Below are 115,343 nucleotides of genomic sequence, written 5' to 3' on the forward strand. Positions count from 1 at the left end.
TTGGGAAGCGGTATTTGCTGGTCAATTTACATTTTTCAGTGTTCATTTTGCAATTTGCAATCAACACCGAGGCCGGTCAGCCACAAACCCCCAAAGTCGTCCAGTTTCCCTCCACGCAAACATTTTCGTCAGCCCAGGCATCGCCCAACGCCGTGAAGGGTTTCTGAACTGTTTAACCGCGTGGGCATCGCCCCTCTCGTTGTGCGGCCCCGAACGCGCGGGGCGATGCCCACGCGGCTAAACGAACGAACACGCATTTTCAGGGACCAAAACTCTTCACGGCGTTGGGTTCAGTCCAATGTCGGTTTAAGCTTGACTGAACCCTGGCGGGATCAGCTACGGGGGCGCGTTGAGGAAACCGTTCAATCGACGTGGAGTTCGCTGGCGACGACTACTCTGATCTTGAAAGCAACACGATCGTGTCGTCAAGATCGTCGATGGTCAAATCGGCGATTGAATTCAATTCGGTGTCAGTGATCTCCAACGACTTGTCGCTGTTCGACCGTGATTGAAACGGCTGGCTGGGCTGCGTATTGGTTTGTGAAAGGCTTGCGAATTGGACGTCGGTAATCACTGATGGATCGTCCTGGACAATTCGTAAGCTTCGCAGAGGTTGGATGGTCGGCTGCTGGTTTGGGGGCGGTAATTGCTCGCCCTCGGGTGCATTCCCTGGTCTGCTGTCTCCATCGCCCTCGCCGCCGACGGTGCCACCGCCGGTGCTGACAGCGTTGATATGGTTCAGCACTAATAACGCATCCAACGCTGAAACCATTCCATCGGCGTTGACGTCATAACTAAAAATCAGGTCGCCCGATCCGACTGGTCCGGGGCCAAATCTGTTGAGGTAGTTGATGATGATTAACGCGTCAAACGCACCTACGCCGCCGACATGATTGACGTCAAACGGGTTTTCGAGATTGTGGGCGGGTGTTTGATTTTCCAGAACCGCAATCGTGAACGTTTCAACAACGGTATCGAATTCCCCCAGCGAATCGATCATCGTGACTTCGACGTCAATTTGAATTTCTTCGTCGCGATTGACGACCTGGCCTTCGCTAAGTTTTAAGATGCCATCGACCACTTCAAAGCGGATGTCGTCAGTGAACAGGTTGTACCGCGAATCCGGCGAAGCTCCGTCAAGCGAAATCGCACCCACTTCCGCACCGGGAACCAGTTCCAGAACGGTTTGATTGTTCAGCCCGATCCCAGCGGGTTGTTCGCTGATATCGCGGACCCTGATCGTGATCGCCTCGGTGAACGAGTTTTCGCCACCGATTTCGGTTGCCGTGACGTTGACGATGACTTCTGGGGCGGTTTCGTAGTCCAACGACACGCCTGGTGCCAAACGGAGGTCGATTCCATCGACGATGAATCGATCGTCATCGACGACAAACGTGTGGAACTGTTCTTCGTCTTCGTCTAGGACTCTTAGCCCGGCAATCAAATCGCCCACCGCGTTCTCAAACACAAACGCCTCCGTCGGCAAGATGCCTGTGATGGGATCGTTGGCATCTTGCAACGTGACGGTGATAGACTCGTCAATGATGTCGCCGGTCTGGCTGTCGGTGACGGTAATGTTGATTGGAATCAGCGGCTGGGTCTCGAAGTTCAGGTCGCCTCCGTTGAAGATGATCTGTCCTTCCACAGCATTGAAACGCGGGTCATCGATTTCGATGATGTGTCCGGGACCATCGGCATCAATGATCTCGATATCGCCAATTGGCATTCCCGGTTGCAGACTCTCGGGCACCGGATTGATGGTGATATCGATTCCCGTTGGACCATCGGGGATCGGAGCGACGAAGATCTGCAGTGTGATCCCGTCGGAAATGTCGCGGCCGTCATGCAGTGTCACACCGAAAACATCGTCGCCCGCGAAATCGGGATTGGGTTCGTAGACCAGTGATCCATCCAGGCCAATGGAGACGGTTCCGTTGCTGGTGCCGGTCGGATTGATCAGGACAAATTGATCGTTCTGGTCATCCACTGCGCCTTGCAACGCGCCCGGTGCCGGTGCGGTTAGCTCAAGATCTTCAGTCGCCTGAAAAGACGGAAGTGTTTCGTAGCGAGGCGGCGTGTTGGTGCCCGCGACACTGACACCAAAGATCATGTCAGCCACATCGAAGCCGTCTGCAATGACGACTTCGCGAGCGGTCGGTTTGTCCAGACGAATTTCACTGACGCCAACGGTACCGTGCAGGATTAGCGAAGTGGGAGAAGAACCAACGGCAATCGAAGCTGGTGTTCCCAACGGCCCCAGGTCGGTTGCGACTTGGTGAAGCGTCACTCCGTCGTTTAGGTTGATGATCTGCAGCGATGAACTATCACTGCCGTACGCGAACATCAAATCTCGTTTGCCATCGATCGCGACCGGACCCGTTTGATCGGCAAAATGATGCAGTGTTTCAAATTCGTTGTTGGCATCAAGGACACGGACTCCGCCGTCGGAAGTGCGAAGTGCGATCAGGCCGGATTGATCATCGAAGGACAACAACGATTGAGCATCATCGACCTGGATTGGTGTGGTGGAGATAAACGATTCGGTCGTGTTGCTCCACAGTGACAGTTCCAGGCCTTCGGTGGCGGGCCAAGCGAAGACGCTGCGTGAACCGGTTGCCGATGCGAGCACCGTCGTGTCGGCTGGCACAAACGTCGATGTCATCGAGACAACGATTCCCGAATCATCGCCGATTCCTGAATCATCGCTGGCGTCGATGCCACGTACTTCGACGGAAATTTCGCCGGCTTGGGCTTGCTGCAAAACCACGCCGCGTCCGTTGCCGTCGATTGCCAATTCCGCCCAAGACGTCGCCTGCGTTGGGGGAACTTCGGCTCCGGATAAATCCGTGGGCGATACGGAACCATCGGCGGGATCGAACACCCACGCTGTGTCGCCGGATAGGTCAGAGCCAATGACCAGCAATGAACCATTGGGCAATCGCTGTGTCTTGTCGATCGAATCAGCGACGCGGGTTATCGTTCCGTCGCTGCCAATCGCACCAGAGTCAATTGTGACGATCGAATCACCGGCGATCAGATGCAATGCCGATTCGCTGGCGATCAGGCCGGCGGCATCAGCGACTTCAGAAATTGGCCCCAAGCCATCGGTGCCAACGGGGACGGTTTGAACTTGGCTGTTGGTTCCGTTGAACAGTCGGATTTGGTAGGTGCCGTCGTCGAGGCCGGTAAACTCAAATTCACCAGAATCGTTGGCCAGAGCGATTTTCTCACCAACGTCCAACGCTGCGTTGTCGTTCGCATCGATGTAGACGAGTCGAGATTCAGCACCTAGTTCGCCATCATCGCGGCTCAGCGAGTGGTTGGCGTCATCAAAAACGGTTCCCGTGATCGCGGCCAAAACCCGACGATCGGTCAGCTTTTCAACCCGCAGGCGTCGCTGAACGGCCCTGGAGCCTGGCGAAACGGCCCTCAAGCGTCGCTGAACGGAGAGTCGAATCGGGAATCGATGAGCCATGGTGCGAGCTGGGTGAAGAATGAAATTTAGAAAGCAAGGTTAGACGCGGGCGAACGGCCTTAAGTTCCCTGACACGAATCCGTTACCGACCTATCGCACGCTGCTGCCCACATGCCACCCACAATTCAGACGGTTTAGGGGCCGTTCAGGCTCCATGCTTGGCCCAAACCATCTATGATGGGACCATCGATGATGGAACCACCTATCATACGCGGAATGCAGCGAAAAAGACTCAGTGAAAACCTGCTATTTTGTTGATTTGGCGAACCCGGCGGGCTGTTTTTCCAAGAATTGAGTTGGAATGACACTGTGGCCACGGTACAACCAAATTTCAACCAAACCTCCGCCAAATCGCCGAAAATTCACGTCAAATCCACCTCAAGTCATCATTTGTAGCGGTCCTGTTCTTATGTATTTGAGCTCTCGGTTACCAACCTTCCTTGTCTTTTGCTCGCTCGTCGTCGGTCTTTTCATGGGGCCAATTCCGTTTGCAGCGGCACAGTCCTATGACGACGAAGACATGTACGAAGACGATATGTATGGGGATGACATGTACAGCGGTGGCATGTACGGCGGCGGGCGAGGTGCCGGCGGCGGGCCGATCAGCATCTATACCGCCCCAGTTCTTGCCATCTTTAAAAGCATGGATCTGAAACCGATCCTGGCCAGTGACATCAAGATTGATGTTCGCAGCGGCCCAGCGCTGGAAGCCGAAGCGAAGGAAGTGTTCGCCGCCGGCAATCAAGCATTGGCGTGCCAACTGTTGTACGGGCACATCGCGGCTGAGTACGAAGAAGCTTCCCCCGCTTTATCAAAAGTGAAACTTAGCAAGTTGCTAAAACGCCCCGTTTGGAATTTGCGTTGGGCCATTTCGATGGCCGTTCGCGGCGGAGAAGACGTCGAGGATCCGAGCCCAATAGCGGTTGGAACGTCTGGCGGGTACTCGGCCGATGACATGGAAATGGACATGGGCTTTCGAGCGCCGCAGCAACGCAATCAAGGGCGACGCAATCCGGGGCGACGCGATGACGATGAGTTCATGGACGATTCGATGGATGACGAGTTCATGGATTCGACTCCCAAGCAGGTTGATGATGAAGTTCCATCCATGCTAAGCGACGATGCCGCTGAGCAGTTGGACACGCACCTCGGTGGCGTCGCAGCCGCTTGTGCTGCTGAGTTCGACAAACGCTTCGCCGCCGGTGACTTTGGATCCAGCCTTCAAGCGGAACTGGCAGATGCCGAGGCGGCCGAGGCGGCTGATGCGATGGACCAACAAACCAATCTCAACCAAAGAATGACTGGTCGCCCATTAACAGAAGAGGACACCCCGGTATTCAGCAAGTCGGTTACCGAATTGCTCAGGAACGCGCCCAGGGCGCTGCCAATGTGGAGACCGGGGATCGTGTTTTTGGGAGTTGGCCCGTCAAGCGAGATCATTCAGACGGCCAAAGCGGAGCAGATTGATTTGTTGATTCACTTTGACATCGTTTTGAAATCGCAAGGGCGTCAAAACCAGACCTTCGTGCAAAACGTTTCTCGTGCCCGTTTGATTCATGTCGCAGAAGGGAAGTCGCTAATCGTTTCCAAAGCCATGGATAGTTCTGAAGTTCAACAATTACAATCCTCGGGACGACTCAGCGATACCGGTCGCTACATCGATGATCAAATGTCTGCACTTTGGCGGACAGTCGATCGTGAAATCAAGCTATCCGAGATGCCAAAGCTGAGCCCTGAAAGTGCCCGGCGTCGAATCGGCAGCTTGCTTGAAAGCGGTGGCGGTCGCAACCTAAGAACGCTGGCCGAAATCCGGCTGTATCAATCGCGTGGACTGATTGAGATGGATGAAGTCAATAATGCTTATGACATTATCGGCGGCCCCGATGCCCTGACGATGATGCATGGCCCCCGAGAAGAACGATTGGAGACGGCCAGGAATTGGGCGATCGAATCGGTCAGCATCGCGGAAGAAGAATAGGCCGCGCCAGCAGTATTAGGTTGGCCAAAATGTCATCCGCCGCTGACGGGCGGAATCAACGCGATTTCGTGATGCGAGCCGAGCGGGAAATCGTCTGGCACGTACTGATCGTCAACCGCCAATCGACAGGAAGGCAACAATGGTTTTAGGCCAGGATGAATCTGGCCCAGTTGCTCCATCAACGAGCCGGAGGTTGCCGGCTGTTCCAGTTCAAGTGTGATGCGATCCGAACCAACGCTTTCCTTGGCAGCGGCAAACATCATGACTTCGATCTTCATTGGCTAATTCGTTTTCTGGGTCGCTGCGTAGGCTGGGTCGCTGTGTAGGCCGGAACAAGCCGCTTCGGCGCAGTTCCGGCAATTGCATGGTACCGTGTGCGACTGCCGGAACTGCGCCGAAGCGGCTTGTTCCGGCCTACATCTACCACATCTACATCGATTCTTATCATGCTTGTTGATCTTCGGTTTCAACGACCGGCATGTCTTGTTCGACTTGCGGCATTCGTCCGTAGGCATACGCCAACAGTTTCAATGGGTGAATGGTTTTGCGACCGCTGCCGTGTTCGATCTGCATTTTGCACGCGCTGCATTCCGTTGTTGCCATCGAAACTTTGGCAGTTCTCATTGCTGAAATCAGCGGCCAGCCGATTCGAAGACTGTTTCGGTAATTCTTTTTTTGCAATCCCCAAGTTCCCGCCATTCCGCTGCACCCCGCCTCAATCCGCTCGACTTCGATACCGGGAACCAACTGCAAGACGCTGGGGCCGTAGCCGACGGGATCAAGAACTCGAAGGTGGCAAGGTTGATGGTAGGCAACGGTCACGTTGACTGGGTCAAATTCGGTGGATAACCGATCGCCCTGATGCAATTCCCAAAGGTATTCGCATGCTTCGCGGGAATGATCGGCGACCAAGTGGGCGTCTTCATCGTCAAGCAAGTTGGGGTATTCGTGTTTCAAACACAGGATCGCCGACGGTTCGGTCGCGATGATGGTGTAACCCGCTCGAACGGCGTCCGCCAACAATCGCACATTGCGGCGAGCAATCCGTAGGGCTCCCTTGGCATCACCGGCGGTGATTCGCGACATGCCGCTGGCGGATTGTGACGGTGGAACGTACAGCCCGATGCCATTTTGTTGCAGAATCTCAGCGAGTGCTCGACCAATATCCGGGTCGTGGTAGTTGGCGTATTGATCAAAAAAGTAGGCAACCTTTAAACCACCATGCGGCGACGGTTTGGTCCAGCGCCGACCCGTCGCATGACGCAAAAACGATTCCGACGCGATCGCTGGCAGCGGCCGGGCGGCGGAAAGTCCAAACAAACGTTCGGCGAACCAGCGAGTTACTTTCCCCTGAATCAAACGATTCGATAGCCATGCGAATCGAGATGCCACCGCAGCAACCGTATCGATGCGACCAATCAATGCATCGGAGACCGACAAGCCGTTGGTGGCAACGTATTGCGCCTTCAGTTCGCCGACGATTTTTGGAATGTCGATTGAAGCAGGACACTCCAGCCGACATTGATGACAATTAAAACAAAGATCAGTGATTTCTTTCGCCTGGTCCGACGCTAAACCATCAACCGGAATCTGGCCGCTCAAAACGCCTCTTAGCAGATTCGCTTTCGCTCGCGGTGTCGCTTCTTCCCGCATCGACGCACGAAAAACCGGACATTGCCTTTCGCCGGGCGAAGTCGTTCGGCAACGACCGCATCCGTTGCAACCACGCGTGACAGCGGAGATTCCGTTGCTGCCTGCCCAGTGCTGTAGGACTTGCAGTTGCGGGACGCTGCGGCCGGCTTTATTAGCAGCTTCACCACTGGGCAGATCCGCGTGGACCAGCACTCGACTTTCGTCAATCACTTCGATGGTTTGGTCAGCGGGACGCAGGTTTTCGTTTGGACGCTGCATTTCTGCGCCAAACAATTTTCCTGGGTTCGCGCGATGATTGGGGTCGAACAAACGCTTCACTTGCCCCATCGCCTGCCATAGATTGCCAAACTGTCTTGGCAACAAATACGACCGGCTTAATCCCGCGGCATGTTCGACGCTGACCTGGCCCCCGAAACGCCAGACGACTTCGGCAATGTCGCTGCTAAGTCTGCTCAATCGACGGCGGTCTTCTGATTTGGAAAGGTCCAGGAACGGTCGCAGGTGAATTTGCCCATGACCAACGTGCGCAAAAATGGTCGCCGTCGCTTGCTGGCTTTTCAACGTGTCCTGAATCGCGATCAACGCTTCGGGAAGCGATTCGCGGGGCACCGCTAGGTCTTCGATAAATGGCAGCGGAGCCTCGTTTTGTTTGTAACGATACAAACGCGGGATCACGCGACGCGACAAAGCCCAATACAGATTTCGCTCGTCCCGATCCAGGGTGTCGATACACGCGAACGCGGCGTCGGGGCCGCTGGAAAGGTCGCGTCGGATTAGTGACAAGCGGTCATGCAGGTCGTCTAATGATTCGCCTTGGATTTCAACCAGGACCATCGACTCGGCACCGCGTGGCAACAGGTCTGCAAATTTCGGATCGGTGTCGCGAGCGATTTGCAGGGTCCGTCTGTCCATCAGATCACAAGCGACCAAGCCGTGCTTGAGCGCCGAAACGGCGCTGCGAGCTGCGAGGTCCATTCGATGATAGAACGCCAGCACAACGCCGCGGTGTGCTGGAACGACTTCCGATCGAACGACGGCATCAACGGTCAGTGCAAGCGTCCCCTGCGTTCCGACCATGAACTTGGCCAGGTCAACGCGTCCGTCGTCGGGATCCACCACGTCATCAAGTCGGTAACCGCCACGATGTTTGGGGGCGAGCTTTCCTTTGGTGTCGTCGCCATCGAGTAGCGAACTGAATCGTTGTTGAATCTCGGAAATGCCGCGAGCCAATTTGCCGGCGGTGGTTGTTTCGTCGGGGGAGTGTTTTCCCAGTTCAATCAGTTCGCCTTCCATCGTGACCACACGCATGGACTGGATCGCGTTTCGCGCCGAACCGCTGCGCAAGTAATGGCTGCCCGACGCGTTGGTCGCAAGCACGCTGCCCATCGTGGTGATGCTTCGCGTGACTGGGTCGGGACCGAATCCGCGACCGAGTGGACGAAGAATTTGGTTGACGTCTGCCAAAACTGCGCCGCTTTGAACGCGAACGGTTGCCCCGTTGGATTGGACTTCGATTCGTCGCATGTACCGCGAAAAATCGATCACGATTCCTCGTCCAAGCGATTCGCCCGCCACGCCGCTGCCCGCGCCACGCGGATGAAGCGTCAGTTCGTTCTCGCTGGCGTACTGGGCCGTCGCAATGACGTCCGCCACAGCTCGCGGGCGAACAACTCCGATGGGTTGGACCTGGTAGATGCTGGCGTCCGACGCATAGAGCTGCGTCATCATCGGATCACAATGCACGTCGCCGCGCAGGATGCCACGCAGGTCGTCTTGGATTCGTTGACGTTCAGTATCCATCGTGATCAGACACTCTAGCGTACCGCCATCACAAAGAAGCCAGCAGCGATTCCGAAGAGAACAATCGACACGAGGATCGGTTTCCAAATTCCCTTGGCGCTGCGTTGCTTGTAGATGGTAACCGCCATCGACACGAGAGCCCCCGCCCCGACCACTGCAAACGCGACTCCGCAAAGTTGCAGGAACAATTCCAGGAAATCAAAGTTGCCTTCGCCATCAAGACGCTTGGCTTGATTGACCGCCAAGACGCCGATCACGATCCCGCTGCCCAGCATGAACAACACCAATGCCAATCCCCACCAGGGCATTCCGGCACCGCGGACCAACTTGGCCTGCATTTCGGCCGCCTTGGACATGTCGGATTCAGCCTTCATCAGCGCGAGTTCACCATGGCTGATATCGACCCCCGCGGTTCTGTGAGCGTCCATCTTGGTGCCATGCTCGCGATGAAAACCGCACTTCGTGCAAAGCACAGAATTCAATTTCATTTCGGCAGCACAACTCGGGCACACAGCGGCAACTGTTTTCGAGAACCCTTCTTCGTCAAACAAATCGTCCAGACCGCCGCTCGCTGGGGCGGCAGCAGGCATTGGCCTGGCTGCGGCCGGTTTGCCCTGCGGAGTGCTAGATTTGCTCTGCGGAGCGGCCGGTTTACCCTGCGGCGCAGCCGGTTTCGCGGGCACTTTTATCACTGAGCCGCAACCGGGGCATTTGACCGATTTGCCAACCATTGCGTCGGGGATGTTGAGTGCTTTGCCGCACTGGCATTTAATCTGAACTGGCATCGGAGCTGACGAATAGGGAAGAAGCGAACGAAGTTCAAAACGTTGGTCGCAGCATGTCTCAGTAAGCTGCTAGATCGCCCACAGTTTACTTCGAAGCCTTGATTTCTGCTGCCTCGGTCTCCAAGTTCTTAATCTGATCTTCCAGCTCCTTCAACTCAGATGGATCGTCGGCCTGTTCGCGAGACCCAGCCAGACGAGGTCGGAGCGTTTGAAGCTTTTTGTTGATAATGTCGAGACGTTTCTTTGCTTTCTTGTCCATCAGGATCCTCGGAACAGCGTTTAACACAATTGGTCATGATAACCGATCCGGACCACGGCTAACACGGGCTCAAACCCTCAGCCAGGGTAACTCAGTTTTTCTGCTTCAGGACGGTTGACCGAACCGTCGAAACCGTCATGGTGGGGCCGCCACGCTGGATTCGTCTGCTATTTGACGATCGCCCTGACTTTACGCTCTTCACCCATCGCCTTTTTATGAAGCGTATGATGATCACGAACCGTTCCATGACTCGTCGATACGTCATCGCGTTGCTCTTAATCGCAGCGGTTCTGATACTGTCGCATACCTTGCTGCTGGCGCAGATCGCGCGAACGGAAAGTGACGGATACATTATCAACGTCAGCGGGATGCAGCGAATGCTCTCGCAGCGGATTGGGTTGATGGCCATCGAATTGACTCGTAACGATGACTTGGAAACATCGTCGGCGTTGGCTGCAAAGCTGGAAGATGCCCATTCGATGATGAAGTCGAATCAGTCTGAGCTGAATCAGGCTAACGAACAATCGATGACGCCGGAGATCCAAGATCTGTACTACGGTCAATCCAACTTAGACCAAAGGGTCACCGACTATCTGTCGCTGGCAGAACAATTGTTGAACCAACACCAGCAGCAGCCTGATCAAAAAGAACAACAGAAGCAAACCGCACAGAAAATTGTTGAAGTCGCCCGCAACGGATTGCTTGACGAGTTGGATGCAGTCGTCACTCAGTATCAAAAAGAGTACGAGCAGCGAATCGTTCTTTTTCGCAGAGCCCAGTTGGCGTTTCTCGCGATTGGTTTGTTCTTGCTGGCGATTGAAGCGGCTTTCATTTTTCGACCAATGACTCAAAACGTTTCTCGGACGATGTCTAGCCTAGAAGACGCGAATGCCGAGTTGCGTGAATTCGCATACCGAATTTCGCATGACCTAAGAGCTCCGGTGGCGTCTTCGATTGGGTTGTCCCAAATGATTAGCGATTCATTGAAGGAAGGCGATACTGATTTTGCGGCCCAGGGGATTGGTCGCGTCCAGGGAGCTATGAAAAAGCTTGATGAACTGATCGGCGATATCATCACTGTCACCAAGAATAGGCACCTAGAGGTTGAACCAGAGCTGGTTGATGTTGGATTGATGATCAATGAAATTTTAGAGTCGCAATCTCATCTGCCGGGATTCGAACGCCTGGATATCGAGAAAGACATTGATCGGGACGCATTTGTGGCGACAAAAAGAATCATGTTGAGTCAAACACTCGAAAACCTGATCTCAAACGCGATTAAATACTCGGACCCGGACAAGTCATCGCCCAAGTTGAAGGTGAAGGCGTCTGTTCAGGATGGACAGATGAGGATCGAAGTGGCGGATAACGGCATCGGATTCCCCATTGAAAGCCAAGATCAAATGTTCGGCATGTTCAAACGGTTTCATCCACGACAATCTTTCGGCAGCGGGCTCGGTTTGTATTTAGTAAAGCAGAACGTCGATGCGATGCATGGCACGATCCGCTATACTCCCCTATCCGAAGGTTCCTCTTTCGTGATTCAGGTTCCTCAGCTTTCGACTGGAGTTTTGTCTTGACGCTTAAAACGGTCCTGCTGGTGGAAGATTCGCCCGACGATCAGTTCATGGGCAAGGAGATGTTTCGCCGAGCGATCAAAGACGTCGAGGTGGTCTGTGTGTTTGATGGAAGCGAGGCGCTGGAGCGGTTGGCTGAAGAAGATTTTCGCCCAGATGTCATCCTGTTGGACATCAACATGCCTCGCATGAATGGTTTGCAGTTTCTGCAAAACTACGGCCGAAAGAATGATCCAACGATTCCACCGGTCGTCGTAATGCTGACGTCTTCGGAGCAAGCATCGGACAAGGCGGAATCGATGGCTTACGCTTGCGTAAAACATTACTTCGTCAAACCGCTGCAAAAATCCAACATCGAAGCAATCGTCGAAATGCTCGATGCGATTGACGGTTAATTAGTGTCGCCTTTCGCTCCGCGAAAGTAGCGAATCCGCTGCTTTCGCGGAGCGAAAGGCGACTATAAAAAGTCGCACGTTCCTTAGTCGCTTGCAAGCGTAGGCCGTGTTGTGTTTCCCAATCGCTTTATGATTGATTGTGCCGACGGTCCTTGGTATCGCGTGAACAACAACTGAGGTAGCGGATCTCGCAGAGAGATTCGGCCGTGCGGTAATCAAAAGTCTCTGCGACTTTCGCTACTTCAAAGATCGTCACTTATTGATCACGCGATGCTGATACTCTCGCAGCTTAAAACTCTAGCAGTGCGATCATAAAGTGAACGACCAACACGTACAGCGTGCTCCATAGCACCGTCGCAGTGATCGCTTGACTAACATCGCTGGCGGAACGCTTGGGCGAAATGCCGCGGTAGTAACCGATGACGCCGCTGCCTACGCCGCATAGCAAGTTCTTTAGCATTACCCAACGGAATGCTTCCGAAGCAAGCAAGCCGTCTGATTCGCTGATGCGGGCATCGAAGTGCTGACGCCAAAAAAAGTCGCCGATCTCGGGGTGCGTTACCTTGAACGTCACCGCACTAATCCATCGGGCTGATTCAAACGCCAACCACTCCAACCATGGGACCGCGACCACCATCGCAGCCACAATCGGGATCAGCAAATAAAGTCGCGGCGCGATGCCAAAGGTTCGCATCGCATCGACGCTGCCGCTGTATCGTTTGACGCCGACATCCGCGGCAACCGCTGCACCGCACCTTGCCGCGATCAACACGGTTGCCAGCACCGGCACCAAGACGCGGTACAACGCGAACCCGATCGCGGATAACAGTTCGTCGATCAACAACGGTTGGGTGTAGACGCGAAACGGCAAGAATCGGAATGTAAAGTAAGTGGTCGTGAAGCCCGCGATCAGGCCCGCGATAATCAGGTAGATCGATGCCGAAATCCCGCCAACCAGTTTCAAGTAATGCAAGAAGAAACGTGTTGCCCATTTCCATGACGGGAAATTTGGACGAAGCGTCCAAGGCAACGTTACGCCGGCCAAAACAGCGTTCCCGCTTTGCGTCAAGAACGACTCCAGGCGTGCCATGGTTCGACGCGCTATCGCTGGCCTTCCCTGGGACTTGCTTGGGGTGGGCAGCGTCACGGCGGTAATGCGGCGTGGAACTTGTTGCCAACCCTGACGTTCAATTCGCTGCAATGACTTGGATTGCGAATCAAACAAAATCACTTCGTCCGCGATTCCCAACATCGTTTCGTAATCATGCGTGACGATCACGCTGGTGCGACCAAATTTACGATGGGTTTTGGCGATCAATGATGCGACTTGCCGACCAGTCGCTGCGTCCAGCCCCGAACTGGGTTCGTCGTAAAGCACCACATCAGGATTGGCTGCCAAGGTTCGTGCGATTGCCAATCGCTGCTTCTGGCCGCCGGACAAAAACGCAACCGGAGTCAACGCTGGAACTCCCAACTCCTCAAGCCACTGCAGCGACGTCAGCGATTCTGGTTCAGTGGTTGCGGTGTTTTTTCCCGCAGCGTGGTCGATCGCAAATTGAATGTTTTCAGCCGGCGTCAATTCGTCGAACAACGCGAACTGTTGGAACACGACACCGACGTTACCGCCACTGTTCGGGCTACCTTTTAATAGTCGCCTTTCGCTCCGCGATAGTGTGTCTTTTCCGCTACTTTCGCGAGACGAAAGGCGACTGTCAGATGTCTTCAGTCGAACATGCCCCGTCCAATGAATCGAAGAGTCCTGTTTGTCGATTAGCCCCGCGATCATCCGCAGCAGCACCGATTTGCCAACGCCGCTAGCACCGACGATCACGGTGATTTTACCCGCTGCGATCGAAACGTCCGTCGCCTGCAACAGCACCATGCTGTTGGTTTCGATCTGCAGGCCGTCCAGATGCAGGGTGGTGGAGCTTTCGGGCATCAAAGCGGTTCCGCCGAATCTGGATTGGCCAGGTACACAACCGGATAGGGCATCGATGCCTTACTTCGCCGGATCACGATCGGTGAATCTGCTGGTTGTCTGGTTTGGCGAGGTCGCGCGATCACAAAACGCCGATCCTTGCCTAGAATTTGTTGACGCAGCACCCGTGCAAAGTTCGCGTTGATTCCGGTTTCGGGTGTTCCAAACAATTCGTCGCCGATTTCACGCACCATGGGCTCCACCCGATCGCCGACTCGATCCAAAATCTGTTTTGCTTCATCGCTGGTCCAAACCGATTGCCAAACGTCACGAAGCGAATCGTTGTCGATCAGTGTTTCTCTTAGGATTGTCGCCAGCAATTGTTTTGCGGCTGGATCGCTGGACAGTTCAGAGGCAACGTTCCCCAATTCGGATCGCACACGCGAATTCCTGGCAATCCCTTGAACCGTTTTTTGAACCGTATCCACCAATTCGTCAGTGTGTGATTCCAACACCGGCAATGCTTCCTCCTGAACAAACCGATCCCACTCGTCTTGGACCAGATCTTGCTTTGGCAGCGGAGATTTGTCGTAGACCGCACGCCAACCAAACCGCCATAGCGAAGCACGATCCCAAAGCTCGCGGCCCATGTCTTCCACCACGGGTTGAGCGTGTTTGCGGACGATCGGCAGGATCTCTTCACGCGCAAGTGGAATTAATGTCTCACGAACAACTTCTTCGTTCCAGCGATTCGCCAAATCATCGATCTCGCCACGATGCCGAGCCGCTGATTCTTGAATAGCCAATTCGATCACCGGCATCGATTGCCGAAGGCTTGTTTTTAGCAGTGGCAAGATCGACTCGGCCATCTCTTCGCCATGCTGTTTCATCAACAGTGACACCTTGGCCGAAATTCGATCACGTTGCTGTGCCGGCAACATCGTTTGAATGACTTCATCGAGTCGCCCGCTTTGAAAATGTGAGCTGAAATCAAAACCACTTGCAGCCTGATCGTCATACCAAGCCAATGAAATCGACCCCGGTTCGGAACCCAATTTCTGAACCGAACCCACTTGAGTCCAATGGTCGAAAGAAGTCTGCAGAAAAACGGGATCACCGACTCGCAATCTTGAAGATTCATCCTTGATCTCGACGTTAACTGCGGGATCAAAGAGGGTTTGCACGGTCGTTTGTGCAAACTCAGCCAACGAAAGATCGGAACCGCGGGACAAACCAATCACCGCACCCACAGACGCGATCGCCCAGCCAGCGAGTCCCACGTAGAAGTTAGTCGATCGATTCATACGAACAGTTTATACAGAAACCTTTTTCGATGGTTTTGCTTTTGATGTCGCGACAGGCGAAAGACTCAACTCCACTGGGCAATGGTCTGAACCAAAGATGTCGCTGCGAATTGAGGCAGATTCGATTCGATTCCAGAACCGCCGGGCGACCCAAAAGTAATCCAGACGCCAGCCGATGTTCCGCTCGCGAGCGTTCATTCGGTAGGTCCACCAAGTGTAATTGTCCGGTCCATTGTCGAATTGACGAAACGAATCTAAGAAACCTGCTTTGGCGATTTGGTCCATGCCCGATCGCTCTTGCGGAGAAAAACCGGCGTTCTTTTGATTGGCTTTGGGGTTGGCGAGGTCGATTTCGTGGTGGGCGCAGTTGAGGTCGCCGCAGAAAATGACCGGCTTTCGTTTGTTGAGTTTCTTGACGTGGTTCAGGAAGTCGATGTCCCATTGTTGTCGGTATTCCAACCGAGCGAGGCCGCGTTGTGCATTGGGTGTGTAAACATTGACCAAGTGGAAGTCATCAAACGTGGCAGTGATCACACGGCCTTCCTTGTCATGTTCATCGATGCCGATCCCGAGTGCATGTTTGGCGATCGGTTGCCTGCTCCAGATCGATGTTCCGCTGTAGCCTTTCTTTTCTGCCCAATTCCAAATTCGTTCGTAACCAAGTTCATCAGCCCAACCCAAGTCCACCTGATGAGGTTCAGCCTTCGTTTCTTGAAGACACAACACATCCGGTGTTTCCGAAGTGACAAAGTCGCGTAAGCCTTTGTCCATCGAAGCGCGAATTCCGTTGACGTTCCAAGAGACCAGCTTCATCAGGAGTTGCTTTTTTGAGGAGTTACAATTTCGTTAAACCGCGCGCTCAACGGGCCGCGCACGTCTGGGATTCATCGTGACGCGCGGCCCGTTGGGCACGCGGTTTAACGATAGTGCTTGGCAACAATTCTTGGAATCGCTGACTAGCACTCTTCCTGGCTGCCGTGCAGGGCTCTTGGAATGTATCGGCCTGGTCCGTCGGTGGCGTAGTGCTCTGCGATCGCGTTGTCAAAATCCTCGCGAGTGCGGATTTTGATGAATGACGTTCGCACGTTTTCGTAGTCGGGATGGCACTGCGAATACTTGATGCAGAATTTACGCATCAACAATGGGGCTCGATCGACGGTGTAGGTTTGTTCGCTGAGATCAAAGTGCTCTCGCATCACGGCGACTTGCTGATGCAAGGTCGGTGGGTCGGGTAAGGCATCGCCGTTTGCCAATGCTCGGGCCTGATCGAAAATCCATGGATTGCCAATCGCACCGCGAGCCACCGTGACGCCGTCAACGCCGGTTTCGTCGATCATGCGAAGACAATCGGCCGCGTCAAACAAATCGCCGCTGCCAAGAATCTGCAAGCGATCCCCAACGTGCGATTTCACTTCGCCAAGGAACGCCCATCGACTGGGGCCGATGTATCGCTGCACGACGGTGCGACCGTGGACGGTTGCGGCTGATAAACCAGCATCGATGGCACCATCGAGGATTTGAAAAAAGTGGTCGCGAGATTCTTGCGTGTCATCGATGCCGCGCCGCATCTTGACGGTCACGGGAATGGCATCAGGAACAACGTCGCGGGTTCGGCGCAGGATCTCGATCGCGACCTCGGGTTGCGACAGGTGGAATCCGCCTCGGCATCGTCCCAGCACTTTTTTGACGGGGCATCCAAAGTTGACGTCGATGATGTCGAAACCCGCTTCGACCAACTTCAATGCGCCCGCTGAAAACTGTTCCGGCTCCGCACCCATCAACTGACCACCGACCGGCGGTTCGTCAGGATGAATGTCCAAGAAATGTTTCGTCTTTTGTTTTTTGGTAAGCGCCAGCAAAAACTGATCCAGCATGACTTCGCAAACGGTGTAGCTGGCACCACGACGCCGTGCGATCGTCCGCATGGGCAGGTCGCTGTAACCCGAAAGCGCCGCTTGTACGACCGGGAAGCCGATTTCGACGTTGCCGATGGTTAGTGGTTTGAGCCTGATTTGCGTCGTCATTGGTCGGGTAAAAGCAGTTTTCGAGGTAACGGAACAGTCAAAGCTTACTCGGTCATTCCACATTAAAAAAGGATCTCAGCAGGCTGCTTGCTGGTCGAAGCTCTGATCAAGAATGCCATCTCAGCGTCCGGCCACAACGGCGAACCCAAGAGCTCGATCTTGACCCTCAAGGGTGCAGGCACGCTCATCGGCAGACGTTTTTTTGTAGGCCGTAGCGAGCCATAGCGAGTTACGGCAATTCGCGCACCGCCGTAACTCGCTATGGCTCGCTACGGCCTACTTTCAGGGGTCGTGTGACAAGTTGACAACGACACATTTTCATCAGCCCACCCTGACCCGCCACCCCTGACCCGGCACCCTGTACATTTCTCTCTTTCCGTGAAACACCACTTTCGCTAAAGTCCGCTAATCGACTCGCTGGACTTGCGAGTTTTACGAGACTTTTATGAGCTTTTTCGCGTTCCAGTTCCCGCGGCAATCCTTTGCCACTGGCGGCGAGAATTTTCAAAAAAAGATTTACCGGAACGGACTCACGCAGGCGATGGAATCGTTTGCACTGGCCAGGGAGGAGCCAAGCTATGCTGCTGGATCGAATCGATATTGACGCACACGGACCGCTTAACACTGTTGAGCTGGGACCATTTTCAGAACACTTGAACGTCGTTTGTGGCCCCGAAGGTTCGGGGAAGACCGCCATTGTGCGGTTTGTTCGCGATTCGCTGGTCGACCGCGACTATCCGCTGGGCATGATGAGTTCGTCCAGCGGGCGAATCGTGTGGGCCGATCGCAACGGCATCGTGCATTGTCGCCGTGAAAAAGACGGCACCGCAAAGGGCCGTCGCACGATCGAAATTGAATCACGCGGCCATACCTCTGTGTACAGCGATTCGGTGTACGGCGATTCGTTTGGCTCGGGTGACGTCACTCGCTCATCAACCGGCGGCCCATCGACCGATTGGGTCAATCAATACACCGGCAATGGTCACTACCATGCCGCAGCCCAGCGATCGATTCAGTTGCCTGAATCAATCGTTGATGGTGTCATCACTGACACCGCCGTAACAAGTGTCCAACGTGTCGTTTCCGCATGCGTCCGCAGCGGTCTCGATTCGCATGAAACTTACAGCAAGCTGCCACTGTCAGCGAACGGCAGTGAGAATTATCGCAGTGAGCATCATCGCAGTGAGAATTATAGCAGCGAAGATTATCGCAGCGGAGATTATCGTTACGACGACCAACGAGTTCTCCGTGCTGAACTGGCGAGCATTGAATCCGAACTGTCGCGTCTCGGGGGCATTGATCAGGTTTCGAGCCAGCTTGAATCATCGACTCGGCGTGAAGCGTTGATCCGGCGTCGTGACGAATTGTTGGCGTTGGCGAATCATCGCCCTTACGCAAATCATGCCGCACTGGATCATGGCTATGACTCAACCTACGTTAGTCAGCAACTGGCTAGCCTTCACGATCAAACTCGTGAACTTCGATTCCGCCGCAGTGAATTAGCTCGCTGGATCGAAAACATTGATCGCCAAATTGCAAGCCTTATGCATCACCGCGGTACCTATGGTTCTGATGTGTACGGTGCGACTGGCGTTTACAGTTCATATCAAGATGGACGTGGCCTTTACAACGAACAGCTTCGCCGCCAACTAGATGATCTTGATGCTCAAATGATCAAGTGGCAACACGCGTTGTTGGAAGTTCGCGGAGTCCGTGAATCAATCACTGCGTCGGCTGGCACGTTCAATTCGTCCCGTTACGATTCGATGGATTACCAAGACCTACACCGAGCCCGGTACAACGGTTTCTTGGACGCAGCGGATCATTATGACGTTCGACATCCTTGGGATGCCTCGGCTTGGTATCGTCAAGACGATCGGCCTTATCAGTACATTGACGAACTAGACGCCCGCTTTGAATCGGCTTTGCGTCACGTTGACGAATTGCTTCATCGCTATTCCGCTGCTGATCAGGTAGCGACTCCGTGGTACCACGCGACCGATCCTGTGACGGCTAACGTTGCGGCAAGCAGCATCGGCGACCGATCGCTTTGCCACATGCTCCGATCGATTCGACATGACCTGCAATCCATGTCGGGCACGATGCCATGGCATCGTCGTGATCCTGTTTCGGCTCCGATTCCTGCATCGGGTTCATGGCACCAATCGATTTCGGCGCGCCACGAAGATCTGTTGGCCAGCGAACGTTGGTTGGCTGCATCAATCGAAGGCATCAGCCGTCATCGGGACGAATTGTTACGTCGTCATACCGTCGCTCCGAATCCTGCCGCGACTCATTCTGAATACCGAACCGGCGCAGACCTGGCGGCATTGCAATCGGAACGAATCGCACGCGTGACCGAACTGCAAAACGTCAGCACATCGCTTGACTCGACACTTCGTCAGGCATTCGAGCTGCGACGATCGATTCGTGCGTTGCCAGTGTTGGATAACGCTTTCAATCACAACAGCACGCTGGATCCAACAATCCGTGGCTACACTTCGTCATGGGCAGACCATGATGCGATTCGAGCAGAGCTTCATCAGATTGATCAGCGTTTGTCTTCATGGTCAAGAATCGGATGGTTGCAAAACCGTCGCAACGAAATTCGCCGTCAACTGCAAACCACACGACGACCTGTCGCTACGGGGTCGCCGCTTTCGGATCTGGCCAGCACTTGGTTGGTACGACTTTCCGGTGGCCGACTAACGCGGGTCAGTTGGGATTCAGCCGCTCGCGTTGTAACGATCGCGTCGCGTGATGGCGGTCACCGTCAAGAAGATCATTGCAGCGGAGCCGACCGAGCGATTTCGGTACTGGCTGTGCGAATGGCCGCGGGCGAATTGTTGCATCGCATCGGTCGCCCTGTGCCGTTGGTGCTGGAAACGCATCGCGAACTGCTTAACCAAGCGCAACCATTGCAAACACCGACTTACTCGGACGCTGGTTTCTATTCGGAACGCGGGTACTACGAAAACGGCGATCTAGGCCGGAACAATCACCCCATCGCTGCGGCGCTTCACGATTACGCAAAGGGTGGTCGTCAAGTCGTCATGTTGACCAGTGATCGTCGTTTGGCAGACCAGTTGGGACGCGTCGGTGCTCGTCAGTACGAAGTGTTTACGAATCGGACCGAGCACGCTCATCGACCGATTTGGCGGCCTAACTATTCGCCAGAGAAATACGTTGGCCCTCACCCGCATACCAGCGGGCGATCATCGCTAAATGGAATCGATGACATCAATCGCGATTTCGATATGGCTTGGCGAGAAGCTTACGGATTCTACGACAATCATTCGCATCACGGCGGAAGCCCTGTCGCCCGAACCGATTGGGCGACCGACGGAACCGACTATCGCGATGGTTTCTACTTTTCGGATAGTTACACCACCGCCGGGGATAGCTCGTCAGATCAATCATTTCACAATCGGGAGGGCGGCTCCTTTCGTAGGGAGCCTTCGTTTCGTGACCAGCAGTCTGGAGTTCGTCCAGAAGCATTATCACGGTCAGCAGCTACCGCCGTTTCAGCGACCGCTGTTTCAGCGAACTCCATTTCAGCTACCAAGGCACCCGTCAGCCCGTTTTTCTTGACCGTCGATAGCCCGATCGATCAAGCTCCGTCGATTGACGCGGTCGCAGCGGCCCGACTTCGTGGGCTTAGCATCACGCACATCACTCACCTGATGCAACAAGACAGCAACAGGCTTGCTGATTCGTTGGGTCTAGCCGATGTCGATGCTCGCACGATTCGCCGTTGGCAATCAGAATGTCGGCTGGCATGCCGCGTTCCTCACCTCCGCGGCTTTGACGCTCGTGTTTTGGTCGGGTGCGGAATCCAAACCCCCAGCGAACTTGCTTCGATTCATCCCGTGGAATTGCTGCAGCGAGTCGAATCGTTTTTAGCGACCAATCGCGGACAGCAGTTATTGCTTAGCGGAAGCAGTCACGAACTGTCGCGACTGACAAGCTGGATCGCGACCGCCAACTCGACTCATGGCGAGTATTCGTTCGATAGCGATCGCTACGAATACGATCAAGACGGCCGACGCATTCGACGAAGCGGCGACCGAACGCGTTTGCGAGACAACGATCGAGATTTTGAAGGACGAACTCGACGACGTGTTGCTGGAACTTCGGGATCGGAAGGCTTTGGCGATCGTAGCCGACGATCTTCCAAGAGCCGTAGTCGTTCTAGCAGTCGTCGTGACCGCGAATATCGCGATCGCGACCCTGGTCAGTCTCGTCGATATGGAATCAGGACCGCCGACGATGAAAATCGTGACGACGAAAATCGTGATGGCGTTGTTGATGGGCATGTCGCCGATCGCAATGGCGATTATGCCCGTCGCAGTCGTTCGGGCGGTGCCAATGGCTCCGGTTCAGGACGTGGTTTTGGCTCGGGCTCAGGCTCGGGATCAGGACGCGGACGCGGAAACGGATCACGCAGTGGCAGTGGTAGTGGATCGGGCAGTGGATCGGGCAGCGGACGCTCACGCCGATCTTCATCGCGTTCCAATGGCCGCGATCGCAACGTCGTCAGCTATCGCAATCGCGAAAATTCAAGCCGCGAATACGCCGATCGCGAACCTCGTGAACGACGTGAATACGTTCGCACCGAACGGGAACCTCGCGCCGAACGTGAACCGCGCGCCGAACGTGAACCGCGCGCCGAACGCGAACCGCGTGAAAGCCAGAGCGGCGAACGTGAACTGCGTTTCTATCTGCAACGCGACAGCCCCGTCGTTGACGCTCCGTCGATCGGTTCACGAATGGCCGCTCGTCTGGAAGCGATTGGGATTCACACCGTCAACGATTTGTTGATCGCCGATCCAGAAACAGTCGCCGAAGAATTGAACCACCGTCGAATCGATGCTGAAACGGTGCTGCAATGGCAACAACAGGCAACGTTCGTTTGCCGCGTTCCAATGCTACGCGGACACGACGCCCAGCTTTTGGTGGCCGCAGAAATTACGTCCGCCGAAGAGTTGGCCGTCCAAGATGCTGGAGACCTGTTTGCACTGATCGATCCGATCGCCCGCAGCAGCGAAGGCAAGCGAATCGTTCGCGGTGGCAAACTGCCCGACATGGAAGAAATTGTCGAGTGGATCAGCTACTCGCAGCACCACCGAGCTCTCAAAGCCGCTTAAACGATTGCAGCTTAAACAAATTCGGTACGCTACAATGCAACCCGGTCGCAGATGATGATCTGCGGCCGGGTTCTTTTTTTTTGACTCATGATTGAAACGGGTGATAACGATGGATGCAATGGACATACTTGGGGCGTTGTTGGGAAAGAAGTCTGGTTCCGGCGGCATCGGCGGCAAAATTTTGAAAGACATGATGGGGGGTGGTCAGCGACGGCAAGCCCCCCCAACACGACAACCCAGTGGTCCGCAGCTTGGTCGATCAAAGACCTCGGGCCGTCCGCAATCGATTGGCGAAGCTGCCCATTCTTTGGAAGAACTGCTAGGCGTCAGCAACGATCATCACCAACACAATCGCCGCACGCGATCTTCGCAACCTGCACCTAGCGATCCTGCGCCGTCTAACCCCTCGCCGTCTAACCCAGCGCCGAGGCCGCAGTGGACTCCGCCGGAAAAAGAGCAGCTTGATGAGCAAGCGAAGGTATTGATCCGAGCGATGGTCAGTGCGGCAAAGTCCGACGGCCAGATCACTCAAGAAGAACAAGACGCGATCGTCAAACAATTGGATCACGTTAGCGAAGAAGAGATCCAGTTTTTGCGTCAAGAATTCGCCAAGCCAGTGGACGTTCGCGAACTGGCCTGGGCAATCCCGCAGGGCATGGAGGAACAGGCGTACCAGATTTCCTTGATCGCCATTGACTTAGACGATCAAAAAGAAGCCAACTATCTCGCCGACCTCGCCCACGGCTTGCGCCTACCGCCAGCCCGTTGTAACCAAATCCACGAGCGCCTCGGTGCCCCGGTGATTTTTAAAGCTTAATCATTTGAAATAGGCTGGCATCTAAGGAATTCCCTTGGTGGCGAAGCTATGCAGGCTTCTATCGGATTGGATGACATGATTCTCATTGAACAGACCTACCAGCCACCAGTATCGTAGGGCCCTTCTCGCAAAAGCCGTTTGTACGGTCTTTTTCATTTAACAAGGATTACGAATGCTTACTCCCAATTACAACGCCGTGATTCGCCAAGACGGTGAATGGTGGATCGGTTGGATCGAGGAGGTTCCCGGCGTCAATTCGCAGGGTGCGACCCGAGCTGAATTGTTGGACAATCTCCGCGAGGCCCTTTCCGAAGCGATCGAAATGAATCGCCAAGACGCTCGAAAGGCTGCTGGCGCGACCTATGAAGAAGTGGCGATTCAGCCGTGAAACGCCGAGACCTGCTCAACTTCCTGAGGAAATTCAACGCTTCAAATCCTCACGCGTTTTCGCTGAGGAAATTTGCGATCGCATCGACGAAATGTGGTAAGTCCAATGGGCCTCGGCTGGTGATCAGGTTGTCGTCGATGACTACCGGTGCATCGACCAGTTTTACGCCGGCGTTCTCTAAGTCGACCAACATCAGCGGCCAACTGGTGGCTTTCTTGCCGGCAACGACTCCGGCAGAAATCAACACTTGTGGGCCGTGGCAGATCGCACTGACTAGTTTTCCGTCTTGCTGCATTGTCTGGATAAACTTGATCACGCGTGGGTCTCCGCGTAACAGATCAGGATTCCATGCTCCGCCAGGAATGATCACTGCGTCGTAGTTGGACGGATCGGCGTCGTTGATCCAAACATCGACCGGGTGCCAGCCCGCGGGTTCGATGAATCGAATCGTCATAATGTGCGATTGACGCAGGGCAGGCATGACAATCCCCAGCGACCCGATGTCGGATGATTCGGGGGCAACGACTTCGACGACCGCTCCCATTTCGCGAAGCTTCCGCAGTGGGATCGTTAACTCGATCTCCTCGACACCATCAGTCGAAACGATTGCGATTCTTTTGCCCTGCAGTAAGTTTTGATTCTCGTCGCGTTGCAAGAACGCAAGCAGATCACGATTAGCGTCATCCGGGTAACTCAGCAATAAATCTGTATTGAGCGACGGCACCAATGGTGTGGCTGCAGTTGATTGGGCGAGAGCGATTGCGTCTTGTGATTCGTTTTGCCGACTCATGGTTTTTCTAGGAGGTTTGGTTTTTCTGGGAGAGTTGGGTGATAAAGAAATGTTGTTGGTGATCAATCTACATCGGATGCAAATTCGACGCATCTTATTGCGGTTCACCATTGGTTGCCGATTCTTCGGCGATTTACACACAGCCTACAAGACGCGTTGATCGATTGGGCCCGCAAATTCGTACCAAAAACGGTGACGACGGCGTTATGTGAAACAGAATCAGTTAAACTGCTAGACCCCGTGATGCTCTTTCTGACTCACTTTCCCACCGAGGTATCAATGTCCCAATCCCAATCGAAGTCCCAACCGTTATCCCAACGCAGGCAATTCTTGAAGACAACCGCGGTGGTGGGTGCTGGTTTGTCCACGCCGTATTTCTTTTCGACACAGCGCACGTTGGCGGATGAAATCAAAAAGGACAAGATGGCGATTGGAGTGATCGGGGCTGGTGGAATGGCGACCGGAAATATCAGGTCGGCACAGGAGTGGTTGAACGTTGTCGCGGTCTGCGATGCTGATGCGAAACACGCTGAACAATTTAACCATAGGTTCGCAGATGGCAAAGCGGATGTTCAGACTGACTATCGAGCGATGCTTGACGACGATGCGATCAAGATCATTCACATTGGCACACCTGATCATTGGCATACCAAACCGCTGATCGAAGCGATGTATGCGGGCAAAGATGTGTACTGTGAAAAACCGCTGACATTGACGATTGATGAAGGCAAACAGATTCGGGCCGCCCAAAAAGAGACCGGGCGAATTGTCCAGGTCGGAACGCAGCAACGCAGTCAATACAATTTGTTTGTCAAGGCGATGGCGATCGTTAACGAAGGACGACTCGGGAAGATTAAACGTATCCAGGCGGCCATCGGTGGTTCGGGCCCATCGGGGCCGATTCCTGTTGTCGCTGTTCCCAGCGAACTCGATTGGGATCGCTGGCTCGGTCCCGCACCGATGGCTCCTTACCGATTTAAGCCGCCGATTAACGGCAAAGGACGCCCAAAAACGAATGGGCACTATGAATTTCGATGGTGGTACCAATACAGCGGCGGCAGGCTGACCGACTGGGGTGCTCATCACGTTGATATCAGCAATTGGGCTCTCAAATTAAATGGCCAGACCGAGGGGCCGATGTCGATCAGTGGCAAGGCTAATCACCCCGTTGAATTTGACGAACTGGGCAATCCAAAACAAGACGATCGCTACAACACCGCGAACTCGTTTTTGTTCACATTACAGTATCCCGGTGGCACCGAAATGGTCATCCGCAATGACACGGATAACGGCGTGTTGATTGAAGGTGATAAGGGCCGCATCTTTGTGAACCGAAAAAAACTTGTGGGTGCGCCAGTGGAACAATTGGTCGACAACCCGTTGCCCGAAGACGCGATCAGCAAGGTCTACAAAGGGTTACCGATTCAATTTGATGCAAGAAAAGCGCATTGGGCAAACTTCCTGCACTGCGTTCGCGAACAGGTCGAGCCGATTTCGGATGTGCATTCACACATGGAAGGTTTGAACCTGTGTCACCTAGCCGGAATTAGCGGGCGGCTGGGACGCGACTTGAAATGGGACGCCGAAAACGAGTCGATTGTCGGTGACGAACAAGCCAATCGCATGTTGGCTCGTCCGTATCGCGAAGGATACGAAATCGAAGTGCCTGTAACCGTTTCGTAGTCCCTCGCGATAGCCCATACCAAGCCAATGGAATTGACTGAACTTCCGGTCGCCGAAGTTCTGCCAGAAATCGTTGCTGCCTTGGCAGACGATCAGGCGGTGGTGCTGCGTGCCCCGCCCGGTGCAGGCAAAACGACCGCAGTGCCGCCAGCGATTCTTCGTTCAGGTTTGGTCGCAGGCAAAACGCTGCTGATCCAACCCAGGCGTTTGGCCGCGCGGAGTGCCGCGTCAAGGCTTGCGCATCTTGTCGGGGCAAAGCTTGGCGATGCGGTTGGCTATCAAGTTCGATTCGACAATCGCACCAGTAAGAACACTTCGCTGATCGCAATGACAACGGGAATCCTGCTGCGGCGATTGCAAACTGATCCACTGCTGGAAGATGTGGGCTGCGTGATCTTGGATGAATTCCACGAACGCAGCGTCGATCTGGATTTGGCACTCGGGATGCTGATGCGAATCCGCGGTTCGTTGCGGCCCGAGCTAAAGTTGGTCGTCATGTCAGCGACGCTGGACCCTGTGCCGATCGTGGATTTTCTAAGTGATTCTGGTGGCGGTGCGGTCGCCATTGAAAGTGAAGGCCGAAGTTTTCCAGTGGAAATCAGCTACGCCGATACGATCTCGCGTGAGCGAATTGAAACGCAGGTTCTGCAAGCGACTCGGCACGCGATGACGCAAACTGATGGGGATGTGTTGGTGTTCTTGCCCGGAGTTGGCGAAATTCGTCGCTGCCAAACGGCGCTGTTGGATTCGTTTGGCGAGATTGCCGATTCTGACTCGCCCGAAATTCATTTGCTGTATGGCGATCTTCCAGCAGACAAACAAGATGCAGTCCTGTCGCCCTCGCCACGCCGAAAGATCGTCCTGTCGACCAACGTCGCAGAAACGTCGATTACCATTGACGGCGTGACCGCGGTTGTCGATAGCGGACAAGCCCGCGTGATGCTGTTTGACCAGAACCTTGGGCTGCCCAAGTTGCAAATGCAGCCGATCTCGAAAGCGTCCGCGGATCAACGTGCCGGCCGCGCGGGTCGAACTGCGCCGGGGATCGCGTATCGGCTGTGGCCAAAACCAACGCACCAAAGTCGTCCCGATCGCGACACGGCGGAGATTGAACGATGCGATTTTTCTGGTCCGATGCTGATGCTGAACGCCTGGGGAGAACGCGACCCAACCGATTTCCCTTGGCTGACCCCGCCGCCACAACATGCCATCGTCAATGCACAAAAACTTCTCTTTGGGTTAGACGCGATCGATGTCGAGGGGAAGCTGACGGATCTTGGACAGCAGATGTTGGCGTTGCCGTTGCCGCCAAGGTTGGCACGTTTCATGATCGCCGCCTGCCGGATCGGTGATGCGCGCGACGCGTCGATTGCAGCCGCGATGCTGACCGAGCGAGATCCCTTCCGCGGGTCAACGCTTTCCTTCGGGGAACGAATCGAAACGTTGAAAGATTTTGAAGTTGGACGAACCAGGTTGGAGCATGGTTTTGCGGCTAAGAACGTTTTGCGAGTCGCCAAGCAAATACGAAAACAATTGCCTGATGATTTGGCGACTTCGGCAACCTCGACGCGCGATGATGTTGATGGATTGCAGAAAGCACTTCTAGCGGCGTATCCAGATCGACTCGCCAAACGTCGCGACCATGATCCAAGTACAGGCGTGATGGTGGGCGGACGCGGCGTAAAGTTTGACAGAACGATTGCCAGCGGCGATCAGGATTTGTTGCTGTGCTTGGATGTTGACTCGGCCGGCATCGAAGCCAAGGTGCGAATGGCGGTTGCGATTGACGAAACTTGGTTGCCGGCGGAGTCTGTCGCGACGACGGACGAGCCGATCTTTGACGATGGGCTGCAAGCCGTGGTGGCACGACGGCGGCGCAGGTTCGCTGATCTGCTGCTTTCTGAATCGCCGATCAAATGTATCCCGAGCGATGATGTTGCCACGATTCTAGCGACCGCTGCTCGGCCCGAAATTGATCGCATTTTGGCGGGCGTGTCCAAGGATCTGACTCGATGGATTGATCGAGTTGCCTTTATCAATCAGACGATGCCTGAATTGGAATTGCCGATCATCGACGCGAGCGTGATTGATGAGGTGCTTTTAACTCTTTGCCAAAGTCGCACCAAGCTCGCTCAATTGAATCAAGCACCGTGGTTGGATCATTTGCGAGGACGGTTCAGCTATCAGCAAAGCCAACTGATCGACCAGCACGCACCCGCACGGTTTTCCTTACCCAGCGGAAATTCGACTGCTGTGATTTACGAGGACGGCAAGCCGCGAATGGAGGTTCGTATCCAAGAGCTGTTCGGTTTGCAGGTGACACCGCGTGTCGCCGGTGGACGGGTTCCAATCACGCTGCATTTGCTTGGCCCGAATTATCGGCCGCAGCAAATTACCGATGATCTCGAGAACTTTTGGGCAGAAACCTATACACATGTTCGCAAGGAACTGCGTGGCCGTTACCCCAAACATCATTGGCCCGAGAATCCGGCAACCGCCACTGCGACGCCCAAGGGGCTGAAGCCACGCCCCAATTAGGTCCAGGTTTTTCTGGTAGGTGCGGGCTTATCTGGCAGGGGGATCTTTTTGTTCGCTCAGAGTGATTATTCTGTCGCTTGACCTGACATCCATGAATTGCCAACCGAAACCAAAATGATAGACGCAAAGAGCTTCTGCTTACGAACTTGCTTGACTTACTGCTTCTGGGGCCTCTTGCTGGGAACTTTTCTTTCGGGAACTTTTCCGGGAACCGTGCAAGGCCAGCAGTCCACGACGACGTCACCGATCGTTGGAATCAGAACGAGCGACGCATCGCCGGTGCTCTTGCACGGCGGAACCGTCGTTACAGACCCAGGTTCTGCACCGGAGGAAAAGGATGTTCTGATTCGTGGTAACACGATTGTGAGCGTTGGCGAAGATATCGAAGCACTCGCTGGTACGCAGCGCATTGATGTCAGCGGCAAACGCATTTACGCAGGTTTGATTGATGCGATGCGTGAAGTCAGCATCAAACCCAGTCAGTCCGATCGCTTGGGCGACGCGTCGGGTTCAGGTTATTGGAATAAGAACATCACTCCCAATATCCGAGCGGCTGACGTCGCCAGTCAACCAGATTCGGACCTGGACAAACTTCGCAGCCAAGGTTTCACGGTTCAGTTGTTGGCACCCAGCGGCGGGATCGTCAAGGGAGCCAGTTGTGCCGTGCTGATGGTCGATCCAAAGCACTCGCAACGACTACTGAAAGAGAACGTTTTTCAGCATGTCACAATCACGGTTCCGCGTGGCAAGCGACGTGACGACTATCCCAATTCGCCGATGGGAGCGACCGCGCTGTTGAGGCAGACGTTTTCTGATGCAGCTTGGTACCGCGATGCCCAGCGTGCTCGAAAACTATATCCTGCTTTGCCGCGACCGGAACTGAATCTGTCGCTTGCTCAAATCGGCCAGATAATGGAATCGGGCACGTTTGTGTTTGATGCAGCAAACGAACGAATGGCTCAGAGATCGATCGACATCGCAGAGGAGTTTTCGCTGTCGATGGTTTTGCGAGGCAGTGGTCGCGAGTATCGCGAGCTGGATCAGATTGCTGCCACGGGGAAAGTCGTTTTGTTGCCGGTTGATTTCCCCAAGGCTCCCGACACAAAGACTGCCCAGTCGATTCGCGAAACTTCGCTAGTGGATTGGATGCACTGGCATTTCGCACCCGAAAATCCTGGGCGGCTAGAAAAAGCGAATGTCTCGTTTTGCTTGACATCAGACACGTTGGATGATCCGGGCAAGCTGTTGTCGAACGTGCGAAAGGCGGTCGATCGGGGGTTGAGTGCTGAAGCTGCCTTGGCTGCGTTGACCGAGACGCCGGCAAAGGTGCTTGGTATTGAACGGTTTGCTGGACGCGTCGAGGCCGGCATGCTGGCCAGTTTGGTGATCACCGATGGCGATCTGTTCGATGATAAAACAAAAGTTCAGGAGACATGGGTCGCGGGCGAGCGTTTCGTTATTGAAAAGAACAATGATCAAGAACAAGATCGACTCGTCGGTAGCTGGAAATTAGAAGTGCCAATTCAGGGCATGACAAAGACGATGAAGTTGGTCATTGAGAAAAAGAAGAAGTCGCTGTCCGGGAAGATTGCTCTGATGGGCGAAGAAGAGCCTGAGTCAACTGAAGAGGCTGAGCCAACTGAAGAAGACGTCAAGGAAAGCGACGAGCCGAAAGAGGAAACGAAGGAAGTCACGGTCGCGTTGAAAGATTTGATTCGGCAGCGTGAGCGGATGACCGCGTCGATTCGGATGGATGAACTCGATAACGAACTCCCAACTGGCAGCTATCAGTTGACGATTTTGACGGTGGGTTCCGATGACGAGGGTGCCGTGGAACCTGCGATCTTCGCTTCTGTAACCTGTCCCGATGGATCGAACGAAAAAATAACGCTTGAGCGAATTGTTGAAGAAGAGAGTGCTGAGTCTGAAGCTGAGATTCCAAAGAAGGACCAAGACGAAGATGAAGACGAAAAAAGTTCGCTCGCGTTAAGCAGTGATGAAGAGATTGATTTGGTTTTTCCGCTGGGGGCTTATGGGCTGGCGAAGAAAGCCGAGCAGCGTGAATCGGTTCTCTTTCGAGGTGCCACGGTTTGGACATCTGGCCCGGATGGGAAAATTGCGAACTGCGATGTCTTGGTCAAGCGAGGGAAGATCGTTGCCGTTGGTGTGGATTTAGAAACCGGTGATTCATGCGAGATCATCGATTGCCGTGGCAAGCACATCACGGCGGGGTTGATCGATTGTCACTCGCATGCCGCGACTGATGGCGGGATCAATGAATCGGGCCAATCGGTGACGGCTGAAGTTCGCATCGGCGACTTCATCGACAATTCAGATATTTCAATCTACCGACAATTGGCCGGCGGGGTGACGACCGTCAACATCCTGCACGGTTCCGCAAATCCGATCGGCGGGCAAAACCAGGTGGTTAAATTCCGTTGGGGCGAGTCGATGGATGCGATGAAGTTTGCCGATGCACCGCCGGGCATCAAGTTTGCGCTCGGCGAGAATGTCAAACGCATGCGAGGCAAATACCCGGATACGCGAATGGGTGTTGAACAGTTGTTGCGAGACCAGTTTCTTGCGGCGAGGCAATACGAAGCCGATCGCCGAGCTTGGGAAGGCGGCGATCGCAGCGGTTTGCCACCACGGCGTGATCTACAACTCGACGCGATCGTCGAAATCCAAAATGGCGAGCGTTGGATTCATTGCCATAGTTATCGACAGGACGAGATCACCGCGACGCTGGATGTCTTGGATGAATTCCACATTCAAATTGGAACGCTGCAACACATTTTGGAAGGCTATAAAGTTGCCGATCGTATGGCCAAGCATGGTGCGATGGCTTCGTCGTTCGCGGATTGGTGGGCGTACAAGTACGAAGTGTTTGACGCAATTCCTTACAACGGTGTGCTGATGCATGACGCCGGTGTGGTGGTTTCGTTCAATAGCGATGATCCGGAACTGGCCAGGCACCTCAACACCGAAGCTGCCAAGGCGGTTAAGTACGGTGGCGTTGATGAACTGGAAGCGTTGAAGTTCGTAACACTCAATCCAGCCAAACAGCTTCGTATCGACGATCGAGTCGGTTCGATCGAAGTCGGCAAGGACGCGGATTTGGTCGTCTGGAGTGGTCGCCCGCTGTCCACGACATCGCGGTGCGAGCAAACTTGGATCGACGGGAAAATGTATTTCTCGATCGATTCAGATAGGGAACTGCGAAAGCGTGACCAGAAGTGGCGAGCACGCTTGATTCAACTGGCTGCAGACGTGAAGAAAACGACTATTTCAGATGACGAGAAAGCCAAAAGAAAAGATAAAGTGCCGGAGGAAAAACGTTGGCTTCGGTATGACGAATTCTGTAACGCCGGTGGGCAAGGAATGGAGGTGCAACAATGAATCGCTTAATTTGTTTCCTTGTTTTATTGCTGGTGATTTCTGGCAAGACAATTGCTCACGATCAAATCCCTGGCAGCTCTCAATCGGGCCCGATTTTAATCCAGAACGCAACCATTTATCCCGTTGACGATGCGGTCATCGCGAATGGTTCGATTCTGTTTGATAACGGACGAATTGTGGCATTGGGTCAGGATATCGCCGTGCCAGAGGACACCAGAGTGATCGAAGGAACCGGCAAACATGTCTATCCAGGGCTGATTGAATCGATGACGGATTTGGGGCTTCGTGAAGTGGCGGCCGTCGAGGTGACTGTTGACCGAACGGAGACCGGTGATCTGAATCCGAACGTCCGGTCATGGGTCGCCGTGAATCCAGACAGTGAACTGATTCCGGTTGCGCGAGCCGGTGGAGTGTTGCTCGCACACGTGTCGCCCGGTGGCCCGTGGATCCGAGGACAAACGTCGGTGATGCAATTGGATGGTTGGACCGCAAAGGAGATGAATCTGAAAGCGCCCGCTGGCATGTCCGTCAATTGGAACTGGATGATGCCAAGCGACAAGGATGCGAAAAAACAAGCCAGCAAACGCAACGAGAAACTGGCGGAACTAGATGAACTTTTCGATCGTGTCCGTCGTTACGGTGATGCCAAAGCGGCTTCGCCAAAACAGGTGACGAGTGATGTGCGGCTGGAAGCGATGCTGCCGGTCATTCGTGGTCAGCAACCGATGTTTGTCGCAGCGAATCGCCGCGCCGCGATTGAATCAGCGGTGGCTTACTCAGTGAAAAACGATTTGCGTTTGGTGATCTACGGTGGTTACGACGCGGCCGAGTGCGCGGATCTTTTGCGCGAGTACAAAATCCCCGTGATCGTTTCGGCGACCTACCGATTGCCGATGTATCGCCACGATGCGTACGACGCCGCTTACACGCTTCCGAATCGGTTGAAGGAAGCGGGAGTGCAGTTTTCGATCGCTGGCGAGGGGCCCGGTTATCCCGGCGGTTCTTCCAACACGCGAAATTTGCCTTATCATGCCGCGTGCGCCGTGGCGTACGGATTGCCACGCGAAGACGCGATTCGTGCGGTGACATTGTCGGCTGCGGAAATCCTTGGCATTGATGACCGAGTTGGATCGATCTCGATCGGGAAGGACGCGAGCCTGATCGTTTGTGACGGAGACATTCTGGAAACCGAGACCAACGTGGAGCTGGCGTTTCTGCAAGGCCGCGAAGTCGATTTGACGAGTCGGCATACGATGTTGTTTAAAAAGTATCAGCAAAAGTATCGGCAAAAGCCCAAAGGCGATTGATCCCTTGAACCAAAACGCGATCGCAGTGGACGTGCTGGTTCGGGCCTCGAACTTGACTCGCCGAGTCGGCGAAACCACGCTGCTTGACGATGTCTCGATTGTGATCCGATCGGGACAGGGCTGGGGGCTGACGGGAAAGAGCGGCAGTGGGAAATCAAGTCTGCTGCGAGCGGTTGCGATGCTGGATCCGATCGACGCGGGCAGCGTTGAAGGTTTCGGAGCAATGATTCACAGCGAAGCTGTTCCGGCTTACCGTCGCAAGGTTGCTTATGTTGGCCAGCGTCCGTCGATGGTGGCTGGCAGCGTGGAAGAAAACCTTCGTTTGCCGTTCGAGCTGAGGGGCTACTCGCAAACGTTTAATCGCGACGCTGCGGTTGGCTTGTTGGAATCGCTTGGTCGATCGGCAGCTTTGCTGGACCAGGATGCGAGTCGGTTGAGTGGCGGCGAGCAGCAATCGGTGTCTCTGACGCGAACGCTATTGGCCGAGCCGCAGGTGCTGTTGCTGGACGAACCCACCGCGTCGCTCGATCCTGCAGCGACTGAACTTGTCGAACGAGTTCTGCTGGATTGGAAGGATGCTGACGGATCGCGTGCATGGATCTGGACCAGCCATGACGCGGATCAAATTGATCGAGTTTCAGATCAGGTCATTCGAATGCAAGCGGGAAGGTTGATCGATGGATGATTTGATGCTGAGCCCTTGGGAGGTGTCGGTTGCTGCCCTGTTGCTGGTCGTCAACGTGGTTGTGTCGTGGTGGCTGCGGCTTGGGTTGGGCAGACAAATTGTGTTGAGTGCTGTGCGAATGGTTGCGCAGCTTTCGTTGTTGGGATTAGTGCTGAAGCAGATCTTTGCACTGGCCAGTTTTCCGCCGGTGATGTTGTTGGCGGCCGCGATGACGATCATCGCTGGTTTGTCGTCAATCAGTCGCGTTGAAAACCGTTATCCATCGATTCACCTGACGGCGATCATTTCTGTTTGGGCCAGCAGTTGGCTCGTCACTGCGGTGATGATCACGGCAATCGTTCGGCCAACACCCTGGTACGCTCCGCAGATTGTGATTCCGTTGTTGGGGATGGTGCTGGGCAATTCGTTGACCGGCATTTCGTTGGCGATGGACCGGTTTGTTTCAGAGTTGAAGAACCGACGTGGTGAAGTCGAGATGCGTTTGTCACTGGGCGCGACTCGCTGGGAAGCAACTCGAGAAATCTTTGCAGCGTCGGCAAGAACCGCGATGGTGCCAATCCTGAACACAATGTCCGTCGCCGGCATCGTCAGCATTCCTGGAATGATGACGGGACAGTTGTTAGCGGGCGCACCACCAATTCAGGCCGTGAAGTACCAAATCATGATCATGTTTGTCATCGCCGCCGCAATTGCGATCGGCGTGATGATCGCACTAGGCATTTCGTTTTACCGAGTGACAACAAGCGATCATCAATTAAAGCTTTAAGCGATCTGGTAAAAGGTAATTGTAGTGGATTCTGCTAAAGATCCTCGCGGACTTGGTTCTTCAACGAGATCCCAACATCATCTTCTCCCATTGTTCAAGCCAACAGCTTCGAAATTCGCTTGGACAACTCTTCATCCATCGCTGGTACTAGTGGTTGTTTGTAGTCGATGGAATAGTCGTAACCTGCGCGGTCGTAAACCAGATTAAACACTTCTTGCAGATTAAAATCGACATCGGGATCGTCGCCGGAAAGTGGGATTTTGATCGTTGGCAAGGTGTGGAAAAGAGGCCAGCCGTAGACATCGACGCGTGGTCGTTGGCTACTGCGACTGACGATTGCAAAGTAGTCACCCGGCGGTCGTTCTATCACTTCGGTCCGCTGACCGTCACGCAGTAGATCAATTTCGACATAGTGAACTTTCGTCTTCAGAATCTCTTCCATCTTGGCCACGTACTTTTTACGACCATCGGTGCCGGCACGTTTGTTGGTCGGCGAAAGAAGTTCGATGACCGTGACGATATCACGTTGCGATCCACCACGAATCGTAATGAATGACTCACGACGTTCGTCCGGGTAGGGAATGACGCATGTCTTGGGCTCTACCGCCACTTCGTCCAAGACTGCAACGCCCGCGCCGGCAGATTCGCTCGGCTTCAAAGCATTTTCGGATTTTGAGACCACCGCGTCAGCGATGAAGTTTCTAAACGGCGTCTCAGGGTCGTGAGCTTCTAGGTAAATTCGTCGCTCGACCTCAACGAAGTACTTCGGACGCACGCTTGGGACAAGCATTTGCCGGATAGCAGCAATAAAGTCAGTGTGAAAATCTTCCCACATTTGGGATTCGATGAACGGGTCCATTCCCGGAAAACGTGAGGGCATAATCAATCTCCACTAGAAAAATTCGACGACTCCATCATATCAAGAATTCCAACGATTGCTTTCTTCGGCCAAATTCAAAACTGGAAGTAGACGAATGGGCGGAAGTCTGGGGGGCGTAGAGCAGTAGGCACCAGATCAAGATCGCCGCAGCGATCGCAATCGGCGTGTTAATCGCACTTGGGATTTCGTTCTACCGAGTCACCACTGGGCATCATCAATTGAATCTGTAGATCGCTTAATCGATACATCCGGAAATCTTGTCGTAGATCGATGGTCGTGCGGCGTCAATTGAATCGGAAAATGGATATGCTCATATCTCGCATCAGAGTTATCGCCTAGTGTTTTCTGACCTAGCAGTGTTCGTCTCAGGCGTTCGCCAGGTCCAATAAAACCCGGGGCATTAGCAGAGCAAACTCGATTCGGAACGATTGACGTGTCACAACTTTTAGCATGCGAAACCACTAGCGATTCGCAGGAAGCCGCGCGGCACGCCAGAATGGCGGAGACCGCTAAGGTTGCAATTATCGACGATGAGCCTGTCAATATCGAGATCGTTCAAAGCTATCTCGAAGAAGCAGGCTACCAGAACTTTTTTCGCACCACAGATGCGACGGTGGCCATCGACCTGATTCGCCAGGAACGTCCTGATGCTGTTCTTCTGGATGTGATAATGCCTGAGGTCAGTGGGTTAGAGATTTTGGCTGCAATGCGTGCCGACGAGCAATTGCGCTACATTCCCGTCATTATTTTGACGGCTTCCTCGGGAGCTGAAACGAAACTGAAGGCGTTGAACTTGGGCGCATGTGAGTTTCTCGCTAAGCCAGTTGATTCAAGCGAACTGTTGCTTCGATTGCGCAACGTCTTGTCTTTCAAAGGGTACCAAGACCATCTTTCTGATCTCGCCGCCGCTCAACGAGAACTACTCGACAGAACCTTCACGGGGGCTGTCTGCATGATGACCGAGATTATTGAATCGATCGAAAGTCCTGTCGTTGATTCAAGCGAGGTGCGGAAGGTCGCAGAGAAGCTAATGGCGGATATGGGAATCGACAGCGATTGGTCGATGCCGCTCGCCTCTCGATTGCTCGTCGTAGGGCTTCCGTTGTTGACTCAGAGTCAACGAAATGTGCTGACGGATCAGCCGATTGCATCGGCATCGCACCGGGAAATTTTCAAGAAGCTGATTGAGATTTCATCAAGTTTAATCCGACGCATCCCAAGACTGGATCCTGTGATTGATCTGCTGGATGAAACATTGAATGTGGACGGATCGCTCTCCGAGACCGATTCGACGTCGCGTACCTTTGCGACCGTGATTGTCACGGCACTTTATGTGGACTTGTTGGTTCGCCGGGGTGGTTCTGCTGACCAAGTTGTCGATGAAATGCAAAAGCGATTCCCGGCGATCGATCGCACGCTTTTGGCGTCCGCAGGATGTTTGTTAGGGATATCCCAGGACATGCAAGAAGGTGAGGCACAAAACACATCTGTTCTGCAGACCGTTCAACTGAAGGAAGGAATGGTGGTGGCTTCTGAGATTTTTGACGACAGGAATCAAGTGCTCGTCGCCGCGGGCCGCTCGCTCACTGAGCCAATGATTGTGAGGCTAAGGCAAATGGCAGCTTCACGAGATATCTCGATTGAAGTGATCGACAACAAGTGTAAAGCCGATTCGATTGATCGGAATTAACACGTTCTGCTCGTGTTCAGTTTTCTTGTGGTGGGATTCGCCAGAATTGCTTGCGGCTTAGGATTTCTGGTGAAATCCAATACGGCTTATACGAAAACCAAGCTACGGCGGTACCTTAGAACTGGAAGTACACGAATGGGCGGAAGCCTTGCGGGGCGTACAGGATCAAGCACCAGATCATGATCGCGATGGCGATTGGTGAATACCAACGGTCCGCTGGCAATCGCATCGCCCGGCGTAATCTTGTCCGCCATGCTAGGTGTTCCATGGCCAGGCATCCGATTGCTGCGATCGCTAGCGGCGGTAACCACAGGATGCCATCGGCCATCGTTAATACTTGTCGGTAAACTGACATGGCGGTCGCGAAATCTGGGCTGCGAAAAAGCACCCAGCCTGTTAGCACAATGGTCAAGACACATAGCCATCTAAAAAGTTTTGGCAATCTGATGACGGTTGCTCGTTCGATCGCCAGTGCCATTCCATGCAGCATTCCCCAAAGCACGAACGTCCAAGCGGCTCCGTGCCACAGTCCACCCAGCGTCATGGTGATCATCAGGTTGCGGTAGGTCGCCCATGTCCCGGCACGACTTCCGCCCAACGGAATGTACAGGTAATCGCGAAGCCAACGCGACAGCGTCATGTGCCATCGATGCCAGAAATCGGCCATCGAAGTGGCGAGATAAGGATGCCGGAAATTGACTGGGAATCGATAGCCGAGCATCTTTGCAGCACCGATTGCGATGTCGGAATAGCCGCTGAAGTCGTAATAGATTTGACCCGCGTAGGCGACGACTGCGATTGCGACGGTCGCGCCGTGATAAATTTCAGGGCCTGCAAAAACGACATCGACCATTTCACCCAAACGGTCAGCCAGCAGTACTTTCTTGACGGCACCCCGCAGCATTTGCTGGAAGCCGCCGTAGCAACGCCGGCGTGAAAAACCAGGCATGGCAGACAACTGCGGCAGCAGTTCGCGGGCTCGGACGATCGGACCGGCGACCAACTGCGGGAAGAACGCGACGTAGAGTGCGAAATCAATGATGCTGTTGGTGGGAGCCAGCTTTTGACGATAGACGTCAATCGTGTAGCTGAGTGTTTGGAAGGTGTAGAAAGAAATACCGACCGGCAAGATCAAGCCCAGCGAACCGCTTCCCAGTCCGGCGTTATCAAAAATCTGCCGCGCTGATTCGATAAAGAAGTCGGCATATTTGAAGTACGCCAAAACACCTAAGTTGACGATAACGCTGGTGGCCAACAATGACTTACGAACTGCATCGTTTTCGCTCCGGTACATCCACTTGGCGACGATGAAATCGACTGCGGTGGACAGTATCAACAGACCGCAGAATCGGTAGTCCCAATAGGCGTAGAAATAGTAGCTGGCGACCAACAGAATGACGTTGCGCGTGATACGGTTTTTGGTGGACCAGACCGCTGCAAGCACGACCAGAAAGAAGATCAGGAATTCAGCTTGCGTGAAAATCATCGCCGGGCTACCGATTCTGGTTCTGAAGAATCGAAATAATCGCTTCCGCAACGATCTGATTGCCGGTCACATTCAAATGGCCTGATCCGATGCGACCGTTGTGAAAGCCGTGCGGCCATCGGTTTTGCTGAGCCGATTCACGCAGGCGATCGCGAAGATCGATCACTGGGATCTGTTCAGATTTCGCAGCGAGTTTTAAACGCGTGAACGATTCCTGTTCGTTGTCTGCGAAGATTATTTTGTTTCCCATCACGCGTGGTAATTGCGGTGCGTAAACGATGGCGACTGGTTGATCGGTGGTTTGCTTGATCGAGCGGAGGGCTTTGTTCCAGTCGGTGGATTGCGACCATTGCTGGAGTCTAGGCTTTAGCCGATTCGGTTGTTGATCGATCTTGGGCGTAGCGGCTAAAGCCTGGACTCCAACATTAAATCGCAGTCGTCGTGGTGTGACGCCATCGTCTTGGGTAAGAACATTTCGTGCGGCATGGATCGCGAAGTCGGGCAGCCAGCTAACGACCGCGTTCGTCTTTGGAAGTTCAGCCGTTTTCAAAATTGGATCGGCAGCAAATGCCAAGTCGGACAGTTCCGTGATCAGAAATAGGTGCGCAGAGACACCGAGTTCTTTTTCAGCGAACGGAATTTGCTGCAGCCAATCGCCGGCGGTATCTCCGCTGCGAGCGAGTGGTATGACGGACGCTTGGCCCGCGACTTGGTCGTTTGCAAGCGAGAAGATTTTCTGTTCGTCGTCGACGCAGACGCCTTCGGCTTGTGAGTCACCCCACAGAGCGACGACCGAAGGTAGCGTAGCGGAAGTCGCCAAGACTTTCGGCGCTGTGACTATCGACGCTGTGACTTTCGGCGCTGTGACTATCGACGTTGGGATGCTGGTGCCGAAAGTTTTGGCAACTTTCGCTACGGGGTGGTGGCCCACCATGCCGAGGTCGCCGATTTTTGAGGTCGCATAGCCCTCGCTACGCCAGCGATAGGATTCGCCGGCGGGAAGTGTCAGTACACCGCGGTTGATTTCTCGCGGCAGGTAGCTGCGGACAAACAGCGGCGACGTTAGCCAGATGACCGCGGTGCCAGCGACGAATCCGATGGTCCAACGCGCGATCATGTTACCCGCACTACGCTTCGGTTTACCCGCACTACGCTTCAGTAACTGTGACGGTCTTCATCACGTCGCCACCTTCGATGGTGTCAACGACATCTTGGCCTTCGATCACTTTGCCGAACACGCTGTGTCGATTGTCCAGGTGTGGCTGAGCTTCGTGAGTGATAAAGAATTGTGAACCGTTGGTGTTTGGTCCTGCGTTGGCCATTGACAGAACGCCGGGTCCATCGTGTTTGAGATCGGGATGAAATTCGTCTTCAAACTTGTAGCCCGGTCCGCCGGTTCCGTTTCCGTCAGGGCATCCGCCTTGAACCATGAAGTTGGGGATCACGCGGTGGAACGTCAGTCCGTCGTAGAAGTTTTTTTCGCAGAGCGTTTCAAAATTCTGGACGGTCTTGGGAGTCTTGTCGTCGAACAATTCAATCTTGATGACGCCTTTGTCTGTGTCAAAGGTTGCAACTTTCATAGGTCTCTTTGGTCTTTAAAGGTGAGGTAAGTGAGTGGCTGTTAGAACGTAGCTGATCCCGCCAGGGTTCAGTCGTCGATCGGTTGAAGCTCGACTGAACCCTAGCGGGATTCAGCTACGGGCAGGTCGCGCGTAATCGAATAGGGTTAGTACAAAGCAGTTTCTATGGATCGCTTGAAGGTTCCAGACCCGAAGGTTCCAGACCCGAAGGTTCCAGGGTATCGCCTGCGTCAAACATGTCGGGATTAAATTCCAGTGACGGTTCATCGATTGCTTCGACTTCCAGTGGGATCGATTTGCCGTCGGAGGTGACCAGGCGAGCCGACCGAATCACGACGTTCTCGCCTCCGCCAGCGCCTTGTTCGATGAACACGGTTCCGCTGCCTTTACTGCCGACGATTTCAAAGGGCAGCTCTGGTGCTCCGCCCGGATCTTGGGTTTGAGCATTTTCCAAGGCAGCCGAGAAGCTCATTGAGAACGATTCGATGTCACCGATTTCTTCGACGATGACGGGATTGTTTTCGATTTGGGTTTGAACCTGGGTCGCCAGCATTCCCATACCGAATTGCATCGTCGCATACGTACCGCCGCAACAAATCAAGCCGAGCACCCCCATGCCGCCCAGGCACCCGAGCAACCAAAACATCTTGCTTTTGGATTTCTTTGGCGGCGGGCCGCCCGCCATCGGGCCGCTGCCCATCTGGTTGGGGCTGTTGGGATTCCCGTCGAACGGGTCGTTGGGGTTATTGGACATGCTTGAATCCTTATCGAAGCGAGCGTCAGGCGAAGGGAAGTCGTCATCAACCACCCGGAATTTGATGAAACCAACGCTCAACAGAGCGTCCCTGTTTCTCTGAAAACGGACGCTTCTGGTCGGCGACGGCTTGATTTGATGATTAGAGCAACGGGACCGACGTTTTCATAGTTGGTTGATCGCAAACACTTCCGTCACGATTAAGGCGATGATTTCTGCCCAAAGCACCCGGATGCAGCATCGCATGGTGCCGCAAAACCGGTTTGTTCCGAAGCGTTTGACATGCGGGCAAAGGATGACTTTCGCCGGCAGAAATTTCGGTTACTTTAGGGGGCGTGAAGTTGAAATGAGTTTGAGTTCATAAATTTGTTCAGGCATCAGTCGCTGGAGGTCTTCAATCCAACGGCAGCGGGTGCCTGCAAATACCTGGGTGGTAGGTAGAAAAGTCGCAGGACGCACTGGTACATTCGTTTTGGTTTGTTTGCTTCGATACGGCCCAGCGTTGGGTTCGTCAAAGAATAGGGCGGCAGACTTCGGTCACATTTCATCTGATTTCTTAAGGGGGAATCAACTCTATGACCAAATGCAAGTTGGAATACATCTGGCTCGACGGCTACAAGCCCACCCAGAGTTTGCGTGGTAAGACCAAGATCGTGGAAGATTTCAGCGGCAAGCTGGAAGACTGCGAAGTGTGGTCGTTCGATGGTTCGTCCACCGAACAAGCCGAAGGCGGCAGCAGCGATTGCTTGCTGAAGCCAGTTTTTGTTTGCCCTGATCCAGGCCGCATTGGCGATGGTTACATCGTGATGTGCGAAGTGCTCAACGCCGACAAAACGCCTCACGACTCCAATGGTCGCGCGACCATTGACGATGACGACAACGATTTCTGGTTCGGTTTCGAGCAAGAGTACGTGTTGATCGATATTGAAACTAATAAGCCTGTCGGTTTCCCGTCCGGCGGTTATCCTGGTCCTCAAGGGCCTTACTACTGCAGCGTCGGTGCATCCAACGCCGTGGCTCGTGACTTGATCGAAGAGCACTTGGAAATGTGCTTGGAAGCTGGTCTGAACGTTGAAGGCATCAACGCCGAAGTGATGATGGGTCAATGGGAATACCAGATCTTTTCCAAGGGTGCCGCCGAAGCCGGCGACCAGATTTGGGTTTCGCGTTATTTGCTTGAGCGATGTGGCGAGAAGTACGGCATCAAGATTGATTACCATTGCAAGCCCGTCAAAGGTGACTGGAATGGCAGCGGCATGCACGCCAACTTCAGCAACACGACGCTGCGAACTTGCGGTTCACGCGAAGTGTACGAACAGATCTGCCAAGCGTTCCAGCCTCGCGTCAAGGAACACATCGACGTGTATGGTGCGGACAACGATCAACGCTTGACCGGTCTGCACGAAACGCAGCGAATCGATGAATTCAGCTACGGCATTTCGGACCGTGGTGCATCGATCCGAATTCCAATCGCGACCGTGGAAAAGGGCTGGAAGGGCTGGTTGGAAGATCGCCGACCTGCGTCCAACGCGGATCCATACAAGGTTGCCGCGGAAATCATCCGAACGGTCAAAACCGCCGGCGTGCCCGCATAAGGCATTCAGAGTGCCCGCATAAGGCATTCAGAGTGCCCGCATAGGGCATTCTGAATCGGTCAAAAACGCAAGCTCGGTTGGTCTTTCTGAACGAAGGCCAACCGAGTTTTTTTGTGCGCGGGCACATGCAATGTTTTTCTAAATCAGGCTGCGTGCAGCGCGACAGCTTATTGATTTAGTGAGCCGCGACGCGTAAGCGGCCGGGCCTTTCGTTTTGCCTGATGCCTTACTGAGGCTGCTGAAAAAGTCGGGTGTCAGTCACCAGGCAATGCGTATAGCCCGGGCGCTCACGCGTCGCGGCTCACTATTTTCGCTGAAACGATACGTCACAAGAGCTTGCCCAGCTTCAAGAATTGAGTCGCCCTGCTGTGAACGGCATGCCAGTGGTTGGGGTGAGCGGGTTTGCCTTATACTGACGGCATGGCTGAATCCTTAATCGTGCTCTCCGCAACCGACGCTGACCTGCCTCGCAACATTCCGGCGGGGATGGAACGCTATACCGGTTTTCGCGAGATGGCTGCTGGTGGTTGTTCGCGATTGCGTTCGTGTTATGACCGGGTCACCGGGCGGACGGTGGCGATGAAGTCGCTAAAAATTGAGAGCTTGTTTGATCGGCGAGAACGTCGGCGGTTGCTGCGAGAGGCTCGCATTACCGCTCAATTGCAGCACCCCAATACGGTGCCGGTTTACGATATCGGTGAAGACGACAAAGAGGGCGTGTACTTCATCATGAAGCGGATTTCGGGCGAGAATTTGTTCGAGATTCTCAAGCGGATTGCACGAGGCGACGAAGCCACCATTGCCGCCTACCCGATCGATCGGCGGTTAGAAATTGTCGCCGGTGCTTGCCAGGCACTCGCTTATGCCCATGCTCGCGGAGTGATCCACCGGGACGTTAAGCCAGAAAATATCTGGGTCGGAAACTTTGGCGAAGTCATTTTGCTTGATTGGGGCGTCGCGAAAGTCTGGGGAGCGGCCGATGACGAATCGCCTGTGCGGCAAAGCACCCTGAAACCCGATGATGGTACTGAAAGTCAGCAAACATCCACGTTGACCGGTGGCGGCCAACGGCCTGGAACGCCGTTGTATATGTCGCCTGAACAGATTCGCGGCAATCGGACGATTGACGAACGCAGCGACATTTTTAGTGCTGGCGTTTGTCTTTACGAGACTTTGGCGGTGCGTGAACCGTTTCGCGGCAAAAGTGTCGATGAGACGTTCGCCAACATTACCGGCAAAGAAGTCGATCCGCCCAGTGTGGTGTCGCCGCAGGCTGGGATTCCCGAATTCGCGGATGCCACGGTCATGCGTGCGATGCAGAAAAAGCCGGGCGATCGGTTTCAGTCGATGCGGGAAATGCTGGCGGCAATCCGGTCGGAAGGCTGAAATCGCTGGGAGATTGGCAAGTTTCTGTTTTCCGGGCGTTTTCGGGCTGAAAGTATTGATTCCGTCTTGTCGCGTTGGCACGGATCGCTACACTCTGCCCTTCCAAGGTGAGCGGGGATGGTGTCTGTGCGTCTCGACTGATTTTCAGACAAAAACCGCTCGGTTTGGCCAACGTAGCTCAGTTGGCAGAGCAGCTGATTTGTAATCAGCCGGTCGCGGGTTCGAATCCCTCCGTTGGCTTTTTAGAAGAAGAAGACACGAAGAAGACACGAAGAAGAGAAGAGACGCAGAGAACTCGGGGGTTTGTCCGAGTGGTTAAAGGAGACGGACTGTAAATCCGTTGGCTATGCCTACACAGGTTCGAATCCTGTAGCCCCCATGAAGAAGCTTTTAGCGGTTAGCTATTAGCAATTAGCTTTCTAGAAAGAGAGCTATCAGCTAATCGCTATCGGCTAATCGCTCTTTCCTGCGGGTGTAGCTCAATGGTAGAGCAGCAGCCTTCCAAGCTGAATACGAGGGTTCGATTCCCTTCACCCGCTTTTGGATAAGCTTTTAGCGATTAGCTTTTAGCGATTAGCTTTTCAATGTGAAGCTAATCGCTAACGGCTAGTTGCTAACCGCTTCTTCCGCTGCTGTAGCTCAGTGGTAGAGCACTTCCTTGGTAAGGAAGAGGTCATGGGTTCAAGTCCCATCAGCAGCTTTGTTTTGATACTTGATTAACGCGAGCCCCGACTCGTGCGGCCAGACCGAAATCGAACCCCCGCGGGTGTGAAACGCGGTCGATAGCGGATTTGGACTGACTGGAGCGTATCTCTGGTCGGTAGTGGCACAGACGGGCGAACAAGACCACAAAATTGTGGTGCAGGTGATTTAGAATGGCTAAGGCAAAATTTGAACGGGTCAAACCCCACGTCAACGTCGGCACAATTGGCCACATTGACCACGGTAAAACGACCACCACCGCAGCGATCCTCGCTGTACAAGCCGCCAAGGGACTGGCAGATTTCAAGGGTTACGCAGATATCGCCAAGGGTGGTACCGTCCGTGACTCGACCAAGACGGTGACCATCGCTGTTGCACACGTTGAATACAGCACCGAAAATCGTCACTACGCTCACATTGACTGCCCCGGCCACGCCGACTTTGTCAAGAATATGATCACCGGTGCCGCCCAAATGGACGGTGCAATCCTGGTGGTATCGGCTGCTGATGGACCAATGCCACAAACCAAGGAACACGTGCTTTTGGCTCGCCAAGTTGGTGTGCCTTACATCGTGGTTTACCTCAACAAGTGCGACCTCGTCGATGACGAAGAACTGCTTGAATTGGTGGAATTGGAAGCACGCGAATTGCTGTCCAAGTACGACTTCCCCGGCGACGACGTTCCTGTTGTTCGCGGTTCGTCACTTCCAGCCTACAACACCCCCGACGATCCAGAAGCATCGAAGTGCATCACTGAATTGATGGAAGCACTCGATACTGCGATTCCAGAACCTACCCGTGAAGACGACAAGCCTTTCCTGATGGCGATCGAAGACGTTTTCTCGATCGAAGGTCGCGGAACGGTTGCAACCGGTCGTATCGAGCGTGGTGTGGTGAAGGTCGGCGAAGAAGTCGAAATCATCGGTTTGGTCGATTCGGTCAAGACAACTTGTACCGGCGTCGAAATGTTCCGCAAGGAAATGGAAGAAGGCCGATCGGGCGATAACGTCGGTTGCTTGCTTCGTGGTGTGAAGCGTGAAGACATCCAACGCGGTCAAGTTTTGGCCAAGCCTGGTAGCATTCTTCCTCACATGAAGTTTGAAGCTGAAGTTTACTGTCTTAGCAAAGACGAAGGCGGCCGCCACACGCCGTTCTTCTCGGGATACCGTCCCCAGTTTTACTTCCGCACGACAGACGTGACCGGAACCGCTAACTTGGTTGGCGCTGAAATGTGCATGCCTGGCGATAACGTGAAGGTCACCGTTGAACTTCACAAGCCAATCGCAATCGACGATGGTGTTCGCTTCGCAATTCGCGAAGGCGGCCGAACCGTCGGTTCAGGCGTTGTGACCAAGATTGTTGAATAAGAAGCGATTAGCTTTTAGCGGTTAGCTATGAGCTTTTCGATTGGCATACGTGACCTTGGGCATTCCGATTTGAGTGCCCAAGGTCAACGCCGTTTAGACGAAGAACATTGGAACTACAAAGCTAATAGCTAATTGCTAAAAGCTTCTTAGCTTCCCCCAGGGGTGTAGCTCAATTGGCAGAGCACTGGTTTCCAAAACCAGCGGTTGCGGGTTCAAGTCCCTCCGCCCCTGCTTTACGATGACTTTGAAATACTGAACTTTTGAAACCCGAACTTTTGAAGTACTGCCCAGCCGCATCGGACGCTGCTGGCATCAAAAACTAGAGTACGAGTGCTCACGCAGGAGACGATCGTGTCCCGAGACATTACCACCAACAATGCCGCTGCCAGCGGCCCATCACTGACCAAGGAACTGTTCACCAACACGGTGTACAAGCCCAACCAAGGTCGGTTCGTTCGCCAATTGTCGGCGCTCGCCATTTGGGTCGTCGCTGCCTTGGCATGCTGGTCACTTTATTCAACGCTCCGTGCTGCTCTGCCAGCGGGTTCACCAGCGATTCCCGTTGCGCCGGCGATCACGCTCGCAGCAGCACTTTGGTTTGGATACCGAGTCGTTAATTGGCCCCGATTTGCCGACTTCTTGATCGCTGTCGAAGCGGAAATGAACAAGGTGACTTGGCCTAGCAAGGAAGAACTCAAGCGAGCGTCCGTGGTGGTGATCTTTACGATTTTCTTCCTCGCTATTGCTCTGTTCCTTTTCGATATACTATGGCAAGCGATTTTCAGCGCCATTGGCGTGACTTGATAGCTCTCCATCCTGACGATTTCCAATCACCACACTGCTGGTGACACTTGCAAACTGAATACCTGTGAACGACGCCGAAACTACTGACGACCAGCCAACACCCGACGCCAACGATGCGGTCGAAGCGAATCCCGCTGACGAGCAAGTCGATGCGCCAAAGCAAGAGGCTGCTGAAGCTGTCACTGAGCAGGAAGCTGTTGCCGAGGCAGCCGATACACCAAAACCTCCGCCGGTCGCTCCCCCACCCGCTCCGCCAAAGGCAGCAGCCAAAGCCAAGGTCGATGAGCCTCGCGACACGATTCGTTCGATCAATCTGGACGGCAGTCCTGATCTTGGCGAAGCGCCGCAAATGGACTGGTACATCTTGAAGGTGGCTTTCAACCGCGAAGACACCATCGCCGATGCCCTTCGCAAGAAGGTCCGCATGGAAGGCATGGAAGAGTACTTTGGCGAGATCGTCGTTCCGACCGAAGATGTTGCAACCTTCACCCGCGACGGCAAACGCCGAATCAGCAAGCGTAAGCTTTTGCCCGGTTACATCATGGTCAACATGTTGATCAACGACGACACATGGTTCATGTGCCGCGAAACCGGTGGGATCAGCGATTTCACGGGCGCTGCCGGCAAACCGATGCCAATGGAACCGTCGGACATCGAACGATTCATCAATCGACCCGAAGTCGATGACGAAGAAGAAGCACCGATCAAAATTGGAATCCCATTCAAAGTGGGCGACCGGGTTCGCGTCAAGGAAGGCAACTTCGAGAACCAGGAAGGCGATGTCGATGCCGTCGACGAAGCCAATGGTCGCATCACTGTGATCATCAATATCTTCGGCCGCAGTGTTCCAATGGAACTCGATCACTGGCAAGTCGAACCACTGTAGAAAAGCGAATAGCTATTAGCGTTTAGCTGTTAGCTTTTCAAATTTCGTTTTTGTTTCCCAACCACACTGATTATTGATTCCCGCTTTTAAGAAAAGCTAATCGCTAATCGCTAACAGCTAACAGCTTTCATCATGGCTAAACAAGTTACCGGCGTTGCCAAATTTCAAATTCCTGGCGGTCAAGCCACTCCCGCGCCGCCCGTTGGTACCGCACTCGGTAAGTTTGGCGTGAACCTTGGACAGTTCGTCCAAGCGTTCAACGACAAGACCAAAGAGTACGCTGGAACTCCGATCCCAGTGATCGTGACGGTCTACAACGATCGCAGCTTTGAATTCATCACCAAGAGCCCACCAGCGGCATCGATGTTGAAGTCCGCTGCGAACATCGCCAAAGGAAGCGGCGTTCCTCACAAGGAAAAAGTTGGCAAAGTCACACGTGCTCAATGCGTCGAGATCGCCGAGAAAAAGATGGCCGACCTCAACGCTCGCAGCATCGATCAAGCTGTCCTGATGATCGAAGGCACCGCCCGCAGCATGGGCATCAACGTCGAAGGCTAACCGTTCGGCCCACATCCAGTACAGCCAAGCTCATGCAAAAAGCGTCAACTCCACGCTTTCCGGCGAGCATTCGCCTTTGCGTCTCTCTTTCGATTGCGTGCTGTTTCTTCGTCACCAGCACGCATGCTGAGGACTGGCCTCAATGGCGTGGCGTCAACCGCGATGCGACGATCGACGATTCCGGAATCGTCGATTCATTCGATCAGCGAATCGTGCCGCGGAAGTGGTCGGTTGAACTAGGCGGCGGTTACAGCGGCCCCACGGTGGCCGACGGACGAGTCTATGTGACTGATCGCGGTCCGACGCCTGCCCCCGATGAACTAACGCCGCCCGAAATCGAACGCGTGCTTTGTTTTGATGCCAGCGATGGCAGCCTGATCTGGAGTCACCAATACGATTCGGTTTACCAAATCGATTATCGCGCCGGACCGCGAGCATCGGTGACGGTGCATGCTGGGAAAGCGATCGCCGTCGGTGCGATGGGACATCTTCACTGCTTTGACGCCAAAACAGGCGACATTCTTTGGAAGCATGACCTGGCCGATCAATACGACATCCGCATGCCATTTTGGGGAATCGCCGCAGCGCCGTTGGTTGTTGACGGTTTGGTGATTCAAATTGCGGGCGGCAAGAAAGACGACTGCGTGATGGCGTTTGACTTGGAAACCGGGGTCAGAAAATGGAACGCGATCGATGAACGTGCCGGTTACAGTTCGCCGATCTTGATTGAACAGGCCGGGCAACAGGTGGTCGTTTGCTGGACCGGCGAAAGCGTGTCTGCCCTGGACCCCAAAACTGGCAACGTGCATTGGCGAATTGAAATGCTGCCTCGCAATATGCCGATCGGAGTTCCCACGCCGGTGTTCGATGGCCAGCACTTATTGGTGTCTTCGTTTTATGACGGAACGATGTTGATTCGCGTTCACCCAGATCAATTGTCAGCCGAAAAAATGTGGCATCGCATCGGTGTCGATGAAAAGAACACCGATGCACTGCACTGCATGATTAGCGGCCCGATCATCAAGGGAGATCATGTCTACGGGGTGGACAGTTACGGCGAACTGCGATGTTTGGAATTGAAAACCGGCGACCGAGTCTGGGAAAGTGACAAAGCGGTTCCGCGGGCACGATGGGCGACAGTTCACATCATCCAATTGAAGGGCGAATCCGAAAACCGCGAAATCATGATGAACGACCGAGGGCATTTAATACTCGCGACTCTTTCACCCGATGGCTATCAAGAACACAGTCGCGCCGCGCTGATCAAACCCACCCGGCAACAACTTCGTCGTCGCGGCGGCGTCGCCTGGGCTCACCCAGCGATCGCCGACGGAATGATCTACATTCGCAGCGACACAGAACTGGTATGTGCTTCGATCACGGATCCGGAATGATGCGGACTCATCCAACTGACCGATTTGTTACTTTCGTAAATTGATATAGGCCGGAACTGTCCTGAAACAAGTTCCGTATTTGGCGAAATCTTTCGTAGCTGGGCCCGCCAGGGTTCAGTCGGGTACAGCCAGTGATGGACTAAACAGGTACTAAACCGTGGCGGGCCCATTTACGGGAAAACCGAGCCAGAGAATTGATGTGGGTCAGCCATCCGGGTGCTCTCGCACCCGGCAGGGAGCTGCCGGCCCTCCGGGCCTTTTCGGTTTTGGTTGTATTACCCGGTGGCTTCGCCACCGGCACTGGGCTTTCGGCCCTCCGGGCCTGGAATGACTCTCAGCCACGGAGTGGCGGCAGCCCAGTGCCGGGTGCTGGCCGGCTTGTCGATTAAAGGGCCAACGTAAATGCCAAAGGCTTTACGGCCAGCGGCTCACAAAGAAATTGGATGTCCTGAAAAAAATTCGCCTACTCAGCAAAAGTCGGCAACCTGCTGAAAAGCAGGAACGTGATAAGATACTGGAATGCGAGTTCCAACTTCTGATCGTCGCACCGCTATTGGTGCTAACATGACACCGATGATCGATGTTGTTTTTCTGCTGATCATCTTCTTTCTGGTTTCCAGTCACTTGGCGCGACAGGAAAACCACCTGCCACTGGACTTGCCGACTGCTGGAACGTTCCAACCAAACGATCCCGATAAGCAGGCACTGACGATTAGTTTGGATGACGCTGCATCAATTCGTGTTCGCGGCGACGTCGTGTCGATTCAAGCACTCGGCTTGCTGTTGGCTGAGTTGAAAGCCCAAGATGGCGATGATGCGGCGATCCGAATTCGCGTTGACGGCCAAGTCCAGTACGCGTTGGTCGAACCCGTGCTACGCCAAGCCGCACTCGCAGGGGTCACCGATGCATCGATTGCCGTACGCGACAAAGCAACCAGCGGTGGGAACCAGCCATGAAGATCCCGGGCGGAAATACGGATCGATCGATCGAGCTAAAAATGACGCCGATGATTGACGTCGTCTTTTTGTTGTTGGTGTTCTTTGTATGGACCAGCAGCTTTGAATTGCCCGAATATGACCTGCCCGGCGCGATCGCGACTCCACCCGGCGGCTCCATCGATTCGTCGGCGCAACCAGCGGAAACATTCGATGAGATTATCATTCGAATTTCCAATCGTGATTCGATGACCAGCATCAATATGAACGGAACCGTACTCGCAGACGTCGATGCGTTGACTGATCGCTTAGCACAAGTCGTCGCCATTGGCGTTCAGCCGCCCGTGATTGTTGATCCCGACGACAACGTCACGATGGATGTCGCTGTGTCAGTCTACGACGCAGCCCGTTCTGCGGGCGTTGACCGAGTTTTGTTTGCAGCGAGTGAATGATGAAGTCTCTCTTGTTCCGATTCACGATTGCAATGGTGATGCTATCGACGACGTGCGCGTTTTCGCAAACGCCCGTGCAACGCCAAACCGCCGACCGTGACGCTGATTTGATTCAGGCACTCGTCACGGAACAGCGTTTCGATGATGCGAAATCCGTCTGCCTTTGGAACCTGAACCAGCATCAGAAGACGTCTGATCCCTATGCACTGGCGATCACCCAAATCGCGAAGGTCAACATTGCCAAGCAGATTGCATCGGGAGCTTTCGATTCGGCAACCGTCAAAACGGCAAACCAGCCCATCGACCAATTGCTTTCCAAGTATCCAGATCTCGATCGCAGACTCTTTTTAGAAGCCGCCAAAATTTCAGTCCGACAAATGGCGGTTCAGATGGACGTTGCTGCCGCGGCAATCAATGTCTCTCAACAGGACACCAGAGAACAGGTGGAAACTCTGCCTGCGATGGTAAGGCTAACGCGTCTGACGCGAGACACCGAATCACTGATTGATCGTATCCGTCAATCCATTCCGCAGGATGACACCAAATTGAAAGACCAACAACGGCTCGAACAAGAATTATTGGTCGCCACCGTTTCAATGGCACTCATGCAAACCGAGTTGTTCCTGTCCGACACTGCTGATGCGATCGCAGCGGCAACCGCCGCGATCCAAGCGGCCGAACAAACTCAACTAAGACTGCCGCCGGATTCACAAGCCGCAGCGGAGGTTAGGCGAATGAGAATCACGGCGGTGCTTCGATCAGGCGATGCAAAGCTTGCCTCGGCGGAACTGCGGCAGCTTCTTGATCAATCCGATCAACCACCTTCATCGAATCTGCAAGCACTGCAGGTCGAAATCTTGTTGGCGCTAGGTCAAGTCAAAGAAGCAGGCAAGCTACTTGCCACCCACTTCGATTCATCATCCGACAAAACTGCATCCTCCATTCCAATGGACTTAGCCAGGCTTCGGTACTTATTGGCTGACGATCAAACCGATGCTGCTGCGAATTGGATCACTAAAATCGGTCAGCGACATGGGCTGTACGCGAGGCGTTTGGCGGAAGCAATTGTTCTTTCCAAGCTGGACCGTTCGCTTTCAGATTCCAATGCGACATCGTCTCCTCCGGCCGCGCTCGTCGAAACTCGCGGGCGACAACTCATTCGCGAAGGAAAGCTAGATGAAGGCGGTCGCATGCTCGCTGCCGCGGCCGGTTCGCAATCCGATCCCAAACGAGCCATCGAGATCGCGATCGCAGCGGCCGCAGCGTTGCAGAAGGCTGAGCTTTTCCAAGCGGGATCAGATGCACTGTCCAGCGTCGCAAAACAGCACTCCGATTCGCCCAACGCACCACCGCTGGATCTGCAAGCGATCATGATGCTGACATCGGGATCGACACCTGCAAGCGGCGATCAAATCGAATCCAGACTTCGTCAGCACTTGGAAACTTGGCCCGAAAGCGACGTATCGGCGTCAGCGCGTTCATGGCTGATTGAGCTGCTGGTCAACAAACAGAAACTCATCGACGCAGCCGTCATCGCGACTTCCTTAACACCTTCGCAGATCAATGCGTCATCCATGGATGCAATGGTCAGCCAATGGGAATCGACTTTTCGAGTCGCGTTGGATGATGATCTGGATGCGAAGGTATCAAGAATAGCGTCCGATGCGATGACCAAACTTAACGAGCATCCGTTGGTCGTTACAGCTCACCGCCAACTGGCCGCGCGTTTCTTTGACCGAGCCAGCCTGCACTCGATTCCCGAACAAGATGCGTCCCAGTTGGACCATGAACCGGCATGGGTGGATCAAGTGATCCAATTCCGCCGCGACGGAAAGCTAGATCCTGAATTGCGAAGTTTAACGGAGGATATTGAAGACGTCCGCCAACGCTTAGTCAAAGATGGTCAACGTAACCCAACCATCCGAAAACGCATTGCAGATCTACTAGCGTCGTGGTCATCAGCAACGACCAAGCCGATTGATCAAGCCGTCATTCAACTTTGGCTTGGCAACGTTGCCGAAGCGGTCCGAATCGTTGAATCAAACCTAACGACTAACGATCAGGCGGAATTGTTGATTGCGGCGGCTACCGCGTTGCAAGATTCAAACGACCAGGATGCCAAGAATGCAGCAATTCGCTGGTGGGACCAATTGGCGGCGGGTTCCAAAGTGGGCAGTCCGAATTGGCATCGCGGTAAGATTGCGTCGATCGATCTGCTTGATCGCAGCGGGAAAAAAGAAGAAGCAGCTCGGCGGGCAAGCTACATTCTGCTGACGAACGCAAACTTGACGCCTGAACAAAAAGCTAAATACCAGTCCCACAGGCCATGACTTCCAACAACCCAAAACGATTCGTCATTCTGCATCACCGAGTCGGATCAGGATTCGGACGTACCGACCAAGACCATTTTGATTGGATGTTCGAGACCGGGCAAACACTGATCACGTTTGCGACTCCGATGATCGAAGACATGCATTCAAACTTTCAAATCACATGCCAACTTCTGCCTGATCATCGGATCGTGTATCTGGATTTCGAAGGTTCGATACCGGACCGTGGCGAACTGCGTGACCGCGGTAGTGTGACGCGGATTGCTTCAGGCAGTTTTGAGGAAATCACAAACTCAGATGATCTGTTTTCCGCAGAGCTGTTGTTCTCACCAACAAACAAAAATACCGGAAGCGTCGAATTCAAAAAATGCGACCAACAGTGGGTTCTAAGATACAAATCAAACTGACGAGTGATTTGACTCAACGAATCAACGACTCTTTTCTATTTGCACGGTCCATCTGAGCCCGCCGATGGATCCTGGGCAGGTACGAAACAAATTCGTGCGTCGATCCGACTGGCTTGAATTCTTCGGCGGTAATGTCGCCGGTATGTCCTGCCAATACCATCGCGCCCCGAACTAGGTTGACTGATTCAATGACGACGGGACTGGCGTGATATCGGGGATCTTCTGAAGGAATTGTCACCAGTGCAACGGGTCCAGAATCGGTAAAGTCCCAATCGATATCCAGCCCGCCCTTGGCCGCTTCTTTGGAAATTCCGCGAACAAATTTGTTTAGCGGCAACGGGATCGCGCCGGCGCGAAGATGGTGAAGCCGCAACGCCAACATGTTGGGCTGCTCGGTCAACTCGACCGTTGCTTCGCAGGAAATTACCGTATCGATCTGCCCGCGCTGAAAACGAACCGCTGCCAAGATACGGTCATCTTCGACTTTGATTCTGGGCTCTCTCGCACCGTAGGCCAGCAGTCTTGGGAATGCTCTTGGCAGTTCCTCAATCAACCAAGCATTGACCTGTTGATCGCTAAGAGCGGTGTTCCATCGTCCCCGTTTTGATCGGTCCGACTGGAATCGTCTCAATTCACTCTGCAGATTCCGACTTGCTTTGATCGACGGCAGGGGGCGAATCGTTTTGGCTTGCGAATAGAAGTCGGGGACGAACTTCGACTGTGCCTTTATCCAAAGTCCAGTACCGACCACAAATGCGAAAGCCAGAAACGTGCCTAGACCAAACGATCTGCAAAGAATTCGTTTTTTCGATCGGAGCATTTTGCATTAAACCGTAAAGAAGAATCAAAAGCGAAGGCGTTCCAACAACCAGACGCGATTTCGGTTCGCGACTTCAGGAACGTCTTCGATCAAGTTGGACTTCGCCGACTCCGTTGAAAGCAATGGTTTTTCCGAAGCATCTCCGGATTGATCCGACTGCTCTAACAACCGACTTGCCCAACGATTCATCAGCAAATTTGCCGACGGTGTCAAATTGCCTCGGTGCAATCCCTCGACGGCAAGAAACGCTTGTCTCTGCAGATCGGTTCGTTCCCGAGCGGTGGAAAAGTCATCATGTAAACGAACATCATCGATCCAAACCAAACCGGGCGTCATACTGTCAATCGTCAATCGCAGCGAATCGGTCGTACTTGGGTCAATTGAATCGACCTCTAATACTATACGTCTAGGCTGCCAGATTCCCGAACGCTGAATCTCCACGTCCGCACTCTTGCGAATCGGAACTCCTGCTTGCGTTCCCTCCAACGACACTCGCAGATGTTGCACTTTTTCGCTGGTTGGATCTGCTTGCGGCGGTGTACTTTTGACACTCACACCCTGATCGGGAACAGTTGCTCGATTTTGCGGATGCGGAACTGACGAAGGTTCCCCCGCAATCTGGTCGCCACGCAAAGCCATCGAAACGGCGAGACGTCCTGACGCGGGAACCTCAATCGTATCGCTAACCAACCAAGTTCGTGCCGAAACAGCTTGATCTGTTTTCAATCGAATCGACTTTGCACCATCACTCGCTTGTTCGGAATCAACCACCACGCAACCCGGTGGATGTTGGGCGTGTAACCATCCCACCAACCCCATTTCACCGACCGTCTCAAAGCTTCCGTTGTTCAATTGATCGTTGGACGCGGGATCACTGAGCATTCCCACGCGTTCAACGATTTCGGTAACATTCTTTTTGATCTGATCCACAACGCGATCACCCCCAGCGACTCGGGAACTCCATCGCCACGATGCCATTCCAACTTGCGAAGTCGGCGGGACGGGAAATCTCGATCGGAGCAATAGCGTCTGGCGAGCAGCCACATCCAAACCCTGGGTCAATTTTAGACCGTTCATGGATTCAAAAGACCCATCATCAATGCGTTCCCAAAGCACCGCATCACTTAGCAATGCCTCAGCGCCGGCCGCACCGTTTGAATCGTTAAGCGATTCCAATTGAATGATGCTGTTCCACGGTGCCAAATTGGACAATGAAATCAACACACGGTTCTCAACGATCGCCTGATCGATTTGGCATGTCCCGTCACCGGGATCCAACGGTTCAAGTTGCTTGACAGAACTGACTGGCAACGCTTCAAAGGATTTACTGATTCGATTGAGTTGGTCGTCGACCGTGCCTTTGACGACTGCTTCGTCGATCACGACGACGCTTGGACTGGATCGATGAATGATCTCGAACAAGCAGCCCGCAGGATCCTGCCGCGCGATCGGATCATCGATCACTGCAACGCCTGTCATTCGGGGTGACCCCGCGGACGAGAAATCGCTTGCCGGGCGGACGGAACCCGAGAAATCAAAGTTTGCAACCAGGACCGCGCCTTCAATGCCGGCGATGTCTTGTTGAGTTTTCTCATTCAGTCGGCCATCCGTACGAACCAACAAACGTTTCGTTCGACTAAGTTTTTTCAGAACATCAAGCGTGTCTTTTGTTACCTCCGAAGACTGATCCATCGTGATGACGAGTCCATCAAAGCAGCGAAATTCACTGAAGCGTTTGATTGTTTGCTGCAACGAATCGGCTTGATTGCCAACCAGTGATACTTGTGGCTTGATCGCAATGTCAAATCGCTCGAACACGTTCAGCACGACGGCTTCGCTGTCCGCTTCTTGGTCATCGATCGCTGTGCTTGGCGACGAAAATTCAATCGGTGCAACCGGAATCGACAGTGACGATGCTCCCATTGCTTGGGCCTGTTCGACCACACGATGAGCGGCCAGCCAAGACTGATGAAGACCAATCGATCGGGGTTCGCAGACGGGTGACTCATCGACGGATTGCCAGTCTTCCGTCCAAGTCTGTATCCAAGAAGGATCTGAAATGGACAACACAATCCCTCGCATCATCGGCCCACCGACAGACTTCCGATAAACCAGATTCGTGGAAGTCGCTGGTCCAGCGGTGACCGTGATGGACTCAAAGGCAACGGGATCCGATTCATTCAAATTTGTTAGCCAAACTTGATCGTCTGGTTGTGGGTAATACAGATAAGTTCGAGTCAACCAGCGATCGTCGGATGCAGTTCGCGAAGGATCATCACCCTGATCATTCGTCGCTTGTCCATTCTCGTCCTGGCGATAGGCACCAAGATGGCTCACAGAATCACGTGACTGAACAAGCGATGAGAATCTTGATTGAGTCTGATCGGCTCCGTGTCCTAAATCGATTCGCAATCCGCGGGCCTGATCACGCGGACACCGAATCGTAATCCGATGTGGGTAACCGATTGCCATGATCGGCAGCTTGGCTTGAAAAACGCTTTTGGGTTGCACGATGGAAATCGATTCGCCATCAGCCTGACCTTTTTGCAGATTGCCCTTCACGTATCGCACGCCGGGAATCAAACGGGCGGCGGAATCGGGCAACCATTGCCCCAGTGCCATGGCAGTATCCGAAGGACGAATTTCGCCGATCGTTTGCCATGAAGTTGATTGTCGCGATGAAAGTGGCGACACAGCCGAAGGTGGCAATTGAACTAACATAGGAACCCGCAATTCCTCCAACACGATCTCTTTGGGTCGCAAACGAGCCCAAAGATTGTCACTGCGTCGAACGAGTTGAAAACGAACTTCGTAAACGCCCGCTTCCTTGGGCGAACGATCATCCAGAGAGATCGTTTGCGATTGTTCTGTTTCAGCGAAGAGGATTTCACGTCGGCCGGACAGTACCTTGTGCCCCAAACCGGCTTGGTGGACCGAGTAAGAAAGCGTCAGAGGGTCATCATCGATATCAGCCGAGTCAGAGCTGGAGGTGGCTTGAATCTGAAAAACCCACGGCATCTTCTCATTGGCCTGCACAATTCTCAGCGACTTGCCCGCGACCAAACGGAGTCTCTTTGCTTGGGAATCGGTATGTATTGAATCGGCAGCAGACTCAGCACGATTCTGTTCGGCAACGTGCCCTTCGTCAGCGAAACAAATGGGTTGAAAAGCAGCCGAAATCCAAAACGACAGCAAAAACGACCACCGCAGAGACGTGCTCGCCCCAAAAGTTAAGTGATATTGGCCAAGACTTTCTTGTCGCGCCACGTTAGCTGGTCCGATCGTAAACTAGAAATTCAAATGCGGAGACCCTGCGAGATATCGCAGTGTTTCAGATATCGCAGTGTTCCAGCACCGAACTAACAAACTGACCCGACCTGGGTAAAGGCAAGAAAATTCCGCCCCAAAGATTGCTATCAAATGTTGGCTTAGAAACCATCACGAAACAACGCCCCAATATCCCAACCCGGACGCGTAAGCGAGGGATCCAGGCTGCAGCGATCCCTCGCTTACGCGTTCGGGTTGGGATTTCGATGCGTTTTGCTTTACCTGCAAATGCAATGGAACGGCCGATTCTAATTCGGTTACTGATATGGCTTTTCGCTGCGGATGAACGCCTCCACCGCGGCTGGAACCTGATAGCGAACGCTTTTGTTTCCCAGGATTCGGCGTCTTAGATCGGTGCTGCTGACTTCGATCAATGGCATCGGCACCACGCTGTTCTTGACCGTTTGCAGGCGGGCGTCATCACAAAAACGCTTGAGGATCGAAACATCAATCTCCGCATCGCCGCCTCGCTGAATCACGGCTAGGGTTGCAAGTTCCAACAACTGTGATGGTTGATGCCAACGATCAAAGGAAGCGAGCGAATCACTGCCGACGATTAAAAACAATTCATCATCAGGATGCTGTTTTTGAATTTCGGCAACGGTATCCACCGTATAGCTGACTTCGCCACGAGCGATCTCGCGATCATCGAGCACGAAAAACGGATTCCCCGAAATCGCCAATCGCACCATCTGCAATCGATGATCATCCGACGCGACGGGGCCATCGGGTTTTAGAGGCGACGTCGCAGCCGGAATCCACCGCACCTGATCCAGCGACAATTGTTCCCGCGCCGCCTCGGCAATCCAAAGATGCCCCAAATGTACCGGATCGAACGACCCACCAAAAATTCCAATCCGCTGCGGCACCAGTTGAGTTCCTTTTGTTTGACTTTCATTCGTCCGACAATCCACGCTTCTGGACCAATGTAACGTTGATCCTGACTTCTTTGTGACCAGACGTGTCCGACGCGTCGCGATGATGAATCTAACCGGGTCCGAATTCCTGACGAGATTCACTATGTTGACTGATCAAGCACAATTTCCAAAAGACCTTTTACCCTCCGCGATACCCAGTTTAATGTCGGACCCGTTGGACGAATTCGAGAACATGCCGCCCGCTGATAAAGGTCAGCAGCCAGGACATCAGAAGCAAGAGGAATTGTTTGAGACCGCGCCCCCGCCCTGGGAATTGGCGGTCCAGGATGACGTCGCGACGGCCACGATTGTGTTCAGCGAAGCGCCGCATGGGCCTTACGATTACCGCATCCCAGACGAAATGCGGGACGACCTGAAACCCGGCATGCGGGTGAAGGTTCCGCTGGGGCATCGCAAGAAAGCCATGATTGGTTGGTGTACCGAAACCAAAATGGGTTCCTCGGCATCGCGAACGCTGCGCGATGTCAGCGAGGTCTTGGATGACGATCCGCTGTGCGACGCCCACTTGGTGCGGTTGGTGATGTGGATGAGTCACTATTATCAGGCACCCGCCGGCCAAGTTTTTGACACGCTGATCCCTTCGAGCGTTCGATCCAACGCGGGAACACGCGAGCGAACGTATTTCAAACTGACTCGCCGTGACATCGAAGACGAATTGATTGAATCGTTACCGCCCAAACAACAGCAAGCGATTCGTTTCCTGATCATGTCAGGCCGGCCGATGACGTCGGCTCAAGTCATGATCGGAGCCGATTGCACGATCAGTCCGATCAAGTCGCTGGAAAAAAAGGGCTTGGTCGTTTCGGAAGCTCGTCGTGAAATGGCGACGAGTACACCGATGCGATGGCAACTCGACGACGGCGAAACTGAAACCAAACATGAATTGACCGATGACCAGTCGGTTGCGTTGGGGAAAATTAAAGACGCGGTGGATGCCGAGGAAGGGAAAGCGTTATTGTTGCATGGCGTCACCGGCAGCGGCAAAACCGAAGTCTACATTCGCGCAATCGAGCACGTTGTCAAGTTTGGTCGCAGCGCGATCGTATTGGTTCCTGAAATATCGTTGACACCGCAGACTCGCGGCCGATTCGAACGTCGGTTCGAGGGCGTTGCCGTCCTGCACTCGCAAATGACGCCAGCCGAACGCCATTTCCAATGGCAACGAATTCGTCGAAACGAAGTTCAGGTGGTGATTGGTCCAAGGTCCGCCGTATTTGCTCCGCTGCCACGTCTAGGTCTGATCATTTTGGATGAAGAACACGACGGGTCGTTCAAACAGGGAACCGCGCCGCGGTACCACGCCCGCAAAGTGGCACACGCGCGAGCGATGTCGCTGAAAATCCCGATCATCCTGGGCACGGCAACACCGTCGCTGGAATCCTGGCACGCTTGTTCGACCGGTCACGCTGATTTGATCTCGATGCCGTCGCGAGTTGGCAATCGGCCCATGCCCGACGTGCAATTGGTGGATTTGAAAAACCGTGATGATCGCACGTCCGGTGCAATCAGTCGTCCGTTGCATCAGGCAGTGGTGGATACGCTGGAGGAAAACGGTCAAATCATTTTGCTGCTCAATCGACGCGGGTTTGCCACGACGATTCAATGTCCTTCGTGCGGTCATGTGGTTTCGTGTCCCGATTGTGACATGCCGCTGACGCATCACCGTGATGGTGGCAAGGCGGTTTGTCATTACTGCGATTACACGATCGGAACGCCACCCTGGTGCCCGGCATGCCGGTTTGACGGAATTCGCTACGGTGGCCTCGGGACGCAGCGTCTGGAGGTCGAGGTCAAAAGTCGGTTCCCTGGCGCGAAGGTCGCACGCATGGACAGCGACACGATGCGCCGGCCTGGCAGCCACCAAAAGGTGCTTTCCGCGTTCCGATCGGGCGAAATCAATATCTTGTTGGGCACGCAAATGATCGCCAAAGGACTGGACTTCCCCAACGTGTTGTTGGTGGGAGTGATCAATGCCGACAGTGCCCTGCACTTCCCCGATTTCCGTGCCGCCGAACGGACCTTTGGCTTGGTGACTCAGGTCGCCGGTCGCACCGGACGCGGCGACCGTGGCGGGCGAGTGATTGTGCAAACTTTTTCACCCGAACACCCGGCGATTCAAGCTGCATCACGCCACGATTATGAACAGTTCGCCCATGATGAAATGAACGCTCGGCGAAAGTTCAACTACCCGCCATTGGGCAGCGTTGCTCGAATCATCATTCGTGGCGGCGTCGAAGAGGTCACTGAATCAACGGCGGAGTCTTTAGTACGCCACTTCGAATCCGCACGAGACAAACTCGGTCACGAAGTCCGCATCTTGGGCCCGGCTCCGCCACCGATGTCAAAGCTGAAAGGGAAGTACCGCTTTCACATCCTGTTGCAAGCCGTCGCATCAGGGCCTCTTGGCGAGGTCATCCGAACGGCGACCGACAAGTTTGTCATTCCAGAAAAAGACGACGTGCAATACGTCGTCGATATCGATCCCATGGAAATGCTTTGATCGCGGAACAGAGCTTGTAGGCCGTCGCGAGTGAAGCGAGTTACGGCATTGATCGTGAAGCCGTGTGTCGCGGAGTTCCGCACGGCCTACGTCCTGGAATTGACCAAGATAAACGCAAACAGCCTTGCATCAATTCTGATGCAAGGCTGCGAGTGTTAGCGTTGGGCCTGATTGAAAGTTCATTGGCCGTAGTAGACAGGTTGGTTGGAGTAGACCGGCTGAGTCGTGTAGATCGGTTGGCCCCAACGGTTGTCTACGGCACGCGATCGTGAACTGCTGAATTGCCCAAAGTCGGCAACGGACATCGAATCGGCTCGGGCGTTGGACCATGTTCCGTTGGCTCGTGCGATTCCGGTACTTCGCGAGAAACCGCCAAGGCTAAGTGCGGTCGAGTCGGCTCGTGAACGTGCTCCCCAGCCGTTGGCGTGGGAACGTCCGTTGCTGATTGCGACGCCGCCGGCTGCGATCGCGGTGCTGTTGCCGCTGGCGAATCCGCCGTTGCGACCACTGCCTCGCATGCTGGCTCTTGCGTATCCGCCGCCCGTGGCGAACGAGGTTGCGTTGAGCCGTGTGTTGCCTCGGCCGCTGGCGGTCGAGATCGCTGTGCCGCCGGTTGAATAGCTGCTGGCGGTGACTTGTGCGTCAACTTCGCTGGCGATCAGGGAAAGAGCGGCAACAGCGAGGGTCAGGATGCGAATGTTCATGGTCAGGGTTCCTTGGTAAATGTTGTAAAGTGTCGGATGGTGGGAAGGTTTTGTTGTCTTCACCAGTACCTGCGGGCAGTTGCCGAAAACCCCTTAACGATTTCTGAGAAATACTTTGCCGGACCCAATGAAGCACGATCAAACGCAGCAAATTGCCGAAGCGATCTTCTTGGAAGCCGTCGAGATGCCAGCCGACGCCCAAGCCGCGTTCATTGCGTCGAAGTGTGGCGATGACCCGAAGCTGAAGGCGATCGTGGAGTCATTGTTGTTGGCCGATGCAGCCGCAGGCGACGACGACTTTCTAGCATCCAAGTTTTTGAATTCGCCGAATTTGGACGAAGGGAATTCCGCGAATACAACGCCACCGTCGAATGCTTCGGCAAGCGAAGCGGATCGTTTTGAGATCCTGATGGTTCACGATCGAGGCGGTCTCGGCGAGGTTCTATTGGCCCGGGACCGGCAATTGGGACGTGACGTGGCAGTTAAACAGATCCTTCACAAATGGCAGGGGCATCAAGAAGCCGGTGCGAGATTTCTGCAAGAAGCCGAGGTCACCGGTCGGCTGGAACATCCCGGCGTCGTGCCTGTTTATGCGATGGGCACTTGGCCCGACGGAAGACCGTTTTATGCAATGCGGTTCATCGAAGGCAAAACGCTCAAGCAGGTCATCCACGACCATCGGGAAGCCGGCAACACCGTCGCACAACTGCGTGGATTGCTGAACCGATTCATCGACGTATGCAACACGATCGAATACGCCCACAGTCGCCGCATCATTCACCGCGACATCAAACCATCCAACATCATGGTCGGCCCCTACGGCGAAACACTGGTCGTCGATTGGGGGTTGGCCAAGATGTTGGAATCTGATTTTGATGATTCATTGACGGCTCAATTTATCGAGCAGCTTGGCGAAGACCGAGTCAAAAGTGAATCCAGTCGCACGCGGATTGGTGGGGCCGTCGGAACACCGCAATACATGAGTCCCGAACAAGCGAGCGGCAAACTTGATTCGATGGGCACCCGCACGGACGTCTATCTGCTGGGTGCGACGCTGTATCAAATCCTGACCGGAAAACCGCCGCACAATGAAGAGTCGATTGCCAAGTTGATCGACCGGGTCAAGCAAGGGATATTGATTCCACCGCGTCAGATCGATGCCAGCATTCCTGCGACGTTGGAAGCGATTTGTTTGAAAGCGATGGAAACCGATTCGATCGATCGATACGCGTCTGCATCTGAACTTTCGCAAGACATTGAACATTGGCTTGCCGATGAACCGGTTTCCGTTTTCACTGACCCAATCGCGTCACGAATGGGACGTTGGATTCGCAAGAACCGCACCTTGGCGATGAGCGGCGGTGTCGCGGCGACACTGCTGACGATGAGTTTAGTGTCAGGTTCGATCCTTTGGAGTTATCAGCAGGCCCGAAATTTCAAACTGGAAAAAGAAAGAACAGCAAAAGCAAACCAGCTACTCGCCAGCCAAACGCAGCGGCTAACAGAGACACGGGAATCGGCTGAATCTGCCTGGCAAATGTCCAGCCGAGAAATCGCAGCCGACCGACTCGATTCTGCTGTTGCGATTCTACGTCGAGCCAAAAAAACGCTCAGCTCGAACGACACAGCGGCCACATCGACGGTTCCGCAAGATTCCCAATTGAAAGAACAAAAAGAACGCATCACCGCACGGTTGCAACGGCTTGAAAAACTGACTGACTTCTATCAGCAATCGGAACTCGGCCAACAGTACAACGTGATGAGCCGCGACACCGAGGGCATCATGGCATCGACGGCGGCACTGAAATCACTGGGCGTTTGGGACAAACCAGATTGGTGGATGCATCTGCCGCAGCAGGATCTGAATCCAGACCGCCGCGATCGATTGCGTTGGGACGTGTATCAAACATGGTTGATGCTGGACGGCATGTTGATCAAAACAATCGGAACACGTTTGTTTGGCGTGATGCAGGAAGGCGGCGGCGGACGTTTGCTGCGAGCGTTGCGGCGGATGCAATCGGGTGCTGGAATCGAGGAAGCGGAAGCGGCGATCGTGGTCAGCGACCGAATCGATTACTTCCGACAATCCGAATCGGCGCGTTGGTATCGCGGCATCGCGCGATACCGAACTCGAACCGGTCGGCGAATCAAGGCCGAAGATTTGCTGACGCCTCGCAACGCACCCGACGCACAGAAGATGGGCGTGCTGTGCTTAATTTCAGCCATGGATCCGTCGTTTCGCGTCGTCTTTCGCGACTACAAAAACCAGGATCCTATTCTGGCGGGACGGGACCTGTTTCAACGTTCAGCGTCGCTGCGTCCCGATCATTATTGGACGCAGCTAAATCTGGGCCAGATGCAATACTTCATCGCAAGCCGCGAAACTGAACCATCATGGCTCAGCTACCAACCCGCGATTCAAACCATGGGGCGGTGCATTGCGATCAACCCAAAATCCTGTTTCGCCTTCGCCGACCGGTCATCGCTATTTCGATTTCAGTACGAAGCGATCGAGAAAGAACTGGATTCCGCTGACGATTCCGAAGGAAACAGAATCAGACTGCAAGAACAGCAAAAGGAATTGTTGCTGTGGAGTATTCAAGACGCCCAAACGGCGTATCGGCTCGCCAAAGATCATGCGTGGGTCGGCTGGACGTATGGCATGTCGCTTGCCACGGCTGGCCAACATGACGAAGCGAGGAAGCTGTTCTTGGAAGCATCCACAAAAACGTTTCCGCTGCTTGAATCCGCTGATTCAAAGCTAATCGCGGCTGATGACATTCGTGGCCGACAAGAGGCAGCCGAGTACACCGCAAAACAGATCCAGCAAAACCCGGATCAGTTGCAATTGCGAACGCTGCTGGCTTCGATTTGTCTGAACCAGCAAAAACTAGACGATGCGATGGAGCATATTGAGGTATCGCTGGCTAGCCCTGACGCATCAGCGCATGCGTATGCCGTGCGTGGGATGTTGCGAGTCGATCGTGAAGACATTGACGGTGCGATGGAAGACTTCAAAGCAGCAGGCGATAAGGATGCTTCCCATGTTTGGGCGGTGTATGGGTTGGCGGTCTGCGAAGATCTCAATGGCAATCATCCGGCTGCGTTGGATTTGTTTCGTCGTGCGACCAAGTTGGCAACGGGCGACGAACATCGGGCGGCATGCATGTTGGGCGTGGGGCGAGTGCTGGCAATGCTTGGCCGTTACGAACGAGCGCTCGCTGCGTTTGAATCGGCGCAGGACTACCAGGCGGCGTGCAACATTGCCGAAGCAGCAAAACCGCTGGTGGCCCGTTTTCGAGATTTGCGGTCGAGATCGGTCAACGCCAAGGAAACCGAGGCGTTGGAATCGTTCCTTAAATCGCTCGCGAAATTGCCGCGTGCAACCAAAGTCGATATCTCCGATTCAACCGATGGAAAACCAATGCGGGCATCGCTTCTGAATGGTGATTTCGAAGTTGGTCAAATGCGTTACTGGAATCACGAAAACGGAATCCGCTGGTTAAACTCACCGGGCTACGCCGCAACTGCCAAGGTCACTCAAAAGCAGGCTTATCGCGATCAGTATTCCTTGCATGTTGTTGGCGACGATTTGCCCAGCGATACCGAACGCGAAATTGACAAATCAGACGCAAGCGGCAGCACATCACAAACATTCCCTATCCCAGCTCAATCACGATGCCGACTTTCGGTTTGGGTCAAAACAAAAGATCTCGAACCCGATTCAGCTCGATTGGAAATCCAAGTTGCTGATCGGCCACCGACCATGCTGCGAGTGCCGCAAGGTCAGCAAGACTGGACGGAATTGTCAGCCGATTTCGACGTTGGGCCATCCGCCGATCCCAGCCTAACGGTGGCTGAGGTGGAGCTGAGAATCGTCTCGGCCGGTCCCGGCGAAGTCTGGTACGACGACATCGAGGTATCCGTCATTCCGTTGCCAGAAAACGAAGTCGTTGATCAGTGAATCGATCAATCAATCCTCGCGAGTGATTGTGTTGGTCAAGGTGCGTCAACTCTCCTGCAAAGGAGTTCGCGGAGTTTGATTGGTCGGCCAAAACGGTTCTGGGCAATCAGTTGCTATCTCCTTGGCCGATCAGACGCTCGCGAAATTGGATTGCCATCGTACGCACGGACTTCAGAAAAGCCGAGCGCGAGCAGCTTGATTGGAGCGTGAAGCGAGGTGTTCCCTTTGGTGGAGAAAATTGGGTAGACTCCAACGCACACAAGTTCGATTTAGAGTCAACGATGCGACCACGAGGACGCCCCAAGAAACTGAAGTGATGACCATTGATTGAAGCTACCGAAACAGCCAATTCGGTGTCCGACACCTTTTCAGAGACCACCTTTTCAGAGACACGAACGCATCTACATCGGACGCCGATTTAAGAACGACACCGAACGCCTTGAAATGCTGTTCGCGATGTACACCGATATGACCAGCAAGAAGGCGAAGGCATGAGCGATCTGATCCTGTACACGTCTGAAGACGGGGAGAGTCGGCTGCAGTTGCGAGTTGACAGCGGCACGATTTGGCTGAGTCAAGCTGAGATTGCCGAGCTATTCCAAACCACCAAGCAGAATGTTTCTTTGCACGCCAAAAACATCCTGGAGGAGGGCGAATTGCGGGCTGATTCAGTTGTCAAGGAATCCTTGACAACTGCCGCCGATGGCAAGAATTACCGCACAAAACAGTACAACCTCGACCTGATCCTGGCCATCGGCTTCCGTGTCCGCTCGCCACGCGGCACCCAGTTCCGCCAATGGGCGACGACTCACCTTCGCGATTATCTGGTCAAGGGTTTCGTGATGGATGACCAGCGTTTGAAAGATCCCGGCGGCTGGGACTACTTCGATGAACTGCTGGCTCGGATTCGCGAGATTCGAGCGTCCGAGAAACGGTTCTACCAAAAGGTTCGTGACCTGTTCGCCCTCAGCAGCGATTACGGTCTCGACGAACGGGCCACGCAATTGTTTTTTGCCGAGGTACAGAACAAGCTGCACTACGCGGCCACGGGGCAAACCGCCGCCGAGTTGATCGTTGGCCGCGCCAACCCCAGCGAACCAAGCATGGCGTTGAAGAACTGGAAGGGTTCGCGTGTGCGGAAGCAGGACGTGATCGTTGCGAAGAACTATCTGACTCAGGACGAAATCGACACGCTGAATCGCTTGGTCGTGATCTTCTTGGAACAAGCCGAATTGCGGGTGAAGAAACGCAAGGATCTGTCGCTCGATTTCTGGCGGCAGAACGTCGACGACCTGTTGCGATTCAACGACCAAGCGGTGCTCGAAGGATCCGGCAAGGTTAGCCGAGAAGAGATGACTCAAGTCGCCCACGATCGCTATGACTCATTCGATGCCCAGCGACGGATCGCGGAAGTGGCCGAGGCGGATGCGGAAGATCTGCGGCAGATTGAGGAACTGGAGCAGGAACTCAAACGGAAGAAACGAGACACATAAACCACCCTGGCACCCTGCTTCGGGGAACGAACAAAACTACCCTGGCTCCCCTTTCCCCGAAAACGCTGAAAATGCTTTTTAAGGAATTTCTTTAAGGGTTTTCTGCGGAGGTCTCGCAGGTGTTGGTGAGGCGGCTTGATTGAGTCGTCCAAACCACCAACTTCTTCATACCCGCGAGAAAAACGATGACCCTCTCCAACACCAAGAAAACCCTACTCGGCTGCGTCGCAACCCTGATGATCGCCGCAGCAACCGCGACACCCGCATCGGCTCAACGGGCCAGTACCTTTGTCGATATCTTCCGTGGCGGTGCCGAAGCCGGAGCTTCGGCGGACGGCCAATTAAAGTTCGCCAAATCAAAAAGCAGTTCGAGGAACGGCGTTCAATTCGGTCACGGCTTCGCGGTCGGTGCCGGCCCCAACGGAATCGCCCTGTCGAATTCGATCGGTGGCGGTGCTGGTCCCTTGGGCGTGGCCCACAACATGAACATGACGATCAGCCCCAACGGAACTCACATCAGCCATGGCGGGGTGGTTTCCCAAGGCGGAAATCGACGAGTGACGTCCGGCGGTAGCACTGGCATTCAGAACGGCCAAGTCTACGGCGGCAGCGAATCCACCGGCCACGGCAACCGAACGCGAGCTTGGTCGAACAGCCGCACCCGAAACTGGACTCAACCGAGCTCCTTCCAAGGTGGCCGAATCTTCCGCCGCAACTAGATCCCAACCGCGTTACGTCCAACCAGCCGTTTTAATCACTCTAGTGAGCCGCGACGCGTAAGCGGCCGGGCATTCCGGGCATTCCTCGCATTCCGGGCATTCCTCGTTGCCCGAGGCCTTACGGCCAGCGGCTCACAAACCCATTCAAAACCATTCAAACTATTCACAACGGAAACTCAAATGTTCAACTCAACTCACTCGATCATCCTGTCAATCGTTCTCACACTTTCAGTGCCCACCATCGCTCGATGTGATGACGCCGTCACGACGAATTCGCAAACTTCCAACTGGAATATCGAATTCGAACCCGTACCAGAAATCCTTCGCCTGCACTGTCCTCCGCTGCAATCAGGACAAGGACTAGTCGTCAAACGCATCGGCGATGATTTCGATGCACAATTTCAACTGAATGCTGGCGACATTCTGTTGTCCGCGTCAGGAATCGCTATTCGCAACGTTGGTGATCTACCGGGGCAAGTTCCCGCTCATGTGATGGTGATGCGTCGCGGACAGATCACCCCGCTGGGTCAAGGCCGACGCTTTTGCGGTTGGAATGGATACCGACCTGGATTCATGAATCCGGCAATGATGCAGCAGCGGCAAGGCGGTGTTTCCGCATCCTCTTATGCCGACGGCAACGAAAGCGTTTCGGTTAGCCAAAGCGGGAATCAGATTTCCCTTGATATGTCGCTGCCGGGACTGGATGCGGGGAACATCAGCTATCGAGGAACGCGTGACCAGATTCAACGCGAAGTTGAAAGCAGCAACTTGCCGCCTGCAGCCATCCAGCGAGTGCTCGAAGCGATTCAGTAATGACCATGCGTGCACCGCATGATCCTTTCTGCCAACAATTTGTTCGTCTTGTTGGAGTTTATGAACTAACTTTTAGCTGGCGAATCTCTTTGCCAGCGTCGCGTTTTTAACCGCAGGAACTTGCAATGAAAAATACGAAATCCAGCGTAGCTGATTCAGAATCCAGTGAAGCCGATTTGTCACCGCCGATCGAATCGTTGATGGAACAGTTTCAGAGCGGACGATTGGGCCGCCGAGATTTCTTGCGAAGTGCCGTCAAAGCGGGCGTGTCGTCCGCGATCGCTTACTCGCTGCTCGGTCAAGCCACCGCGAAGGCGCAGAACGTCACCACCTACGCCGTCGGTGAAGAATCGCAAACTTTGCCGCAACCGCCGGGCAATGTAAGTCCGCCCAACCAGAAACCAACGACCTACGCAGTTGGCGAAGAATCACAAGTCACCGGTGCCTATGGTGAAGGACCACCGAAGCCAACGACCTATGCAGTTGGCGAGGAAGGTCCACCGGTGAATACGACGCAGGCAGTTGGTGAAGAAGGTCCACCGGTTTACACGACGCAGGCCGTTGGTGAGGAACAACCACCACATTGCAATCGTCCCCAACCGACGACGCGTGCGATCGGCGAAGAATCTCCGTCGCCAGTAACCACGTATGCCGTTGGTGAAGAGAGCCAACCGACCACGCAAGCCTACGGTGAAGAAAGTCCAGTTTCGCCGCCGACCACGGGACCACCACCAACGACTTGGACTAGCGGCGAGGAAAGTCCATCGCCGCGTCCAACAACCCAAGCGGTTGGCGAAGAGAATTCCGGCGGACCTCGGTCCACCCCGCAACGCCAAATCGAATCGAACCTGCGAAGCCGAATTCCAAAGATCTGGAAAGGTTTTGGACGCTGGTAGGGCAGCATTCCAAATTAGGTAGGCCGGAACAAGGAGTCTTCGACGCAGTTCCGGCAATCCGCGCCAACGCAGCATGCCAACACAGCATGCCAACGCAGCATGCCAGAACAGCGCCGAAGCGGCTCGTTACCGGCCTACGTCCTAACCTACCGAACACTCGCTGTCGCTCGGTTCGTACACGCAACGCCGCTCCGCAGCTTTTGCTTTGCACCCGAAAACCACGCTGACATGGAATTCTAGCCTGTGTTGAACGTAACCACAGGCTAGAAGCCCATGCCACTTTTTCTGACCTCCAGTCAGCTCTCGATGTCCTGCGTTAAACCATGTCCGAACAGCTTTTGTTAATCGTTGGTGGCGAATCAGACCCCAACACACAGCGGATCGCTGACCAAGCCCACCTCCGCGGCATTCGCTATTTCTTTTGGGACACCGATCGCGATGATGCTCACCAAATCGCCTGGGACTTTCGGTCAACGCGGTTAGACCTGGGTGACCAAACGATCCATCCGACATCGGTCTACCTTCGGTACAACGTTTTCGAGGGTGACCCGCAGCGAAATATCTCCGCCTTTGAGATGATTCAGTCCTACGTACTTGCTTGGCCACAGATTCGGATTCTGAATCGCGAATCGATGACTGATTCGAACAACAAGTCTAAGAATCTGCGTCTTGCACTGGAGCTGGGTTTTGAAATTCCAGAAACCATCGTGATGGGAGACCTAACACCGCTGACGACGATTCCCGACCCACATGATCTGGCGATGAAACCGCTTGGCGGCGGTGCCCACACGATCTCGGTCGGTGACATCTATCAAGACCTTGGGACGTTGGCCGGCTACGGTCCCCAGTTTGTTCAAGAAAAACTAGTCGGTGAAAATTTACGAGTCTTTTCGATCGGTGGACGCGCGTTCGGCTTTCATTTGCAAACCACTTCGCTGGACTATCGCGACGACGGAAACGTCGGAGTCGCACAAATACAAGTCCCCGAAATCCTACAAGCACCCACGCTTGCGCTGGCGCAGCGTATCGGATTCGATTACTGTGCTCTCGATTTCCGCTGTCGAAACGGGATGGATCAACCGGTGTTCTTGGAGGTCAATTCATTCCCAATGTTTGTACGATTTGACGATGCGGGACAAAATTGCCTCGCCGACGCAGTCTTAGAATTCCTTGGCGGCTAGAACATCAAGTAAGGTATTGGGAACGCCACCCGATCACCTCACTATTTTCAAGTTCGCCGAAATGAACTCGCCAGAAATCGAAGTCTCGATGTTGCTTCAGCAAGTCAAGGAAGGCGACGAAGTGGCACGAGAACAATTGTTCATCACGCTGCAGTCGGAACTTCGCGACATGGCCGGTGCGTTGATGAGACGCGAGCGACCCGACCACACGCTTCAAGCAACGGCATTGGTCAACGAAGCCTGCCTGAAATTGTTGGACTCTGACGCTTTAGGCAATGCATCAAATCGGCGTTACATGTTTGGAATGGCAAACCGTGCGATGCGTCAAATCCTGATTGACCACGCACGACGCCGAAATACCAACAAACGCGGTGGCGACCAAAAAAGAGCGTCATTGGATATCGTGCTGGACAATTTCGAGGCCAGTAACCAATGCCAGTTCGAGGATTTGGAAACCGCATTGTCCAGTCTGGAGAACGACTCACCACGCCAACGCGAAGTCGTCGAACTTCGATTCTTTTCAGGTTTATCGGTCGAAGAAGTCGCAGATGTCCTGGAAGTCAGCGTCGGTACCGTCGAACGAGATTGGCGATTGGCGCGAGCGAAGTTGTTTCAGCAATTGAGGTGACAGGCCGACGCAAACGGCACACTCTTGCAGCAATCAAGAAACCAACAGCAGGGTTAACAAAACTTGACGTCACGCGGATCAATTGTTGCCAAATCGAGCGGCAAAGTTGTGGCATATCTAATGTCGTTATGCGGCGTGCGAGTTACCATAAACCCCAGTGCTTAGGAACGAGCGGGAAATGAGTGTCGCCTTTCGCTCCGCGAAAGTAGCGAATCCGCTGCTTTCGCGGAGCGAAAGGCGACTATAAAAAGTCGCACGTACCTTAAGCCTGACTGCGGACTCTTTCGCGACGGCCTTTGCTGAATTCCTAACCGAACAATTTATTTGACGATTGGCAAATTTGAAATGTGGATAAACCGACTTGTGTGTAGTTTCCTACTGCTGATTGTTTGCAGTTCTTCGCTGGGCCACGCCAATGCAATTGACCTGAGTGGGACTTGGAATGTCCGCCTTGATGAACAGGATGTTGGCGAATCGGAATCCTGGTTTGATGAAGTCAAAGGCACTCCGATCGAGCTACCTGGAATCACCGGCGAAGCTGGGTTGGGGGAACCGCTATCCCTAGAACCTGCGTTGACCAAGAAAGTCTTTAAGCACTTGCATCAACGTCACAAGTATGTCGGTGCGGCTTGGTACGCACGCAACGTTCAGTTGGACGATGATTGGGACCAGCAAAGCACTTCGTTAGTTCTTGAGCGGTCAATCTGGGAAACGACTGTTTGGATCAATGGGCGAAAAGTCGGTTCAAGAATTTCGCTCTCGGTGCCACACCGATACTCCGTGGCCGATTTTTTAAAGCCCGGCGACAATCGCATTGTCATCCGTGTGGACAACCGGCCGGTCGTTGACATCGGCGTGCTGGGCCACGCCTACACCGACGAAACGCAGACCATTTGGAACGGGCTGATTGGTGCCATCGAGTTAACCACGGAAGCCGCACCAGAGAATCAGTCGATTCAGATCAAGAATTTTCCGCTAAGAGTCAAAGTTACCGGTTCGAATCTAGCCAGTTCCGAAAAGCTAGAGGTTACCGCTGAGCCGATTGGACACGACGCACCGGCATGGAGCCGGACGGTCTCGGTTCAAGGCGATGGGCAAGAGACGCTGATTCCAGTTCCCTCCGACACCATCAGGACTTGGTCCGAATTCGATCCCGCGCTTTACCGCGTGACATGTCGTTTACAGGAGACCGAAGCAAGCATCGTGACCGGTTTTCGTGAAGTCAAAGCCGACGGAACAAAGTTGCTGATCAATGGAACGCCATCGTTCATGCGTGGAACTTTGGAGTGCTGCATTTTCCCCAAGACCGGTTACCCGCCGATGGACAGCGCCGGTTGGGACAAGGTGATGGGCACGCTAAAGGAATACGGGCTCAATCATTTGCGTTTCCATTCTTGGTGTCCACCCGAAGCTGCGTTTGCATCAGCCGATCGTCACGGCATCTATTTGCAGGCCGAGCTTCCCAATTGGACGTTCAAAATGGGCAAGCTGCCCGAGACTGATGCCTTCTTTAAAGAGGAAGGCAGACGCATCATCCGCGAGTATGGTCATCATCCGTCGTTGGTGTTCTTTAGTCTTGGGAATGAACTCACTGGCGACTACGCCTATCTGGATGAGATGGTTAAGGAGCTACGCCCACTTGCGCCTCATTTGCTGTACACGAGTACTTCGTATTCGTTTTCCAAGCGAGGCACTTTGCCAGGGCCCGAAGATGACTTCTTCATTACGCAGAGATCAAAAACTGGTTGGGTTCGCGGGCAAGGGTTCTTGAACCAGACTTGGCCGACGACTGACAGCGATTATCTTGAAGGACTTCAGTGCATTGAAATACCTTTGGTGACGCACGAAGTTGGGCAGTACAACGTGTATCCCAACCTGGCCGAACTGCCCAAGTACAACGGCAATTTGCGTGCAGTTAATTACGAAGCGATCCAGCAAGACTTGCGGTCGAAGGGGCGGTTGGATCAGGCTGCTTCCTACACATTGAACTCCGGAAAACTCGCAGCGCTCTTGTACAAAGAAGACATCGAGCGAGCCCTGCGAACCAAGGGGCTGTCTGGAATTCAATTGCTAGACCTTCACGACTTCCCCGGTCAAAGCACCGCGACAGTGGGACTGTTGGATTCGTTTTGGGATTCCAAGGGTGTCATCGAAGCGAAAGATTTCCGTCGCTTTTGTGCGCCCGTCGTTCCGCTGATTCGAGTGCCTAAGATGGCATGGTCGGCGGGCGAAACGTTTCAAGCTGAAATTGAAATCGCCAACTTTGGTCAAGCAGTCCTGGAAGATGCGAAAGTCCGGTGGGAAGTGCAAAGCGATTCCGGCGAAACGATTTCATCAGCAACGCTGGCCGGGCAAAACATCGCAATCGGCAACGGCAATCAAGTTGGCACGATTGAGTTGCCGCTGCCTTCGATCAAAAACGCAGTTCAGTGGAAAGTGACTGTCTCGATTGCTGGCACAGACTATGCCAACGATTGGAATTTTTGGGTTTATCCAAATTCAGAATCAGACGCGCAAACCCAATCGAATGATTCAGCCATCGTCGTGCGAAACTTCGGCAAACCACTGTTTGATGCGTTGGCTCAGGGACGGCGTGTGCTGTTCCTGCCCAAACGCGAAGAAATAAAGTCGCCGCTTGATGGCAGGTTTATCCCTGTGTTTTGGAGCCCGCTGCACTTCCCCAATCAACCCGGATCGTTGGGGACTGTGATTGACGCTGACCATCCGATCTTTGCGGATTTCCCCACTTCGACGCATACCGATTGGCAGTGGTGGGAATTGCTGGCGACATCGACGTCCATCAGCGGATCTGAATTCGGTGATGACTTTAAGCCCATGATGCAGTTCATTGACAAGTACAACCGAAATGATCTTCCGGCGATTCTATGGGAAGCGAAAGTCGGCGATGGCTCGCTGCTGGTCTGTTCTCTTGACATTGAAAGTGACCCCCAAAAACGCATCGTCGCGGCTCAGTTGAAACGTTCAGTTTTGTCTTACATCAACGGCAGTCAGTTTGCACCGACTCATCAGCTAGAACCACAGCAACTGGTGAAGCTGTTCCAAACGCGTCCCTATCGCATTCGCCTTGATGGTGGATCCAGCCACCCGGACTACCCGGTCACCAACCTGGATGACGGCGACCCTAAAACAATCTGGCATACGGATTGGCGTGATTCCAACAACCAGTATCCCTACGCTTTAACGATTGAACTATCGCAACCGCAAAAAGTTCAGGGGTTAGAATTCGTTCAGCGCAGCGGAAACCCCAACGGCCGAATCGATCGTTATCAGGTTTCCACTAGCGTTGATGGTACAACTTGGTCCGTGATCGAAGACGTCAACGAAACGGAAACTTCTCTTCGATTCAAGCAGCCGACGGTCGCTGCGTTCATTCGATTCGAGGCGCTTTCCGAGGTGAATGATCAGCCAAATTGTGCGGTCGCAGAACTAAAGCCGATTCTTGATGCGGGAATCACATCGGTGGATGAACTAGGGTTGATCGAAGGATTCAATCATTGAATCGCTTGTGGTTCGTAGGCCTGTTAACGATTTCCTGGGCAGCTTGCTCGGCCCGTGGGGATGATCCGCACCGGGGGCTCAATTTGCCGCCGACGCAAGGCACCACCAATGCGGGCGCGTTTCAAACCGGCGTCTATCGGTTTGATTATTCGCCAGAATTTCTGAAACAGATTCCAGCAAGCGGGTTTACTCACATCCGTGTCCCGGTCAATGTCGCGACCTCGAAGGATTCGGAAGCGATGCAGAAAATCGCTTCGTTGTTTTCAGCGGTTGGCGATCGCGGCATTCTCTGCATGTTTGACACCAACGAAGCGGGCGAAACGGGTCACGGAAATGGCAAGCCGAACGACGTTGCTTCGATCGCAAACGCGTGGCGGCAACTGTACCGAATGTTCCGTGGAAAGCCAAACATTGTCTTTGAGCTTTTCAACGAACCTTTTGGATATGCGAAAACCGCTGCTGGCCGTGACGAGTACATCAATGATATGAAGATCATCATTCGGCGAGGTCGATTGCCAAGCCGACGGTGCATCATCGATGGGATGGGATATGCCGATGACATTCAGTCGGTCGCAAAAGCTGGATGGCGTGGCGCGTTGGGATACCATTTCTATCCCAATTGGCTGGGCGATGACGACGCGTCAGCGGAAGCGTTTTCGAAGCTGATCGTTCAACAGTGCTCTGGCATTTCCAATGACATTTACATCACCGAATTTGGTACTCGGTTAGATTTCGACAAAGGCGGTCGAACGCCCCCCGAAAATTCTAGCCAAGATCACGATGCGCTTGTTGGGCTACGCGAGGCCATCAATTTTCTGAAAGGTGAGGGGCGGCCAATTAAAGGAGCCTATCATTGGCATGGCTGGGACAACGGCGACACCTATAGCTACTGGGACCAAGCGAATCGGTTAGGTGCATTGAAGATTCGCGAAATACAAGATGGAAGCGAACCAAAGCTGCTGGATCAATGATAAAAAATTTGCTTTCGTATTCCAGCAAGTCAATGAACGGCCTGGAAAAATCCGTTGACGATGGCTTAACGGTTGGCCGTTCAATGTTGCCCGCCAACAGTTCCGTTTTGTTGACTAGCCACAAACAGTTTTCGCTGCTCGTAGTCGTCAGCCGGGACGACGTGAGTGGCAATGGCGGTTAAACTCATCCCGTCGTTCTTGCTTCGTGACCTCTGCCTAGGAAAATCGCATGCCACCTGAAGTTCGTCGTGCCTTTCTCATGCTCGCCGGAATCGTTGCTGTTGCCATGGTGGTTTGGGCGGCTCGTTTTCAACCGCTGCCGCCTGCGGATTTTACTTTCCAAAACGGCACCGATCCGAAAACACTGGATCCGCACCGTGCGACGGGTCAACCGGAAAGCCGGATCATCTTCAACGTCTTTGCGGGGTTGTTGCAGGCCTTACCCGATGGCCCGCCCGATGCCGAAACCGGCGTCCAACCAATGTCGGCGCAGCCGTCGATCGCCAAGTCTTTCACGGTCAGTGAAGACGGCAAGACCTACACCTTTGATTTGCGTGATGACGCGGTCTGGTCCGACGGAGTTCCGATTACCAGCGAGGATTTCCGCTGGTCGTGGACCCGGATGCTGCATCCAGAAACGCTTTGCCAATACTCATTCCAGCTCTACCAACTGCCTCATGCCGAGGCCTACAACACCGGCGTCGTGAAGGTCGGTGACCGCGTCGAAGCCGAGTTGTGGGACCGCCCCGACGACGTCCCCGGTGGCGATTCGAGTACACAAAATTTTCCCCGCGGAACCATTCGCTACGGAACCCTTGTCGAAATTCGGAAGCCCGACGAACCGACCTACCCTGACACGATGTCCAACGACGCGAGAGAGAAAGCGGAAGCTGCTTGGAAAGAAGATTGGGTTTACGTCATCGATGTTTGCGACGTTGCAGAAGACGGCTCCGTCGATTGGGATGATGTATCTGGGCAGGAGACCTTTTGCATCAATGCAGCAACATCACCAGTTGCCGACGAAGAGACTCAGGCGACTCATGGAGTGCTTGTTGCCTTTGACAAACTTGAAGCGATCGAAACACCTGATCCGCAAACCCTGATCGTTCGCCTAAAAACGCCAGTGCCCTACTTCCCCGATTTGTTGGCGTACTACCCAACTTTCTTGGTCCCCAAACACTGCATTGAGGAATTCGGTGCACCGCTGTGGACCAAGGATGATCAGATCGTTTGCAATGGTCCCTACAAGATCGAAAAACGATTGTTACGCGATCGAATCCGCTTGCGTAAGAATGAAAAGTACTTTGATGCCGATCAAGTTTCGATCGAAACCATTGATGCGATCAGCACCGAAAGTGGTAACACAGCGCTGAATATGTACGAAACTGGACAATTGGAATGGGTTTACGATCCACCATCTTTGTTGCTGGATGAATTGCGAACTCGTGACGACTTTCACCCGGCACCCATGTTGTCCGTATACTTCTACCGGATCAACGTGAAGCGTCCGCCGATGGACGATGTTCGCGTGCGTCGTGCTGTGGCGATGGCGATTGACCGCGACCAAGTCGTTAACCAAATCACCAAAGCAGGTCAGATTCCGGCCTACCGATTGGTTCCACCTGGCATGGCCGGCTATCAATCGCCCGAAGGTTTCAAGCCTGACATTGAAGAAGCCCGACGGTTGCTGGCCGAAGCCGGTTATCCCGGTGGTCGAGGATTCCCAAAGTTGACGTTGCTTTACAACACTCAGCAGATGCACCGTGCGATCGCAGAAGTCCTACAACAACAGTTGCTCAATTCGCTGAACATCAAGATCGAATTGCAGAACATGGAATGGGGCAGCTATTTGGACAAAGTCGATCAGATCAATTACGACATCGCACGCGCCGGATGGATTGCCGACTTTGCTGACCCAACCACGTTTTTAGATCTATGGGTCACCGATGGAGCCCAGAACAGTACCGGATGGAGCAACAAACGGTTCGATGAATTATTGCAAGAAGCTGCGGTGGCAGGCGACCAACCAGAGAAACGAATGCAGTTGCTGGCCGAAGCCGAACAAATCTGGATCGACGAGATGCCTGTGATTCCCATGTACTTTTACGTTTCCAAAAACCTAATCAAATCGAACGTCGAAGGCTTCTTTCCAACGCCGCAAGATCGCCATCCATTGCATTTGTTACGGTTGAAGGAGGACAAGGAATGAGCGATGTACTCTCTTTCATTGGCAAACGTTTGCTTTGGATGGTCGCGACGTTGTGGCTGGTCTACACGATTTCGTTTGTCTTGATGCGATTGGCACCGGGCGGGCCGTTTAGCAGCGAACGCAAAGTGCCACCTGCGATCGAGCGTCAAATGGAAGCTCGCTACAACCTGGACGGATCCTACGTCGAACAGTACTTCGACTACCTAGGCGGCATCGTCACTAGAGGCGACTTGGGTTGGTCGCTGCGGTTGGAAGACTACAGCGTCAACGAAGTCATCGCGCAAGGCTTACCGGTGTCCGCTTCACTTGCGGTGTTTGCATTGATCTTTGCGATCGTATTGGGAGTCACCGCGGGCGTGATCTCGGCGGTCTATCGAGGCACGATTGCCGACACGTCCATGATGATTGCGGCGGTCGTTGGAATCGCGGTTCCCAACTTTGTTTTGGCCAGTGTTGCCATTTTGCTGTTCGTGTTTGGACTCAACATTTTCCCAGCGGCAGGTTGGGGCACGTTGAAACAGGTTTTGTTGCCAGCGATTTGTTTGGGTGCTCCCGTCGCGGCTTACATCGCCCGGCTGGCTCGCACAGGAATGCTGGAATCACTTTCGCGAGAACATGTTCGCACGGCGATCGCAAAAGGATTGCCCAAATCGGCCGTAATCTTCAAACACGTTTTACCCGGCGCGATGTTGCCAGTGGTTTCGTACTTGGGGCCTGCAACCGCTCGCGTGTTGACGGGTTCGCTGGTGCTGGAACAGATCTTCGCCCTGCCCGGAATCGGCAGCCACTTTATCAACGCTGCACTTCAGCGAGATTACACGTTGGCCATGGGCATGGTGCTGACCTACACCGTGATTTTGTTTGTGATGAACAGCATTGTTGACTTGTCTTACGCCATCATCGACCCACGGGTGAAACTGCAATGAGCAAGTTATCTGAAAAGGGTTCTCTGCAAGCAGAGCCAGCGGAGCAGTTGCAGCTCGAACAGATCCTGGACGAATCACAGCAAATCCAAGGCGTTTCGCTTTGGCAAGACGCGTGGCGTCGGCTCAAACGAAACCGCGTCGCATATCGGTCGATGCACGTGTTGATCGGATTGGCTTTGCTCGCGATTTTGACGCCGCTCATTCCGCTGCAATCTCCCATCGACAAAGACCTGAACGACCGTCAGTTCTTGCCTCCAACAATGGCAAGTTCCAGCATGGGTTCGCGAGCCGGATTGAAATTTTCGGAAGGCCGTTTGACCACTCAGTTGCAAGCCGTTGAATCGCAGATTGCCGCTTTAGAGATTGAGCTCGGGACGTTATCGACCGAAGAGGCTCGCAACCAGATTGAACAATCGATCAAACAGAAACGAGTGGTCGGCCATCCGTTCAATCAATTGTGGCATAACCTGGGTCCGGTTTCCTGGACGATGTGCCGATTGCGAGTCGCGGTGTTTGGCGATTATGCGATCCCGTCAATTTGTGGGACTGATCAACTAGGCCGCGATGTGCTGTCGCGAATCATGTGGGGTGCGCGTGTCTCGTTAACGGTCGGAATTGTGGCGACGCTTGTCAGCTTGATTATCGGTGTTAGCTATGGCGCGATCGCGGGTTACTTCGGCGGTTGGATCGATGCAGTGATGATGCGGATCGTCGATACTTTGTACTCGGTGCCGTTCATTTTTGTCGTCATCTTCATCATGACTTTCCTGGGTGAAGACAGCGTCAAAAAAAGACTGGAACAATTCGGCATCAATCAGTTGACGGTGTTCTATTTGATCATCGGTGCGATTTATTGGTTGACCATGTCGCGAGTCGTTCGTGGGCAAGTGCTGTCGCTGAAAAACGAACAATTTGTCGAAGCCGCGCGAACGATCGGCGCTTCGCCCGCTCGCATTGTGTTTCGGCATTTGGTGCCCAACGTTTTGGGTGTCGTGATCGTCTACCTGACATTGACGATTCCCGCGGTGATGCTATTTGAAGCGTTTTTGTCGTTCCTGGGACTGGGCGTGTCACCGCCGGATGTGTCATGGGGCCTGCTGTTGAAAGATGGTGTCGATGCGCTGTCCAGCGTCAAGCTTTTTTGGTGGATGGTCGTTTTCCCGGGTGCTGCGTTGGCGCTGACATTGTTTGCATTGAATTTCTTAGGCGATGGTCTGCGTGACGCACTCGACCCCAAGATGAAGAACAAAGATTGATCGCATGAGCCAACCACTTCTATCCGTAGATAACTTGAACGTTTCCTTTCGCACCGACGAAGGCTTGGTGCGGGCGGTTCGTGGTGTGTCGTTTGACGTTGCCAAGGGCGAGACCGTTGGGATCGTTGGCGAATCAGGCAGCGGGAAAAGCGTCACCAATCTTGCCATGATGGGATTGATTCCAATGCCGCCAGGCAAGATCGAAGCAGGCACGGCCATGTTTGGCGGAATGGACTTGCTAAGTTCCAATGAAGCTGACCTGCGCAGCATCCGTGGACGCCGGATCGCGATGATCTTTCAAGATCCGATGACGGCGCTAAATCCGTTGATGACGATCGAGCAACAGTTGACCGAAGCCCCGCGATTGCACTTGGGCATGTCGCGCAAGGAAGCCAAGAAACGTGCCGCCGAAATGTTGGATCTGGTCGGCATCGCTTCACCGGAGAAACGGTTGCGAGATTATCCGCATCAATTCAGCGGCGGGATGCGGCAACGAGTGATGATCGCGATGGCGCTCTCGTGCGAACCAGATTTGTTGATCGCCGATGAACCCACGACCGCACTGGACGTTACGATTCAGGCACAAATTTTGGATCTACTTTCGGATCTGCAAAAACGCAAAGGGACCAGCATTATCCTGATCACTCACGATCTTGGCGTCGTGGCTGGGCATTGCGACCGAGTGTTGGTGATGTACGCGGGAAGAGTCGTTGAAAAGGCTGGAATCGACGAATTGTTCGCCTCGCCCAAACATCCCTACACGTCGGGGTTGCTGGAATCGTTGCCGCGATTTGATGAAACCGGCCAAGACCGATTGTTGGCGATCGCCGGCCAACCACCGGACATGACCAACGTGCCCGATGGCTGCTCGTTTCGACCCCGTTGCCCCTACGCGACCGAGCAGTGCGGCGAAACCGATCCACCGTTACGCCAGCTTTCAACCACCCGACAATCGGCTTGCCTGCTGGACGTCGATACCGCTGATCGGCATCCGTCGATTGCTGAGATTGCCGAAGGAGTGTCATCGTGAGTGTGCCTGAAACTCCGCTATTGGATGTCAAAAACCTGCAAGTCTATTTTCCGTTTTCACGCGGTTCGCTGTTCAGCCCCGAACATGGATCGATCCGCGCGGTGGACGGTTTGACGTTTCAAATTCGCGAAGGTGAAACGCTTGGGTTGGTAGGCGAATCAGGCTGCGGAAAATCAACGACCGCGCGTGCAATCGTTGGCTTGGCAAAGCCGACCGCTGGAACGATTCACCTGCAAGGTCAGTCGATCGGCGGTTTGTCGGACCGAGCGATGCTGCCGTATCGCAAAGTGGTCCAAATGGTTTTCCAAGACCCCTTTGCATCGTTGAATCCACGAATGACCGTCGGCGGAATCATCGGCGAACCGATGAAGGTTCATCGATTGGCGTCAGGAAAAGATCGCAAACTAGAAGTGCTGCGTTTGATGGAGTTGGTGGGATTGAATCCGCGATTTTTGAATCGTTATCCCCATGAATTTAGCGGTGGGCAACGGCAACGCATCGGGATTGCCAGAGCATTAGCCGTGGATCCCAAATTGATCCTTTGCGATGAACCGGTGTCGGCATTGGACGTTTCCATTCAGGCTCAGATCATCAACTTGATGATGGATTTGCAACAGAAACTTGGGCTTTCGTATCTGTTCATCGCGCACGACTTAAGCGTGGTGCGACACATCGCAACGCGAGTGGGCGTGATGTACTTGGGGCGGATCGTCGAACTCGCTGACGCCGCGGACTTGTACGCGGGCCCCATTCACCCCTACACCGAAGCGTTACTGTCGGCTGTTCCGGTTCCCGATCCTGTGCTGTCGCGAACACGATCGCGAATCATGTTGCAGGGAGAAGTTCCGTCACCCGATCGCCATTACCCGGGGTGCAATTTCCAAGAACGCTGCCCGATCGCGGTAGAACGTTGTTTGACCGATCGACCGGAACTGGTGTCGATCGGAAAGCCGTCGCATCAGGCATCCTGTTTAGTGAGAGAAAACGATTAGCGTCATGGCATCCAATTCCATCGTTTGGTTTCGCAACGATCTTCGGCTGCACGATCACCGGGCGTTGACGGCAGCAATCGATCGCAGCAACGCAGTCGCATGTATCTACATCGTTGATCCACGATTCTTTACGAAAACATCGTTTGGATTCGATCGCATCGGGCCTCACCGATTGAAATTCCTGCGAGAGTCATTGCTGGATCTTGGCAAAAGCTTGGCGGACGCTGGATCAACTTTGATTGTTTTGCAAGGCAAGGCCGAAGATGTTTTAGCAGAGGCAGCGAAGGCGATCGGTGCAAGTCATGTCTACGCCCATCGCGAATACGCTAGCGAAGAAACGGCGATCGAAGACCAAGTTCAGCGATCACTAGCAGACGTTGGTGCGTCACTCGAACTTTCGTCAGCCAACACGCTGTATGAACTGGATGATCTGCCGTTTGAGATCGAAGACCTGCCTGAATTATTCACCAAGTTCCGGCGAAAGGTCGAAGCGTCCAGTTTGATTCGTCCGCCGCTTGCAACGCCGCAAACCATACCAAGTCTTGATCCAAACACACTTGCAAAACTTGACAGTGTTTCGATCGATCAGGCTGCATGCTTGCAGGGCGAAGAGGTCGTTCATGACGAGCGAGCTGTTATGCCATTTAAAGGAGGCGAAAGCGAAGGACTGCGTCGCGTGAATGATTACTTTTGGACTGATGATTGTTTGAAGGAATACAAAGAGACGCGAAACGGAATGTTGGGCGCGAACTACTCATCAAAGTTCTCGCCTTGGTTGGCACTAGGTTGCTTATCGCCAAGACAAATTCACCACGAAGTCTGTCGCTATGAAGAGCAGCGGATCAAGAACGATTCAACCTATTGGATGATTTTTGAATTGTTATGGCGTGATTACTTTGCGTGGGTCACGCTGAAACATGGTCGTCGGCTGTTTCAAGTCGAAGGACTACGCGGGCAACGGATTCCCTGGAAGCAAGATTCGAAGATACTCGATCGATGGCGAGAAGGAACGACAGGATTCCCGCTGATCGATGCCAACATGCGAGAACTTGCAGCGACGGGGTTCATGAGCAACCGGGGACGTCAAAACGTCGCCAGTTTTTTGACCAAAAATCTTGGCATCGATTGGCGAATGGGTGCACAGTGGTTTGAATCGATGCTGATTGATTACGATCCGTGCAGCAATTACGGCAATTGGAACTATGTCGCTGGCGTTGGCAACGATGCCCGTCAATTCCGCTGGTTCAATACGTTAAAACAGTCGGCGAACTATGACCCCGACGGAGCCTACGTTCGCCACTGGTTGCCAGAACTAGCAGACGTTCCATCTGAACACGTTCATTCCCCTTGGAAGATGGACAGAGAAAATCGCAAACAACTTGACTTAGTTTATCCACCACCGATCGTGGACCTGTTCAAATCGGCCGAACAAAACCAAGCATTGCATGAAGCCGCCAATGAACAGTTCCGCTGAGGCACTGTCCCGAAATAACGTCCCGTTTCTCACTGGACGTGGGCCCGGTTCTCACCGGACCTACGGAAGTTAATTCAGGACCGTTCTTAAGTCAGCAAACCTAACAGCTAACGGCTATTTCTACCGCGTTCTGTGTGGCGTTGTTAAACCGCTAATTGACGCTAACAGGACGCTAATTTGTCCAACGTCTGAATCTAGTTTGGGGTCGAGCAAGAAACTCTTATTAGCGTTCTGTTAGCGCTCATTAGCGGTTTCTTTCGCTGTGACGGACGAAGGAACGTCCGAGGGAATCAATCCAACGCTCTGTATGACTCTTTCGTATCCGACTCTGGGCGTGTCTTCTGGATCACTCCTGGATCATGGATCGTGGAAGATGATTGGCAAGACCAACTTCGCTAACAGTTTTTCGACTCTTTGTGCGATCCCCTCGGTTTCCGGTATCTTCGATTTATCCGCTTCGACAGCACCAATTCTGGCGGATTGGCAGAGGTCGGCTTCGCCGGGGTCATTGGTTATGCTATCTGCGAACGGTACCAACCACCATCTGTTGATCGCCGATCGTGGACTTGTTCAAGTCGGCCGAACCAAACCAAGCATCGCATGAAGCCGCCCATCAACAGTGCCATTGAGCCAATCAAGCGTCCGAGCATGGTGCAACGATGTGCGGTCGCGTTTGTTTTGATCGCGATCGCTACGCTTGCGTTGGCATTCTTCGAGTATCGATGCTACTGGGATTCGATCCTGCGATTGGGCAGTTGGCAGCTAGGACGATTGGATCGCGTTCTGCTGTTTGGATCTGTTTTTGGTAAGTCATTGATGGTGGTATCGATTCCAATCTTGGCTGGAATCACATTACAGCGCTGGCTAGGAAACGGCCGACTTGCGAACAGCGTGTTCTGGTTTTTTGTGCTGCTCGTTCCGCTGGCCGTGCTGGGTTACATCGCCACGGATGTGCGCGTCAGGGTGATCACGGGCCAGAGCTTGGAATACTATCTCCGCCGAGCCGTTAACCAAAACGCTTTGCAGTGGGGTGGAGACGGTAAACGATACTTGCTGCCACTGCTGCTGCCAGTGGTTGGTGGTGGAAGCATGCTGGGCGTATTTGTCTTGATTCGGCGTCGTATTGAATCTGTGATCGCCAGCATCCCATTGCGGATTGCAATGACAATGGTTGTTGGTACCGGTGTCACTTCGGTCGGCTTTTCGCTCACTGTGATCGTGTTTCGCGGCTATGCCGATCAGCCTGCCGCGTTGCAACGATTGCATCATCAATTTCCCGTTCAAGCTTATTTGTTCCATCCCGACCGGGTCGCGACAACCGGTCACGCGGTATTCCAAACCGATGTTCGACAGGATTTTGCACCGCTGGGTGAAGCGTTATTTCAACGCAGCAAACAGGGCAAAGTACTACGCCATCAAGACCTGAATGACGCCAAACTTCCAATACTCGCTGAACGGCCAAACGTTGTTCTATTGATCCTGGAAAGTTTTCGATACGACTGCGTTGATCCGCAACTGATGCCCAAGTTGGCCCGACGAAGTCAATCAGGCTGGGTCGCGACGCGGCATCTGAGTGGATCAAATTGTTCGCCGCAAGGATCGTTCGCGTTGCTGTATGGTCAGTACGCGATGTGTTATGACGCGGTCCTGAACCAACAACACGAACCTGTCTTGTGTCAGCTTTGGAGAAAATCAGGCTACCAAACTCAATTAGCAGCGAGTTGCGTATTCGATTATCGACGCATGGATGAAATGTTTTCACCGAACACGTTTGACCAGTTTCATCAATCAGCAGCCGCGAGCAAAGACTGGCCGCAGACCGATATGGAAACGCTAAAGATTATCACGGACTCGCTGCAGAGTTCTGATCCAGCTCCGAAGCTGGCGGTCGGTTATCTGATGTCAACGCATTACGATTACCAATATCCCACCGACTACGAAGCAATCTCGGTACCGGACGAACTGTCTGCTGAGGCCGGCGAAACGGTGTACAACGAGACGGATCGGCAAATACCGGAAGGGATTTCACGTAAGATCTTACTGTCTCGTTATCAGAAAAGCCTTCGTTTTATGGACGATGCACTAGACATTTTCTTGGAGTCAATTGACCTCAGCGAAACCATTGTCGTCATCACCGGCGACCACGGTGAATCGCTGTACGATGATGGTGTGCTGTCTCACGGATCGCGTCTATCCAAGATCCAAACGCATACACCAATGGTGATTCTGGGAAAGAACGTTCCCGTTGGTGAATCACGTCAGATTACCTCACACGTCGATCTGATCCCAACGCTTTGGAGACTTTGTGGCGGGGCGGACTTGAAAAGCAAATCACTGGACGGCCGGAACCTTCTAGAACACTCCGCAGCAACAACTGGTTTTCTGATTCACGAGTACCCTGATTCATGGGACGTAATGATCATTCGCAACGACGACAAGTTGCTGCTGAATCAATCACGAACCTCACCTCGGCTAAGCATCTTGGGATTCAGTGGCGATGATGGGCTGGTCGATCCATCGATTCAGAAAACGCCAAGCGACGTTTCAGTCTGGGCTGAGACATTTCGGACATTGAATTTCCAGTCACACGAACCGGATTCCGAAAAGTAACGAGAGTCGGCAAACACAATTCAGTGGCGTTTGTTGAGATTGCTGCAAAGCGATTGTAAGACCGACAACCAAGTCACGGCGACAAACGAACGATGTTCCAGGCTTTGTCGCTTTTGCGAAACACAATTCGGTCATGCAGCCTGCTTGGTCGGCCTTGCCAGAATTCGATTGTGGACGGAGTGACTTCGTAACCACCCCAGTGATCGGGGCATGGGATTTCTTGATCAGCATACTTTTGTTCCAGCTCACTCATGCGTGATTGTAGATCGCTCGCGGTGACTTCGCTGGACTGCATGGAAACGTTAGCACCAAGTTGGCTGCCGCGTGGACGCGAATGAAAGTAGGTTTGCGAAACCTCGCGAGACGTCTTCAATGCGGTGCCTGCAATACAAACTTGCCGCTGAAGGTGGGGCCAGAAGAAGCACAGCGACACCGAAGGATTCGCTTCGATTTGCCCGCCCTTGGTGGATCCATAATTGGTAAAGAAAACAAACTTGCCGTCTTCGATTCCTTTCAGCAAGACGATTCGCGATGTAACGCAGCCCGCCTTATCAGAGGTCGAAAGAGTCATCGCATTGACCTCGACCCAATCAGGCAAATCGGACGACTGAGCCTCTTGAAACCACTTTTCAAATTGAACGATAGGATCGCGGTCAACGTCATTTTCTTGTAGCCCTGATAGGGTGTACGTCTGACGCATTTGGTGAATCGACATGAAAATGGGCCTTAGCTGGAGAGTCTTTATGAGTGATTGCACGGAGTTGATCCCGCCAGGGCTGATCCCGCCAGGGTTCAGTCGAGCTTGAGCAGATCGGGTACTGAACCCTGGCGGGATCAGCTACGAGTTTAAACAGTCTGTACCGGATATTGGCGCGGCACTTGCATCCTTGTTGTAAACCGAATCCAAAAAGCTGCCAACGTGGCAGTCGTTATTCTCGTGCAAATAGGCTTTTGATGACAGAATCGCTGACAGGTCAGTTGCTGGTTGCTTCGTCATTGGTGACTCAACCGATGTACGCGGCAGGTGTGTGTTTGGTTGTCCACCAGGATGACCAGAATGTGATCGGTGTGATGCTGAACCGTCCGATGAAGCCCAGCCCTGAAATGTTGCTGGAACTGCTAAGTCCGAATTCATCGGATGATCCGAGTGGCAAATCAGGTGACCCTCAGGATTCCGAAGCCGGGCTGATGGACTCAGAATCGCAAACCGATCGTTTGCCGAATTCTGAAATGGACTTGCAGTTCCCGCACGGATCCAAGTCGATGGCCGAATCACCCTTGGCGATGCTTCACTTTGGTGGTCCCAATTCGGGGCCGGTCGTGGCGATCCATCAAGATCAACAACAAGCCGAAGCGGAAACCGGCGACGGCATCTACGTGGCTGCCCAGAAGCACCACTTGGAAAACCTAGTCCGCGATCCAAAAGCATCCTACCGGTTGATCGTTGGGCACTTGTCGTGGAAGCCAGAACAACTGGAACACGAACTGGCCGCCGGTGTGTGGCACCAGATTCCCGCCACCCTCAAGACGGTCTTTTCATCACACGAAGAAATGTGGCCCGGGATTATTCGGCGGGCGACATCGAATTCAGTGTCGAAATGGCTAGGGATCCCTGATGCAAAGGGCATGGGCGAGTTAAACTGACGCTCATGGAAGACAAAAAGAAAAAGGCCGTCGGCAAACGTGATCCTCGCCAAGAACTCACTCGCGAGGCTGAGGTTCGCAGACGTTTCCCCATCGAGCGACGTCGATTGGGCCAGATCACATCGTTCTTGCCCGATTCAAATTTTGGATTTATCGACGGCGAAGACTTCCGCGAAGACGTTTTCTTTCACATGAACGTCTGGCAATCCAAAGTCATTCGTGACGGCAGAGAAGTTCGAATCGAACCCGAAGAAGGACTGTGGGTCGAATTCGAGATCGACGACAACCGATTTGAAGATGAGAAAAAACTGAGGGCAAAATCGGTTCGCCCGACGGATCGGCCCGGTGGTCGAAAGCTGTCCGGCCGTGATGCGACTTTCAAGATCGTGACGCATCACCCACGAGCACGTCGCAAACGTCCGACGTGGCGAGATTCGGACTGACAGTGATGCTTGCCAATTGCCGGAACTTCGCTGCGCTTGTTCCGGCCTTCATCGAATCAATCTTCATCTTCTGGATCCACCGGCTTGGCGGGTAACTTACCGCCGTTATTCCGCGCGGTGATCATGGCGGATTCTAGATCTCGCACCAGCTTGGGATTGATGTGCTTACCGAGCAATTCACGCGTGGTGGAAAACATTTGGTCCACCATGCGGCGCTGATTGGCTTGCTTGTTGCCAAGGATTTTCAGATAGGCGGCTTGGCGTTTTCCCATTTCGTTAGCGAGCGCTTCATTGGAGGGTTGGCTTCGCAGTGCATCCATCAACTCTTCCGCCGCTTCCATTTCGCCGTTCTGCAACCGCATCGTAATTCTTGCTTTGAACAGTTCACGCACTGCAACCAAGTCGATGATCGAGTTCTGCACACCACGAATGTAGGACTCAGCTTCCAACCGCATGTCATCGCTACGAATGTCGGCAACCGCCTTTGGATCCAGACCAGGCACCATGGGCAACCGTGCCAAGACAGCTCCACCGTTTTTGACGTACATCAATCGTAGTGGGTCTTCATTTTTGTCGATATTCATCCGGCCATTCCAATCGGTTCGACCGACAAATGTCATGTCCTTTGAATCCAATTCCTTCTCGTAGATTTCGTAGCCAATCAGCGGAAAGTCGGGATCACCTTGGGCATGCAACCGCAACATTGTTTGGTCGCCTTGTGGTTTGACCTTGATCGCGACACGGTGAGTACGGTTGTTCTTGCGGCCCTGCAAACCGCCGGCACGTCCCGCGTAGAAACCCATTTTGACAATGTCTTTTTCGACTTCGTTGCACATCAGGTAGGCCCAATCGATCGGCCCGATCAAGAACGGGTTCCCGTTGCGATCATCTTTCCGCGTCGCCGGCATCAGAACATCACCCACCTGGATCTTGCCGGGTGACTTGTCGTCCATGATTAATCCGCTAGCTCGCAAAATGCCCTCGGCGGTTTTTTGGCCCGCGTTGTCAATTCGCACGATCGGCGAAAACGCTTGAATCAATCCCTGCCCGATCGATTCGCTGATCGTTTCACCAGCGGTCATGGAAACACGGGTGACCGATCCAAAGAAACGTATCAACACATCAATTTCGACAACATCAATGCTGGGTTGGGGATCCGTTGATCGAACACGAACCAGGAATACCTTGTCGTAGTCTTCGATCTGATTGGCAACCAAATTTTCGACCGGTGGCGGGATCAGTTTTGCTTCGGGTTCGGTCAGCGTCATGGCTAACCCTCGCGACAACAAGACTGCCTCGGTTCCCGGTTCAGCCCATTGCTTTGCCACGTCCATTGAATCGCCCGCGAACGTTTTCAGACGCTGGGCAACGCCGTCGAGTTCTGGTTTCCCTGATTCAATCCCTCGTTGTTTCAGCGACGCGATCGCAGTGCTGGTGCCCAGAACCTGTTGCACGAATTCGCCAACATTGGGTGCCGAACGAATTCGAATCGCGTTTTCGTGATCTCGTTTGACCGCAAGGATTGGATCAGCACTGCTTAGCGAGTCGTAGTCCAAACCGTCCAGATCGCGAAACATCATCGCGCTGATTGCATCAGGTGCATCCGCGAGCGTGGTCCGCCAAATCGAAGAAAAATCACGATCCAAGTATTCGCGAAGTTCTGTTTCAACGGTTGAGACCTTGACGGAAGGATCATCCGAGGCGACCCAGACGAGCACGCGATACGGCGAGTAGTCCCACGGCAGTTGCGGTTCCTCCTCTTCGATCACTGTTGCTGGTTTGGGGCCCATCGGTATCTCCGGTGCAGTTACCTGCATCGAAGAACCCGCTGTGTTTGCATCGGTTGTGTCATCCGAACAACCAGTGAACCCAACAACCATCGAAAGGCAAATTAGCAGAACGACCTGCATCGATGCAGGCCTGGTTGCTTTGGCGAATTGTATTGTCTTGGGCGTCGGTTGATGTTTGTGCATGATCACTTTCCTAACCGCCAGTTATCGGCATTTTGATAAAGCGAAACAATGTCGCTGCCGACTCCGATCAATTCACGCCGATACGCATAGGAATCAACCATTTGCCACAGCGGAAGAATCGGAAGTTCGTGATGGGCGATAAAGTGCAAGCCAACCAGTCCATCACGGACCTCTCGCCAATTACGAGCTTCTTCGATCCGTCGCAAACCGAGCCCAACCAATTGATCCGAACTCTTTGCCAAACCCTCGGGGCCGAGGACTCGCCGGGCGTCAATGACCGGTTCCCAAACAGCCGCGGACACGTAAACGATGTCGGCGATGTCTTCGTCGTCGTCAGGGAATGTTTGACCGACGGGTAATTCCACTAACTCAATTTTCAGACCCAGCAATTCCCATTGGCTGCTGATCGCTTCGCAGGCAACACGCGATAGATTGTCGGCGGGATAGGCCAGACGAATCGGCAATAGCTCCGGCAGTTTCTCTTTCTTTCGCGCCGCCAAGGTCTTCATCTGGCTTTCGTTCATTGCAATCAGAAGCTTTGCCAACGGCGGTTCATAGCTTCGCGGCAACAATTCTTGATCATAGGCGTATCCCAGCGGATCGTTCAGTTCGATGCCCGCGGGGAAAGGGCCCGACAAGACGCGGCAGCCTTCGGATTCCAAACCTTCGAGCAACTCGCCCGCCAAAATGTCCTCTCGATTAATTCCATAGACCAACGCCCGCCGGAACGTCCGTTCGGCCAAGTAGGCATGGTCGCTGCACGGCACCAGCATGTGAACGGTCGGCAACGGATAGTTGACAACGCGAATGTTCTTGCTTTTGGATAAACGCACCGCGTCGGCTGGAAACAACTGGTCCAACACATCCACCTCGCCCTGCAACAAAGCCGAAACCCCATCGCTGCCCGAACTCAAACGCTTCTCAACGATTTCGCGTGGTTGATCAGGAGTCCGCGGTTCGCCCGCAAGCGTGTAGCGAATCAGCTTGGCATCGTCCTCGATTTTTTCGCGGACATAGTCGCCCGTTGGTGAACCCGGCTTGCCGCCGAACCAACTTCCATCGACGGGAACTTGTAGCAAGCAGGTCGGCAAGACGTGCGGTCGGTTTAGCTTGAACGAAACTTGTTGGGGACCATCCAAACCAATCGACTTAACCGCCGATGCCCATGGCGAAAAGTAAGACGGACTTGTTGGCCTGGCACGATCACTGATCACGTCCGCCAAATAGAAACCGCGAATGCGATTAAGCGGTGGTTCCAATTTCCCAGGATTGATCAGAAGATCAAACTCCATTCGATCGGGACTCATTTCGGCTTCACCAAAGATAAAGTCGTATTCACCGCCTTCGGGGCCTGCGCCTTGAATTTCAAATAGCGTGCGATAGATCAAACGACCTGCACGCCGGGCCGCCCAATTATCGATACGCGTTGGTTCCAGTTCGGTTGCCGACTGCAACACACCCACATTGACCATCGGATAGCGACGATGGATTTCACGAAACAATTGCTGGCCGCCTTCCAGCGTCGGATCCACATAGATGCTTTCGAGTGCCAGTTGGCGAGCTTCGCGATACCGTTCTTCTTTCATCGCCGCGATGGCAGCCTTCTGCTTGGCGGTCGCCATTTCGCGGAATTTGGCTTTCCATTTTTTAACCGCAGGCAACCGATCGTTTTGGTAATCCGTTGCCAAACGTCCTAGCAATTGTTGCCCCAGATCTAGCTTTCCATCGGTCACCAAGCTAGCCATGTACCGATCCGCGATACCTGACATGGCCCTGATGACGTTGGATCTTTGGAACTCAGGCGCGTAGCTTCGCAGTTCTTCCAGCATCGCAAGTGTTGGTCCAAGCTCACCTCGTTTTGCCCTAGCGATTGCGTCTCGCCAAAGAAAATCGGTTCGCAGACTGCGGAGTCCTTTGCGGTTCGGAAAATCTCGGATCAAAATGGATAGAAAGGGATAGGCACCAACAAAGTCACCCTTTGCAATCCGCTCGTCAGTTTCCCTTTCCAGACGTTCTTCCCACAGATCAATCCGGTCGATGTCTTTCCACTTGGCAACGAAGTCGATGTCCTCATAGCCGAGCACTTTCAGCCGCAAAGATTTTTCTGGGTTACTTGGAGGCGTTCGACCTGGAAAGTCCAACAGTTGTACCTTGGCCCATCCACCGCCAGCTTTATCGGTGAAGAAAACGATGTCGTGCGCTTCTTCTTGCAACAATTCCAAACCGGGATCTTGCGGTTTGCCCGACTCGGCAAACGGCATCATGTCGGCGGATGCGGAATGGGTAAATAAAGTGAACAGCAAGCATGCGATCAAAACGGCGGTGTTGTATTTGCCTCTACTTGGAGTGGTGGATCTTGTGAAAGATCCTGAGGCGTTCGGATCTTTGACAAGATCCACTACCGCAAACCTGTTACGACCAATCTCTCCACACAAAGAGTTCATGCAGTTGTCCACCTCCACCGCGCAGCGGGTGAGGTCGGACGTTTCAGCGGTCGGGAAGGGGGCACGTCGCTGTAACCCTCTCCCTCGCTTTGGCTCGACCTCTCCCGCAAGCGGGAGAGGTGCGTCGTAGTCTATTAAGTCGTTGGTCATTCGCATCGTTGCAATGGTTTTCATAGACTCAATTGCCAGGCGTTTGATTGACATAGATCACGCCTTCGGTGCCGGGAATCAACAGCAACTTGCCTGATTTGCTGGCGGACATGGGGGTTGCTGAAATCGGTTGCCCCAGGTCATCCTGCCCTAGAATCGAACCTGAACTTGGGTCAATGGTTACGAACCAGCCGGGGGCTCCTGCTAAGACCCAGTCGTCTCCAACTTTCAACAGTTCACCCGATGGCTTGCCCGGTGGCAGTTCCAGCGAAAACGCTTCTTTGCCATCGCTCTTGAACGCACGCAAATAACCATCGTCGGTTTGCACACAGGCAAACCCATCCATTGCAACGGGGCCCCAAGTGATTCGTCCAGTCAACAGGGTTTGGAACGATTGGTCCAGCGATGTCAGGTCATGGCCGACAATGAAATCGGCTGCGGGCCCCGCCATCGTGGCAACGTACGTGTTATTGATGGCAACCGCCGGACCCAAGAATGCTTTTTCAAGATCCTTTGACGCCAACTCGCGAATCTGTTCGGCAACTCGCAATCGGTAAATCTTTTTTCGATCATCAGCAACCACCACCTGATCTGGATCATCGGGCAACACGACCGGCGTTGTCCAATTCACAATCCCGACCGGATCGCTGGCGGGTTGGAAAGGAGTGGACTTCACCGCGCCGGTTTGCCAATTGATCAAGACAGCTCGGCCGCTGGTTAATGGCAAGAACAAACCACCGCCACTGAACACCATTCCGCCACTGGGACGCCCGGCTGTCAAACGCATGGGAATTTGCCGCAGTTTTTCTTTGCTGCGATTTGGGTCGTAAACCAGAACGGTTTCGCCGCCACCTTCATCCAAAAACGCCAGACGCCCTTTTTCCATTTCCACTGCATTAACAAAACGCGCCGCGACGTTTCGGCTGCCCGCATTTTCTATCGGGCCTTTGGTCGAACCACTGGCGATTGCGTCGCGATCAAGTTCATAGAGTGCGGCTTGGTTGGTGATGGCGTGAACCGCACCCTCGGCTGGCCGAATCGAAGCGACGGGGACACCAACATCGGTTTTCCAAATCTCCTCTCCTGTTTTTGGGACCGCCGCGGTGACGCGGATCGCCGACGTGCCGCGAAGCACCCGAGCGTAGACCAGCGCATCGTCACTGATGAACGGTTTGCCAATGCATTGATCGAGTTCATGCAGGCTCCAATCGCGAATCACTTGGCCGACATGAATTTGCAGCTCGTAGCGACCGACGCGAGTCCCAGTGATCCACATGGCACTGCCGCCAACGGCCATCTGTGTCGCGGTGGGTTGATCGTAAAACGGTGGCAAGGAAGCAACCACGCTGACCTGTTCACCCTCGGCTGAAATTTCAATGTCCAACACTTTGACTTCGCCCAAATCCGTCAACACGATCAGGCGTCGTCCTTGAATAACAGGTTGCACGCGAACGTTTCCGGCCAGCCGAATTGGGTCTTGTGCTACGCGAAGGTTTTCACCTTTTTCATCGACTCGCAAGATATGAATGTTGGCAAAATCGGTCCCGGTGTTCTCAATCACAAACACGTGACCAAAAAGCGGAATTGGGGGAACCGAAACGGTGCCCTCGGCGTGTTCAATGTAAAAGCTTTCAATCGACGAACCGTCACGTGCGTTGATCAGATACAAATTGCTGTGGTTGCCGGGTAGATAGAGTCGTTGTTTCCTGGCATCGACGCCGGGTGCCGTTTCTAATCCCTGGGGAAACTGGGTGGCCCATTTGGCTTCGCCAGAATCAGAATCCATCGACAGCAAACGGCCTGCTTTCGTTGTGACATAGATATCGTTTCTCGCTGCAACCGGTTCGTTGAACGGTTCGGCGATCTGGCTTCGCCACACAACGTCGCCGCTATTGGCATCACAACGCAGGACTTCCAGGGCTTGTGAATCGTTCAGCAAGACGCCCTGTCCACCGTCAAGCCGAATGGGATCGAGATTTTTGGCGAACCCGACAAACTTCCGCCACTTCATCGCGCCATCGAGTCCATCAAATGCCATGATCGATCCGCCGGCACGAACGTAAAGCGTTTCGCCTCGCAAATCAGGGGCGGAACGTCCCGACAAAGATGTCAGAACGATGGACTTCATCGCAGCAGATTCTGCCGCTGATGTTTGAGTCTTGGGCAACTTGGCCGAGGGGGCCACCAACGTCCGTTGAATATCGCAGGCCTCTCGAATCAGTTTTTCTAAACGCTCGTTGTCTTGCAATTCCGGAAAGTCCCGAAGCAATTCTTTGCGAGTGTCATACGCTTGCTTGGTCTCTTTCTTTTCGAGCGATTCTTTCATTGCTGCTTCGGCTGCATCAAGACGCCGGTTGCGACTGATGTCACGCTTGACTCGTTCGCGTGCTTCTTCGACGCCTTTGATCTGACCCGCTAACGTGACGCGCATCGTGCCAGGCATGTAAAGCGGATCATCCATTAGCAACCGGTGTTCATCCAGCTTGGCAAGCAACGCTTCCTTCTCGCTCGTCTCGTCGGCCTTCCCCGCGGCCTTGGCAAGATTGGAGGCGATATCAACCAACAGAGCCGCCAGATTACCGCGTTCTTGGTTCATGCCCTTTTCGTTGGCGATCCTTGGCAGCTCGGCTTTCGCCAAATCAACCGCCTGACCAGGCTCTTGCTTGAATGCCGCCGCCTTATACAGCTTTGTCATCACATAACGGACTCTTGCGATCGAAGAATACTCATCGTCTTGACCGAACTCTTCCAGGAAATTGGCATAGCTATCCTGAGCCGCCTGGTAGTTCTGTTGATCGTAAGCATCGTTGGCATTACCAATGAATGCATCGGAGGTTTCTTTATTGAGCCACCAATAAAGACCAAAACCAGTGAACAGCAACAATGCGATGATCGACAGATAACCGTAGATCTTGAACGAATCCCAAACAGACTTGTTTGGCGGCGGTTTTTTGCGGCTTGATTTTGGTCGATTGGGCGTCGGACGCGGGCTGTCGGATTCAGCAGGAGCAGCTTCCGCGGCGACCGCTGTCACAGGCATTGCTTCGACTTCCATCGGCTCGGCTTCAGCAACTTCGACCACTTCTGCTACGTCATCGTCGATGCCGGCGATCAGATCGACTTCCTCGGCTGGTTCGGGATCAGCGTATTGGTCGCTGCGTAATTCACCGATCAACTTTGATGCTTGAAACGAAGTCAACTGACCATTATCGACCAACAATTTGGCGACGGCTTCGGGCGTCACCCGCGAACCGCCTTGATCGAGTTGTTGGCGAAGGGCTTCGATGATGTCTTGGTCAAGAAGTCCAAGTCGCTCGATACGATTGATAAGGTCTTTGGCGAGCATGCGGGAGAAGGTATTAGGTGTTAGGGTTTAGGTGTTGGGTGTTAGGAACGACAGATTTGATATTGGCGTAGTGGATCTTGTTAAAGATCCTGCCGGGAATGGATCTTTAACAAGATCCACTACGATTGCGTTCGTTGTTCATTCGTCGTTCCTTAGCTATCGATTGTTCATCAAAGTCTTCGCTGAGTTTCTAATCAAAGTCTTCGCTGAGTTTTTAATCAAAGTCTTCGCTGAGTTTCTAATCAAAGTCTTCGACTTGGGTGACTTCCAGTTCAGAGAACCCGGCGATGGTTCCGGCATCCATCGCATCGACGAGCGCTCGAAGCTTTGCCATTTCGTGAACCTTGATTGCCAACCGCATGCCGTCTTTGTTTCCTGCGACGGCTTCACGCAGCGCTGAAATCAGATTTTGCTTTCCAGGGGTTTCGCGTTCCCAATCAGGAGCCATCACCAAGAAAGAACCATATTCATCGACTTCCAATTCAACCATGTCCAAGTCGTCGGTCTGATCCGGATCCACATTGGTACTGGGGGCCTCGGTTTGCTGACGAGGCATGTTGATTGATTTTTGCAGGCTGAACGCGGCGGTCACCATAAAGAAGATCAACAACAGGAACGTGACATCAACCATCGGCGTCATGTCCATTTCTTCTTCGGGCCGATTGCCACGTGCAAGCACGGGCCCATCGTCGTCATCATCGTCGTCGCCATGCAGCATCGGCGACACGTCGTGCATCGGATGACCGTCTTCGCCGGCTGAATCGAGCTTGGTTACGGCGACACTGGCCGGAACGACTGGCTGTATCGATACAGGTGCAGGCGGATCGACCGCTTCGCTGGCTTGCTGGACGGATTCCTGAACTGATTCCTGAACGGATTCCTGGACAGATTCCTGCACTGGCACATCGACCGAAGCGTCACAGGCGGGACAGCGTACACTGCGTCCTGCCAACCGATCATTGACATGATGGTTTTCACCGCACTCCGGACAGCTAACATTGATTGACACAGGCGTTTCTTAATTCTCTTTAACGGCGATGTAAGTAGACTCCAAATCGTCAAACGCATCGCCAATGATCTTTTGAACTCGTGTCACTTCACCGACCCGCACGTTCGAGTCGCCATACAGCATCACATGTTCCTTGGGGACACCGTCCGCCTTCTCCAGTTCAGCGGTGATGTACTCGATGATCTCGCCGGACTGAAGGTCTTCGTCGCGACTAAATTCGGATCCGTCGAGTCGCTTTAGCACAACTTTGTCGTCGCCAATCGGATCGATAAAGATGACAGCCGATTTCTTGGCTGACACCGCCAATCCATTTTCTGCTTCTGGAATGGTTCCGATTTTGGTTGGGTCCATCGTTGAACAAACCACAAAGAAGATCAGCAACAAAAAAGTGATGTCGATCATCGGAGTGATGTCCATCTCTTCGTCGATACGATCTTTCCGCGGCAGCACGAAATCTTCGTCGTCGTTATCGTCGTCCATTGTCTTCATCCATTATCGTCGTCCATTGGTTTGAATCCCTTCGCTTACGCGTCGGGTTTGCGAGCCGGGTTTACGCATCGGGTTTACGCGCCGGGTTTACGCGGCGGGTTTGCGTGGTTGGATCAGCGGTTGGGTGTTTGGGCGACCACCGGTTCGCCCGCTTGCCCAGTCGTTGATGCCGCAGTCGATCCGGCCGAGCCAGCAGTACCGGTCGCGGACGAGAATTTCGCCAAGCCTTCGCGGAATGCCACCATCAAACGGGCCAAACCAGCACCGACCAGATCTTCCATCTTGGCGATGCGGATGTTGACGCTAGCGGTCAGGATCATCAGCGGGATGGCGATCGCCAAACCGCATGCTGTTGTTCGCAGTGCAATGTTAATATCGCTGGCCAGCAGCGATGGTTCGACGGATTCCGCAGTCGCCAACGTTTTAAACGCCCCCATCATCCCGAAAACCGTTCCAAAAAGCCCAATCATCGGGGCACTCTTGATCACGGTGCTCACCCAACTGAGTCGATATTCAATGTCGCTCATCACGTCGCGTTGAAAGCGGTCCATCACGAATGCTCGAGATTTCTTGTACCCGAGTTCACGGTGCTTGCAAGCCATTTCCGCGATCTGCGGAATCGCTCGCGGATCGCCGTCACAGTACTCGACAACTCCTTCAAAATCACCGGCCGCCAACATTTGTTCGACGTCGTCCATGAAGACATCTTGTTCTTCTTCGGACTTAAATCTTTTTTGCCCCACTCGCGTCCAAACGACGACGATGCAATAGAGGCCCCAAAGTGCGACCGCACCCAGGGCGAAGTAAGTGGAGTTAGAAATAATTTCAAACATGGTTTACTGAATCGACTGTTGAACGCTGAGTGGAATGGAAGGGTTTGTAATTTGGTATCACTTGTTTCGGTAACGCTTATTTTCGGTAACGCTGGGCGATGACCTCGAACTCATAGCCGGCACCGCCGGGCTTACTTTCGAAGACCGTTTTTGCGACTTCCGTGATCGAAGGATGCCCCTTGGATGTCGCATAATCCAATTCGATTTTGGCCAGCAAATTTTCGAGCTGCTCGGGGATCAGCTTGAACATATTTCGGCCCTGCAGATCGACCCCGGCTTGGTTGTGGATTGAACGTTCGTACTGCATCAGTGGACTTGGTCGTTTGAACATAAAGTACAAACGCTTTTCAGTACTGGCGTCTTCCAGCCGTCGTGCTTTGGGCGATCCGGCTAGATTGTTCACGATATCGAGTCCGACAATTTTGCCGCCAACGGCACCGAGTTCAATTTTGAAGAACTCCAACTGTTTCGCGTATGAAGGTTGATTTTTGGCGGTGAAGTTCAACTGCCATCGCTCCGAACGCGGGATGATATCTTCGCCTTCGCCCTCGGGGCCCGGCGGTCGGGAATCACCCATTCCGGTACCGGATGTGGTTGCCGTCGCCGCGGTGTCGCTGGTTGTCAGTGCGCCCGCGACGCTGCTGACTGCGTCGGTGACTGCTTCGATGGTGTCCTGAAGCGTGGGCTCCATCAACTCCTCGACCTCTTCAGCACCCGGCGGTTCAAAGTCACGTTCAAAACCTTCGGCGTTGTCGCCTCGCCCAGCCGGATTCTCGATGATCGGCGCGATGGCGACCGGTGCGAAGGAGAACCGACTGGTCAACCAGATGATAAACAGCATCGCGACGAAGACGCCGATGAACAGAATCAGTGCCATGAACAGTGACGTGACGACGTTGAACAGAATCAGTGCCATGAACAGTGACGTGACGACGTCGAACTGACTGATGCGAAACTTTTCGCGTTCTTCTTCGCGAGATTGTTTCCTGTCTTGGATCGCCCGTGTTACATCGTTTTCAGGCGCAGCATCCTCGGCCATGACGCCATCGCGAGTGTCGATACCGTCAATCTGTACATCACGATCGCTTGCTTCGTTAACCGGATCGTTACGCGACGCCACTGAATATCCTAAAAGACACGAGGTTTACTAAAAGACACAGAGAAGATGTTTTGAATCGAAAAAATGCAACATTAGTCCTACAGATCATAATCCAAGAACACATACGTGGGATCAACTGAGCGGTACCACCGTCGCCATTTGTCTTGAATTTCTGACATCTCTTGATTCCATTGGCCCATTGCCTCGGCATCATCGACATCACTGGGACGATCGGGCATCTCGCCCATGCCGTCAAATTTGCGGCTGATGAACCGAAGGCCGTCACGAGCGAAGCGACGGGTCGGCGTATCGGGGTCACCGAGTGCGTAAATCAGTGCCGGGACGACTCGCATTTCATCGCTCTTGCCCAACAGTTTTGCTGCGATGCGACGAGCCTGATAAGACCGGCTACCACGAACGAGTCGCTCGAACCGATCGATTTGGGCGCGGCGGACTTTGGGGTCAGGATCTAACTGCAAGTCATCGGGGATCGACTTGCCCTCGACGTCGCTGCCGCCGTCTTCTTCAAGAGCCTTCAGCATTTCGACAACACTGACATCGGCCGATTGACCTTTGATTTGCGTGCCATCGACTTTTAGGTTGGTCGTATCTTTGGGAAACCCAAGTCCACCGCCCATCGCCCCTGCACCAATCGAAAAAATTGCTTTTTGAGTACTGCGAATCAGGAACAGCAATGCGAACGAGGTGCTACCGGTGGGAGTGGTGTGCGAGATATCGCTCCAGCCACCTTTTTCGTTTTGATATTTCCTCAATTCTTCAACGCCTTTGTTGTACCAGGCTGGACTCTTGTCCTTAGGCAAACCGTAAGCAATCTCAACGAAGCTCTCGTAACGTTCAAGCGTGTAAATGATGTAATAATACCAGTCTTTTCCAGCCGATCGTTTGTAAGGTTTTGATTGAGTGTATCTTCCCAAAAACGCAATTGAATTCTTGATCGGCTTCTGCGAAACATTCGCAGTCTTGCGGCGGCTTTTGTTGGTGTCCTCTTTGTACAATTTGATTGCTGTAGGTAATCCTGGAATCCCAGGGTCGTCGTCACTATCCGTGTCGCCCCATAGCCGAAGGGCATCACCGGCTATCAAAAGACTGCTGCCACCGGCGAGTCCCATCGAATAGGTGGTCTTGGCCTGAGGAATCAACGGCTTTCCCGGACCAGGATCTTTGGCTTGATAAGGCCAGGTGCCGGTGACATCTTGAACTCGCAGCAGAAACAGAATCGTTTTAACGACCTTGCCATAGTCAAGCGGGATGCCATTTCGATCAAGCGTCCAGATCGCAAGCATCGCATATTGCGTCTGCGAAATATCGCCGGTCGCGCCCCCCGGATACCCGAAACCGCCTCCTGGCTGCTGGATTTTGAAAAGCATTTTCTGCAGCTTTTCAAGCTCGTCGCGATACACGTTGGGGTCAGCTTCGGCCAGCAACAAAACCGCTACGCCAATGATGTACGTGCGTTCGTGGTCAGACACCGATTTACTGTGGTTGGCAAATTTGACGGCCTCTTCGATGCCCTTTTTGACCATCGGGACATCGGGATCGTGCATACACTTCAAATGCGCATACGCTGCCAAGATCTGCTCGCCATGCCCTCTTGGCTTGGTAGTTTCGAGATAAGCTACGCCTCGATCGACCATTTTCTGGACGACAGGATCTTCGGGAGTGTAGGCCCAGCAAGTTGCTGACGAAAACACGCTCAGCAGGATCGCGAACCCAAGTCCAACACACGATGCCCGAAGGCTGGCGTTTCGACGACGGTTAGTGAAGGGAAAAGATCGTGACATCTGATGAACCAAAAAATTCTGGGAGCCGATAAAAACTGAAAAAGAGAGCCCACAACCCAAAAAAATGAGGCTGCGTGAACCGATTGACGGCAAGTTACATCATAGCCTAACATCTGGACGTGCCGAATAAGGCACTTTTGGTCAGTTAGCTCAGTTGGTAGAGCACGGCCCTGAAAAGGCCGGTGTCCGCGGTTCGAGCCCGCGACTGACCACTCTCTTTAACCCCCCACCAACCCGATGAAGCACTTGCTTCATTTCATTTTGGGTGGTCTCCCGTAGCGAAACTCGCCAAGAGTTTCGGCTTCCAATGAAAGACCGCCGAAAGTCTTGGCGACTTCCGCTACGGAATGCGTCCTATCGCTTGCCGCACGCCTCAAGAAACGCCGACAGCTCCTGGCGTACTCGCGGGAAAAGCAGGAATAGACCCAGCATGTTGGGGAAAACCATCGCAAAGATCATCGCGTCAGAGAAATCGATCACTGATCCGAGCGAAATTGCGGCACCGATCACCACGACGATGCAAAACAGCAGCTTGTAGGATAAATCAGAAACTCGGCTGCGCCTGGTCCGCTAAAAGTTTGGGGTTGCGGCAGCTAGGCGATTGCGCAGGTTTTGTTCCGTCTGGGAGAGTCCCAAATCCTCTTCGCGAGCAACATGGATGCCCGGCGTTAGCGAGTCTGCCACCCACGCCCGCAGGTGCTTCATCCGGCAGGTCGAGAGTGCCGTCTGAACCAAATCGATCGTGATCGTGGCCGTCGTTGTTGCGATCGCAAGAACCTGACGCGTGAGACTCGTGTTGTTGTGGTGAAGTAAACGCTTGCCCTTGCCAATGACCGACTCCAATACCTCAGTGCTGCCAGGGAAACTCTGAGCCTCGGGAAGTGCTTGACACGTTGCCTCGATTTGCTCAGCGGACTGCTGGATCAAATTTCGGCATGATGGATTGTGAGTCTTGGTTAATAACTCAAGCACCGACGCTGCGGTGTTTCGGTGGTAACCTTCTCGCCGTACGATTTGACAGATCGCTTGGCCGACTAAGATGACTTCCAGCCAAGTCGAAATCGAAGAACGATAACTTCGCAACCAACCCAGACGCTTCAACATCATGTCTCTCGGCAAACGAGCTTTTTGTCGATCACTCAACTTGCCGCAGACCGTGCGGTCAAGTAGCCATAAAGCTCGAGCGGCCCAGCGGACTTCGCGGTCGTAGTTCATGTAGCGAGCCTTCGTTTTGGGTGTCGGCGGCTTCAAATGCGCCAGCACGCTTTGCCGCAGGAAGTTGGCACACGTGCAGCAGGCTTTGGGATAAGCTTCCCAACGTGGGTCGGCTTCAAAAATCGACTTGATGATTCGACTGACCAGATGCACAATGTCGTAAAGCGAGATCACTTCAGGGTGTTGGACCTGAAACAATTCACAGCCTTTTTTCAGATCCGAACCACGATCGCTGAGGGTTGCCAGCGGCACACCAAACTGGTCACTCGTCTGCTGCAGTTGATCGCGAACGATTTCTCCATTGGATTGATCCACCGGGATGATGGCGATCACAGTCAGATCGCTATAGGCCAACGGTCGATTCAATTTCTGGAAGTGGGCCAACGAGATCCCCAAGACCACCAAGCACTTCTGACTGCCAGCGTTGACAAAGTGATCCATTAGCCAGATCCAATCCGAGCGAACCTGATCGCCCCGCTCGATCAGATACAGGCCGATGCGTAACAAGTGGTTCTGGATGGTGGTTTGGCAGGGAGTATCCAGCCCCGTCAATCCTTTGCTTTGATCGGCGATACTTAGGGCACGACTTGCCGCTCGCAGAGACAATGCCCCCACGGTCACCAAGCGAATGGCATGCACAATGACGTTGGCATCGAAGGGACTTCCTGGAACCGACAGGGCCGAGGCATTGGCTTGAGGGCTTACGATAAGGCTGCGTGAATCTTTCGAGCCAATGGGGAGGATCGCGGAAGGATCAGTCGTTTTTTTTTAGCAATTTCAGTTCTGACTCGGCTGTCTCTGCCCTGACTCGCCAGGAATCACGACTTTTCGTGACGGCACGAACCTGGTTCTCGGTGGTGCGAAGTTTCACTCGCAATGCCGTGTACTTCTGACGCAGTCGTTCGTGCCCTGTTTTGAGAAGCGCCAGTACCTTGTGGGGCGGTGAGAGGTACTCATCAAGCTTCTTGGTCATCGCGTTACTCCATCAAAATACGATCGTTCATCAAGCCGAAACCGGGAACAAATCTGTCCCCCAAAGAAAACCATGTCAATACCAAAGATTTAGCGGCCCAGCATTTGGCCTAACACGCAAATGCGTCGGCACCAGCCCATCGATCTACCCAACCAGCCAACCCGCCTGCGACGTCGCCTTTGTGCGGCCTTGACGCGGACATTTCTTTTAACCGTTGGCCAACGCGGAACCTCGAAAACCCAACTACGGAAAGACAAACATGGCTACGAAGAAAACCACCACCGCTACCAAGACCGCTGCCGCCAAGAAGACTTCGGCAAAGAAATCGGTCGCCAAAAAGCAACCCGCCAAAACGACGAAGGCGACCACGGCGAAGATGCCGGCCGCTGCGAAAATGAACGCCAAGAAAAAGCTCAGCCAGATCGACGCGGCCTTGGCGGCCAGCGAAGAAGAGCCGCAACCCGCTGCGTCCATTCGCTTACTGGGCCGATTCAACCGCGTCGGCAACGGGCGGCTTGGTGGCGATGAACCGATCGTCATCAAGAACGCCCACCCAGCGATCATCGACAAGAAAACGTTCAAGCGTGTGCAGGCTAAGCGGTCGAAGACCGCAAGCGTCCTAACGGCCGAACGCAAGCGAGCGACTACTTGCTGTCGGGCTTGGTCATCTGCGGCAACTCCGGGATGCGCATGTCGGGCCGGCGAGCCTCGGTCGGAACGAACGTCTAATACTATTCGGCGCGCTCATCGATCAGTGGGGTTTCATCGAAGCCCGAAGAAAGCGAACGCCGCTATGCGATCCGCAAGGTCCAACTCGAACCGCTGGTGATCGGCAAGATAGTGGCGCTACTCGATACGCCGAACATCGAACGCAAATTAAAAGCGGCCGCTGGCCCGCGTTGGAAAGCGACGGCCGACAAGACCACCGACACCAAAGCCATCCGCCAGCGTATCGCCACGCTCGAAAAAAACATTGCCGAAGGCGTTGAACGATTGCTGCTCTTGGACGGCGACGACCAAAACGAGGCGTCGGCGATGTTGGCCGATTGGCGATCCGAACGACGTTCGCTCGAAGACAAACTGAAAGCCGCCACGCGAACCGGCAACGCCGCGCCCGGGTGTCCGGCAGAGCGCGAGGCCGCCCGCTTCGCGGCTGAACTGGCCCACCTACAAACGACGTTCGCCAAAGCCGATCCACAGGCGTTACGCAACGCTGTGAAGGGTTTCCAAATCGTTTAACCGCGTGGGCATCGCCCCGCGCGTCCACGCGGAACGAAACGCGCGAGGCGAAACGCGCGGGGCGATGCCCACGCGGTTAAACGAACTAATCCGTGTTTTCCGGGACCAAAACTATTCACGGCGTTGGGCGTTACGGGCCGCCCTGGCGAACGTGATCGAAGGCATTACGCTCTATTGGACCGACGGCGGAACACGCAAATGGTAGTTCCAACGCGGCACGATCCGTCTCGGTGGCAGCTTGCGCGTGCTGGCTAGTTGTGCGATCAAATCAATCGATGTTTTCCAGCACACGAACCGGTGGGCCTGCGGAAAATTGATACGATTTGTAAGCTGCTAGGCCCAAGAGTGTGGCGGCGCAAATCGTGGCAAAGATGAGTTTTCGCCGGTTTGCACTGTCCTCGTCCACCGCCAACATCCGCTTGATTCGATTCAGAGCAAGGGTTGTTACCGATTGCTTTGAATTTGTCTCCGATGAAGCCTTGACAGGCCTTTTCAAGACCGGCTTGTGGCTGGCCGGATCTTCGTTGGGCACTCGCGTTGGCGATGAATCAACACTCCCAAAATCGTCAGCCTCCAAATCGTCAGCTTCCAAATCATCAGCTTCCAAATCATTGTCGAGGGACGCTTTTTTGTGTTGACTACGGATCTTCTCGTACCGCTCTTCGCGGTCCATTTCATCTTCAGAGTCCAAAAAGCCGGCGACGTCGAACGTGTCCCAGGCATCACCCGTATCGATCAAATCAACCGACGAAGATGGATCAACTTGATCAACACGCAAGTGAAAGCCGACTTTTCCAATTCTTAAAAGATCGCCATCGACCAATTCAACCCAGCACTTTGGTTCAATGATCTCTTCGCCGATCGCGGTTCCGGAGGTGCTGCATAAATCTAAAACGCGGACGCATTCGCCATCGTAGTGAACCAGACAATGCCTGCGGCTCACTGATTTACTTTTGGGGCGGATCTGACATTCGCCGCTGCGGCCAATCATGTAATAGCCCTTTAGCAACGGTGCCTCGATTCCAGCACGACTGCCCGCCGCCAAGACAAGCGTAACGGAAGAACATGGTGCGGCGGATGGCTTGAGCAAAGGTTGCATCTACTTTTGAAAGATCACGATCGGAGAATTCTTGTCGGATTCAGTGAGTTTGATTTTTGGATTCACTTGCGGCAAAGGTTTTGAAACTGTGTACACGCCAATTCCAACGACCACGATCAATGCAATAAAAGCGACAGCAAGTCCAACGCCCAAAAGCAAGGTTTGGTTTCTGTCGCTCCGCAAATCTGTCTTACTGGACCGAGCTTTGACAGGATCTGCGGATGCATTGCTGTTGGCGGATGCCTTGTTTGCGGCGCGTGGCTTGTTTGCGGCGGATGTCTTGTTGGCGGCGCGTGCCTTGTTGGCGGCGTATGCCTTGTTGGCGATTGGGCCTCGGTAGGGCGTTGACGGTTCAGACATCAAGTCTGCAACCGATGGCAAGTCAGCAAAATCAAACTCGCCCATTCCTGAATCAGTCGCGTTTGAGCCTTCTTGTCCCAAATCAATTTCACCATCGGACGATAGCGAGGTGTCTTCCAAGGTGGCTTGATAGATCCCATCATCCAAGTCAGTGTCACTCGCTGGTTTGATCGGATTTGCAATATGATCAGGTTTGCCCGGCGTCCCCGTTCCGAGTCGTTTGAGTTGACCCAGTAATTCCGTCGTCGATTTGGGGCGATCGCAAGGGCGTTTGGCCATCATCCGTCCGATCAAGATCGATAAAGATTTTGGACAATCTTTGCGGATCTTACGAACGTCTGGAATCTCTGCTGTTTGATGGCGAGCCAATCGCTGTTTAACGTTTTCACCCTCAAAGGGTGCGTGACCGGTCAACAGATAAAAGGCAGTGCAGCCAAGCGAATAGATGTCGGCACTCGCGTCCGCATTCTGGCTGTTCATTGCTTGTTCAGGAGCCACAAAGTCAGCGGTTCCCATCAAACGGCGGTTCGCCTCTTCACTAAATTCACCCAAACCGACTCGGGCCAATCCCAAGTCACTCACTTTCAAAACACCGTCAGTTCGCAGCAGCAAGTTTGCCGGTTTGATATCCCGATGAACGATCCCACGTTGATGAGCATGCTCCAGCCCGCTGGTTGCTTGAATCATCAAATCGATCACCTCGGCCGAAGACATCACTCCATCACGAGCGACAGCGTGATGCAGATCGATTCCATCGACAAATTCCATCACGATGTAGTAACGGCCACCCGCTTCGGCGAAGTCGTAAGCGCGAACGATATTGGGATGATCAAGATGGGCGCACGCGCGAGCCTCTTCCTTAAACCGATTCAGCCGACGCGGATCGTTGGTTGCTTCAGGTGGCAAAATTTTCAACGCCATCAAGCGTTTCATCACATGGTGTTCGCCAAGATAAACCATGCCCATGCCGCCCTTTCCAATCGGACGCAGCAGCCGATAACTCCCCAGATAAAACCCTTTGCTACGGCCTAGCAGAAGTTTCTTTGCCTGCCACCGCGTCAGCACGCCCGCACCGATCAAACCGTCGGCCAATATCTTGGGCGAAAAACTGCAGTCGGTCTCCGCCATCAAGGAAACAACAACTCTCTTCAAGTCGTCGATTTCGACCAAACCGGCATCGATTGCTCGGCGAATAAACGAACGTGTCGTTTCATCAAGCATCGATTTGACATTTGCCGTGTTGGGCTTAGTCGATGAGGTTACCGAAACGGTGATGCCAGACATAGGAAGCTACGGAAATGCCCGAGAATCGAAAACAAAACAACGGCCTTGATGCATTGATCGGCTAGCCGATCTAGCACGTGGCTTTTTTTATCACGCGCATAGCATAAGCGTACAAATCGGCATCGGCGGGTTAAGATTTTGTTAGGATTCGACGACCATTTCTTCATAATCGGCGCGCAACAAAAACAGTCCGTGCGCGGGTGCGGTTTGCCCCGCTAAGTTGCGATCACCGGCACGAATTAATTCGTCAATCCACTGAACCGGTTCGCGACCTCGGGCAACGTCAACCAAAGAACCAACAATGTTTCGAACCATATTGTACAGAAATCCATCGGCTTCGATTTCAATGTCCAGCCGAATCGAATCGCTGGTGGGTGAATCCGGCGGACTCTCTCGCAAAATCAGATCGCAAGCTCGCACGTCGCGCACCGTCGAACTTCGCGCTGCACCCGTGGCTTCAAAGCAAGCAAAGTCTTGCTTGCCCACCAACTTTTCCGCGGCCAATTTCATCGCCTCCAAATCCATTTTGTATCCAAGGTGCCAACAATAATGATGGCTAAATGGATCGCGGACTCGGCCGAGTAACATTTGGTACCGGTAACGTTTGCTGATGCAATCACGGATCGCGTGAAAGCCCGGTGGAGCATCAACGACATCGCGAACGACGATCGAATCGGGTAAGAAACGATTGATCGCGCGGCGCAGTTCCTTCGCCGGTTGCGTCCAAGACTCAATCTCAACACCGGCCACCTGAGCGATTGCATGAACGCCCGCATCGGTCCGCCCGCTGCCGACCACATTGACGCTCTCGCCAGTGAACTTCCCGATCGCCTTTTGAATCGCAGCCTGGATCGACGGCCCGTTGGGCTGGATCTGCCACCCAACAAAATCGGTCCCGTCGTAAGCAATCGTCATCTTAAAGGTACGTGTCATACCCGCAGTTTAGCGGCTGGAGATCGGCTTGAATGCGGGTCGCTGCAATCAAGCCTACGCGGCCGTCGCCTTCGGAATCTGTTTGCCTTGCAATTGGTAGACGTAACGCAGCACTTCGGCGACGGCTTGGTATTGCTCAGTCGGGACGATGTCGCCGACCTCGACGGTTTTGTAGAGCACTTGGGCAAGCGGTTTTCGTTCCACCACCGGAACGCCGTTCTCTAAGGCAACTCGCCTGATTTTCTGTGCCAGCATCCCGGCACCTTTTGCGACCACCGTCGGTGCTGGCATCGTCAGCGGGTCGTACTTGATGGCGATGGCAAGCTCGGTCGGATTGCTGACGACGACGTCGGCACCGGGAACTTCGCTTTCGGCTCGCTGCATCATCATTTGACGTTGGATTTGACGACGTCGCTGGGCCATCTGCGGATCGCCTTCGCTTTCCTTCATTTCGTCGCGGATTTCTTGGTCGCTCATCATCATGTCTTGCTCTTGCTTCCACTTTTGAAAAGCATACTCAAGCAGCGCCAAGACAAACAACGCAACTCCGATCCAGACGCTTGTACTAAGCAGCGAAGAAAACAAAACGGTGGCGATCTGCGGAACACTCAAACCAGCCATGTGCAAAATCTGATCGCTATGATGGACCAACGATGCGTAGGCCACCGCGGCGATGATTGCTACTTTGAAGATTCCGAATCCAAGCTTCATTACTCCTTGAATCGACAGGATTCGTTTCGCACCCGCCATCGGGCTAATGTTGCTGAGTTTCGGTTCGATCTTTTTGGTCGTGAATAACAGACCCGTTTGCAGAACGTTGACCATGATGCCAGCCACGAACATGGCCAATAGCATCGGAACCGCAGTAACGGCCAACCGGGCAGCATTCTGCAGCAGCGTGTTCGCCGCATCGTCGGCGGACATCGATTCCATCCGCGGCGTCGAAAGTGCCTCCGCCATCGTGCCGGCGATTTTCTCACAGGCCGGTGGCCCAAAGTAATTCAGAGTCGCCAGCGCCGCCAACAACAACGCGGCTGAAGTCAGGTCTTGGCTCTTGACGACCTGACCATCTTCCCGCGCCTGACGACGCCGTTTTTCGGTTGGTAAATGTTTCTTGTCGCCACTGCTATCGGACATGGTCGTTTACCAAAGCCCTTCGAGTCGTCGCGCCGCTTCGGCTAGTTCTTCTTGAAAAATTAGCCCGCAAGAACCAATCGTCAACGACAAGACAATCAACATCGAAAGTGCATTGATGCTAAGCCCGATCGCCAACACATTGATTTGCGGCAGCGTGCGGCTGACCAAACCCGTCACAATGTTGCTCAACAGCAATGCCGCAATCACGGGTGCTGCAACGCGGATGCCCGCGACCATCCCGGCCGTCAATTGATCGACCACCAACGTCAACATTTCACCACTAAACTCAACATCCCCGGCTGGCAATGCTTTGAAACTATCCAACAACAAACGCATCAGCAGGCGATGCCCACCGACCGCCAACATTACAGTCGTCACCAGCAAGCCAACCAGTCGAGCGATCGATGGCATACTGCTGCGAGTCGTAGGGTCGATCGCGTCGCCAAGCTGCATCCCACCGGTACTGGTAATCGCTTCGCCGCCTAATTGCATGCCGGTAATGATTAACTGAACTGTCGCACCAATCAGCATCCCGATTAGCCCCTCGCGAGCAATGGCGATCGTCAGGTCAATCAAATGGTCGATTCGCGGAAGCGATTCCGTTGGCGTCAATGAAGCGACCGATGGCAGCAACAAGAATGTAATCAAGATCGCCAGCAACGACCGCACCCGCATCGGAACACCGGTGCCAACCGAAGGCATCGCCATCAGCAGTGTGCTCAGTCGCGTTAGGACCAACACACCCAAAACCATGTGATCGCCAAACCACTCACTGGCTTCCGCGATGTCGATCACGCCGTTACCAAAACTGGCTTCTCCCATCACGGCACCACAGAGTTTTCAAAGATGATGCGAGTGAAATCGAGCATGCGAGTTAGCAACCAAGGCAAGCATGCAACTAAAACCGCGGCCATGGCCAACAACTTGGGAACAAACGAAACCGTCTGGTCTTGAATCTGCGTCAACGCCTGAATCAAACCAACCGCCAACCCCGCAGCCATGCCCACCAACAACATCGGCGAAGCAATCACCACTGCGGTCAGCAGCGTGCTACGGCAAAGATCGATAGCGGTGGATGGGTCCATGAAAGTAGCTTTTAGCAGTTAGCGATTAGCTTTTAGCTGGCGGTGCAATGAGCTAATCGCTAATTGCTAACAGCTAATCGCTAACCTATCGTTCCGAAACTGTCCATCAACATCATGACGACCATTCGCCATCCATCGACTAGGACAAACAACAACAACTTAAACGGCAATGAGATCACCTGAGGCGGCAACATCAGCATGCCCATCGAGATCGTGACACTGGCGACCACCAAGTCAACAATTAGGAATGGCAAGTAGATCCGGAAGCCCATCAGGAACGCGATTTTCAGTTCGCTGAGGATGTACGCGGGCAGCAGCACTCGCATCGGGACTTCTTCAAAGTCACTTGGCAACGCCGCGTTGGGATCCATGTAGGTGTAGAACAAGACGACGTCGTCTTCGTTGTCCGCCCGGTCAATTTGGTTAGACATGAATTCACGAATCGGAATTGAACCGGCTTCGTAAGCTTCTTCTAGCGTCATCTCAACTTCAGGATCCGTGTACGGTGCAATCGCATCGTCGTACACGCGAGTCCACACCGGCGTCATCACAAACAACGTCATGAACAACGCGATGCTAGTCATTACTTGGCTCGGTGGCAGCGACTGCAAGCCGATCGCTTGCCGCAGCAATCCCAGCACAATGATGATCCGAACGTAACACGTCGTCATCAACAAGACCGCCGGTGCGAGGCTCAACACGGTCAATAGCAGCATGACCTGCAAACTGCTGGCGAGCCCCTCGGGGCTGGTCCATTTTTCGGGTCCGCCAGCGATCTGTTCCAGACCCGACATCGGAACCTTCAACGGCGACTTCGACAAAAGTTGCGGAGCGGCGTCAGCAGAATCCGACTGTGCCAATGCAGTCGCCCCATCCATGGCCAAAACCATGATCGCAAACAACGCTAGCAAAATAAGTCGAAACAAAGCATCCGTGCTCCATCGAGAAAGAATTCATGTGCACGGATACTAGAAGAAGCCGTCGATCAGTCGAAAGAGCGATGTCGGCCAACCAAGGTTGAAACTTGAACGATTTTTTTGAATTGAATGCACCGAAGCACCGTTTCGAGGATATTACGGAGTCTCGGATCCTCAAGATGCTCCACGGCAAGCCCCCCCGAAATCCCTGAAAAAGAATCCTGGCGGGAAACATGGTTGAAAATTGGGCAAAACGATGAGGGGGCAAAACGATGGTGCGCTGTCAGTTTTTGCCGAATGCTGGGCCGAAAGAAGACCGCGCACCATCGTTTTGCCCCCTCATCGTTTTGCCAAAAAGTTTAGCGATCAGAAAATCGCTAACCCGGTATGACGGGATAGAGTTGGTAGAGCATCAGGTACACCAGCACGCCAGTGACCGACACGTACATCCAAATCGGATAGGCGTATCGGACTAGTTTTTTGTGGGCGACGATGCGTCCTTGCCGAGCTAAATAGACGGCTCGGATTGCTAGAAACGGTACTGTGACCGCCAAGATCAAGTGCGAACCGAGGATGGCGAAATAGGTGTAGGTGGCAGCGAGCGGCGCGGTGTCGCGTGGGAACTTGCGGTTGGGCTCGCCGTAAGCTTGGTACAAGGTGACTTTGTGGAACAGATACAGCAACAAGAACAACGCACTGGTTGCCAGCGCCGCTAGCATCCATTTTTTGTGAACGCGTGCCCTGCCCTGCTTGATGTTGATCAGTCCCAACGCCAGAAACACCGACGCAATCGCGTTTAATGAAGCGGTCACGTGTGGAAGATTTTCCGCTAAAAACTGCCAACTCATGATGCTTCCTTTTCGGACTCGGTAATGCCGTCGATCATTTCATCGATCATTTGTCTGATTGTATCTTTTAACTTCTTCATCTGTTTCTTTTCAGGCCAATTGTAAAAGCCTTCGATCTCACCTTTTGGATCGACGAGCGCGAAACGTTCGGTGTGAAATTGCTTATCGACCGGCTGCCTAAAAATCTCTGCACCGATTCGGCGAATGTAAGTCAGGTCGCCAGTCATGAAGAGCCACTGTTCTTCATCAGCACCAAACCGAGCGGCGTATTCGCGAAGTTGCTCAGGAGTGTCGTTTTCAGGATCGACGGAAATAGCCACGAACCGAACCGGTTGTCCCGCAAACTCTTCCTGCAACTCGCTCAGTTTCTGGTTCTGCTGTACACAAATGCTGGGACACAGACTGAAAAAGAAACTGACCACGTAGGGTTGGCCCAGAAGTTCTTCGCTACTGACCTTTTCGCCACTTCGTTCGATCAGCTCGAATCGACTAAGCCAAGCCTCATCTTCCGGTGGTCGTGTGATCTGGGAACTTTCAATCTCGCTGGCGGATTCGGACGGATGCCCCGAATCGGTGAAGACAACGTCACCGGGACCAGGACCATCGAATCCAGATTCGGAGGAATCGGGCGACCTTATTTGGCGAAAGATCAATCCCAACACGACCCCGACCATCAGGATCCCAGCAACATTCAATAAAGGTTTCATGGACTTAGTTCCTACTTAAACAATGACGTCAACTTTGCGATTTCCTCGCATCAACCACCATGCGATCGCAGTCGTTACCAAAGCCATCACGCCGGTCACCATCCAACAGATTGCTGGCGAGGGCGCAAACCCAAGCGATGCAAAATCGATTTGCGGATACAGCAAACGTCGCAGTTCAACCATCGAATAGCTCAGCGGATTCGCTCGCATGATTCCGCCAAGAATCCATTGTCCGGTGCTAGAGCCTTCGCCAATTTGTGGGATTGGAAAGAACGTTCCCGCCAACAACCACATCGGCATCAGACCCAACATCATGATCGCGTGGAAACCTTGCGTGCTGTCCATCGGCCAAGCAACGATCATGCCCAGCGAACACATCGCGATCGCCATCAACGCCAGCAGCAACAGCATCGGCAAAAGCGTCCAACCGATCGACGCGGTGCCAAACAGATATACCAGCAACAAGAACACGACCGCTTGCACCCAGGCGATCGCGGACCCGCCAATCACTTTCCCAAACAACACCGGCCAGCGACCCACCGGTGCGACCAATACCGATTGCATGAATCCTTCGCGACGATCTTCGATCACCGAAATGGTCGCAAAGATGGCGGTAAACAAAACGATCAGTGCAATCGTCCCCGGCAAAAAGAATTGCATGAAATCTAATTCGCCCGCGCCGGAGAACGAACCTTTCAAACCTGCTCCAAACAAAACCCAGAACAGCAGCGGTTGCAGGATCGCGGCGGTGACCCGGTTGCGTTGGCGAAAGAAACGAATCCATTCGCGGCGAGCCAACATCCATGCGGCAGCGAACCCATCGGCGACTGTGAAATCTGTTTTTGATCCGCTCATGGCGACACCTCAATCGCGGCATCAAAACTCTGGCCTGTCTTAGCAACGAACACATCTTCCAAACTTGGCTTGCCGACCGAAATCGATTCTGCTTGGTCGCCCAATCGGTCCATCAGTTCCGGCAGCAAGGATTTTGGCGACTCGGTGTGCAGGCGAATTTGATGATGCAACTCAGTCGGATCCAACCCCATCTCGTCTCGCAAGATCGACAAGACGCTAGCGGTATCACTGGTCGTGATTGTCACGATGGTCTGCCCCATTTCGCCTCGCAATTGCGCCGGTGATCCCTCGGCGATCTTTTTTCCGTCGGCCAAGATGGCAACTCGGTCTGCTTTATCGGCTTCTTCTAACAAGTGAGTCGTTAACACAACGGCCATGCCGGAATCGGCCAATGAACGAATCGCATTCCACAAACTCAATCGCGCCGACGGGTCCAATCCGGTGCTCGGTTCGTCCAGCAACAGCAACGGCGGTTGGTGCAACATGCCCTTGGCCAGTTCGACACGGCGTTTGAGGCCGCCTGAAAGCTTTTCGCAGAGATCGCTCCGACGGTCGGTCAAATCCAGCATCAACAAAAGTTCGTCGCGACGTTGA

General features: G+C 53.7%; 90 protein-coding genes and 6 tRNA genes (1 of these 96 running past the window's edge). 52 read left to right on the forward strand and 44 right to left on the reverse strand.

The window, feature by feature from the left end; translation table 11 throughout:
• Positions 1 to 391: 391 nt before the first annotated feature.
• On the reverse strand, positions 392 to 3,475 hold the full coding sequence (locus tag RC85_RS02645; RefSeq protein ID WP_068258393.1) for a dockerin type I domain-containing protein: 3,084 nt from the start codon (positions 3,473 to 3,475) through the stop codon (positions 392 to 394).
• Positions 3,476 to 3,947: 472 nt separating this feature from the next.
• Between RC85_RS02645 and RC85_RS02650 the strand changes: the two genes are divergently transcribed.
• Entirely contained in the window at positions 3,948 to 5,453 is a 1,506-nt protein-coding gene (locus RC85_RS02650) for a hypothetical protein (RefSeq protein ID WP_149752959.1), read from the forward strand.
• 32 nt (positions 5,454 to 5,485) lie between these two features.
• On the opposite strand, the gene RC85_RS02655 is transcribed toward RC85_RS02650, so the two are convergent.
• From RC85_RS02655 to RC85_RS28175, 4 genes are all read right to left on the reverse strand, one after another.
• Entirely contained in the window at positions 5,486 to 5,731 is a 246-nt protein-coding gene (locus tag RC85_RS02655) for a MoaD/ThiS family protein (protein ID WP_068258396.1), read from the reverse strand.
• 166 nt (positions 5,732 to 5,897) lie between these two features.
• Entirely contained in the window at positions 5,898 to 8,906 is a 3,009-nt protein-coding gene (locus RC85_RS02660) for an FAD-binding and (Fe-S)-binding domain-containing protein (RefSeq protein ID WP_068258397.1), read from the reverse strand.
• Between the two features lie 14 nt (positions 8,907 to 8,920).
• On the reverse strand, positions 8,921 to 9,496 hold the full coding sequence (locus RC85_RS02665) for a hypothetical protein (protein WP_235033412.1): 576 nt from the start codon (positions 9,494 to 9,496) through the stop codon (positions 8,921 to 8,923).
• A gap of 280 nt (positions 9,497 to 9,776) precedes the next feature.
• A complete protein-coding gene (locus RC85_RS28175) occupies positions 9,777 to 9,950 on the reverse strand; it encodes a hypothetical protein (RefSeq protein WP_200836796.1) in 174 nt (57 codons plus the stop codon).
• A 245-nt stretch (positions 9,951 to 10,195) separates the two neighbouring features.
• On the opposite strand from RC85_RS28175, the gene RC85_RS02670 reads away from it, so the two are divergent.
• Together RC85_RS02670 and RC85_RS02675 are read left to right on the forward strand one after the other, a co-directional pair.
• Positions 10,196 to 11,530, forward strand: a complete 1,335-nt coding sequence (locus RC85_RS02670; RefSeq protein ID WP_160148197.1) for a sensor histidine kinase — start codon at positions 10,196 to 10,198, stop codon at positions 11,528 to 11,530.
• The gene (locus RC85_RS02675) at positions 11,527 to 11,922 is read left to right on the forward strand and encodes a response regulator (RefSeq protein ID WP_084422300.1); all 396 of its coding nucleotides are present in this window, start codon (positions 11,527 to 11,529) and stop codon (positions 11,920 to 11,922) included. The genes RC85_RS02670 and RC85_RS02675 overlap by 4 nt, the downstream gene beginning before the upstream one ends.
• A 289-nt stretch (positions 11,923 to 12,211) precedes the next feature.
• On the opposite strand, the gene RC85_RS02680 is transcribed toward RC85_RS02675, so the two are convergent.
• The 4 genes from RC85_RS02680 to RC85_RS02695 all read right to left on the reverse strand — a co-directional run bounded on the left by RC85_RS02680 (position 12,212) and on the right by RC85_RS02695 (position 17,168).
• Complete coding sequence (locus RC85_RS02680) at positions 12,212 to 13,861, reverse strand: ABC transporter permease (protein WP_235033413.1); 1,650 nt, start codon at positions 13,859 to 13,861, stop codon at positions 12,212 to 12,214.
• Entirely contained in the window at positions 13,861 to 15,144 is a 1,284-nt protein-coding gene (locus RC85_RS02685; RefSeq protein ID WP_068258401.1) for a hypothetical protein, read from the reverse strand. Before RC85_RS02685 ends, RC85_RS02680 begins: the two co-directional genes overlap by 1 nt.
• Positions 15,145 to 15,153: 9 nt before the next feature.
• Positions 15,154 to 15,957, reverse strand: coding sequence for an exodeoxyribonuclease III (locus RC85_RS02690; protein ID WP_068258403.1), 804 nt, complete (start codon positions 15,955 to 15,957; stop codon positions 15,154 to 15,156).
• Positions 15,958 to 16,100: 143 nt separating this feature from the next.
• Positions 16,101 to 17,168 (reverse strand): tRNA dihydrouridine synthase, encoded by a 1,068-nt coding sequence (locus RC85_RS02695; RefSeq protein ID WP_068258405.1) that lies wholly within the window; start codon positions 17,166 to 17,168, stop codon positions 16,101 to 16,103.
• Positions 17,169 to 17,746: 578 nt separating this feature from the next.
• Here RC85_RS02695 and RC85_RS02700 point away from each other — a divergent pair.
• The 3 genes from RC85_RS02700 to RC85_RS02710 all read left to right on the forward strand — a co-directional run bounded on the left by RC85_RS02700 (position 17,747) and on the right by RC85_RS02710 (position 23,520).
• The gene (locus RC85_RS02700) at positions 17,747 to 22,315 is read left to right on the forward strand and encodes a DUF4332 domain-containing protein (RefSeq protein ID WP_068258409.1); all 4,569 of its coding nucleotides are present in this window, start codon (positions 17,747 to 17,749) and stop codon (positions 22,313 to 22,315) included.
• Positions 22,316 to 22,433: 118 nt separating this feature from the next.
• On the forward strand, positions 22,434 to 23,132 hold the full coding sequence (locus RC85_RS02705; RefSeq protein WP_160148198.1) for a tellurite resistance TerB family protein: 699 nt from the start codon (positions 22,434 to 22,436) through the stop codon (positions 23,130 to 23,132).
• Between the two features lie 172 nt (positions 23,133 to 23,304).
• Complete coding sequence (locus RC85_RS02710; RefSeq protein WP_068258412.1) at positions 23,305 to 23,520, forward strand: type II toxin-antitoxin system HicB family antitoxin; 216 nt, start codon at positions 23,305 to 23,307, stop codon at positions 23,518 to 23,520.
• Positions 23,521 to 23,569: 49 nt separating this feature from the next.
• Here RC85_RS02710 and RC85_RS02715 read toward each other — a convergent pair whose 3' ends face one another.
• The gene (locus RC85_RS02715) at positions 23,570 to 24,310 is read right to left on the reverse strand and encodes a type 1 glutamine amidotransferase domain-containing protein (RefSeq protein WP_084422301.1); all 741 of its coding nucleotides are present in this window, start codon (positions 24,308 to 24,310) and stop codon (positions 23,570 to 23,572) included.
• A 279-nt stretch (positions 24,311 to 24,589) separates the two neighbouring features.
• On the opposite strand from RC85_RS02715, the gene RC85_RS02720 reads away from it, so the two are divergent.
• The 6 genes from RC85_RS02720 to RC85_RS02745 all read left to right on the forward strand — a co-directional run bounded on the left by RC85_RS02720 (position 24,590) and on the right by RC85_RS02745 (position 34,688).
• Positions 24,590 to 25,993 carry a Gfo/Idh/MocA family oxidoreductase gene (locus RC85_RS02720; RefSeq protein WP_068258540.1) on the forward strand — a complete coding sequence of 468 codons (1,404 nt, stop codon included), beginning with the start codon at positions 24,590 to 24,592 and terminating at the stop codon, positions 25,991 to 25,993.
• Positions 25,994 to 26,020: 27 nt separating this feature from the next.
• Positions 26,021 to 28,531 (forward strand): ATP-dependent helicase HrpB, encoded by a 2,511-nt coding sequence (gene hrpB / locus RC85_RS02725; RefSeq protein WP_084422302.1) that lies wholly within the window; start codon positions 26,021 to 26,023, stop codon positions 28,529 to 28,531.
• 114 nt (positions 28,532 to 28,645) lie between these two features.
• Positions 28,646 to 31,930, forward strand: coding sequence for an amidohydrolase family protein (locus RC85_RS02730; protein WP_084422303.1), 3,285 nt, complete (start codon positions 28,646 to 28,648; stop codon positions 31,928 to 31,930).
• Complete coding sequence (locus RC85_RS02735) at positions 31,927 to 33,237, forward strand: amidohydrolase family protein (RefSeq protein WP_068258413.1); 1,311 nt, start codon at positions 31,927 to 31,929, stop codon at positions 33,235 to 33,237. Before RC85_RS02730 ends, RC85_RS02735 begins: the two co-directional genes overlap by 4 nt.
• Positions 33,238 to 33,241: 4 nt before the next feature.
• Positions 33,242 to 33,922, forward strand: coding sequence for an ABC transporter ATP-binding protein (locus RC85_RS02740; protein ID WP_200836797.1), 681 nt, complete (start codon positions 33,242 to 33,244; stop codon positions 33,920 to 33,922).
• The gene (locus RC85_RS02745) at positions 33,915 to 34,688 is read left to right on the forward strand and encodes an ABC transporter permease (RefSeq protein ID WP_068258414.1); all 774 of its coding nucleotides are present in this window, start codon (positions 33,915 to 33,917) and stop codon (positions 34,686 to 34,688) included. The genes RC85_RS02740 and RC85_RS02745 overlap by 8 nt, the downstream gene beginning before the upstream one ends.
• Positions 34,689 to 34,782: 94 nt before the next feature.
• On the opposite strand, the gene RC85_RS02750 is transcribed toward RC85_RS02745, so the two are convergent.
• Entirely contained in the window at positions 34,783 to 35,568 is a 786-nt protein-coding gene (locus tag RC85_RS02750) for a DUF4058 family protein (RefSeq protein WP_068258416.1), read from the reverse strand.
• 433 nt (positions 35,569 to 36,001) lie between these two features.
• On the opposite strand from RC85_RS02750, the gene RC85_RS02755 reads away from it, so the two are divergent.
• Positions 36,002 to 37,258: a response regulator gene (locus tag RC85_RS02755; RefSeq protein ID WP_068258418.1), complete on the forward strand. Its 1,257-nt coding sequence runs from the start codon at positions 36,002 to 36,004 to the stop codon at positions 37,256 to 37,258.
• A gap of 115 nt (positions 37,259 to 37,373) precedes the next feature.
• Here RC85_RS02755 and RC85_RS02760 read toward each other — a convergent pair whose 3' ends face one another.
• The 5 genes from RC85_RS02760 to RC85_RS26575 all read right to left on the reverse strand — a co-directional run bounded on the left by RC85_RS02760 (position 37,374) and on the right by RC85_RS26575 (position 41,626).
• On the reverse strand, positions 37,374 to 38,744 hold the full coding sequence (locus RC85_RS02760) for an MBOAT family O-acyltransferase (RefSeq protein WP_068258420.1): 1,371 nt from the start codon (positions 38,742 to 38,744) through the stop codon (positions 37,374 to 37,376).
• Positions 38,745 to 38,751: 7 nt separating this feature from the next.
• Positions 38,752 to 39,861, reverse strand: coding sequence for a hypothetical protein (locus RC85_RS02765; RefSeq protein ID WP_068258422.1), 1,110 nt, complete (start codon positions 39,859 to 39,861; stop codon positions 38,752 to 38,754).
• 31 nt (positions 39,862 to 39,892) lie between these two features.
• A complete protein-coding gene (locus tag RC85_RS02770; protein WP_068258424.1) occupies positions 39,893 to 40,324 on the reverse strand; it encodes a peptidylprolyl isomerase in 432 nt (143 codons plus the stop codon).
• 163 nt (positions 40,325 to 40,487) lie between these two features.
• Positions 40,488 to 41,078 (reverse strand): hypothetical protein, encoded by a 591-nt coding sequence (locus RC85_RS02775; protein ID WP_157593863.1) that lies wholly within the window; start codon positions 41,076 to 41,078, stop codon positions 40,488 to 40,490.
• Between the two features lie 377 nt (positions 41,079 to 41,455).
• A complete protein-coding gene (locus RC85_RS26575; protein WP_157593864.1) occupies positions 41,456 to 41,626 on the reverse strand; it encodes a hypothetical protein in 171 nt (56 codons plus the stop codon).
• A gap of 27 nt (positions 41,627 to 41,653) precedes the next feature.
• On the opposite strand from RC85_RS26575, the gene RC85_RS02780 reads away from it, so the two are divergent.
• From RC85_RS02780 to RC85_RS02855, 16 genes are all read left to right on the forward strand, one after another.
• Positions 41,654 to 42,673 (forward strand): glutamine synthetase beta-grasp domain-containing protein, encoded by a 1,020-nt coding sequence (locus RC85_RS02780; RefSeq protein WP_068258426.1) that lies wholly within the window; start codon positions 41,654 to 41,656, stop codon positions 42,671 to 42,673.
• Positions 42,674 to 43,093: 420 nt separating this feature from the next.
• Complete coding sequence (locus RC85_RS02785) at positions 43,094 to 44,059, forward strand: serine/threonine-protein kinase (RefSeq protein ID WP_068258549.1); 966 nt, start codon at positions 43,094 to 43,096, stop codon at positions 44,057 to 44,059.
• Positions 44,060 to 44,226: 167 nt separating this feature from the next.
• Positions 44,227 to 44,299 (forward strand) — tRNA-Thr (locus tag RC85_RS02790).
• Positions 44,300 to 44,356: 57 nt separating this feature from the next.
• Positions 44,357 to 44,438: transfer RNA gene (locus RC85_RS02795), tRNA-Tyr, on the forward strand.
• A gap of 89 nt (positions 44,439 to 44,527) precedes the next feature.
• Positions 44,528 to 44,598: transfer RNA gene (locus tag RC85_RS02800), tRNA-Gly, on the forward strand.
• An 89-nt stretch (positions 44,599 to 44,687) separates the two neighbouring features.
• Positions 44,688 to 44,759, forward strand: a tRNA-Thr gene (locus RC85_RS02805).
• 175 nt (positions 44,760 to 44,934) lie between these two features.
• Positions 44,935 to 46,128: an elongation factor Tu gene (gene tuf / locus RC85_RS02810; protein ID WP_068258427.1), complete on the forward strand. Its 1,194-nt coding sequence runs from the start codon at positions 44,935 to 44,937 to the stop codon at positions 46,126 to 46,128.
• A gap of 158 nt (positions 46,129 to 46,286) precedes the next feature.
• Positions 46,287 to 46,359, forward strand: a tRNA-Trp gene (locus RC85_RS02815).
• Positions 46,360 to 46,479: 120 nt separating this feature from the next.
• Entirely contained in the window at positions 46,480 to 46,932 is a 453-nt protein-coding gene (secE, locus tag RC85_RS02820) for a preprotein translocase subunit SecE (protein ID WP_068258551.1), read from the forward strand.
• Between the two features lie 64 nt (positions 46,933 to 46,996).
• Complete coding sequence (nusG, locus tag RC85_RS02825) at positions 46,997 to 47,818, forward strand: transcription termination/antitermination protein NusG (protein ID WP_068258429.1); 822 nt, start codon at positions 46,997 to 46,999, stop codon at positions 47,816 to 47,818.
• Positions 47,819 to 47,950: 132 nt separating this feature from the next.
• Positions 47,951 to 48,376 (forward strand): 50S ribosomal protein L11, encoded by a 426-nt coding sequence (gene rplK, locus RC85_RS02830; RefSeq protein WP_068258431.1) that lies wholly within the window; start codon positions 47,951 to 47,953, stop codon positions 48,374 to 48,376.
• Between the two features lie 32 nt (positions 48,377 to 48,408).
• Complete coding sequence (locus RC85_RS02835; protein WP_068258432.1) at positions 48,409 to 49,770, forward strand: PQQ-binding-like beta-propeller repeat protein; 1,362 nt, start codon at positions 48,409 to 48,411, stop codon at positions 49,768 to 49,770.
• Between the two features lie 519 nt (positions 49,771 to 50,289).
• On the forward strand, positions 50,290 to 50,727 hold the full coding sequence (locus RC85_RS02840; protein WP_068258433.1) for an ExbD/TolR family protein: 438 nt from the start codon (positions 50,290 to 50,292) through the stop codon (positions 50,725 to 50,727).
• A complete protein-coding gene (locus tag RC85_RS02845) occupies positions 50,724 to 51,158 on the forward strand; it encodes an ExbD/TolR family protein (RefSeq protein WP_068258434.1) in 435 nt (144 codons plus the stop codon). Before RC85_RS02840 ends, RC85_RS02845 begins: the two co-directional genes overlap by 4 nt.
• A complete protein-coding gene (locus tag RC85_RS02850; protein WP_068258440.1) occupies positions 51,158 to 53,488 on the forward strand; it encodes a hypothetical protein in 2,331 nt (776 codons plus the stop codon). Before RC85_RS02845 ends, RC85_RS02850 begins: the two co-directional genes overlap by 1 nt.
• The gene (locus RC85_RS02855) at positions 53,485 to 53,895 is read left to right on the forward strand and encodes a hypothetical protein (RefSeq protein WP_068258441.1); all 411 of its coding nucleotides are present in this window, start codon (positions 53,485 to 53,487) and stop codon (positions 53,893 to 53,895) included. Before RC85_RS02850 ends, RC85_RS02855 begins: the two co-directional genes overlap by 4 nt.
• Before the next feature lie 13 nt (positions 53,896 to 53,908).
• On the opposite strand, the gene RC85_RS02860 is transcribed toward RC85_RS02855, so the two are convergent.
• The 3 genes from RC85_RS02860 to nadD all read right to left on the reverse strand — a co-directional run bounded on the left by RC85_RS02860 (position 53,909) and on the right by nadD (position 58,911).
• Positions 53,909 to 54,715 (reverse strand): hypothetical protein, encoded by an 807-nt coding sequence (locus RC85_RS02860; protein ID WP_068258443.1) that lies wholly within the window; start codon positions 54,713 to 54,715, stop codon positions 53,909 to 53,911.
• Positions 54,716 to 54,739: 24 nt separating this feature from the next.
• On the reverse strand, positions 54,740 to 57,982 hold the full coding sequence (locus tag RC85_RS02865) for a hypothetical protein (RefSeq protein WP_068258445.1): 3,243 nt from the start codon (positions 57,980 to 57,982) through the stop codon (positions 54,740 to 54,742).
• 317 nt (positions 57,983 to 58,299) lie between these two features.
• On the reverse strand, positions 58,300 to 58,911 hold the full coding sequence (gene nadD, locus RC85_RS02870; protein WP_235033335.1) for a nicotinate-nucleotide adenylyltransferase: 612 nt from the start codon (positions 58,909 to 58,911) through the stop codon (positions 58,300 to 58,302).
• Positions 58,912 to 59,062: 151 nt separating this feature from the next.
• Between nadD and priA the strand changes: the two genes are divergently transcribed.
• Positions 59,063 to 61,480: a replication restart helicase PriA gene (gene priA, locus RC85_RS02875; RefSeq protein WP_068258447.1), complete on the forward strand. Its 2,418-nt coding sequence runs from the start codon at positions 59,063 to 59,065 to the stop codon at positions 61,478 to 61,480.
• A gap of 179 nt (positions 61,481 to 61,659) precedes the next feature.
• Here priA and RC85_RS02880 read toward each other — a convergent pair whose 3' ends face one another.
• A complete protein-coding gene (locus tag RC85_RS02880; RefSeq protein WP_235033336.1) occupies positions 61,660 to 62,184 on the reverse strand; it encodes a hypothetical protein in 525 nt (174 codons plus the stop codon).
• 127 nt (positions 62,185 to 62,311) lie between these two features.
• On the opposite strand from RC85_RS02880, the gene RC85_RS02885 reads away from it, so the two are divergent.
• The 17 genes from RC85_RS02885 (at position 62,312) to RC85_RS02975 (ending at position 86,865) form a co-directional block, all read left to right on the forward strand.
• Entirely contained in the window at positions 62,312 to 66,148 is a 3,837-nt protein-coding gene (locus RC85_RS02885) for a protein kinase domain-containing protein (RefSeq protein WP_068258449.1), read from the forward strand.
• 491 nt (positions 66,149 to 66,639) lie between these two features.
• Positions 66,640 to 67,641, forward strand: coding sequence for a virulence RhuM family protein (locus tag RC85_RS02895; protein WP_068258451.1), 1,002 nt, complete (start codon positions 66,640 to 66,642; stop codon positions 67,639 to 67,641).
• Between the two features lie 185 nt (positions 67,642 to 67,826).
• Entirely contained in the window at positions 67,827 to 68,360 is a 534-nt protein-coding gene (locus RC85_RS02900; RefSeq protein WP_068258452.1) for a hypothetical protein, read from the forward strand.
• Between the two features lie 180 nt (positions 68,361 to 68,540).
• The gene (locus tag RC85_RS02905; RefSeq protein WP_068258454.1) at positions 68,541 to 69,173 is read left to right on the forward strand and encodes a hypothetical protein; all 633 of its coding nucleotides are present in this window, start codon (positions 68,541 to 68,543) and stop codon (positions 69,171 to 69,173) included.
• A 125-nt stretch (positions 69,174 to 69,298) separates the two neighbouring features.
• Entirely contained in the window at positions 69,299 to 70,069 is a 771-nt protein-coding gene (locus tag RC85_RS02910) for a hypothetical protein (protein WP_068258456.1), read from the forward strand.
• Between the two features lie 323 nt (positions 70,070 to 70,392).
• The gene (locus RC85_RS02915; protein WP_068258457.1) at positions 70,393 to 71,250 is read left to right on the forward strand and encodes an ATP-grasp domain-containing protein; all 858 of its coding nucleotides are present in this window, start codon (positions 70,393 to 70,395) and stop codon (positions 71,248 to 71,250) included.
• 61 nt (positions 71,251 to 71,311) lie between these two features.
• Positions 71,312 to 71,878, forward strand: a complete 567-nt coding sequence (locus tag RC85_RS02920; RefSeq protein WP_068258553.1) for a sigma-70 family RNA polymerase sigma factor — start codon at positions 71,312 to 71,314, stop codon at positions 71,876 to 71,878.
• A 324-nt stretch (positions 71,879 to 72,202) separates the two neighbouring features.
• Positions 72,203 to 75,397 (forward strand): discoidin domain-containing protein, encoded by a 3,195-nt coding sequence (locus RC85_RS02925; RefSeq protein WP_068258458.1) that lies wholly within the window; start codon positions 72,203 to 72,205, stop codon positions 75,395 to 75,397.
• Positions 75,394 to 76,368 carry a cellulase family glycosylhydrolase gene (locus RC85_RS02930; RefSeq protein WP_068258460.1) on the forward strand — a complete coding sequence of 325 codons (975 nt, stop codon included), beginning with the start codon at positions 75,394 to 75,396 and terminating at the stop codon, positions 76,366 to 76,368. Before RC85_RS02925 ends, RC85_RS02930 begins: the two co-directional genes overlap by 4 nt.
• A 229-nt stretch (positions 76,369 to 76,597) precedes the next feature.
• On the forward strand, positions 76,598 to 78,577 hold the full coding sequence (locus RC85_RS02940) for a peptide ABC transporter substrate-binding protein (protein WP_068258465.1): 1,980 nt from the start codon (positions 76,598 to 76,600) through the stop codon (positions 78,575 to 78,577).
• Positions 78,574 to 79,503, forward strand: a complete 930-nt coding sequence (locus RC85_RS02945; RefSeq protein WP_068258467.1) for an ABC transporter permease — start codon at positions 78,574 to 78,576, stop codon at positions 79,501 to 79,503. Before RC85_RS02940 ends, RC85_RS02945 begins: the two co-directional genes overlap by 4 nt.
• The gene (locus tag RC85_RS02950) at positions 79,500 to 80,759 is read left to right on the forward strand and encodes an ABC transporter permease (RefSeq protein ID WP_068258468.1); all 1,260 of its coding nucleotides are present in this window, start codon (positions 79,500 to 79,502) and stop codon (positions 80,757 to 80,759) included. Before RC85_RS02945 ends, RC85_RS02950 begins: the two co-directional genes overlap by 4 nt.
• Before the next feature lie 4 nt (positions 80,760 to 80,763).
• Positions 80,764 to 81,789, forward strand: a complete 1,026-nt coding sequence (locus RC85_RS02955; RefSeq protein WP_068258470.1) for an ABC transporter ATP-binding protein — start codon at positions 80,764 to 80,766, stop codon at positions 81,787 to 81,789.
• 2 nt (positions 81,790 to 81,791) lie between these two features.
• Positions 81,792 to 82,781 carry an ABC transporter ATP-binding protein gene (locus RC85_RS02960; protein WP_084422306.1) on the forward strand — a complete coding sequence of 330 codons (990 nt, stop codon included), beginning with the start codon at positions 81,792 to 81,794 and terminating at the stop codon, positions 82,779 to 82,781.
• Between the two features lie 4 nt (positions 82,782 to 82,785).
• Positions 82,786 to 84,255, forward strand: coding sequence for a DASH family cryptochrome (locus tag RC85_RS02965; protein WP_068258473.1), 1,470 nt, complete (start codon positions 82,786 to 82,788; stop codon positions 84,253 to 84,255).
• A 262-nt stretch (positions 84,256 to 84,517) separates the two neighbouring features.
• Entirely contained in the window at positions 84,518 to 84,859 is a 342-nt protein-coding gene (locus RC85_RS02970; protein ID WP_157593865.1) for a hypothetical protein, read from the forward strand.
• Positions 84,856 to 86,865, forward strand: coding sequence for a sulfatase-like hydrolase/transferase (locus RC85_RS02975; protein ID WP_068258477.1), 2,010 nt, complete (start codon positions 84,856 to 84,858; stop codon positions 86,863 to 86,865). The genes RC85_RS02970 and RC85_RS02975 overlap by 4 nt, the downstream gene beginning before the upstream one ends.
• A 73-nt stretch (positions 86,866 to 86,938) precedes the next feature.
• Here RC85_RS02975 and pdxH read toward each other — a convergent pair whose 3' ends face one another.
• A complete protein-coding gene (gene pdxH / locus RC85_RS02980) occupies positions 86,939 to 87,580 on the reverse strand; it encodes a pyridoxamine 5'-phosphate oxidase (RefSeq protein ID WP_068258479.1) in 642 nt (213 codons plus the stop codon).
• A gap of 239 nt (positions 87,581 to 87,819) precedes the next feature.
• Between pdxH and RC85_RS02985 the strand changes: the two genes are divergently transcribed.
• The gene (locus RC85_RS02985; RefSeq protein WP_068258481.1) at positions 87,820 to 88,509 is read left to right on the forward strand and encodes a YqgE/AlgH family protein; all 690 of its coding nucleotides are present in this window, start codon (positions 87,820 to 87,822) and stop codon (positions 88,507 to 88,509) included.
• Positions 88,510 to 88,514: 5 nt separating this feature from the next.
• Positions 88,515 to 88,952 carry a cold shock domain-containing protein gene (locus RC85_RS02990; RefSeq protein WP_068258483.1) on the forward strand — a complete coding sequence of 146 codons (438 nt, stop codon included), beginning with the start codon at positions 88,515 to 88,517 and terminating at the stop codon, positions 88,950 to 88,952.
• Between the two features lie 56 nt (positions 88,953 to 89,008).
• Here RC85_RS02990 and RC85_RS02995 read toward each other — a convergent pair whose 3' ends face one another.
• The 8 genes from RC85_RS02995 to RC85_RS03030 all read right to left on the reverse strand — a co-directional run bounded on the left by RC85_RS02995 (position 89,009) and on the right by RC85_RS03030 (position 102,097).
• The gene (locus RC85_RS02995) at positions 89,009 to 90,925 is read right to left on the reverse strand and encodes a hypothetical protein (protein WP_068258484.1); all 1,917 of its coding nucleotides are present in this window, start codon (positions 90,923 to 90,925) and stop codon (positions 89,009 to 89,011) included.
• Between the two features lie 2 nt (positions 90,926 to 90,927).
• The gene (locus RC85_RS03000; protein ID WP_235033338.1) at positions 90,928 to 93,228 is read right to left on the reverse strand and encodes an ABC transporter substrate-binding protein; all 2,301 of its coding nucleotides are present in this window, start codon (positions 93,226 to 93,228) and stop codon (positions 90,928 to 90,930) included.
• Between the two features lie 319 nt (positions 93,229 to 93,547).
• Entirely contained in the window at positions 93,548 to 96,865 is a 3,318-nt protein-coding gene (locus RC85_RS03005) for an outer membrane protein assembly factor BamB family protein (protein WP_068258486.1), read from the reverse strand.
• 238 nt (positions 96,866 to 97,103) lie between these two features.
• Positions 97,104 to 97,874 (reverse strand): biopolymer transporter ExbD, encoded by a 771-nt coding sequence (locus tag RC85_RS28180; RefSeq protein ID WP_068258487.1) that lies wholly within the window; start codon positions 97,872 to 97,874, stop codon positions 97,104 to 97,106.
• A gap of 9 nt (positions 97,875 to 97,883) precedes the next feature.
• A complete protein-coding gene (locus RC85_RS03015; protein WP_235033339.1) occupies positions 97,884 to 98,354 on the reverse strand; it encodes an ExbD/TolR family protein in 471 nt (156 codons plus the stop codon).
• Between the two features lie 122 nt (positions 98,355 to 98,476).
• Positions 98,477 to 99,196 (reverse strand): MotA/TolQ/ExbB proton channel family protein, encoded by a 720-nt coding sequence (locus tag RC85_RS03020; RefSeq protein WP_068258491.1) that lies wholly within the window; start codon positions 99,194 to 99,196, stop codon positions 98,477 to 98,479.
• A 76-nt stretch (positions 99,197 to 99,272) separates the two neighbouring features.
• Positions 99,273 to 100,316, reverse strand: a complete 1,044-nt coding sequence (locus RC85_RS03025) for a hypothetical protein (RefSeq protein ID WP_235033340.1) — start codon at positions 100,314 to 100,316, stop codon at positions 99,273 to 99,275.
• A 77-nt stretch (positions 100,317 to 100,393) separates the two neighbouring features.
• Positions 100,394 to 102,097: a hypothetical protein gene (locus tag RC85_RS03030; protein WP_068258493.1), complete on the reverse strand. Its 1,704-nt coding sequence runs from the start codon at positions 102,095 to 102,097 to the stop codon at positions 100,394 to 100,396.
• Between the two features lie 139 nt (positions 102,098 to 102,236).
• Between RC85_RS03030 and RC85_RS03035 the strand changes: the two genes are divergently transcribed.
• Positions 102,237 to 102,309, forward strand: a tRNA-Phe gene (locus tag RC85_RS03035).
• Positions 102,310 to 102,451: 142 nt separating this feature from the next.
• Here the strand turns inward: RC85_RS03035 and RC85_RS26060 are convergent.
• The 4 genes from RC85_RS26060 to RC85_RS26585 form a co-directional block, all read right to left on the reverse strand.
• Positions 102,452 to 102,577 carry a hypothetical protein gene (locus tag RC85_RS26060; RefSeq protein ID WP_476707516.1) on the reverse strand — a complete coding sequence of 42 codons (126 nt, stop codon included), beginning with the start codon at positions 102,575 to 102,577 and terminating at the stop codon, positions 102,452 to 102,454.
• Between the two features lie 90 nt (positions 102,578 to 102,667).
• Entirely contained in the window at positions 102,668 to 103,951 is a 1,284-nt protein-coding gene (locus RC85_RS03040) for a hypothetical protein (protein WP_068258494.1), read from the reverse strand.
• Between the two features lie 115 nt (positions 103,952 to 104,066).
• Positions 104,067 to 104,285: a hypothetical protein gene (locus RC85_RS03045; protein ID WP_068258495.1), complete on the reverse strand. Its 219-nt coding sequence runs from the start codon at positions 104,283 to 104,285 to the stop codon at positions 104,067 to 104,069.
• A gap of 243 nt (positions 104,286 to 104,528) precedes the next feature.
• Positions 104,529 to 104,849, reverse strand: a complete 321-nt coding sequence (locus RC85_RS26585; RefSeq protein ID WP_157593866.1) for a hypothetical protein — start codon at positions 104,847 to 104,849, stop codon at positions 104,529 to 104,531.
• Between RC85_RS26585 and RC85_RS28970 the strand changes: the two genes are divergently transcribed.
• Positions 104,848 to 105,114, forward strand: a complete 267-nt coding sequence (locus RC85_RS28970) for a hypothetical protein (RefSeq protein ID WP_476748590.1) — start codon at positions 104,848 to 104,850, stop codon at positions 105,112 to 105,114. The genes RC85_RS26585 and RC85_RS28970 overlap by 2 nt on opposite strands.
• A complete protein-coding gene (locus tag RC85_RS03055) occupies positions 105,111 to 105,524 on the forward strand; it encodes a hypothetical protein (protein WP_068258497.1) in 414 nt (137 codons plus the stop codon). Before RC85_RS28970 ends, RC85_RS03055 begins: the two co-directional genes overlap by 4 nt.
• A 268-nt stretch (positions 105,525 to 105,792) precedes the next feature.
• On the opposite strand, the gene RC85_RS03065 is transcribed toward RC85_RS03055, so the two are convergent.
• The 11 genes from RC85_RS03065 to RC85_RS03115 form a co-directional block, all read right to left on the reverse strand.
• Positions 105,793 to 106,614, reverse strand: coding sequence for an FHA domain-containing protein (locus tag RC85_RS03065; protein ID WP_160148143.1), 822 nt, complete (start codon positions 106,612 to 106,614; stop codon positions 105,793 to 105,795).
• A gap of 9 nt (positions 106,615 to 106,623) precedes the next feature.
• Positions 106,624 to 108,267 (reverse strand): serine/threonine protein kinase, encoded by a 1,644-nt coding sequence (locus tag RC85_RS03070; RefSeq protein ID WP_235033318.1) that lies wholly within the window; start codon positions 108,265 to 108,267, stop codon positions 106,624 to 106,626.
• 141 nt (positions 108,268 to 108,408) lie between these two features.
• Positions 108,409 to 109,200, reverse strand: a complete 792-nt coding sequence (gene truA, locus RC85_RS03075) for a tRNA pseudouridine(38-40) synthase TruA (RefSeq protein ID WP_068258503.1) — start codon at positions 109,198 to 109,200, stop codon at positions 108,409 to 108,411.
• A gap of 54 nt (positions 109,201 to 109,254) precedes the next feature.
• Positions 109,255 to 110,337, reverse strand: coding sequence for a flagellar biosynthesis protein FlhB (flhB, locus tag RC85_RS03080; RefSeq protein WP_068258508.1), 1,083 nt, complete (start codon positions 110,335 to 110,337; stop codon positions 109,255 to 109,257).
• Between the two features lie 6 nt (positions 110,338 to 110,343).
• The gene (locus RC85_RS03085; RefSeq protein ID WP_068258510.1) at positions 110,344 to 111,159 is read right to left on the reverse strand and encodes a flagellar biosynthetic protein FliR; all 816 of its coding nucleotides are present in this window, start codon (positions 111,157 to 111,159) and stop codon (positions 110,344 to 110,346) included.
• Positions 111,159 to 111,422, reverse strand: coding sequence for a flagellar biosynthetic protein FliQ (locus RC85_RS03090; RefSeq protein ID WP_068258515.1), 264 nt, complete (start codon positions 111,420 to 111,422; stop codon positions 111,159 to 111,161). Before RC85_RS03090 ends, RC85_RS03085 begins: the two co-directional genes overlap by 1 nt.
• Positions 111,423 to 111,502: 80 nt before the next feature.
• A complete protein-coding gene (fliP, locus tag RC85_RS03095) occupies positions 111,503 to 112,348 on the reverse strand; it encodes a flagellar type III secretion system pore protein FliP (RefSeq protein ID WP_235033317.1) in 846 nt (281 codons plus the stop codon).
• Positions 112,349 to 112,716: 368 nt separating this feature from the next.
• On the reverse strand, positions 112,717 to 113,187 hold the full coding sequence (locus RC85_RS03100; RefSeq protein ID WP_068258517.1) for a DUF420 domain-containing protein: 471 nt from the start codon (positions 113,185 to 113,187) through the stop codon (positions 112,717 to 112,719).
• Positions 113,184 to 113,894, reverse strand: a complete 711-nt coding sequence (locus RC85_RS03105) for an SCO family protein (protein WP_068258519.1) — start codon at positions 113,892 to 113,894, stop codon at positions 113,184 to 113,186. Before RC85_RS03105 ends, RC85_RS03100 begins: the two co-directional genes overlap by 4 nt.
• Before the next feature lie 15 nt (positions 113,895 to 113,909).
• Positions 113,910 to 114,749, reverse strand: a complete 840-nt coding sequence (locus RC85_RS03110; RefSeq protein WP_068258524.1) for an ABC transporter permease — start codon at positions 114,747 to 114,749, stop codon at positions 113,910 to 113,912.
• Positions 114,746 to 115,343, reverse strand: the 3' portion of a protein-coding gene (locus RC85_RS03115) for an ABC transporter ATP-binding protein (protein ID WP_235033316.1). The gene runs 338 nt beyond the window's last position; only the last 598 of its 936 coding nucleotides appear in the window; its start codon lies off the right edge, out of view; the stop codon is at positions 114,746 to 114,748. The genes RC85_RS03110 and RC85_RS03115 overlap by 4 nt, the downstream gene beginning before the upstream one ends.

Origin of the sequence: Rubripirellula obstinata (assembly GCF_001642955.1) — a bacterium.
In the GTDB taxonomy this organism is placed as follows: Bacteria; Planctomycetota; Planctomycetia; order Pirellulales; family Pirellulaceae; genus Rubripirellula; species Rubripirellula obstinata.

What these genes read in the sequence shown, in the direction of transcription:
- RC85_RS02645 (WP_068258393.1), bottom strand. Translation starts at nt 3,475, where the DNA reads ATGGCTCATCGATTCCCGATTCGACTCTCCGTTCAGCGACGCTTGAGG.
- RC85_RS02650 (WP_149752959.1), top strand. Translation starts at nt 3,948, where the DNA reads ATGGGGCCAATTCCGTTTGCAGCGGCACAGTCCTATGACGACGAAGAC.
- RC85_RS02655 (WP_068258396.1), bottom strand. Translation starts at nt 5,731, where the DNA reads ATGAAGATCGAAGTCATGATGTTTGCCGCTGCCAAGGAAAGCGTTGGT.
- RC85_RS02660 (WP_068258397.1), bottom strand. Translation starts at nt 8,906, where the DNA reads ATGGATACTGAACGTCAACGAATCCAAGACGACCTGCGTGGCATCCTG.
- RC85_RS02665 (WP_235033412.1), bottom strand. Translation starts at nt 9,496, where the DNA reads ATGCCTGCTGCCGCCCCAGCGAGCGGCGGTCTGGACGATTTGTTTGAC.
- RC85_RS28175 (WP_200836796.1), bottom strand. Translation starts at nt 9,950, where the DNA reads ATGGACAAGAAAGCAAAGAAACGTCTCGACATTATCAACAAAAAGCTT.
- RC85_RS02670 (WP_160148197.1), top strand. Translation starts at nt 10,196, where the DNA reads ATGACTCGTCGATACGTCATCGCGTTGCTCTTAATCGCAGCGGTTCTG.
- RC85_RS02680 (WP_235033413.1), bottom strand. Translation starts at nt 13,861, where the DNA reads ATGCCCGAAAGCTCCACCACCCTGCATCTGGACGGCCTGCAGATCGAA.
- RC85_RS02685 (WP_068258401.1), bottom strand. Translation starts at nt 15,144, where the DNA reads ATGAATCGATCGACTAACTTCTACGTGGGACTCGCTGGCTGGGCGATC.
- RC85_RS02690 (WP_068258403.1), bottom strand. Translation starts at nt 15,957, where the DNA reads ATGAAGCTGGTCTCTTGGAACGTCAACGGAATTCGCGCTTCGATGGAC.
- RC85_RS02695 (WP_068258405.1), bottom strand. Translation starts at nt 17,168, where the DNA reads ATGACGACGCAAATCAGGCTCAAACCACTAACCATCGGCAACGTCGAA.
- RC85_RS02700 (WP_068258409.1), top strand. Translation starts at nt 17,747, where the DNA reads ATGCTGCTGGATCGAATCGATATTGACGCACACGGACCGCTTAACACT.
- RC85_RS02705 (WP_160148198.1), top strand. Translation starts at nt 22,434, where the DNA reads ATGGACATACTTGGGGCGTTGTTGGGAAAGAAGTCTGGTTCCGGCGGC.
- RC85_RS02710 (WP_068258412.1), top strand. Translation starts at nt 23,305, where the DNA reads ATGCTTACTCCCAATTACAACGCCGTGATTCGCCAAGACGGTGAATGG.
- RC85_RS02715 (WP_084422301.1), bottom strand. Translation starts at nt 24,310, where the DNA reads ATGAGTCGGCAAAACGAATCACAAGACGCAATCGCTCTCGCCCAATCA.
- RC85_RS02720 (WP_068258540.1), top strand. Translation starts at nt 24,590, where the DNA reads ATGTCCCAATCCCAATCGAAGTCCCAACCGTTATCCCAACGCAGGCAA.
- hrpB (WP_084422302.1), top strand. Translation starts at nt 26,021, where the DNA reads ATGGAATTGACTGAACTTCCGGTCGCCGAAGTTCTGCCAGAAATCGTT.
- RC85_RS02730 (WP_084422303.1), top strand. Translation starts at nt 28,646, where the DNA reads ATGATAGACGCAAAGAGCTTCTGCTTACGAACTTGCTTGACTTACTGC.
- RC85_RS02735 (WP_068258413.1), top strand. Translation starts at nt 31,927, where the DNA reads ATGAATCGCTTAATTTGTTTCCTTGTTTTATTGCTGGTGATTTCTGGC.
- RC85_RS02745 (WP_068258414.1), top strand. Translation starts at nt 33,915, where the DNA reads ATGGATGATTTGATGCTGAGCCCTTGGGAGGTGTCGGTTGCTGCCCTG.
- RC85_RS02750 (WP_068258416.1), bottom strand. Translation starts at nt 35,568, where the DNA reads ATGCCCTCACGTTTTCCGGGAATGGACCCGTTCATCGAATCCCAAATG.
- RC85_RS02760 (WP_068258420.1), bottom strand. Translation starts at nt 38,744, where the DNA reads ATGATTTTCACGCAAGCTGAATTCCTGATCTTCTTTCTGGTCGTGCTT.
- RC85_RS02765 (WP_068258422.1), bottom strand. Translation starts at nt 39,861, where the DNA reads ATGATCGCGCGTTGGACCATCGGATTCGTCGCTGGCACCGCGGTCATC.
- RC85_RS02770 (WP_068258424.1), bottom strand. Translation starts at nt 40,324, where the DNA reads ATGAAAGTTGCAACCTTTGACACAGACAAAGGCGTCATCAAGATTGAA.
- RC85_RS02775 (WP_157593863.1), bottom strand. Translation starts at nt 41,078, where the DNA reads ATGTCCAATAACCCCAACGACCCGTTCGACGGGAATCCCAACAGCCCC.
- RC85_RS26575 (WP_157593864.1), bottom strand. Translation starts at nt 41,626, where the DNA reads ATGAAATGTGACCGAAGTCTGCCGCCCTATTCTTTGACGAACCCAACG.
- RC85_RS02780 (WP_068258426.1), top strand. Translation starts at nt 41,654, where the DNA reads ATGACCAAATGCAAGTTGGAATACATCTGGCTCGACGGCTACAAGCCC.
- RC85_RS02785 (WP_068258549.1), top strand. Translation starts at nt 43,094, where the DNA reads ATGGCTGAATCCTTAATCGTGCTCTCCGCAACCGACGCTGACCTGCCT.
- tuf (WP_068258427.1), top strand. Translation starts at nt 44,935, where the DNA reads ATGGCTAAGGCAAAATTTGAACGGGTCAAACCCCACGTCAACGTCGGC.
- rplK (WP_068258431.1), top strand. Translation starts at nt 47,951, where the DNA reads ATGGCTAAACAAGTTACCGGCGTTGCCAAATTTCAAATTCCTGGCGGT.
- RC85_RS02835 (WP_068258432.1), top strand. Translation starts at nt 48,409, where the DNA reads ATGCAAAAAGCGTCAACTCCACGCTTTCCGGCGAGCATTCGCCTTTGC.
- RC85_RS02840 (WP_068258433.1), top strand. Translation starts at nt 50,290, where the DNA reads ATGCGAGTTCCAACTTCTGATCGTCGCACCGCTATTGGTGCTAACATG.
- RC85_RS02845 (WP_068258434.1), top strand. Translation starts at nt 50,724, where the DNA reads ATGAAGATCCCGGGCGGAAATACGGATCGATCGATCGAGCTAAAAATG.
- RC85_RS02850 (WP_068258440.1), top strand. Translation starts at nt 51,158, where the DNA reads ATGAAGTCTCTCTTGTTCCGATTCACGATTGCAATGGTGATGCTATCG.
- RC85_RS02855 (WP_068258441.1), top strand. Translation starts at nt 53,485, where the DNA reads ATGACTTCCAACAACCCAAAACGATTCGTCATTCTGCATCACCGAGTC.
- RC85_RS02860 (WP_068258443.1), bottom strand. Translation starts at nt 54,715, where the DNA reads ATGCTCCGATCGAAAAAACGAATTCTTTGCAGATCGTTTGGTCTAGGC.
- priA (WP_068258447.1), top strand. Translation starts at nt 59,063, where the DNA reads ATGTTGACTGATCAAGCACAATTTCCAAAAGACCTTTTACCCTCCGCG.
- RC85_RS02880 (WP_235033336.1), bottom strand. Translation starts at nt 62,184, where the DNA reads ATGAACATTCGCATCCTGACCCTCGCTGTTGCCGCTCTTTCCCTGATC.
- RC85_RS02885 (WP_068258449.1), top strand. Translation starts at nt 62,312, where the DNA reads ATGAAGCACGATCAAACGCAGCAAATTGCCGAAGCGATCTTCTTGGAA.
- RC85_RS02895 (WP_068258451.1), top strand. Translation starts at nt 66,640, where the DNA reads ATGAGCGATCTGATCCTGTACACGTCTGAAGACGGGGAGAGTCGGCTG.
- RC85_RS02900 (WP_068258452.1), top strand. Translation starts at nt 67,827, where the DNA reads ATGACCCTCTCCAACACCAAGAAAACCCTACTCGGCTGCGTCGCAACC.
- RC85_RS02905 (WP_068258454.1), top strand. Translation starts at nt 68,541, where the DNA reads ATGTTCAACTCAACTCACTCGATCATCCTGTCAATCGTTCTCACACTT.
- RC85_RS02910 (WP_068258456.1), top strand. Translation starts at nt 69,299, where the DNA reads ATGAAAAATACGAAATCCAGCGTAGCTGATTCAGAATCCAGTGAAGCC.
- RC85_RS02915 (WP_068258457.1), top strand. Translation starts at nt 70,393, where the DNA reads ATGTCCGAACAGCTTTTGTTAATCGTTGGTGGCGAATCAGACCCCAAC.
- RC85_RS02920 (WP_068258553.1), top strand. Translation starts at nt 71,312, where the DNA reads ATGAACTCGCCAGAAATCGAAGTCTCGATGTTGCTTCAGCAAGTCAAG.
- RC85_RS02940 (WP_068258465.1), top strand. Translation starts at nt 76,598, where the DNA reads ATGCCACCTGAAGTTCGTCGTGCCTTTCTCATGCTCGCCGGAATCGTT.
- RC85_RS02945 (WP_068258467.1), top strand. Translation starts at nt 78,574, where the DNA reads ATGAGCGATGTACTCTCTTTCATTGGCAAACGTTTGCTTTGGATGGTC.
- RC85_RS02950 (WP_068258468.1), top strand. Translation starts at nt 79,500, where the DNA reads ATGAGCAAGTTATCTGAAAAGGGTTCTCTGCAAGCAGAGCCAGCGGAG.
- RC85_RS02955 (WP_068258470.1), top strand. Translation starts at nt 80,764, where the DNA reads ATGAGCCAACCACTTCTATCCGTAGATAACTTGAACGTTTCCTTTCGC.
- RC85_RS02965 (WP_068258473.1), top strand. Translation starts at nt 82,786, where the DNA reads ATGGCATCCAATTCCATCGTTTGGTTTCGCAACGATCTTCGGCTGCAC.
- RC85_RS02975 (WP_068258477.1), top strand. Translation starts at nt 84,856, where the DNA reads ATGAAGCCGCCCATCAACAGTGCCATTGAGCCAATCAAGCGTCCGAGC.
- pdxH (WP_068258479.1), bottom strand. Translation starts at nt 87,580, where the DNA reads ATGTCGATTCACCAAATGCGTCAGACGTACACCCTATCAGGGCTACAA.
- RC85_RS02985 (WP_068258481.1), top strand. Translation starts at nt 87,820, where the DNA reads ATGACAGAATCGCTGACAGGTCAGTTGCTGGTTGCTTCGTCATTGGTG.
- RC85_RS02990 (WP_068258483.1), top strand. Translation starts at nt 88,515, where the DNA reads ATGGAAGACAAAAAGAAAAAGGCCGTCGGCAAACGTGATCCTCGCCAA.
- RC85_RS02995 (WP_068258484.1), bottom strand. Translation starts at nt 90,925, where the DNA reads ATGCACAAACATCAACCGACGCCCAAGACAATACAATTCGCCAAAGCA.
- RC85_RS03005 (WP_068258486.1), bottom strand. Translation starts at nt 96,865, where the DNA reads ATGCTCGCCAAAGACCTTATCAATCGTATCGAGCGACTTGGACTTCTT.
- RC85_RS03015 (WP_235033339.1), bottom strand. Translation starts at nt 98,354, where the DNA reads ATGGACGACGATAACGACGACGAAGATTTCGTGCTGCCGCGGAAAGAT.
- RC85_RS03020 (WP_068258491.1), bottom strand. Translation starts at nt 99,196, where the DNA reads ATGTTTGAAATTATTTCTAACTCCACTTACTTCGCCCTGGGTGCGGTC.
- RC85_RS03030 (WP_068258493.1), bottom strand. Translation starts at nt 102,097, where the DNA reads ATGTCACGATCTTTTCCCTTCACTAACCGTCGTCGAAACGCCAGCCTT.
- RC85_RS03045 (WP_068258495.1), bottom strand. Translation starts at nt 104,285, where the DNA reads ATGACCAAGAAGCTTGATGAGTACCTCTCACCGCCCCACAAGGTACTG.
- RC85_RS26585 (WP_157593866.1), bottom strand. Translation starts at nt 104,849, where the DNA reads ATGATCGCTGGGTGGGCGTTCTTGATGACGATCGGTTCATCGCCACCA.
- RC85_RS03070 (WP_235033318.1), bottom strand. Translation starts at nt 108,267, where the DNA reads ATGTCTGGCATCACCGTTTCGGTAACCTCATCGACTAAGCCCAACACG.
- truA (WP_068258503.1), bottom strand. Translation starts at nt 109,200, where the DNA reads ATGACACGTACCTTTAAGATGACGATTGCTTACGACGGGACCGATTTT.
- flhB (WP_068258508.1), bottom strand. Translation starts at nt 110,337, where the DNA reads ATGTCCGATAGCAGTGGCGACAAGAAACATTTACCAACCGAAAAACGG.
- RC85_RS03085 (WP_068258510.1), bottom strand. Translation starts at nt 111,159, where the DNA reads ATGGGAGAAGCCAGTTTTGGTAACGGCGTGATCGACATCGCGGAAGCC.
- RC85_RS03090 (WP_068258515.1), bottom strand. Translation starts at nt 111,422, where the DNA reads ATGGACCCATCCACCGCTATCGATCTTTGCCGTAGCACGCTGCTGACC.
- RC85_RS03100 (WP_068258517.1), bottom strand. Translation starts at nt 113,187, where the DNA reads ATGAGTTGGCAGTTTTTAGCGGAAAATCTTCCACACGTGACCGCTTCA.
- RC85_RS03105 (WP_068258519.1), bottom strand. Translation starts at nt 113,894, where the DNA reads ATGAAACCTTTATTGAATGTTGCTGGGATCCTGATGGTCGGGGTCGTG.
- RC85_RS03110 (WP_068258524.1), bottom strand. Translation starts at nt 114,749, where the DNA reads ATGAGCGGATCAAAAACAGATTTCACAGTCGCCGATGGGTTCGCTGCC.